The sequence below is a fragment of the Spiroplasma endosymbiont of Nomada ruficornis genome, from assembly GCF_964030795.1.
GTDB lineage: Bacteria > Bacillota_I > Bacilli_A > Mycoplasmatales > VBWQ01 > Spiroplasma_E > Spiroplasma_E ixodetis_A.
The window spans coordinates 173,015-288,357 of the sequence record NZ_OZ034962.1 but is presented as its reverse complement, the minus strand read 5'-3'; the positions used below and the strand labels follow the sequence as shown (position 1 = coordinate 288,357).

Annotated in this window: 142 protein-coding genes, 3 tRNA genes, 1 pseudogene and 1 riboswitch (2 of these 147 running past the window's edge); of the genes and pseudogenes, 61 read left to right on the top strand and 85 right to left on the bottom strand. The window is 23.8% G+C overall.

Annotated features, from left to right (window positions below):
* Together AAHM79_RS01705 and smpB are read right to left on the bottom strand one after the other, a co-directional pair.
* A protein-coding gene (locus tag AAHM79_RS01705; RefSeq protein WP_342257949.1) for an IS30 family transposase crosses the window boundary here: on the bottom strand, window positions 1-245 show its 5' portion. It extends 706 nt beyond the left edge of the window; 245 of the gene's 951 nt are visible here — the first part of the coding sequence; the start codon lies at window positions 243-245; its stop codon lies off the left edge, out of view.
* Window positions 246-645: 400 nt separating this feature from the next.
* On the bottom strand, window positions 646-1,077 hold the full coding sequence (gene smpB, locus AAHM79_RS01700; protein ID WP_252320720.1) for an SsrA-binding protein: 432 nt from the start codon (window positions 1,075-1,077) through the stop codon (window positions 646-648).
* Window positions 1,078-1,353: 276 nt separating this feature from the next.
* Here smpB and AAHM79_RS01695 point away from each other — a divergent pair, with 276 nt between their 5' ends.
* The gene (locus AAHM79_RS01695; RefSeq protein ID WP_174480342.1) at window positions 1,354-1,746 is read left to right on the top strand and encodes a hypothetical protein; all 393 of its coding nucleotides are present in this window, start codon (window positions 1,354-1,356) and stop codon (window positions 1,744-1,746) included.
* Here AAHM79_RS01695 and AAHM79_RS01690 read toward each other — a convergent pair whose 3' ends face one another.
* The 5 genes from AAHM79_RS01690 to AAHM79_RS01670 all read right to left on the bottom strand — a co-directional run bounded on the left by AAHM79_RS01690 (window position 1,747) and on the right by AAHM79_RS01670 (window position 6,690).
* Window positions 1,747-2,361: a hypothetical protein gene (locus tag AAHM79_RS01690; protein WP_338958013.1), complete on the bottom strand. Its 615-nt coding sequence runs from the start codon at window positions 2,359-2,361 to the stop codon at window positions 1,747-1,749.
* Window positions 2,315-4,609: a ribonuclease R gene (gene rnr, locus AAHM79_RS01685; RefSeq protein ID WP_342257948.1), complete on the bottom strand. Its 2,295-nt coding sequence runs from the start codon at window positions 4,607-4,609 to the stop codon at window positions 2,315-2,317. Before rnr ends, AAHM79_RS01690 begins: the two co-directional genes overlap by 47 nt.
* Before the next feature lie 106 nt (window positions 4,610-4,715).
* Window positions 4,716-4,979 (bottom strand): preprotein translocase subunit SecG, encoded by a 264-nt coding sequence (gene secG / locus AAHM79_RS01680; protein WP_174480339.1) that lies wholly within the window; start codon window positions 4,977-4,979, stop codon window positions 4,716-4,718.
* Window positions 4,980-5,343: 364 nt separating this feature from the next.
* Window positions 5,344-5,664 carry a hypothetical protein gene (locus AAHM79_RS01675; protein WP_342257947.1) on the bottom strand — a complete coding sequence of 107 codons (321 nt, stop codon included), beginning with the start codon at window positions 5,662-5,664 and terminating at the stop codon, window positions 5,344-5,346.
* Window positions 5,665-6,009: 345 nt separating this feature from the next.
* On the bottom strand, window positions 6,010-6,690 hold the full coding sequence (locus AAHM79_RS01670) for a hypothetical protein (protein WP_342257946.1): 681 nt from the start codon (window positions 6,688-6,690) through the stop codon (window positions 6,010-6,012).
* Window positions 6,691-7,013: 323 nt separating this feature from the next.
* Here AAHM79_RS01670 and AAHM79_RS01665 point away from each other — a divergent pair, with 323 nt between their 5' ends.
* Window positions 7,014-7,895: a DegV family protein gene (locus AAHM79_RS01665; protein WP_342257945.1), complete on the top strand. Its 882-nt coding sequence runs from the start codon at window positions 7,014-7,016 to the stop codon at window positions 7,893-7,895.
* Window positions 7,896-7,945: 50 nt separating this feature from the next.
* On the opposite strand, the gene AAHM79_RS01660 is transcribed toward AAHM79_RS01665, so the two are convergent.
* From AAHM79_RS01660 to AAHM79_RS01610, 11 genes are all read right to left on the bottom strand, one after another.
* Window positions 7,946-8,020, bottom strand: a tRNA-Trp gene (locus AAHM79_RS01660).
* A gap of 59 nt (window positions 8,021-8,079) precedes the next feature.
* Window positions 8,080-8,541: a Fur family transcriptional regulator gene (locus AAHM79_RS01655; RefSeq protein WP_252319930.1), complete on the bottom strand. Its 462-nt coding sequence runs from the start codon at window positions 8,539-8,541 to the stop codon at window positions 8,080-8,082.
* A gap of 25 nt (window positions 8,542-8,566) precedes the next feature.
* Window positions 8,567-8,821 carry an acyl carrier protein gene (locus AAHM79_RS01650; protein WP_174480328.1) on the bottom strand — a complete coding sequence of 85 codons (255 nt, stop codon included), beginning with the start codon at window positions 8,819-8,821 and terminating at the stop codon, window positions 8,567-8,569.
* A gap of 369 nt (window positions 8,822-9,190) precedes the next feature.
* Window positions 9,191-9,355 (bottom strand): hypothetical protein, encoded by a 165-nt coding sequence (locus tag AAHM79_RS01645; protein ID WP_342257944.1) that lies wholly within the window; start codon window positions 9,353-9,355, stop codon window positions 9,191-9,193.
* Between the two features lies 1 nt (window position 9,356).
* The gene (locus AAHM79_RS01640) at window positions 9,357-10,751 is read right to left on the bottom strand and encodes a hypothetical protein (RefSeq protein ID WP_342257943.1); all 1,395 of its coding nucleotides are present in this window, start codon (window positions 10,749-10,751) and stop codon (window positions 9,357-9,359) included.
* Window positions 10,752-10,760: 9 nt separating this feature from the next.
* Window positions 10,761-11,117 carry an MG284/MPN403 family protein gene (locus tag AAHM79_RS01635; RefSeq protein WP_338958036.1) on the bottom strand — a complete coding sequence of 119 codons (357 nt, stop codon included), beginning with the start codon at window positions 11,115-11,117 and terminating at the stop codon, window positions 10,761-10,763.
* A 63-nt stretch (window positions 11,118-11,180) separates the two neighbouring features.
* Window positions 11,181-12,632 carry a proline--tRNA ligase gene (gene proS / locus AAHM79_RS01630; RefSeq protein ID WP_338958038.1) on the bottom strand — a complete coding sequence of 484 codons (1,452 nt, stop codon included), beginning with the start codon at window positions 12,630-12,632 and terminating at the stop codon, window positions 11,181-11,183.
* Between the two features lie 6 nt (window positions 12,633-12,638).
* The gene (locus tag AAHM79_RS01625) at window positions 12,639-14,423 is read right to left on the bottom strand and encodes a hypothetical protein (RefSeq protein ID WP_342257942.1); all 1,785 of its coding nucleotides are present in this window, start codon (window positions 14,421-14,423) and stop codon (window positions 12,639-12,641) included.
* A 14-nt stretch (window positions 14,424-14,437) separates the two neighbouring features.
* On the bottom strand, window positions 14,438-15,139 hold the full coding sequence (locus AAHM79_RS01620) for an acetyltransferase (protein WP_342257941.1): 702 nt from the start codon (window positions 15,137-15,139) through the stop codon (window positions 14,438-14,440).
* Between the two features lie 50 nt (window positions 15,140-15,189).
* Complete coding sequence (cls, locus tag AAHM79_RS01615; protein ID WP_342257940.1) at window positions 15,190-16,713, bottom strand: cardiolipin synthase; 1,524 nt, start codon at window positions 16,711-16,713, stop codon at window positions 15,190-15,192.
* A gap of 101 nt (window positions 16,714-16,814) precedes the next feature.
* Window positions 16,815-16,905 (bottom strand) — tRNA-Ser (locus AAHM79_RS01610).
* Window positions 16,906-17,150: 245 nt separating this feature from the next.
* On the opposite strand from AAHM79_RS01610, the gene AAHM79_RS01605 reads away from it, so the two are divergent.
* Both AAHM79_RS01605 and AAHM79_RS01600 read left to right on the top strand, forming a co-directional pair.
* The gene (locus tag AAHM79_RS01605; RefSeq protein WP_342257939.1) at window positions 17,151-17,531 is read left to right on the top strand and encodes a helix-turn-helix domain-containing protein; all 381 of its coding nucleotides are present in this window, start codon (window positions 17,151-17,153) and stop codon (window positions 17,529-17,531) included.
* Window positions 17,515-18,099, top strand: coding sequence for an IS30 family transposase (locus AAHM79_RS01600; RefSeq protein WP_342257938.1), 585 nt, complete (start codon window positions 17,515-17,517; stop codon window positions 18,097-18,099). Before AAHM79_RS01605 ends, AAHM79_RS01600 begins: the two co-directional genes overlap by 17 nt.
* An 88-nt stretch (window positions 18,100-18,187) precedes the next feature.
* Here AAHM79_RS01600 and nrdE read toward each other — a convergent pair whose 3' ends face one another.
* The 5 genes from nrdE to AAHM79_RS01575 form a co-directional block, all read right to left on the bottom strand.
* Window positions 18,188-20,794, bottom strand: coding sequence for a class 1b ribonucleoside-diphosphate reductase subunit alpha (nrdE, locus tag AAHM79_RS01595; RefSeq protein WP_342257937.1), 2,607 nt, complete (start codon window positions 20,792-20,794; stop codon window positions 18,188-18,190).
* 17 nt (window positions 20,795-20,811) lie between these two features.
* A complete protein-coding gene (gene nrdF / locus AAHM79_RS01590) occupies window positions 20,812-21,831 on the bottom strand; it encodes a class 1b ribonucleoside-diphosphate reductase subunit beta (protein WP_252319910.1) in 1,020 nt (339 codons plus the stop codon).
* A 156-nt stretch (window positions 21,832-21,987) separates the two neighbouring features.
* A riboswitch (cobalamin riboswitch) is annotated at window positions 21,988-22,153 on the bottom strand.
* A gap of 190 nt (window positions 22,154-22,343) precedes the next feature.
* The gene (coaE, locus tag AAHM79_RS01585) at window positions 22,344-22,937 is read right to left on the bottom strand and encodes a dephospho-CoA kinase (RefSeq protein ID WP_338958054.1); all 594 of its coding nucleotides are present in this window, start codon (window positions 22,935-22,937) and stop codon (window positions 22,344-22,346) included.
* Window positions 22,938-22,947: 10 nt separating this feature from the next.
* A complete protein-coding gene (gene tsaD / locus AAHM79_RS01580; RefSeq protein WP_342257936.1) occupies window positions 22,948-23,886 on the bottom strand; it encodes a tRNA (adenosine(37)-N6)-threonylcarbamoyltransferase complex transferase subunit TsaD in 939 nt (312 codons plus the stop codon).
* Window positions 23,861-24,688 carry a purine-nucleoside phosphorylase gene (locus AAHM79_RS01575; protein WP_342257935.1) on the bottom strand — a complete coding sequence of 276 codons (828 nt, stop codon included), beginning with the start codon at window positions 24,686-24,688 and terminating at the stop codon, window positions 23,861-23,863. The genes tsaD and AAHM79_RS01575 overlap by 26 nt, the downstream gene beginning before the upstream one ends.
* Window positions 24,689-24,997: 309 nt before the next feature.
* On the opposite strand from AAHM79_RS01575, the gene AAHM79_RS01570 reads away from it, so the two are divergent.
* The gene (locus AAHM79_RS01570; protein ID WP_342257739.1) at window positions 24,998-25,948 is read left to right on the top strand and encodes an IS30 family transposase; all 951 of its coding nucleotides are present in this window, start codon (window positions 24,998-25,000) and stop codon (window positions 25,946-25,948) included.
* An 89-nt stretch (window positions 25,949-26,037) separates the two neighbouring features.
* On the opposite strand, the gene AAHM79_RS01565 is transcribed toward AAHM79_RS01570, so the two are convergent.
* The 9 genes from AAHM79_RS01565 to AAHM79_RS01525 all read right to left on the bottom strand — a co-directional run bounded on the left by AAHM79_RS01565 (window position 26,038) and on the right by AAHM79_RS01525 (window position 37,750).
* Window positions 26,038-27,486, bottom strand: coding sequence for an MFS transporter (locus AAHM79_RS01565; RefSeq protein ID WP_342257934.1), 1,449 nt, complete (start codon window positions 27,484-27,486; stop codon window positions 26,038-26,040).
* 288 nt (window positions 27,487-27,774) lie between these two features.
* Entirely contained in the window at window positions 27,775-28,212 is a 438-nt protein-coding gene (locus tag AAHM79_RS01560; RefSeq protein WP_342257933.1) for a glycerophosphodiester phosphodiesterase family protein, read from the bottom strand.
* A 151-nt stretch (window positions 28,213-28,363) separates the two neighbouring features.
* Entirely contained in the window at window positions 28,364-29,236 is an 873-nt protein-coding gene (locus AAHM79_RS01555) for a hypothetical protein (protein WP_342257932.1), read from the bottom strand.
* Between the two features lie 279 nt (window positions 29,237-29,515).
* Entirely contained in the window at window positions 29,516-30,436 is a 921-nt protein-coding gene (locus tag AAHM79_RS01550; protein ID WP_342257931.1) for an ABC transporter permease, read from the bottom strand.
* Complete coding sequence (locus tag AAHM79_RS01545; RefSeq protein ID WP_342257930.1) at window positions 30,436-32,736, bottom strand: ABC transporter permease subunit; 2,301 nt, start codon at window positions 32,734-32,736, stop codon at window positions 30,436-30,438. Before AAHM79_RS01545 ends, AAHM79_RS01550 begins: the two co-directional genes overlap by 1 nt.
* Entirely contained in the window at window positions 32,729-34,309 is a 1,581-nt protein-coding gene (locus tag AAHM79_RS01540; protein WP_342257929.1) for an ABC transporter ATP-binding protein, read from the bottom strand. The genes AAHM79_RS01545 and AAHM79_RS01540 overlap by 8 nt, the downstream gene beginning before the upstream one ends.
* A 17-nt stretch (window positions 34,310-34,326) precedes the next feature.
* On the bottom strand, window positions 34,327-35,634 hold the full coding sequence (locus AAHM79_RS01535; RefSeq protein ID WP_342257928.1) for a BMP family ABC transporter substrate-binding protein: 1,308 nt from the start codon (window positions 35,632-35,634) through the stop codon (window positions 34,327-34,329).
* A gap of 333 nt (window positions 35,635-35,967) precedes the next feature.
* Window positions 35,968-37,314: a BMP family ABC transporter substrate-binding protein gene (locus AAHM79_RS01530; RefSeq protein WP_342257927.1), complete on the bottom strand. Its 1,347-nt coding sequence runs from the start codon at window positions 37,312-37,314 to the stop codon at window positions 35,968-35,970.
* A 64-nt stretch (window positions 37,315-37,378) separates the two neighbouring features.
* Window positions 37,379-37,750, bottom strand: a complete 372-nt coding sequence (locus AAHM79_RS01525) for a helix-turn-helix transcriptional regulator (RefSeq protein WP_338958114.1) — start codon at window positions 37,748-37,750, stop codon at window positions 37,379-37,381.
* A gap of 119 nt (window positions 37,751-37,869) precedes the next feature.
* On the opposite strand from AAHM79_RS01525, the gene AAHM79_RS01520 reads away from it, so the two are divergent.
* On the top strand, window positions 37,870-38,367 hold the full coding sequence (locus AAHM79_RS01520; protein WP_342257926.1) for a hypothetical protein: 498 nt from the start codon (window positions 37,870-37,872) through the stop codon (window positions 38,365-38,367).
* A gap of 25 nt (window positions 38,368-38,392) precedes the next feature.
* Here AAHM79_RS01520 and AAHM79_RS01515 read toward each other — a convergent pair whose 3' ends face one another.
* Window positions 38,393-38,908, bottom strand: a complete 516-nt coding sequence (locus tag AAHM79_RS01515; RefSeq protein ID WP_342257925.1) for a hypothetical protein — start codon at window positions 38,906-38,908, stop codon at window positions 38,393-38,395.
* Between the two features lie 238 nt (window positions 38,909-39,146).
* On the opposite strand from AAHM79_RS01515, the gene AAHM79_RS01510 reads away from it, so the two are divergent.
* Window positions 39,147-40,097: an IS30 family transposase gene (locus AAHM79_RS01510; protein ID WP_342257924.1), complete on the top strand. Its 951-nt coding sequence runs from the start codon at window positions 39,147-39,149 to the stop codon at window positions 40,095-40,097.
* Window positions 40,098-40,181: 84 nt separating this feature from the next.
* Here the strand turns inward: AAHM79_RS01510 and AAHM79_RS01505 are convergent, their stop codons facing one another.
* Window positions 40,182-40,718 carry a DUF402 domain-containing protein gene (locus AAHM79_RS01505; RefSeq protein ID WP_338958122.1) on the bottom strand — a complete coding sequence of 179 codons (537 nt, stop codon included), beginning with the start codon at window positions 40,716-40,718 and terminating at the stop codon, window positions 40,182-40,184.
* 178 nt (window positions 40,719-40,896) lie between these two features.
* A tRNA-His gene (locus tag AAHM79_RS01500) sits at window positions 40,897-40,973 on the bottom strand.
* Between the two features lie 221 nt (window positions 40,974-41,194).
* Here AAHM79_RS01500 and AAHM79_RS01495 point away from each other — a divergent pair.
* From AAHM79_RS01495 to AAHM79_RS09615, 8 genes are all read left to right on the top strand, one after another.
* Window positions 41,195-42,145: an IS30 family transposase gene (locus tag AAHM79_RS01495; RefSeq protein ID WP_342257923.1), complete on the top strand. Its 951-nt coding sequence runs from the start codon at window positions 41,195-41,197 to the stop codon at window positions 42,143-42,145.
* A gap of 26 nt (window positions 42,146-42,171) precedes the next feature.
* Window positions 42,172-42,498 carry a hypothetical protein gene (locus tag AAHM79_RS01490; protein ID WP_342257922.1) on the top strand — a complete coding sequence of 109 codons (327 nt, stop codon included), beginning with the start codon at window positions 42,172-42,174 and terminating at the stop codon, window positions 42,496-42,498.
* A 290-nt stretch (window positions 42,499-42,788) separates the two neighbouring features.
* Window positions 42,789-43,106: a hypothetical protein gene (locus AAHM79_RS01485; protein ID WP_342257921.1), complete on the top strand. Its 318-nt coding sequence runs from the start codon at window positions 42,789-42,791 to the stop codon at window positions 43,104-43,106.
* Window positions 43,088-43,561 (top strand): hypothetical protein, encoded by a 474-nt coding sequence (locus AAHM79_RS01480; protein WP_342257920.1) that lies wholly within the window; start codon window positions 43,088-43,090, stop codon window positions 43,559-43,561. Before AAHM79_RS01485 ends, AAHM79_RS01480 begins: the two co-directional genes overlap by 19 nt.
* A gap of 175 nt (window positions 43,562-43,736) precedes the next feature.
* Window positions 43,737-44,858 (top strand): redox-regulated ATPase YchF, encoded by a 1,122-nt coding sequence (ychF, locus tag AAHM79_RS01475; protein WP_342257919.1) that lies wholly within the window; start codon window positions 43,737-43,739, stop codon window positions 44,856-44,858.
* A gap of 76 nt (window positions 44,859-44,934) precedes the next feature.
* Window positions 44,935-45,249, top strand: coding sequence for a helix-turn-helix domain-containing protein (locus tag AAHM79_RS01470; RefSeq protein WP_342257918.1), 315 nt, complete (start codon window positions 44,935-44,937; stop codon window positions 45,247-45,249).
* Window positions 45,250-45,294: 45 nt separating this feature from the next.
* The gene (locus tag AAHM79_RS01465) at window positions 45,295-45,666 is read left to right on the top strand and encodes a hypothetical protein (protein ID WP_342257917.1); all 372 of its coding nucleotides are present in this window, start codon (window positions 45,295-45,297) and stop codon (window positions 45,664-45,666) included.
* Window positions 45,576-45,884, top strand: coding sequence for an IS30 family transposase (locus AAHM79_RS09615; RefSeq protein ID WP_425289549.1), 309 nt, complete (start codon window positions 45,576-45,578; stop codon window positions 45,882-45,884). The genes AAHM79_RS01465 and AAHM79_RS09615 overlap by 91 nt, the downstream gene beginning before the upstream one ends.
* 240 nt (window positions 45,885-46,124) lie before the next feature.
* Here AAHM79_RS09615 and AAHM79_RS01460 read toward each other — a convergent pair whose 3' ends face one another.
* From AAHM79_RS01460 to AAHM79_RS01415, 10 genes are all read right to left on the bottom strand, one after another.
* A complete protein-coding gene (locus AAHM79_RS01460) occupies window positions 46,125-47,744 on the bottom strand; it encodes a lipoprotein (RefSeq protein ID WP_342257916.1) in 1,620 nt (539 codons plus the stop codon).
* A gap of 40 nt (window positions 47,745-47,784) precedes the next feature.
* Window positions 47,785-48,225 (bottom strand): IS3 family transposase, encoded by a 441-nt coding sequence (locus AAHM79_RS01455; protein ID WP_342257915.1) that lies wholly within the window; start codon window positions 48,223-48,225, stop codon window positions 47,785-47,787.
* Window positions 48,226-48,303: 78 nt separating this feature from the next.
* Window positions 48,304-48,489, bottom strand: a complete 186-nt coding sequence (locus tag AAHM79_RS01450; protein ID WP_342257821.1) for a hypothetical protein — start codon at window positions 48,487-48,489, stop codon at window positions 48,304-48,306.
* A gap of 73 nt (window positions 48,490-48,562) precedes the next feature.
* Window positions 48,563-49,489, bottom strand: coding sequence for an IS30 family transposase (locus AAHM79_RS01445; RefSeq protein WP_342257914.1), 927 nt, complete (start codon window positions 49,487-49,489; stop codon window positions 48,563-48,565).
* Window positions 49,490-49,575: 86 nt separating this feature from the next.
* Complete coding sequence (locus AAHM79_RS01440) at window positions 49,576-50,271, bottom strand: SGNH/GDSL hydrolase family protein (RefSeq protein WP_342257913.1); 696 nt, start codon at window positions 50,269-50,271, stop codon at window positions 49,576-49,578.
* Window positions 50,272-50,377: 106 nt separating this feature from the next.
* Window positions 50,378-50,902 carry a hypothetical protein gene (locus AAHM79_RS01435; RefSeq protein ID WP_342257912.1) on the bottom strand — a complete coding sequence of 175 codons (525 nt, stop codon included), beginning with the start codon at window positions 50,900-50,902 and terminating at the stop codon, window positions 50,378-50,380.
* Between the two features lie 95 nt (window positions 50,903-50,997).
* A complete protein-coding gene (locus AAHM79_RS01430) occupies window positions 50,998-51,147 on the bottom strand; it encodes a hypothetical protein (RefSeq protein ID WP_338987802.1) in 150 nt (49 codons plus the stop codon).
* Window positions 51,148-51,417: 270 nt separating this feature from the next.
* Window positions 51,418-51,663 carry a hypothetical protein gene (locus AAHM79_RS01425; protein ID WP_342257911.1) on the bottom strand — a complete coding sequence of 82 codons (246 nt, stop codon included), beginning with the start codon at window positions 51,661-51,663 and terminating at the stop codon, window positions 51,418-51,420.
* A 252-nt stretch (window positions 51,664-51,915) separates the two neighbouring features.
* Window positions 51,916-54,786: an excinuclease ABC subunit UvrA gene (gene uvrA, locus AAHM79_RS01420; RefSeq protein WP_342257910.1), complete on the bottom strand. Its 2,871-nt coding sequence runs from the start codon at window positions 54,784-54,786 to the stop codon at window positions 51,916-51,918.
* 142 nt (window positions 54,787-54,928) lie between these two features.
* A complete protein-coding gene (locus AAHM79_RS01415; protein WP_342258231.1) occupies window positions 54,929-55,753 on the bottom strand; it encodes an IS30 family transposase in 825 nt (274 codons plus the stop codon).
* A gap of 524 nt (window positions 55,754-56,277) precedes the next feature.
* Here AAHM79_RS01415 and AAHM79_RS01410 point away from each other — a divergent pair.
* From AAHM79_RS01410 to AAHM79_RS01285, 26 genes are all read left to right on the top strand, one after another.
* Entirely contained in the window at window positions 56,278-56,409 is a 132-nt protein-coding gene (locus AAHM79_RS01410; RefSeq protein ID WP_338958910.1) for a hypothetical protein, read from the top strand.
* Between the two features lie 12 nt (window positions 56,410-56,421).
* Window positions 56,422-56,940 carry a hypothetical protein gene (locus tag AAHM79_RS01405; protein ID WP_342257226.1) on the top strand — a complete coding sequence of 173 codons (519 nt, stop codon included), beginning with the start codon at window positions 56,422-56,424 and terminating at the stop codon, window positions 56,938-56,940.
* Window positions 56,941-57,074: 134 nt separating this feature from the next.
* On the top strand, window positions 57,075-57,239 hold the full coding sequence (locus AAHM79_RS01400) for a hypothetical protein (RefSeq protein WP_338957566.1): 165 nt from the start codon (window positions 57,075-57,077) through the stop codon (window positions 57,237-57,239).
* A 2-nt stretch (window positions 57,240-57,241) separates the two neighbouring features.
* Window positions 57,242-57,679, top strand: a complete 438-nt coding sequence (locus AAHM79_RS01395) for a hypothetical protein (RefSeq protein ID WP_338957565.1) — start codon at window positions 57,242-57,244, stop codon at window positions 57,677-57,679.
* A complete protein-coding gene (locus AAHM79_RS01390; RefSeq protein ID WP_342257315.1) occupies window positions 57,669-57,989 on the top strand; it encodes a hypothetical protein in 321 nt (106 codons plus the stop codon). The genes AAHM79_RS01395 and AAHM79_RS01390 overlap by 11 nt, the downstream gene beginning before the upstream one ends.
* Complete coding sequence (locus AAHM79_RS01385; RefSeq protein WP_338957563.1) at window positions 57,965-58,126, top strand: hypothetical protein; 162 nt, start codon at window positions 57,965-57,967, stop codon at window positions 58,124-58,126. The genes AAHM79_RS01390 and AAHM79_RS01385 overlap by 25 nt, the downstream gene beginning before the upstream one ends.
* Before the next feature lie 17 nt (window positions 58,127-58,143).
* The gene (locus tag AAHM79_RS01380; RefSeq protein WP_342257316.1) at window positions 58,144-58,350 is read left to right on the top strand and encodes a hypothetical protein; all 207 of its coding nucleotides are present in this window, start codon (window positions 58,144-58,146) and stop codon (window positions 58,348-58,350) included.
* Window positions 58,350-58,637, top strand: coding sequence for a hypothetical protein (locus tag AAHM79_RS01375; RefSeq protein ID WP_338957561.1), 288 nt, complete (start codon window positions 58,350-58,352; stop codon window positions 58,635-58,637). Before AAHM79_RS01380 ends, AAHM79_RS01375 begins: the two co-directional genes overlap by 1 nt.
* The gene (locus tag AAHM79_RS01370) at window positions 58,576-59,070 is read left to right on the top strand and encodes a hypothetical protein (RefSeq protein WP_342257318.1); all 495 of its coding nucleotides are present in this window, start codon (window positions 58,576-58,578) and stop codon (window positions 59,068-59,070) included. Before AAHM79_RS01375 ends, AAHM79_RS01370 begins: the two co-directional genes overlap by 62 nt.
* 70 nt (window positions 59,071-59,140) lie before the next feature.
* Window positions 59,141-59,284: a hypothetical protein gene (locus AAHM79_RS01365; protein ID WP_338957559.1), complete on the top strand. Its 144-nt coding sequence runs from the start codon at window positions 59,141-59,143 to the stop codon at window positions 59,282-59,284.
* On the top strand, window positions 59,277-59,552 hold the full coding sequence (locus AAHM79_RS01360) for a hypothetical protein (protein WP_338957557.1): 276 nt from the start codon (window positions 59,277-59,279) through the stop codon (window positions 59,550-59,552). The genes AAHM79_RS01365 and AAHM79_RS01360 overlap by 8 nt, the downstream gene beginning before the upstream one ends.
* Entirely contained in the window at window positions 59,521-59,793 is a 273-nt protein-coding gene (locus AAHM79_RS01355) for a hypothetical protein (RefSeq protein ID WP_342257221.1), read from the top strand. The genes AAHM79_RS01360 and AAHM79_RS01355 overlap by 32 nt, the downstream gene beginning before the upstream one ends.
* Window positions 59,794-59,908: 115 nt before the next feature.
* Window positions 59,909-60,292 (top strand): hypothetical protein, encoded by a 384-nt coding sequence (locus AAHM79_RS01350; protein WP_342257220.1) that lies wholly within the window; start codon window positions 59,909-59,911, stop codon window positions 60,290-60,292.
* Window positions 60,293-60,307: 15 nt separating this feature from the next.
* On the top strand, window positions 60,308-60,466 hold the full coding sequence (locus AAHM79_RS01345; RefSeq protein ID WP_338957552.1) for a hypothetical protein: 159 nt from the start codon (window positions 60,308-60,310) through the stop codon (window positions 60,464-60,466).
* A gap of 34 nt (window positions 60,467-60,500) precedes the next feature.
* Complete coding sequence (locus AAHM79_RS01340) at window positions 60,501-60,692, top strand: hypothetical protein (protein ID WP_338957816.1); 192 nt, start codon at window positions 60,501-60,503, stop codon at window positions 60,690-60,692.
* 16 nt (window positions 60,693-60,708) lie between these two features.
* Complete coding sequence (locus AAHM79_RS01335; RefSeq protein ID WP_342257219.1) at window positions 60,709-61,086, top strand: hypothetical protein; 378 nt, start codon at window positions 60,709-60,711, stop codon at window positions 61,084-61,086.
* Window positions 61,087-61,104: 18 nt separating this feature from the next.
* Window positions 61,105-62,310: a hypothetical protein gene (locus AAHM79_RS01330; RefSeq protein ID WP_342257909.1), complete on the top strand. Its 1,206-nt coding sequence runs from the start codon at window positions 61,105-61,107 to the stop codon at window positions 62,308-62,310.
* Between the two features lie 11 nt (window positions 62,311-62,321).
* Window positions 62,322-64,019: a hypothetical protein gene (locus tag AAHM79_RS01325; RefSeq protein WP_342257908.1), complete on the top strand. Its 1,698-nt coding sequence runs from the start codon at window positions 62,322-62,324 to the stop codon at window positions 64,017-64,019.
* A gap of 3 nt (window positions 64,020-64,022) precedes the next feature.
* Complete coding sequence (locus AAHM79_RS01320) at window positions 64,023-64,550, top strand: hypothetical protein (RefSeq protein ID WP_342257907.1); 528 nt, start codon at window positions 64,023-64,025, stop codon at window positions 64,548-64,550.
* 135 nt (window positions 64,551-64,685) lie between these two features.
* Window positions 64,686-65,240: a hypothetical protein gene (locus AAHM79_RS01315; protein WP_342257906.1), complete on the top strand. Its 555-nt coding sequence runs from the start codon at window positions 64,686-64,688 to the stop codon at window positions 65,238-65,240.
* Between the two features lie 222 nt (window positions 65,241-65,462).
* Complete coding sequence (locus AAHM79_RS01310; protein ID WP_342257905.1) at window positions 65,463-65,915, top strand: hypothetical protein; 453 nt, start codon at window positions 65,463-65,465, stop codon at window positions 65,913-65,915.
* 4 nt (window positions 65,916-65,919) lie between these two features.
* Window positions 65,920-66,042: a hypothetical protein gene (locus AAHM79_RS01305; protein WP_342257904.1), complete on the top strand. Its 123-nt coding sequence runs from the start codon at window positions 65,920-65,922 to the stop codon at window positions 66,040-66,042.
* A gap of 13 nt (window positions 66,043-66,055) precedes the next feature.
* Window positions 66,056-67,294, top strand: coding sequence for a hypothetical protein (locus AAHM79_RS01300; RefSeq protein ID WP_338958617.1), 1,239 nt, complete (start codon window positions 66,056-66,058; stop codon window positions 67,292-67,294).
* Window positions 67,245-67,997: a hypothetical protein gene (locus AAHM79_RS01295; RefSeq protein ID WP_342257903.1), complete on the top strand. Its 753-nt coding sequence runs from the start codon at window positions 67,245-67,247 to the stop codon at window positions 67,995-67,997. The genes AAHM79_RS01300 and AAHM79_RS01295 overlap by 50 nt, the downstream gene beginning before the upstream one ends.
* A 17-nt stretch (window positions 67,998-68,014) precedes the next feature.
* Window positions 68,015-69,007: a hypothetical protein gene (locus AAHM79_RS01290; protein ID WP_342257902.1), complete on the top strand. Its 993-nt coding sequence runs from the start codon at window positions 68,015-68,017 to the stop codon at window positions 69,005-69,007.
* A gap of 76 nt (window positions 69,008-69,083) precedes the next feature.
* Window positions 69,084-70,034, top strand: a complete 951-nt coding sequence (locus AAHM79_RS01285; RefSeq protein ID WP_342257901.1) for an IS30 family transposase — start codon at window positions 69,084-69,086, stop codon at window positions 70,032-70,034.
* Window positions 70,035-70,350: 316 nt separating this feature from the next.
* On the opposite strand, the gene AAHM79_RS01280 is transcribed toward AAHM79_RS01285, so the two are convergent.
* Both AAHM79_RS01280 and AAHM79_RS01275 read right to left on the bottom strand, forming a co-directional pair.
* Entirely contained in the window at window positions 70,351-70,629 is a 279-nt protein-coding gene (locus tag AAHM79_RS01280; RefSeq protein ID WP_342257900.1) for a hypothetical protein, read from the bottom strand.
* A gap of 150 nt (window positions 70,630-70,779) precedes the next feature.
* On the bottom strand, window positions 70,780-72,486 hold the full coding sequence (locus AAHM79_RS01275; RefSeq protein WP_342257899.1) for a hypothetical protein: 1,707 nt from the start codon (window positions 72,484-72,486) through the stop codon (window positions 70,780-70,782).
* Window positions 72,487-72,559: 73 nt separating this feature from the next.
* On the opposite strand from AAHM79_RS01275, the gene AAHM79_RS01270 reads away from it, so the two are divergent.
* Window positions 72,560-73,720 (top strand): Mbov_0401 family ICE element transposase-like protein, encoded by a 1,161-nt coding sequence (locus AAHM79_RS01270; RefSeq protein WP_338957526.1) that lies wholly within the window; start codon window positions 72,560-72,562, stop codon window positions 73,718-73,720.
* Window position 73,721: 1 nt separating this feature from the next.
* On the opposite strand, the gene AAHM79_RS01265 is transcribed toward AAHM79_RS01270, so the two are convergent.
* From AAHM79_RS01265 to AAHM79_RS01150, 24 genes are all read right to left on the bottom strand, one after another.
* A complete protein-coding gene (locus AAHM79_RS01265) occupies window positions 73,722-73,946 on the bottom strand; it encodes a hypothetical protein (RefSeq protein ID WP_342257898.1) in 225 nt (74 codons plus the stop codon).
* Window positions 73,897-75,135, bottom strand: a complete 1,239-nt coding sequence (locus tag AAHM79_RS01260) for a hypothetical protein (RefSeq protein WP_342257897.1) — start codon at window positions 75,133-75,135, stop codon at window positions 73,897-73,899. The genes AAHM79_RS01265 and AAHM79_RS01260 overlap by 50 nt, the downstream gene beginning before the upstream one ends.
* A 13-nt stretch (window positions 75,136-75,148) precedes the next feature.
* Window positions 75,149-75,271 (bottom strand): hypothetical protein, encoded by a 123-nt coding sequence (locus AAHM79_RS01255; protein WP_338957828.1) that lies wholly within the window; start codon window positions 75,269-75,271, stop codon window positions 75,149-75,151.
* 4 nt (window positions 75,272-75,275) lie between these two features.
* Complete coding sequence (locus AAHM79_RS01250; protein WP_342257209.1) at window positions 75,276-77,168, bottom strand: hypothetical protein; 1,893 nt, start codon at window positions 77,166-77,168, stop codon at window positions 75,276-75,278.
* Between the two features lie 3 nt (window positions 77,169-77,171).
* A complete protein-coding gene (locus tag AAHM79_RS01245; protein ID WP_342257896.1) occupies window positions 77,172-78,869 on the bottom strand; it encodes a hypothetical protein in 1,698 nt (565 codons plus the stop codon).
* Between the two features lie 11 nt (window positions 78,870-78,880).
* The gene (locus AAHM79_RS01240; RefSeq protein WP_338958609.1) at window positions 78,881-80,065 is read right to left on the bottom strand and encodes a hypothetical protein; all 1,185 of its coding nucleotides are present in this window, start codon (window positions 80,063-80,065) and stop codon (window positions 78,881-78,883) included.
* Between the two features lie 18 nt (window positions 80,066-80,083).
* Window positions 80,084-80,461: a hypothetical protein gene (locus AAHM79_RS01235; protein WP_342257219.1), complete on the bottom strand. Its 378-nt coding sequence runs from the start codon at window positions 80,459-80,461 to the stop codon at window positions 80,084-80,086.
* A 16-nt stretch (window positions 80,462-80,477) separates the two neighbouring features.
* On the bottom strand, window positions 80,478-80,669 hold the full coding sequence (locus AAHM79_RS01230) for a hypothetical protein (RefSeq protein ID WP_338957816.1): 192 nt from the start codon (window positions 80,667-80,669) through the stop codon (window positions 80,478-80,480).
* A 34-nt stretch (window positions 80,670-80,703) separates the two neighbouring features.
* The gene (locus AAHM79_RS01225) at window positions 80,704-80,862 is read right to left on the bottom strand and encodes a hypothetical protein (protein ID WP_338957552.1); all 159 of its coding nucleotides are present in this window, start codon (window positions 80,860-80,862) and stop codon (window positions 80,704-80,706) included.
* Window positions 80,863-80,877: 15 nt separating this feature from the next.
* A complete protein-coding gene (locus AAHM79_RS01220; RefSeq protein ID WP_342257895.1) occupies window positions 80,878-81,024 on the bottom strand; it encodes a hypothetical protein in 147 nt (48 codons plus the stop codon).
* A gap of 21 nt (window positions 81,025-81,045) precedes the next feature.
* On the bottom strand, window positions 81,046-81,261 hold the full coding sequence (locus AAHM79_RS01215) for a hypothetical protein (RefSeq protein ID WP_342257894.1): 216 nt from the start codon (window positions 81,259-81,261) through the stop codon (window positions 81,046-81,048).
* A 115-nt stretch (window positions 81,262-81,376) separates the two neighbouring features.
* Entirely contained in the window at window positions 81,377-81,649 is a 273-nt protein-coding gene (locus AAHM79_RS01210; protein ID WP_342257221.1) for a hypothetical protein, read from the bottom strand.
* Complete coding sequence (locus tag AAHM79_RS01205) at window positions 81,618-81,893, bottom strand: hypothetical protein (protein ID WP_338957557.1); 276 nt, start codon at window positions 81,891-81,893, stop codon at window positions 81,618-81,620. The genes AAHM79_RS01210 and AAHM79_RS01205 overlap by 32 nt, the downstream gene beginning before the upstream one ends.
* Window positions 81,886-82,029, bottom strand: a complete 144-nt coding sequence (locus tag AAHM79_RS01200) for a hypothetical protein (RefSeq protein WP_338957559.1) — start codon at window positions 82,027-82,029, stop codon at window positions 81,886-81,888. Before AAHM79_RS01200 ends, AAHM79_RS01205 begins: the two co-directional genes overlap by 8 nt.
* Before the next feature lie 70 nt (window positions 82,030-82,099).
* Window positions 82,100-82,594 (bottom strand): hypothetical protein, encoded by a 495-nt coding sequence (locus AAHM79_RS01195; protein ID WP_342257318.1) that lies wholly within the window; start codon window positions 82,592-82,594, stop codon window positions 82,100-82,102.
* Complete coding sequence (locus AAHM79_RS01190) at window positions 82,533-82,757, bottom strand: hypothetical protein (RefSeq protein WP_342257317.1); 225 nt, start codon at window positions 82,755-82,757, stop codon at window positions 82,533-82,535. Before AAHM79_RS01190 ends, AAHM79_RS01195 begins: the two co-directional genes overlap by 62 nt.
* 61 nt (window positions 82,758-82,818) lie before the next feature.
* Window positions 82,819-83,025, bottom strand: a complete 207-nt coding sequence (locus tag AAHM79_RS01185) for a hypothetical protein (protein ID WP_342257224.1) — start codon at window positions 83,023-83,025, stop codon at window positions 82,819-82,821.
* Window positions 83,026-83,042: 17 nt separating this feature from the next.
* A complete protein-coding gene (locus AAHM79_RS01180) occupies window positions 83,043-83,204 on the bottom strand; it encodes a hypothetical protein (RefSeq protein WP_338957563.1) in 162 nt (53 codons plus the stop codon).
* Window positions 83,180-83,500 carry a hypothetical protein gene (locus AAHM79_RS01175; RefSeq protein ID WP_342257315.1) on the bottom strand — a complete coding sequence of 107 codons (321 nt, stop codon included), beginning with the start codon at window positions 83,498-83,500 and terminating at the stop codon, window positions 83,180-83,182. Before AAHM79_RS01175 ends, AAHM79_RS01180 begins: the two co-directional genes overlap by 25 nt.
* Window positions 83,490-83,927, bottom strand: a complete 438-nt coding sequence (locus tag AAHM79_RS01170; RefSeq protein WP_338957565.1) for a hypothetical protein — start codon at window positions 83,925-83,927, stop codon at window positions 83,490-83,492. Before AAHM79_RS01170 ends, AAHM79_RS01175 begins: the two co-directional genes overlap by 11 nt.
* Before the next feature lie 2 nt (window positions 83,928-83,929).
* Window positions 83,930-84,094 (bottom strand): hypothetical protein, encoded by a 165-nt coding sequence (locus AAHM79_RS01165; RefSeq protein ID WP_338957566.1) that lies wholly within the window; start codon window positions 84,092-84,094, stop codon window positions 83,930-83,932.
* A 134-nt stretch (window positions 84,095-84,228) separates the two neighbouring features.
* Entirely contained in the window at window positions 84,229-84,423 is a 195-nt protein-coding gene (locus AAHM79_RS01160; RefSeq protein WP_342257314.1) for a hypothetical protein, read from the bottom strand.
* 63 nt (window positions 84,424-84,486) lie between these two features.
* Window positions 84,487-84,747, bottom strand: a complete 261-nt coding sequence (locus tag AAHM79_RS01155) for a hypothetical protein (RefSeq protein ID WP_342257423.1) — start codon at window positions 84,745-84,747, stop codon at window positions 84,487-84,489.
* Window positions 84,748-84,759: 12 nt separating this feature from the next.
* On the bottom strand, window positions 84,760-84,891 hold the full coding sequence (locus AAHM79_RS01150; protein WP_338958910.1) for a hypothetical protein: 132 nt from the start codon (window positions 84,889-84,891) through the stop codon (window positions 84,760-84,762).
* 519 nt (window positions 84,892-85,410) lie between these two features.
* Here AAHM79_RS01150 and AAHM79_RS09610 point away from each other — a divergent pair.
* The 3 genes from AAHM79_RS09610 (at window position 85,411) to AAHM79_RS01140 (ending at window position 88,554) form a co-directional block, all read left to right on the top strand.
* Window positions 85,411-85,731 (top strand): IS30 family transposase, encoded by a 321-nt coding sequence (locus AAHM79_RS09610; protein ID WP_425289548.1) that lies wholly within the window; start codon window positions 85,411-85,413, stop codon window positions 85,729-85,731.
* Between the two features lie 411 nt (window positions 85,732-86,142).
* Complete coding sequence (locus AAHM79_RS01145) at window positions 86,143-87,126, top strand: alpha/beta hydrolase (RefSeq protein WP_342257893.1); 984 nt, start codon at window positions 86,143-86,145, stop codon at window positions 87,124-87,126.
* Window positions 87,127-87,141: 15 nt separating this feature from the next.
* The gene (locus tag AAHM79_RS01140) at window positions 87,142-88,554 is read left to right on the top strand and encodes an APC family permease (protein ID WP_342257892.1); all 1,413 of its coding nucleotides are present in this window, start codon (window positions 87,142-87,144) and stop codon (window positions 88,552-88,554) included.
* A 17-nt stretch (window positions 88,555-88,571) separates the two neighbouring features.
* On the opposite strand, the gene AAHM79_RS01135 is transcribed toward AAHM79_RS01140, so the two are convergent.
* From AAHM79_RS01135 to uvrB, 3 genes and pseudogenes are all read right to left on the bottom strand, one after another.
* Window positions 88,572-89,027: a methylated-DNA--[protein]-cysteine S-methyltransferase gene (locus AAHM79_RS01135; protein WP_174481403.1), complete on the bottom strand. Its 456-nt coding sequence runs from the start codon at window positions 89,025-89,027 to the stop codon at window positions 88,572-88,574.
* Window positions 89,028-89,035: 8 nt separating this feature from the next.
* A pseudogene (locus tag AAHM79_RS09605) lies at window positions 89,036-89,749 on the bottom strand (CatB-related O-acetyltransferase).
* 14 nt (window positions 89,750-89,763) lie between these two features.
* Window positions 89,764-91,749 (bottom strand): excinuclease ABC subunit UvrB, encoded by a 1,986-nt coding sequence (gene uvrB, locus AAHM79_RS01120; protein ID WP_342257889.1) that lies wholly within the window; start codon window positions 91,747-91,749, stop codon window positions 89,764-89,766.
* Window positions 91,750-92,061: 312 nt separating this feature from the next.
* On the opposite strand from uvrB, the gene AAHM79_RS01115 reads away from it, so the two are divergent.
* Genes AAHM79_RS01115 through AAHM79_RS01105 form a run of 3 tightly spaced genes read left to right on the top strand, consistent with a single transcriptional unit; the run spans window position 92,062 to window position 93,019 of the window.
* Entirely contained in the window at window positions 92,062-92,460 is a 399-nt protein-coding gene (locus AAHM79_RS01115; RefSeq protein WP_342257888.1) for a hypothetical protein, read from the top strand.
* Window positions 92,461-92,481: 21 nt separating this feature from the next.
* Window positions 92,482-92,835, top strand: coding sequence for a hypothetical protein (locus AAHM79_RS01110; protein WP_342257887.1), 354 nt, complete (start codon window positions 92,482-92,484; stop codon window positions 92,833-92,835).
* A gap of 46 nt (window positions 92,836-92,881) precedes the next feature.
* Entirely contained in the window at window positions 92,882-93,019 is a 138-nt protein-coding gene (locus AAHM79_RS01105; RefSeq protein WP_252320481.1) for a hypothetical protein, read from the top strand.
* Between the two features lie 37 nt (window positions 93,020-93,056).
* On the opposite strand, the gene AAHM79_RS01100 is transcribed toward AAHM79_RS01105, so the two are convergent.
* Both AAHM79_RS01100 and AAHM79_RS01095 read right to left on the bottom strand, forming a co-directional pair.
* A complete protein-coding gene (locus tag AAHM79_RS01100) occupies window positions 93,057-93,404 on the bottom strand; it encodes a PTS lactose/cellobiose transporter subunit IIA (protein WP_342257886.1) in 348 nt (115 codons plus the stop codon).
* Between the two features lie 4 nt (window positions 93,405-93,408).
* A complete protein-coding gene (locus AAHM79_RS01095) occupies window positions 93,409-93,726 on the bottom strand; it encodes a PTS sugar transporter subunit IIB (RefSeq protein WP_338958767.1) in 318 nt (105 codons plus the stop codon).
* A 245-nt stretch (window positions 93,727-93,971) separates the two neighbouring features.
* On the opposite strand from AAHM79_RS01095, the gene AAHM79_RS01090 reads away from it, so the two are divergent.
* The 9 genes from AAHM79_RS01090 (at window position 93,972) to fba (ending at window position 104,817) form a co-directional block, all read left to right on the top strand.
* On the top strand, window positions 93,972-95,387 hold the full coding sequence (locus AAHM79_RS01090) for a sodium-dependent transporter (protein WP_342257885.1): 1,416 nt from the start codon (window positions 93,972-93,974) through the stop codon (window positions 95,385-95,387).
* 86 nt (window positions 95,388-95,473) lie between these two features.
* A complete protein-coding gene (locus tag AAHM79_RS01085) occupies window positions 95,474-96,172 on the top strand; it encodes an IS30 family transposase (RefSeq protein WP_342257884.1) in 699 nt (232 codons plus the stop codon).
* Between the two features lie 414 nt (window positions 96,173-96,586).
* On the top strand, window positions 96,587-97,780 hold the full coding sequence (locus AAHM79_RS01080) for an HD domain-containing protein (protein ID WP_342257883.1): 1,194 nt from the start codon (window positions 96,587-96,589) through the stop codon (window positions 97,778-97,780).
* Between the two features lie 31 nt (window positions 97,781-97,811).
* Window positions 97,812-98,903 carry a hypothetical protein gene (locus AAHM79_RS01075; RefSeq protein ID WP_338958794.1) on the top strand — a complete coding sequence of 364 codons (1,092 nt, stop codon included), beginning with the start codon at window positions 97,812-97,814 and terminating at the stop codon, window positions 98,901-98,903.
* A gap of 83 nt (window positions 98,904-98,986) precedes the next feature.
* The gene (gene argS / locus AAHM79_RS01070; protein ID WP_339039442.1) at window positions 98,987-100,627 is read left to right on the top strand and encodes an arginine--tRNA ligase; all 1,641 of its coding nucleotides are present in this window, start codon (window positions 98,987-98,989) and stop codon (window positions 100,625-100,627) included.
* 51 nt (window positions 100,628-100,678) lie between these two features.
* Window positions 100,679-101,086, top strand: coding sequence for a DNA-directed RNA polymerase subunit delta (rpoE, locus tag AAHM79_RS01065; RefSeq protein ID WP_342257882.1), 408 nt, complete (start codon window positions 100,679-100,681; stop codon window positions 101,084-101,086).
* Window positions 101,087-101,122: 36 nt separating this feature from the next.
* Window positions 101,123-102,727 carry a CTP synthase gene (locus tag AAHM79_RS01060; RefSeq protein WP_342257881.1) on the top strand — a complete coding sequence of 535 codons (1,605 nt, stop codon included), beginning with the start codon at window positions 101,123-101,125 and terminating at the stop codon, window positions 102,725-102,727.
* A 135-nt stretch (window positions 102,728-102,862) separates the two neighbouring features.
* Entirely contained in the window at window positions 102,863-103,813 is a 951-nt protein-coding gene (locus AAHM79_RS01055) for an IS30 family transposase (protein ID WP_342257880.1), read from the top strand.
* Between the two features lie 134 nt (window positions 103,814-103,947).
* Window positions 103,948-104,817: a class II fructose-1,6-bisphosphate aldolase gene (fba, locus tag AAHM79_RS01050; protein ID WP_342257879.1), complete on the top strand. Its 870-nt coding sequence runs from the start codon at window positions 103,948-103,950 to the stop codon at window positions 104,815-104,817.
* Between the two features lie 163 nt (window positions 104,818-104,980).
* On the opposite strand, the gene AAHM79_RS01045 is transcribed toward fba, so the two are convergent.
* Together AAHM79_RS01045 and AAHM79_RS01040 are read right to left on the bottom strand one after the other, a co-directional pair.
* Window positions 104,981-105,307 carry a PPC domain-containing DNA-binding protein gene (locus AAHM79_RS01045; protein WP_342257878.1) on the bottom strand — a complete coding sequence of 109 codons (327 nt, stop codon included), beginning with the start codon at window positions 105,305-105,307 and terminating at the stop codon, window positions 104,981-104,983.
* A 139-nt stretch (window positions 105,308-105,446) separates the two neighbouring features.
* Window positions 105,447-106,397: an IS30 family transposase gene (locus AAHM79_RS01040; protein WP_342257877.1), complete on the bottom strand. Its 951-nt coding sequence runs from the start codon at window positions 106,395-106,397 to the stop codon at window positions 105,447-105,449.
* A 197-nt stretch (window positions 106,398-106,594) separates the two neighbouring features.
* Here AAHM79_RS01040 and rpiB point away from each other — a divergent pair, with 197 nt between their 5' ends.
* Together rpiB and glyA are read left to right on the top strand one after the other, a co-directional pair.
* The gene (gene rpiB, locus AAHM79_RS01035) at window positions 106,595-107,023 is read left to right on the top strand and encodes a ribose 5-phosphate isomerase B (protein ID WP_174480264.1); all 429 of its coding nucleotides are present in this window, start codon (window positions 106,595-106,597) and stop codon (window positions 107,021-107,023) included.
* 37 nt (window positions 107,024-107,060) lie between these two features.
* Window positions 107,061-108,362, top strand: a complete 1,302-nt coding sequence (gene glyA, locus AAHM79_RS01030; protein WP_342257876.1) for a serine hydroxymethyltransferase — start codon at window positions 107,061-107,063, stop codon at window positions 108,360-108,362.
* A gap of 65 nt (window positions 108,363-108,427) precedes the next feature.
* On the opposite strand, the gene AAHM79_RS01025 is transcribed toward glyA, so the two are convergent.
* The 7 genes from AAHM79_RS01025 to AAHM79_RS00995 all read right to left on the bottom strand — a co-directional run bounded on the left by AAHM79_RS01025 (window position 108,428) and on the right by AAHM79_RS00995 (window position 113,845).
* Window positions 108,428-109,267 carry an FtsK/SpoIIIE domain-containing protein gene (locus AAHM79_RS01025; RefSeq protein ID WP_342257875.1) on the bottom strand — a complete coding sequence of 280 codons (840 nt, stop codon included), beginning with the start codon at window positions 109,265-109,267 and terminating at the stop codon, window positions 108,428-108,430.
* On the bottom strand, window positions 109,268-110,056 hold the full coding sequence (locus AAHM79_RS01020; RefSeq protein WP_342258230.1) for an IS30 family transposase: 789 nt from the start codon (window positions 110,054-110,056) through the stop codon (window positions 109,268-109,270). It lies immediately after the preceding gene.
* Window positions 110,056-110,223 (bottom strand): helix-turn-helix domain-containing protein, encoded by a 168-nt coding sequence (locus tag AAHM79_RS01015; RefSeq protein ID WP_342257644.1) that lies wholly within the window; start codon window positions 110,221-110,223, stop codon window positions 110,056-110,058. The genes AAHM79_RS01020 and AAHM79_RS01015 overlap by 1 nt, the downstream gene beginning before the upstream one ends.
* A gap of 159 nt (window positions 110,224-110,382) precedes the next feature.
* On the bottom strand, window positions 110,383-111,828 hold the full coding sequence (gene gltX, locus AAHM79_RS01010; protein WP_342257874.1) for a glutamate--tRNA ligase: 1,446 nt from the start codon (window positions 111,826-111,828) through the stop codon (window positions 110,383-110,385).
* Between the two features lie 54 nt (window positions 111,829-111,882).
* A complete protein-coding gene (locus tag AAHM79_RS01005; protein WP_338958803.1) occupies window positions 111,883-112,653 on the bottom strand; it encodes a hypothetical protein in 771 nt (256 codons plus the stop codon).
* Window positions 112,654-112,667: 14 nt separating this feature from the next.
* The gene (locus AAHM79_RS01000) at window positions 112,668-113,327 is read right to left on the bottom strand and encodes a hypothetical protein (RefSeq protein ID WP_342257873.1); all 660 of its coding nucleotides are present in this window, start codon (window positions 113,325-113,327) and stop codon (window positions 112,668-112,670) included.
* Between the two features lie 14 nt (window positions 113,328-113,341).
* Window positions 113,342-113,845: a hypothetical protein gene (locus tag AAHM79_RS00995; RefSeq protein ID WP_342257872.1), complete on the bottom strand. Its 504-nt coding sequence runs from the start codon at window positions 113,843-113,845 to the stop codon at window positions 113,342-113,344.
* 188 nt (window positions 113,846-114,033) lie between these two features.
* Between AAHM79_RS00995 and AAHM79_RS00990 the strand changes: the two genes are divergently transcribed.
* Both AAHM79_RS00990 and AAHM79_RS00985 read left to right on the top strand, forming a co-directional pair.
* Entirely contained in the window at window positions 114,034-114,984 is a 951-nt protein-coding gene (locus AAHM79_RS00990; protein ID WP_342257871.1) for an IS30 family transposase, read from the top strand.
* Between the two features lie 183 nt (window positions 114,985-115,167).
* On the top strand, window positions 115,168-115,343 hold the 5' portion of the coding sequence (locus AAHM79_RS00985; protein WP_338978532.1) for a hypothetical protein. Its footprint extends 163 nt past the window's final position; only the first 176 of its 339 coding nucleotides appear in the window; its start codon is at window positions 115,168-115,170; the stop codon falls past the right edge of the window.

The window sequence follows — 115,343 nt, the reverse complement described above, 5'->3', positions numbered from 1 at the left end:
ACATATTTTACTAAATTCTTATTTTTAAACTTATGAAAACTAATATGTGATTGTTTTCGATTTTCAGCTTTATTTTGTGCAATTAATGAAAAATAATGATTATTATCTTTATTTCTATTAATTTCTCGAATAATAGTACTAATACTTCGATTAAGATTTTTAGCTATTTCACTAATTTTAAATTTAAATTTCAATTGATTCTCAATATAAATCCTTTCATCTATGCCAAGATGTTTATAACTCATATAAAAACTCCTTACTTTTTTCTAAACTAAATTTAGCATTATGAAATTTTTATATGAGAATTTTTTGCAATTTTATTTACTTGCACTTACAAGTATAATTCAGCTTTTGCAGTAAAAAAAGTAGCTGGTATAGCAAAAATAATTACAGTAAACGAAATAATCACTGTAATACTAATTGCTTCAGTTACTAAATTAGTTAATGATAAAACTAAAAAATTATTAATAGCTTTTAAACTATTAATACCAAGATAAAGAAAAAAATAATAACTAATAAATAATCATTGCCACTTATTTATCTTTTGCTTAAAAAGAAAAAATAAATAAAAACTTGTAAATAAACAAAAGATTATTAAGAAAGGTAATCATATTATCATAGTTTTTTCCTTTCTTAATTAAATTATTATTTTTTGATTTGTCTTACTGCATCACGATTTTTAATGGTCTCTCTTTTATCATAATTTTTTTTACCACGAGCCAATGCTATTTCTAACTTTGCTCTACTTTTACTATTTAAATATATCATTGTTGGAACAACAGTTAAGTTTTTTTGCTTTTGTTCTTGTTGAATTTTTTTAATTTCACGAGCATTTAAAAGTAATTTTCTTTTTCTTAATGGATCAAGTATATAACTAGTAGTAAATTTATAAGTAGTAATGTTCATATTAATAATATAAGCTTCATTATTACTAAAAGTTACATAACTATCCTGTAAAGATACATTACCTAAACGAATTGATTTAATTTCAGAACCAGTCAAAACAATTCCCACTTCTAATTTTTCTAATAATTCATAATTAAAGTACGCTTTTTTATTTTTTGCAATTATTTTCATTGTTTCCACCATTATTTTCATAAACTTTATAATTAGATTATATAATAATAATTTCATAAATACTGAAATACTTACTTAAATTTGTTTTTTATTAAGAACATGCTATAATCTAATGAAGGTTAGATTAATCAATAGTTTTTCTAACAATGATTAATGTAAAATTAAACATAAAATTAATATTTGTTGTATAGCGACCCAAGAAATAGATTTTATATTTGTTTTACGGGTTTTTGTTAATTTTATATATTAATAAACAACTGAAAGGAGTCTAAGGACATGGCAGGAGAGTTAAATACTAAACCAACAGCAGTAAAAAATAGTCAATTTTATCAAGGCGATTTGGGTTTTGATAAAAATAATAATGATAAAGTAATTATTTATAAGATTTTAACTGGTAAAAAACTTGAGGTTTGCAAAATTATTATTGATGAACAAAATCATATTTTAAAAATTTCTACGAAAACGGAAATTATTAATGAAGATGAATTTGAAATTTACACATTTGCTTTAGAAGCAGATACTGCTGATTTTATTTTAAAACTTATTGCTAAAAATCAAATTAATGCTGAAATTAATTATGCATTTATAAATAATATTGAAGATTCTTATAATATATCTGAATCAGACTCATTAGAAGAAAAAAAGAAAAAAATTAGGAAACTCTTTTAACTATTTATAAATTTCTTCTCAATTATAAACTGAACCATAACACAAAGCTTTAATTTTAAAATCATTGTTATTATTGATAATTTCTAAAATAGTTTGGGCAATAGAAATCCCTGAGGCAACTATATCATCAATAATAATAATGTTTTTTTTATTAAAAAATTTAATATATTTAGGTAATAAATGAATTTTATTAGTAATTTCCATTTGTCTTTCGCTAACTTTTAATTTATTTTCTCAAAATTTACGGTAGTTATCAACTTGGAAAATATTATTAATAAATAATATCTCATAATTTAATTTTTTTTTAATAATTTTAACTAATTCAATTATTACTAATTCTAAACTACTAACTGAAGTAGGTTTTTTTGGCATCATAATAAAATAATCTAAATTTTCAAACAAATTAAATTTTTGACCAACTTCAAATAAATTAGTTGCTAATCTTATTACAGTATCTTGTTCAATATTTACTTGCTTAATTAAGTTATAATCTTCATTAACTCATAATAAATCCGGATATTGTTTTAAGCCTGGCGATTTAAAATAATTATAATAATAGCATTCAATGTTAAGATTGCTTTGTTGAATTAATCTTTTTTGCCCTTGTATTTTCATTTTTTACTCCATTTTTCTTTTCACTTTTATTTTTTTTAACTTTACCATTTAATTTTATCTTTTTTCTATATTTAAAATTATTTGCTTTATACATTTTTGATGATTGATTATTATTATTTTTATCACGGTTTTTATTTTGCTGACCATTTTCTTCTAAAATAAAATCAATAGTTCTAGCAACTTTATTTGCACTTTTAACAAGAACACTGACCTTTTGACCAAGAGCATACTGTTTTCGTTTTCTTTCACCAAACAAAATCATTGCTTTTTCATTAAAAATATAATAATCATCAGTCATGTCTGAAATTCTAATTAAACCCTCAATTGTATTATCTAACTCAACAAATAATCCAAAGCCAGTTACACTAGAAATTATACCTTCAAATTTATGACCAATAAATTGCATCATGTATTCTGCTTTTTTCATTTGATCTACAGCTCGTTCACACTCTAATGCTTTTAATTCCATATTACTAGATTGCTCAGCAGCTCAATTAGTAAAACTTTGATATTTCTCAATTATTTTAGCATTTATTTCTCTTTTAACTATATATTGGCGCAATAAACGATGAACTATTAAATCAGGATAACGTCTAATTGGCGAAGTAAAATGTGTATAATAATCACTAGCAAGTCCAAAATGGCCAATACATTTATTAGTATACTGTGCTTTTTCCATACTTCTTAATAATAAAGTTGATAAAACTTGAAATGTTGGTAATTGTTTTAAAGAATTTAATAATAATTGTAAATCTTTTGAACTAATATTTGTGATTTTTGGATTTAGTTTAATGCCCATTAATTTCAGAATTGTAACCATTTGATGCATTTTTTTAGAACGAGGATGTTCATGAACACGATAAATAAAAGGTAATTTCATATCAAATACAGTTTTAGCAACTACTTCATTAGCTCTAATCATAAAACTTTCAATTAATTTTTCAGCGATATCACGAGTTCTTAAAATAATATCAGTTACTTCTCCATTGTCATTAATAATTGTTTTTGCTTCAGTAATTTCAAAATAAATTACTCCAGCATCTTGTTTAAACTTTCATAAAATTTGGTGCAATTCTTTTGCTTTTAGTAACATTTCTCAAATTTGTGGATGTGTTTTAATAAAATTTGGATTTTTACCATTATATCCATCATTTAATTCGTCATAATTCATTCTTCTTGCTGATTTCATAAATGCCTGATAAATTTTATGTTTTACTGTTAAACCATTCTTATCAATTTCCATATCACAAACCATACATAAACGTTCTACTTGTTCATTTAAAGAACAAATACCATTTGATAACTGCGTTGGTAACATAGGAATAACACGATCTGCTAAGTAAACAGATGTACCGCGATTAAATGCCTCTTCATCTAAAGGACTATTTTCTGTTACATAATGACTAACATCAGCAATAGCTACAATTAAACGATAATTACCATTAGCTAGTTTAGTAACACAAATAGCATCATCAAAATCTTTAGCATCTTTACCATCAATTGTAACTAATAACTCTTTAGTCAAATCAATACGACCAATTTTATCTGATTCTAAAACTGTTACTGGCACCTTATCTGTTGCTGCTAATGTTTCAACATCAAATTGTGCTTTAATGCCAATTTCATAAATAACAGCTAAAATATCAACACCAGGATCATTAATATTACCCAATATTTTAGTAATAGTAACATTAAAAATATTTTTTTCAAAATTTTTAATTTTTGCAACAACAATATTATTTTCTAACGCTTTATCAGGATTTAAAATATTAACTTCATACTGTTGTAACTTTGCATTTTGAATTAATAATGTTTTTACTTTCGTATCTGCATTAACAATAACAGTACCAACAAGAAGATTAGTATCACGTTTAATAATTTTTAATACTACAGCCTCATCATTCTGATTATTAATTTTTACTAACTTACATAATACTTCATCATTATTTAACGAATTATTTATGTTTTTTATATTAACGTAATATTCTTCTTCACTATTTAATAATTTAACAAATCCAAATCCTTTTTTAGTAATTTGAATTTTACCAATAAATAAATTATTATTTTTTAGCATATAAAATTGTTGTTCTTTATTTTCCAAAATAATTTCACTATTTTTCAATTCTTCTAAATCAGCAATAAGTTCTTGCTGTTGATGATGATTAGTAATATTAAGTTTCACTGTTAAATCAACCGTTGATAAAGGTGTAATACTATTTTGTAACTCATTAATAATCTCTTGCTTCATTTCAATCAATCCCAACTTTATCCTAATTATATAATTAATTATAATCTATCTTTTAAAATTTATAAAAAGGCACATTTTAGTGTGCCTTTTTATAAAATAATTATCATTAATTTATAACTCCAATAGTATTAATAAGAATTCTTACTATTATTGCCATAGTAAATAACGATATACCTAATACTAAAGTGGCAATAGAAAATAACTTACTTCAACCACGTTCTTTAGTACTAGCAAATAATTCTTGATTACCCCCACTTAAAGCACCAAGTCCATTATGATTTTTTTTACCTTGTAATAAACCTAAAATTACTAATAATATAGCGATAATTAAGGCAATAATTTCAAAAGCAAAAATAATGTTTTGACTCATTTTGTCACTTCCACTTCTTTATAATATTATTAATTTTACACTTGATTTTACTAAAAATAAAAAAATTTTCATAATTATTATTATGACTTATTTCATAATTAAAATTTTAATTTTGGAATAAGCCTAATATGTTATGTTTTATAATTATTTTATAGGAAAATTTATTAACTTTATTCTGGTTCAATTTCTAAGTAATTTCCAACAGCATTTGTTACAATCTTTCATCCATGTTGATTGGTCATCATATAAAAAATGTTTATTTCTTAAAAATTATTATACATAACTTTAACCAAAGTTTTTAAATTACTATCACTTAAACTATTTGCTAAGGTTCCTATCAATTGTGGAAATTTAGTAATTTCACTTAAAATTTTTTTTCAAAAAGTTGATAGTCATCTTTATTATCTTGATAAATTTCTGCTAATTTTATTCACATATCATTACTAATACCTAATTTAATTTTACTTGATTCTGTATATTGTGGAGTTTTATTGTCTAAAGGTATGTAATATTTTTCTATTTTATTATATTGATTATGGGAATTGATATCAGCATTATGAGCATGCGATCAATTATACACTAAATATGCTATTCCACCAACTATAATTACTCCACCCACAACTCATCCAATAGGCCCTCCTTCAATCATAACAGATGCACCACCTTCAACAACCTCCTTCGCCAATAGCAATCGCACCTTCTTCACCAACCTCTAATAAAGGCACTGCTTCTTCTGTTTCAACTACTGTTGTAGCTTGTGGAGAACTTATTCATTTAACAACTTTATATGCAGGTGGAATACTCATAGTTGTGGTAGTGGCTAGACCTTTTAATAAATATTCATTTTTATTAGGTGTTATAAAAACGATTCCATATTTATGCAATTCAACAATTTTTTCAAATTGTGTTCAACTAGCATCAGTAAAATGTTGTCCATAAATTTCTGTTAGTTTTTTTCTTACATTATTTTTACTTTCTGTAGATGTGGTGTAATAAATATCTAATAATTTTGGATCAATAATTTGTGTTTTTAAAATATCACACTTTGGTTTCTTATTTGTTCTAGAGCCTGTACTTTGATTACTGTGTTGATTTCTATTTCTAGAACTAGTTCCAATGTTAAAAGATTGTTCAGATGTTGATGGCAAAACAGCGCTTCCACCTGCTGAAGGTGAAGGGTTGTTGTTGTAGTGGTCTGCAAATTACTTGGTTTATAATTTGATATATCTTCAAGTGTAGTAAAAGTAACACTAAAATCACAATCATAAATAATATTCAAATTTTCTGTAAATATTATACTGTTTGGACGAAACATATGTGATAGCGGAATTATTAATGTAGTTGAAGTTAAAAATGGAGAGAAATCTATACCCGGCACAAAGTCGAAATGAAAAACTAAATCAGGATTTAATTCTCATAACCTTTCCATAATAGTACTCGGATCATTACGTCTAATTTGTCCTAAATTAGTATTTCTAAGTAAATTCGATAATCTTACGCTTTGTTCATTAATAGTAAAAGTTACATTTAAATCACTATCAAAAACAATATGAGGATTATTCTGTTGAAAATCATAAACATTTTCTGATAAAATTTGAAAATTATTTATGCCTATAGGATGTCTATTTGTAAAAATAGGAAAACGTAAATGCAAATCGGGATTTAAAAAATTTAATCTCTCTATTATTGTTAATGGTGCATTATCTAACAATTCTCCTAACTCAGTTCTAATAAGCTGAATTATACTTGTACTTACAAGTATAATTCAGCAATTCAGCAAATATTTAACTTATTAATCAAATCCTTTCATGTCAAAATTAGTGTTAATTATATAACACAATTGTTTTTAGAATACATTCAGTTTTTTAAAATTAATGTTCTGATAAAAAATCTAAGAAACAAGAATCAACCACCCCAAAAACAACATATTAACTATTTTATATATCTTTCAACGATGAAAGTCCATTTTTAAGTAAAAAATATATGTTATAATTTAATAAATAAGTAAAAAATATTATAGTTAGGGTGAGAAAATTGAAAAAAAAAATTGGTATTGTTGCTGATTCCTCTTCAGGATTTTCAATTAAAGATTTAAAAGAAATGAATATTGGATTTTGTCCATTATTAATCACTTTTAGTGATGATACAACTATTACTGATGACCCTAACATTCTAGAGGATGAAGAATTCTATAATAGAATAGTTCATAAAAAACAATCTGCCAAAACTTCGCAAACACCACTTGGTCAAATGAGTATAATTTGAGAAGATGCTTTAACTAAATTTGAAAAGATTATTTTTATTCCTTTATCAAAGGGGTTATCGGGTCAATATAACACTGCTACTATGTTATCAAAAGAATCTAATTTTAAAGATAAAGTTTTTGTTTTTGATAGTAATGGTGTTTCAGTTATTAACTGACTATTAGTTAAAAAAGCATATCAAATGTCACTTAACGAAAAAAATAATGTTAATGATATTATAGAAGCACTAAAATTAATAAGAGATAACTATATAGCATTTATTTTACCTTATGATTTAAATTATTTAGTTCGTGGTGGTAGAATTTCAAAATCAGCAGCATCCTTAGCTACTATGTTAAAAATAACTCCAATTTTATCTTTTGACGGAACCATTGATAAATTTGATAAAACAAGAACATGAGATAAAGCAATTAAAAATACTCTTAAAGAAATTAATAAAAGTAAAAAAATAGAAAGCATTACTCTCTTTTACATTATTCATGCTTTTGCTGAAGCAAAAGAAATAGAAAAAATTACAAAATTTGTTAAAGATTATGGCATTAAAAACGTCAAAACTATTAATTTAGCAAACGTAATTTGTGCTCATACAGGAATTGGAACCTTCAGTTTTGTTGCTTTTAATTTAGATAAAGATAAGTTACCAAAATTATAATAATAAAAAATTCACTTTTATGAGAAACATTTAAAAGTGATTTTTAATAATGGCAGGGGTGGCAGGACTCGAACCCACAACACTCGGATCTGAAGGCCGATGTTCTACCATTGAACTACACCCCTAAAATATTTAATTTAAATAGTACATGTTCAATTTTACGCGAAAGAAGTTTTAAGTTCAATTAAAATTTCATTTTTTTTATTTTTAATTCACATTTATCACAAATTCCATGAATTTCTAACTTATAATGTGAAAAATAAAAATTATTTTTAGTTGCTAATTTTTCAAGTTTTTCTTCTTGTAATGGTGAAATTTGTTGTTTATCTTCGAAAGAGGCATGAATAATTTTATTACAAAAATTACAAATAATATGAACGGTATTTTCTGATAGTTCATAAATTATTTGTTTTCCTTCAAAAACATTAGCATGAATAATATGTTCTGTCATTAATAAATCAATAGTATTATAAATACTCATAATATTAATATTATCATTACCTTCTTTTGTTAAAAAACTAATAATATCATTAATACTAACATGTTGCTTAAGCGTTAATACTTTAATAACTGCTTTACGAACATCAGTTAAACGATAGTCTTTATCTTTCAACTTTTGGATAATATTTTCAAAATTTTTATTCATACTAATCTCCTGATAAAATATAATATTACTTTTTTTTATTTTCAATTGCTACTAATCTTTCAATTTCATTTATTAAATCTTGAACTGTTTTTGTTTGTAAATCCAGTAATTTATTATCATTAATTTTTACATTATGTTTTTCTTCTATTTTAATAACAATCATTACTAATTTAAGAGAGTCAATTTTTACATCTTTAAATTTAGTTTTGGGTGTAATTTTTTCTTTAATTTCTGGATAATCTTTTTTAATAATTTGATGAATTTCACTTAAAATATCCATAAATTCACTCCTAATTTAAATCATTTTTATTAATAGTTATACTTAGTATAACATAGAGCATTAAATTTTATTTGTTATTTTAAAATATCATTCTAAATAATCTAGTTTTAAATTAGTATTATATTCAACTCATACAGCATTATTTAAAATATTAAAATGAAAAATAAAATTATTAATTTTTCATTGTGGAAATGTTTTAATAATTAACTTTAAAAATATGTATTGAAATAAATTTTGATTAAATTGTATTTTATATATAATCTGTGACTGATTTGCTAAGATAGTACTATTTTTATCTAAAATAATTGTAATACTTTCATTTAATTTTTTAATATCAATAGCTTCTACAACTATGTCTGGATTTAAATTTTATTTTTTATCATCTACGGTCTCTAATTCTAAATCATATTCTTTTACCATTTCATTTAAATTTTTATTAGTTGAAAAATTTTTGATAATAAAAAATAACATAATACTTAATGTAATAGTGATAGTAATAATTAAAATGCTAATTTGTAACCTACGTATAAACATTTTATACCTTTATTTGACTATGAATTAAATACTTATAATCAATAAAACTAAAGTTATCACTACTATAAAATTTTAATATTTCATTGTAAGTTAAACTAAAATTAGTGGTTGCCACTCAATTTTCACTATTATTTCTTATTAATTTTTTAATAAAAATAGAATGATATGGACCACCAATAATTGGTTCACTACTTTCTTCAATAAATTTTAAATTAATATCATATTTAAAAAAGGTTTGAAAATTAAATGGAATATTTATATTAAAGTGAAAACATTCAAATCTTGGTAAATCAAATTGATTTTTTCCTATTTCATCATTCAATACTATTTTATTTACAATGCTATTATAAATAGTACTATAAAATTCTAAATAATATTCATCAATATTTTTTTTATTACGTAATAAAAAAGCTGGTATTTTATTATTTTGATAAAATTTTGATAGATTTTCATTAATATTTAATGATGTATTTTGTTGTAAATCAAAATTATTATTAAATATTAATATTTTACGTAATATTGTTTCTTTATCATCATAATAACAATCTTTTACTTTTGGAAAATGTGATACTAGATAACGTTTTATTCTTATTGGCACTATATTTGCAGTATTAATATTATTACCAGAAAACTTAAAAACCTCATCTAATCTTGATTTTCCACCAACTATCATGTTCTTCATAATCTTTTTAGAAAAAATATGATAAAATCCTTTATCAGAGAAATTTGTCGTTAAAATAATGGGATTTTTAATTTCCAAATTAAAATTTGTTGTAATAAACATTTTTGGTTTAATTTGTAATTGATACTGTGGATTACTATTAAAGTAAAAACTAAGTGTTCCATAATTATGTTTATTATTAATATGACGAACTTGCTTTAAATTACTAGGTTTTTTACAATTAAAACTATAATTTAAAATATTTATATTATCTTTTTTAATTGCTATTGCTGGTAAAATTATCTTATAAGTTTTCATAACCATATGTAAAAAAGAAATATCAGCATATGGACCAAGTTTATTATTTTCAAGTAATTCTAAATATGAAGAAGTAAGAAATACTCACTTAATTGATTTAGATATCACAAGTTGTCCACTTGCTTGCTTAATATTACTATAATTCAAATCATATTTAAACGTTACATCGTCAAGTAATCCTTCACTTGGTTCTTTGTTAATATCAAAATCATAACTATATGCTTCTACAATTTGAAATTCAATATAATAATAACTGCTTTTTTGCAAAGTTTGGATCGGAAAACCAACCACTGTAAATATTGGAATTAAAAATAATTCTTTTTCATAAATGGGGCTGTTTTTTACATCACTCGTTAAATTCAGTTTTTGTTCTAAAAAACTACGCGAATTCAATAAATCAATACTATTAATATTCATTTTATATCCTTAAATTAAATATAAGTATAAAAAACGCTTAATAGTCGTTTTTTCTAATTTTTCATATTCTTTGATATGATAATATTTTTTTCATCAATTTTTATTTGATTTAACTAAGAACGTTCTAACAATATAACTATATTCATTTTTTGGTAATAATGCTAAAACTGTATCAACAATTTGCACATGTTTCTCATAATTTTTTAAATCTTTATTTATCGCTATCTTATTAGCATAGTGAACACTATCCTCTTTCAAAACATAATTTTCTTTAAAATTATTATTTGCTAATGTTAATTTTGCTTGTTCATATTTAACAAAAATAGCAGCAATTAGTTGCTTATCAGCACTTATTTGTTCTTTCATTATTATCACCTCAATAATAATTTAAATCTTTCCTCTATTTTATTTCTATTTAACTTACTAATTTTAATATGATCTTGCAAAATAAGTTCAGACACTATTAGGAGTTTGACACTTAAAACAATTACTTGGTTTTTTATACGGTTCTAAAGGAATACAACGTGATGTTGTACCAGTTAAACTTTTAATTTCTTCTTCACACTTTATTTGATCACAAAAAGGTACAATAAAGAAACCTTTATGAATTTTAACTAATTTATGATATTCATTGAAATCTGTTAACTCTTTTAAACTTGTATTTAATTTTTTTTGTGAATTATTAAATAAATCTTTATTTAATTTATTTAATTGATTAATAATAGTTGTTACTAATAGTTTTTCATTATTAATTTCAACATCAATAGTATCTAAATTATGACGTAAAATTAATTTAATTACTTGGTTTTCAATTTCTTGCTCACCAATTGCAATAGTAATTGGAATACCTTTAATTTGACTTTCACTTTTCTTATAAGAAAAACTTTTATTATCTTCATTTATTAATACTCGGAAATGAGAACTTAAAATTTTAAATATTCTTTCAACAATTATTTTAACTTTATCACTTTTAGGTGATAAATTTAAAAGCATAATCTGATGCGGTGCAATTGTAGAGGGCAATACTAAACCCAGATCATCGCTATGCGCCATAATTAAAGCACCAATTAATCTTGTCGATACACCTCATGATGTTTGATATCCTAATTCTTGTTTATTATCTTTATTACTAAATTTAATATTAAATACCTTTGTGAACTCTTGACCAAAATAATGACTAGTACCGGCTTGTAATGCTTGTCCATCTTGCATCATAGTTTCAATTGTATATGTCATTTTTGCCCCAGCAAAACGTTCGTGAATTGTTTTTGCACCAACAATAACTTTAATTGCTAATTGTTTTTCAACAAAATCAGCATACAACTTAATCATTTTTAATGTAAAGTTTTTTGCTTCTTCATCGTTATTATGCATTGTATGCCCTTCTTGTCATAAAAATTCACTAGTTCTTAAAAATGGTTTTGTATTTTTTTCTCATCTAACAACATTACATCATTGATTATATAATAATGGTAATTGTTTATATGAACTAATTATTTTTGAAAAATGACGACAAAATAAAACTTCTGAAGTAGGACGAATAATTAGTTCCTCTGATAATTGATTATTTCCAACTTTAGTTACAGTTGCACATTCTGGTGCAAAACCCTCAATATGATCTTTTTCAACTTGAAATGCTTTTTGACTAATTAAAAGTGGTAGCATTACATTTTCAATATTTAAAATTTTAAATCTTTGATTTAATAAATGTTGAATATTTTCTCAAATTGCATATCCGCGAGGACGAAAAATAATGGTACCGGCTGCTGAACCATTTTCTGCGCCATAATCACAAAGTTCTGCTTGCTTAATAACATCAGTATATCATTTGGCAAAATCAATCTCTCTTGCTGTAATATTTTTATTCTTTGCATTATTCATAATGATCTATTCACCTTTTGTTGATTGACTTTTATGTCACTTCCAATAATTTTGGTAATTTAAAGCATCTAGCACTTTATTTGCTTGTTCTGATTCTAATACTTTTCCTAGTAAATAGTCAACCTTTAATCCTTTTAAAACAATAATTTCAGAAACGTTAATAATACCACGAGCTAAAATATTTTTAATACCTAAAATTCTTAAATAATGCAAACAAATAATAACATCAATATATTTACTAAAACTAAAAGTAACTTGTTCTAATAAATTAGAAGTTAAAACTACATAATCAGGTTTAAAATGATTAATTAATTTAAAATTATCAATATGACGTAAATCATGAGTAAAAGAAATTTTTATTTTATTACTACGAATAGTTTTAATAATTGAATCATACTTATTCCAACTATTAATTTCACCAATATCTTGAAAATCAAAAATTAAATCACAATTTTCAAAAAGATTTTTTCTCTTATTAACAAGAGCAATTAACTTTGTTAAAATAGTTTTATCTTGTAACTCAATTAAACTAACAGGAAGAATAAGGTTTTTTTCTTGTTTTAATTTCGCAAATTTTTCAAATGTTTGAATAAATAAAGGCTCATTTACTTTTCACCACAATCCTGAATCTTGAATATTACGCATCAAAACAATAAACGAAACATAATAAGAATTTTTAACAAAATTTCATCAAGCATAGTAACAATTTGGCTCATTTGAATTATCACTTTTATATACTGGTCTAATACTAACACTTAATAATTTTTCCATTTGTTCTGATTGTAGAAGTGAATAATGATTATAATCGGGATAATTTAAAATATCATTTGTCTTCAATTTGATTTCAATTAAGTCTCTACTTTGTACTACTTCTAATTGATTCTTATCAATAATTTTATTATATAATATATAGACATTTGAAGCATCAGTTTTTACTGAAGCATAAACACATAATATTTGACTTTGAATCTGCAAATAACTACTTTTTTCTACTAAATTACGTTTAATATAACTATTTATTTTTTTTTGGAATCGATATAAATTTATTTTCTTATTTCTAGAATAAATTAAAAACTGACCATCATAATATTTACAAATAATAGTATTATCTAATCCTAAAGTTATTTTACTATAATATGAAATTAATAATTCCATTCGTTCAATATTATTAACAGTTAAAATATTTTCTAATGCTAAATAATTTTTTATTTTTATTAAAATCATATATTCAAATTGACTATTTATTTTTTTATTATATTTTTTTTGACTAAAATTATCTAAAATAGTTTGTACAAAAACTGACTTTACCACTGTTAACTCATTTTGTTGTAAAATAATTGCTTGTGAAATAGCAAAACGATTATAACGAATATTACTTTGCATTTGACCATACAAAACTTTATTATTATTATCAAAATAATCAATTGATAAATCATAAACAATAACTTTACTTCCTAATTGAAAGGAAACAGAAAAATGACACGGCTCAAATGGAACTTTATTCACTAATAAATCTTGAATAAAAATTTCAATTTTTACTTTAGTTTTACGATTCATCATTGATTTAAATACAAACAATGAAATTCGTTTTTTACGATTTAAAACTTCTAAGCGTTCAGAAAAAGTAATGATTTCATTTTTTAAATCAATTTTCAATGGAACTAAACTTAACAAATCACCATGGATAAGATTATAATATTGATTATTACGATGATTTAAACGTATAAATAAAATAATTATTATTGTCATAAAAGGAATTAAAGCAATAATTACAATTGCAGATCAACGCATAATTTTACCTCCATTTAATCAGAGCCTAAAGTAATATTACCATTATTTCCTTGGAAAAGTTTTAACTTTAGTCTTTGATTATCAATATATAATTTAGCTAAACGAAACATTTTGCGATCTTTAACCAAAATTCAATCAATAGCTTCAACAGGAATTGTTTCGTATATTTGAACACGATTAGTATCAACATTTAAACCTCAATCTTTAGTAGTGCTTTGAAATAGTTTATTAATATCAACAGAAATAATAGCTATTTTATTAACATCAACATTTTGCTCTGCACATCACTTTCAAAAAAAATGACGTGTTGAATTACCTAACTCTAATTCTAAATAAGTAGCATGTTCTAAATAAGTTCAAACAATATATTCTTGCTTTGGCAATAATTTAATTTGTGAAGAAGGTTTAATTCCTTGTTCTAATATTAAAGTAATATTACTAACATCAGTATAAAAAAATAAGTTAAAAATATTTTTATTTTCTAAATGTTTAATAATTTGAATAGTTGATCTTCTTCTAAAATTTAAAAAAATATTATTACGTTTTTTATTATTCGTTGAAGTAGAAGATTTATTAGATTTTTTTTGTTTTTTAAACCTATTAAAAAAAGGAGTTTTTTTTTCATTGTCTTCTGATAATTTAGAAATATCCAAATTAGGTTGATTTTCATCACTAAAATATTCTTTAATTTTTTTAATTCGTCGACTTCAACCCATAAATTATGACCACCTTATTATTAATATTTACCTAATTATACTAAATTTTTTTAAAATAATGGTGCTAAAATTCTAAGCAATAATAAAAATACACCCCGATAGGCAAAACTACGATGTAGTAGTGGATTACTAATAATTAAACTAGAATGAATAAAATCTTTTTCAAATGAAGCAGATAAATCACTATTTGTTTTACTATCATAAACAATTACTAAAGTTTGATGATCTGAATAAAGACTACGATAATCAAGATTAGTTGAACCAATAATAGTAATATCATCATCAAAAATACCAGACTTAGAATGGTTAAAAACATTATTATATTCGTAAATTTTAACACCTGACTCAATCAATGAATCATAATAAGTTCTTGACATGTCTAATGATAAAAATTTATCAGTAATTCCGGGTAATGATAATCTAACATCAACACCAGAATAAGCACTATTACGCAATGCAGTAATTAAATCGCTAGTTGGAATTAAATAAGGAGTACTAATTCAAACTCGCTTTTTAGCATTACTAATAAATTTAATAAATAAATCTTTTTGAATTGTTTCTTTAGTAATAGGTCCATCATCAATTACTTGGACAATAATATTATTTTTAATTTTTATTTCAGATTTTTCAGCACTAATATCAAGAATATTACCAGTAATAAAATGCCAATCTTGTCTAAATATTAAATCAATTGATTTAACAGCTTCCCCAACAATTCTAATTTGGGTATCTCTTCAAAAGCCATACTTTGCAGAAAGATAAATATAGTTATCTGCTAAGTTAACTCCACCAGCATAGCCAATATTCCCATCAATAATAATATCTTTACGATGATTACGAAAATTATAATTTCCTGTCATAAATGGTAATCTAACTGGTGAAAATTTATTAATAATAATTCCCATTTTTTTCATTTTTCATATTTTATATTTTGATAAACTAAAATATGAACCAACAGCATCATAAATCATATAAACTTTAACTCCCGCTTCAATCCTTGCTTTTAAAACATTAATAATTACTTCTAATAGCTCCCCTTCACCAAGAATAAAATAATTAATAAAAATATAACTTTTTGCTTGTTTTAAATCTTCAATTAATTTAACAAATTTATTAGGACCATTATTTAAAATTTGAACATCAGTATTATTATAAAATGGTCGATGAGAAATTCTTGTTGTATAGTTAAATAAAGATAAAGTATCTTCACTCAAAGTTATTTTTTTTGATTCTAAAATTGAATTAGCAAAAGTTCAATCTTCTTGGGTATAAAAATAACTATTTGTTTTTAAATAAGCTTTTTGTTTTCGTCGATAACGATAAGGACGACCAAAAGTTCAATATAAAAAAATACCGATGATTGGCAAACATAAGGTAACCATAATTCATGATAGTTTTGCATCTTGCATACGATTGGTAATGAAAATAATAATACCAGTTAAAATAGTTAAAGTAATAATTATCATCAAAATAATTCATGAATATTTAATATAATTAAATATAACAAAAACTATTGTTGCAATCAAAGCAATATATAAGATTAATGATAAAAGTAAGTTTACTCGTTTACGCATGATTTCTCCTTAATATAAAGAGTTCTTTATTAAATTATATCTAATTATTAATAAATTTATTATTTAAAAGTAAAAAAAAGCAATTAATGCTTTTTAAATAATGGCGGAATGGGAGAGATTCGAACTCTCGCGACAGTTTCCCGTCCTAACTGATTAGCAATCAGTCCTCTTCAGCCTCTTGAGTACCACTCCAAAGTTATAATAATTATTTTTTTTACAATTATTATTATAACTTTAATTTTAAAATTTACTATGTATTTTTTAATTTTTTTTTAAAAATCCTATATTCCAAAATAAAATTTCACTATTTTTTAAATTAAATAAATAATATATGCTGAATTATACTTGTAAGTGCAAGTAAATAAAATTGCAAAAAATTCTCATATAAAAATTTCATAATGCTAAATTTAGTTTAGAAAAAAGTAAGGAGTTTTTATATGAGTTATAAACATCTTGGCATAGATGAAAGGATTTATATTGAGAATCAATTGAAATTTAAATTTAAAATTAGTGAAATAGCTAAAAATCTTAATCGAATTATTAGTACTATTATTCGAGAAATTAATAGAAATAAAGATAATAATCATTATTTTTCATTAATTGCACAAAATAAAGCTGAAAATCGAAAACAATCACATATTAGTTTTCATAAGTTTAAAAATAAGAATTTAGTAAAATATGTACAACAAAAATTACTATTAGGTTGATCATCTGAACAAATTTATGGCAGAATTAAAAATTTTCATAAAGAGTGAGTTATTAGTTTTAAAACAATTTATACTTGAATTTATTTTGGAATGCTTGATACAGTTAAGTAAAAATTTAAGAAGAAAAGGTAAAAAACGAAAATCTAAAGAAAATCGTGGCAAGTTTAATGGTAAATCAATTAAAGAACGAGATATAAATGTTAATGATCGTATAACACTTGGTCATTGAGAAGGAGATACTATAGTATCATCACGAGGTAAAAGCAAATCATGTTTAATAACTTTAGTTGAAAGAGTATCACGATTTACTTTAGCAATATTATTTAAAAACAGAAATACTAAAGTTATTAATAAAAATGTCAGTTATTATTTATCAATTCTTCCTAAAAACATTGTTAAAACTATTACTTTTGATCGTGGCAAAGAATTTTCAAATTGACAACAACTTGAAAAAAATTTAGATGTAAAAATTTATTTTGCCAATCCATATTCACCTTGACAAAGAGGTACTAATGAAAATACTAATGGTTTAATTAGAGAAAAATTTCCTAAAAAATTTATTTTTTCAAAAACTAATAAAAATGAAGTTCATAAATTTATATTGTCTTTAAATCAAAGACCGAGAAAAATACTAAATTATCTTTCACCAATCGAATATTTGGATAGAAAAATAATTTAGTTGCACTTACCTTTACAATTTAGCATATTACTAAATTTGTTACAAATTTATTTTTTACTTGAAACTACTATTCAATAATCTAATTAATTTATACAACACAAACATTACATTGATAATTTTCACTATCCTCTAAAACCTCTTGACGAATACGAACATAATAAATTGATGAACAACCTTTTTTAAAGGCTCTAATATAAGCTTTATTTAAATCACGAGTTGTCGCTTTATCAGTAATAAATAAAGTTAAAGAAATTGCTTGATCAACGTGCTGTTGTGCAGCTGCTACAATATCAATAATTGGATTAGGACCTAATTCATATCCACCTTCAGTGTAATATGATAAATTATTATCATCAATCTTATAAGCAGGAACATAAACACGACCTAATTTCCCTTCTTTTCGTACCTCAACAGGAGCGACTACCGGTTGTAGACTTGGTGTACACGAAGATAAATAACTAATTGAACCAGTGGGTGCTACTGCCATTAAATGTGAATTAGCCAATCCCGTTTCTTTAATTTTTATTACTAATTCTTTTCATTGCTTCTGAGTTGGAATCATAATGTTATATTTTGTAAATAATTCTTGTATTTTTTTTGTTTCAGGAGTTCATTTATCTGACTGACATTTTATGTATTTATCAAAATATGAACCATCAGCAAATTTTGAATTTTTAAATCCACCAAAACTTCCAAATTTTAATGCTAATTTATTTGAAGCACTAAAAGCATGATAAGCCATAACATAAAAGAAAATATTAGTAAAATCAATTGCTTCTTTTGAATCATAAAAAATATGATTTGTTGCTAAAAATCCATGTAAATTCATAGCGCCTAAACCCAAAGCATGATTTTTTTTATTTCCATATGCAACTGACGGAGCACTAGAAAAATCACTACTTCTTGATACGTGGTCTAATGAATGAATTGCTTGAAAAATAACCTCACCAAATTCACTTCCACTTTCCATTACTTTTGCAATATTAATACTTCCTAAATTACAACTAATATCTTCACCAATTTCTTTAAAACTTAAATCACTATTAAATTCACTAGCTGTACTTACTTGAATAATTTCACTGCACAAATTACTCATAACAATTCTACCGGGATGAGCATTATTTTTATTTACTGTATCATCAAATAATAAATAAGGATATCCACTTTCAAAATGTAATTCAGCAATCATTTGAAATAATTTGCGAGCACTAATAAAATTTTTACTAATTTCAGGGTTTTTTAACATATTATAATACTCTTTAGTAATAGAAATATCTGTCATTGCTTTACCATAAACTTTTGCAATATCATAAGGACTAAAAAGTGCCATCTGTTCATTGTTTTTTGCTAATTCAAAAGTAATATCAGGAATAACTACTCCTAAAGACATTGACTTAATACGAATTTTTTCATCTGCATTTTCACGCTTTGAATCTAAAAATAACATAATATCTGGATGATGAACATTTAAATAAACTGCCCCAGCACCTTGTCTTTGACCTAATTGATTAGCATATGAAAATGAATCTTCAAGAATTTTCATAACTGGGATAACGCCTGTTGCTTGATTTTTAATATTTTTAATTGGAGCTCCAAATTCTCTTAAATTTGTTAAACACAAAGCAACTCCACCACCACGTTTTGATAACTGTAATGAAGTAGTAATAGCGCGAGCAATTGATTCCATGTTATCTTCAATTCGTAAAAGATAACATGAAGTGTATTCACCTCTTTGTTTTTTCCCTGCATTTAAAAATGTGGGAGTAGCTGGTTGAAATCTACCAGACATAATTTGTCTTAAAATTTTACTAGCATGTTCAATATTACCATCAGCGAAAAATAAACTATTCATAACAACTCTATCTTCATAATTTTCTAAATATTGTTTACCATTAAAACTTTTTAAAGCATAAGAATTATAAAATTTTAAAATACCCATAAAACTCGTAAACTGATAATTAAAACTGTATGCTTCATTTGTTAATCGTTCAATTTCCGTAATTGAATATTTATTAATTATTGTTTCATCATAATATTGATTTTTTACTAAATATTCTATTCTTTCTTTAACGGTTTTAAAAAGCAATAAATTTGGTTTAATATGATTTTTCATATAAGATTGTGCTGCTTGCAAATCAAATTGTGCATTATTAGTAGTTTTTGCTCTAGCATTTAAAGTAACATATTCATCACTTTCTAAAGTTCCAGATAAAGTATTTATTTCATTGGTATTTTTTTTATCTTTATCTCAAAAATCTACTAATATATTTTTTATTGTTGATACATCATTATTAGTTCCTAATAATTCAAATTGAAATAATAGTGGGACATTTAATTTTTTTGAAAGAATTGGCCCGGCAATTGCAAAAGTATCACCAAAATTAGTATTCCCCGACGCAATAACACCACGACAAAAATTACGATTTTGCTTATTATTTAAAAATTTAATTACCTGTTTAGGAACCGCCCCTTCTTTAATATCACCACCCCCACTATATGTTGGTGTTATTAACACATAATCTTTATCAACTAAAATTTCCTCTTGTAAATCGTGAGGAATTCTTGAATTTAAAACCTCTAATTTTTGAATAAAACGATGAGTATTATTTGACAAAGAAGAAAAATAAACAACATGAATTTTTCCCTCTGGCTTTAATATTTTTTGGTTTGAAACTTTGACAACATCATTATGCATTTTTTTCTCCTTTAAAATTAAAATTCTCAATCTTCATCTTGCGTTTCTACAGTAATGCCCATTACATAAGATGAACCATTACCTGAAAAGAAATCGTGATTTTCATCAGCTCGAGCTGATAATTGATTAAAAATTTCTGGCTTAATTCTTGTTTGTTCTTCACTAAAAGGTGAATCATATCCTAAATTTTGTAAAAACTTACCAGCATTATATAAACTAAACTTAATAGCATCTTCAGCTAAATTAAATTCTTGATATAATTCTGTTAGATATTGCTTTTCTAAATCAATTAATTTAAACAATAAATCAAATACAAATTTTTTCATTTCTTCTTGTTTTTCTTTTGGTAACTTTTCAACTTTTCTTTGATATTTATAGCCACTATAATAATTATGAATAACTTTATCACGTAAAATTAATCTAATAATATCTGAAGTATTAGGTAATTTACTACGAGCAGATAAATAAAATGGTAAATAAAAACCACCATATAATAAAAAACCTGGCATTAAAGCGGCAGCTACTTTGGATTTTAAAGGATCATCACTTGTATAATAAGGAATTAGTGCACGTGCTCTGGCTTGTAAACTTTCATTATTAATTACTCATTCATGAGCAGATTCAATCTGCTCACTAGAACATAAAGTTGAAAAAATTGTTCCGTATGATCGAGCATGAACTGCTACCATAAAAGCAAAATTTGTGTAAATAACTTGTTCATGATCAGTTAAAGAATTAGGTATTTGTGCGATATCACCAACTGTTGCCTGAATTGTATCTAATAAAGTTAAACCTGTAAATGTTCTTGTTATTAACTCTTGTCATTTTGGATTTAATGTTTTTCAAGAAGTTAAGTCATTAGAAACAGGAATTTTTTCTGGTAACCAAAAATTTTGAGTAATACGGTTTCAAACCTCTAAATCTTTTTCATCATTGATTACATTTCAATTTACAGACCGCATTTTTCCATTAAAATTTTTCATAATATATTCTAATGGTGACTGTGATTGTTGAAAATATTTGTTATCTTTTGCCATTTATTATTACCCCTCTACTTAATTACACAACTAAAACATCCCCTATATTATATAAAGGATGTTGTCATTATTAAAAATTACTTTATTAAAATTACAAATATTAAAAAATAAAAGCAATTATTAAAAATAATCATTAATTCACACCCAGGAATATAATATTACTTAAAAAATTAGACCGGTCTACTGGCTTAGCTTCATTTTACTTGTTACCCTTCTCAAAGTTTTATCTTCAATGGTTTTGTAACGTTAATCAACATCACAGTTGCTGGGGCAGCAAAGAATTCTCATCTTTTTCCCGAACATCTAAAGTTCCTTGTTATTTAGTTGTATAAATATTCTACTACAAGAAAAACAATTTTGGTAATTTATAAATACATTACTATGTATTTTTTTAACCTCAACTATTTTAAAATTATTCTTAATTTTTTTATTATGAAAATTTTCATTTTAATATACAAAAATAATTTAATATATTTTACTATTGTTTTTTAAAGTAAAAAAAACATTAATCTCTATACTTTATTTGTTAATAACTTTTTTTCAACTTTTTGTAATTGTTTAATAAAATCATTAATAGTACCGTTATTTTTAACAATAAAATCAATATCTTTATTTAAAATTAAATATTTTTTTTGTTGATTTAATAATGAAATAACTTGTAAATCATTAACATTATCACGTTCTTTTATTCGTTGGATTTTTTTATCTTCCTCAGCCTCAATTAAAAGAATTTTATCAACTAATAAATTTAAATTTGCATTAAATAATACTGCACAATCAATAACAATTAATTCTTGGTGTATTTTATTACGAATAATATCTTCTTCAACAATTTTTATCATTTTTGGTCAAATAATATTTTCTAATTTACGTAAAATATGAGGGTGTTGAAATGCTTCATACCGTAATTTTATTTTATTAATTGTTTTATCATTATTAATAAAAGTATCACCGAATTCATTAATTAATGCTTTTTTTGTTTCTTTTAGTGTATAAATATGTTTAACAATTTTATCAACAAAAATAACATACGCACCTTTATTTTGAAAAAAATTTGTAGCAGTTGTCTTACCTACTCCCGCTTCACCAATAATACCAATAATCATGAGTTCACCCTTACTTATGTTCAATTTGATAACTTGCAAGAATACCAATCATTGCTGCATTATCAGTACAGTATTCTAATTTTGGAACAATTATTTTTAAATTTGGATATTTAATTTTTAAATCTAATACTGCTAATCTTAATTGCTGATTAGCACTAACTCCTCCTGCTAAAACTAAAGTTTTTGGATTATGTTTTTTTAATGCTAATTCAATTTTATTAATCAATACTTGAATAACTGTTGTTTGAAAAGAAGTTGCAAAATTATTAAATTGTAACTTACCTTTTTCTTTATTTATCAAATTAGCACAGGCTGATTTTAAACCACTAAAACTAAAATCTAAACTATTATCATTTTTAGTTAATGGTAATTTATAAGTTGGCTTTCCCAATTTAGCACTTCGTTCAATTTCAGGACCACCCGGATATTTTAAACCTAACATTCTTGCAACTTTATCATAACATTCACCAACAGCATCATCTAATGTTTGACCAAGTATAGTGAAATTTAAATGTTCATTTGCCAACATCAACTGTGTATGACCACCACTAACTAATAAACCAAGTACTAGAAATTCTCATTCATTATTAATTAAAGAAGCATACAAATGTCCATACAAATGATTACACGGAAGCAATGGCTTTTCTAAATAAGCAGCAATAGTTTCTGCTATAATTTTACCTACGTGTAAACAACTAGCCAGACCAGGAGTATTAGTATAAGCAACAAAATCAATATCCATAATTGAAATGTTAGATTTTTCAATTGCTGTTTGTAAGACAGTAGCAATATTTTCACTATGAGCTCGTGCTGCTAATTCTGGAACAACACCACCATATTGTTGATGAAGCTTAATTTGTGAAGCAATAATATTACTTAAAACCTTTTTATCTTTAATAACAGCAACACTAGTTTCATCACAACTAGTTTCTATCGCTAAGATTATCATCAATATCCTCTTCTTTATAATAAGCAACTGCTGATTCTAAAGCTAAAATCATCATTTTTTTAAAACTAGTTTCGCGTAATGCTGCTGAAATTGATTCACCGGTAATAAAAGAATCAGAAATTGTTAATAAACAAGCCGCATTTTTTTCTAAATGTTTTGCATTAGCAAATAAGGCAAAAGATTCCATTTCTACTGCTAAGCATTTACTAATTAAAGGATTAGTTTTATAATCATTATCATTAATACGATAAAATACATCACTTGAATGAATTAAACACGATCTTAAATTTATTTTTTCACTTACTATATACGAAGAATTTTCATTTTTTTGCTGATCAAATTCATTATCAATTTTTTGTGCCACTTTATTAATAATTTTGCTAATATTACCAACAGATTCAATTTGATTTTCATCAATATTAGCAGCATATTTAGCGAAAGTAGATTCACTATATACTTTAGTAGTATTAATAATATCATAAACTTTAACATCTTTTTGATATGAACCAGCGCTACCAACACGAATAATACAGTCAACATCATAAAATTTAAATAACTCATATGAATATATACCAATTGAAGGCATACCCATACCACTAGCAGCAATAGTAATATTATATCCTTTATATTTTCCAGTAAACATTAACATATTACGAACATTATTTACTTGTTTTCAATCTTGTAAAAAATTAGAAGCAATAAATTGAGCACGTAATGGATCACCTGGCATAATTACTACTTTTGCAATTTGATCACGAGCAGCTTTGATATGAGCTGTTGGAATTTTTTCTTTATTTTCCATATATTCTCCTTTTTTTAAATAATAATAGTTATTATAATACATTGTTAATTTAGTAACAACATTAATATTTTTAATGACTAGTTTTTTATTTTAAAAATTAAATTTAATTTTATAACTTTTCATACTAATTAAAGAAAATAAAAAATATTCTAAAAAAAGTTTAATCAACACCTTTTTTAGTTTTTTAGTATAATTTATTAAAACTGCTGAATTATACTTGTAAGTGCAAGTAAATAAAATTGCAAAAAATTCTCATATAAAAATTTCATAATGCTAAATTTAGTTTAGAAAAAAGTAAGGAGTTTTTATATGATTTATAAACATCTTGGCATAGATGAAAGGATTTATATTGAGAATCAATTGAAATTTAAATTTAAAATTAGTGAAATAGCTAAAAATCTTAATCGAATTATTAGTACTATTATTCGAGAAATTAATAGAAATAAAGATAATAATCATTATTTTTCATTAATTGCACAAAATAAAGCTGAAAATCGAAAACAATCACATATTAGTTTTCATAAGTTTAAAAATAAGAATTTAGTAAAATATGTACAACAAAAATTACTATTAGGTTGATCACCTGAACAAATTTATGGCAGAATTAAAAATTTTCATAAAGAGTGAGTTATTAGTTTTAAAACAATTTATACTTGAATTTATTTTGGAATGCTTGATAAAGTTACTAGTAAAAATTTAAGAAGAAAAGGTAAAAAACGAAAATCTAAAGAAAATCGTGGCAAGTTTAATGGTAAATCAATTAAAGAACGAGATATAAATGTTAATGATCGTATAACACTTGGTCATTGAGAAGGAGATACTATAGTATCATCACGAGGTAAAAGCAAATCATGTTTAATAACTTTAGTTGAAAGAGTATCACGATTTACTTTAGCAATATTAGTTAAAAACAGAACTACTAAAGTTATTAATAAAAATGTCAGTTATTATTTATCAATTCTTCCTAAAAACATTGTTAAAACTATTACTTTTGATCGTGGCAAAGAATTTTCAAATTGACAACAACTTGAAAAAAATTTAGATGTAAAAATTTATTTTGCCAATCCATATTCACCTTGACAAAGAGGTACTAATGAAAATACTAATGGTTTAATTAGAGAAAAATTTCCTAAAAAATTTATTTTTTCAAAAACTAATAAAAATGAAGTTCATAAATTTATATTGTCTTTAAATCAAAGACCGAGAAAAATACTAAATTATCTTTCGCCAATCGAATATTTGGATAGAAAAATAATTTAGTTGCACTTACCTTTACAATTTAGCAAAAGAATCTTTAATATACTATTTTCAAGTTTTATAAAATATTATCATTTAATTTAATTAAATAATTAAACGTTTCCTAACTCACGAAAACGAAATGAAGTTTTATTTAGTTTCTTTAACTCTCGTTTATTTAAAATATAAATAATTATTCCGGCAATTAAACCAACTAAAACACAAACGATAGCAATAATTAATAAAATTTGAATTCCCTGCAATGAATAATTTCGATGACCATCAACCACATAAGAATTATTTGGCAATTTTCCAATGGCTGAAGCAACATAATTAAATCAAGCATCTGGAGTAAAAGCAATTCAGGAAATTAATGATATTGTACTAGCATAACTATTTTTTTCCATTGGTAATTCTCCAACTTGAACAAATCTCAACGTCAATAATGCTCAACCTACACAACCAATAAACATAAAAAGTAAACACATTATAACTTGAAATAAAATTTGAACTGCTTTTGATGACTGTAAAAATCAAGCATTACCTCAACCAGGGATAACTACATATAAAGAACATGCAATCATTCCAACTAATAATAAAAATATTAAACCCAAAACGCAAGACTTTCACTTATCAGCTCAACGACCAATTGGACTAGCAACTAAAAATCTTAAACCATATGAACGAATTCCACCAAGAATAGTTACTACAACAACAGTAACACCAACTTCTGTTAAAGCATCTTTCATATAATATGCAAAAGTAGACTGGAACATGTACATTCCCAAAACAAAAATACCACGAAGTCAAACTCGCAAAAATTTCATTGGTTGAAATAGTGAAATTATTTTTTCTTTTCAAATAATTTCTGTTTCTTCACGTTTTTTATTAGGAATAAATATTCAAACTAATAATGCCATTATAAGTACCATACCACAAATAAAATAAGCAAAAACTAAAAATGGTATTTTTGTAATAAAATCATTTTGACCATACTGATTTTGTAAATTTTTAGTTAAAATTGTTATTCCTGTTGCAATTCCAGCAATAAAAATTAAACCAAATAATCCCAAAACTGTGCCTTCAAGACCATAAGCAACCCCTTGTTGTTCTTTTGTTACATTCTGTGATACTAATTTTCAAAGTGGTGCTCAAAAAAGTCCGGCAATCGAAATACCCCATATTGTATAAATAATATACAATTGAATCATTCGTATATTTTTATCCATATTAAGTTGAATTATTAATGTTCATCATAAACCACATAATCCAGTTATTATAAGTGATACTATCATTATTTTTTTTGCACTAAAACGATCAGTAAGTCAACCGCCTGGAATTCTAGAAATAAGAGCAACAAAACCATAAATAGCAACAACAAAATCAAACTCATCTTGATTTAAATTAATATACTGATTAAAGTTAGGAATAATATATCGTAAATAAAGTACTCCACTAAAAACAAATAAATCAGATAAAGCTAAAATGCTAATAATCAAAATAGTTTTATTATCCAAGTTGTGCGTAAAACTTTTTCAACATTTACTTAAAAATATCTTCATTATTTATTTTTCTGCTTTCATAATAATTTAGGATTATCACTAATATAGCCAGCTACTTGATTACCATAGATTTCATTTATCTTCACAGCTTCTTCATCACTCTTAAATGTTCATATATTTAACGGTTTTTTTAATTTTTTAACTTACTAATCATTTCAAAATCTAAAACTACGGAAATTGAAGGATGCAAATAATCAAAGTTTTTAATATACCTTTCACTAAAATCATTTTTATTTTCAATTAAATAACCTTTTTTCATAGGATATTTAATTCTTTTAACAATTTCGTTTAATAACTGGTGATTAAATGAAGAAACAATAATTTCAGCTTTACTTTTTTTTCTAATTTTTTAATTTCTGAAAAAATAACCATTAGTTGATTTGAGGTATATTTACGATTAATTTCTTCTTTAATTTCAACATTAATCATTTGATAATTTTTACTTAATTTTTCAATAAAATCATTAAATAATGGTGGAATTCATTCTTTATTATTTTTAAAAAATTCCAAATTAATAATTTCTTCATATAATAAACTACTAACCTCACTTTTATTATTAGCAATTCTTTCAAATGTATCATCATGAAAAATAATTACTTTATTATCTTTTGTTAATCGAATATCAAACTCTACTGCTTGGCAAATTTTCAAAGCATTTTGGAAATCAATGATTCGATTTTCACCTTCTGTAGAACGAAATCCACGATGTGCCACTAATAATTCCATAAAATAAACACCCCCAATATTCCTATACCTAATTATTTTACACTAGACTTGTTTTGTAATTAAAAAAGTACTTTGTGTTTCCCAAAAATTCAACTATAAAATTTTATTTTTTTAAGTTTAAGTAAAAATTAACAATTAAAAATAAATTTAATTAAGGAATAAGTGTCGTTACTGAATTATAATCATAAATATCACTATCTAAATTACTTACAAATAGAATACTATTATTTCATTCAAAGTTTTGTTCTGCTATTTTTTCACTAAGTAACAATTGTTCAATAGATTTATCTAATAAATTTAATTGATCTAATTCTAAATTATTTAATACATCTTTTATAACTTGTTCACCACACATATCATCAAAAATTAAATTAGATGACAAATTTTCACTACTTAGTACCGAACTTTGTTCTTCATTAGCCATATATTCAAATTCTGCTTCCTCTAACAACTTATCTAATTCTGTTTCTTGTGGTTCTGAATAAAGTTGTAATTCTAAAACATCTCATGCAATATTTTTTATTTGTTCACTACACATATCATCACAATTAAAACTGCTTAAATCAAAATTTTGTTTTGAACTAAAAACATAACCAGATTGTAATTCTCTTTGTTTTTGCTTTTTTTCCTTATTAAGTTGATATCTCTTTTTATCATACTCTCTTCTCCTTGCTTTTACTTCGGGTTTTTGATCATATTCTCGTTTTCTTGCTTTTACTTCAGATCTTTGTTTATATTCTCGTTGCCTTTCTTTATTGCGTTGATATCATAATTTACTATTTTTTAGTTCCAGTTCTTTATTAAGCTGATAACATTTTTTTCTATATTCTTGTTGCCTTTCTTTATTGCGTCAATATCATAATTTACTATACTCTCGCTGTTTTTCTTTAATAAGCTGATATCTTTTTTTATCATATTCTCTCCTCCTTACTTTCACTTCAGGTCTTTGCTTATATTCTTGTCTTTTTTCTTTATTTTTTTGAAATAAATAAGGTACATTAATAACTATACTTTCATTATCCATATTCTTTGCTCCTCCTATAAACATAATTAATTAAATTTAATTTAAACTTTTACCACATTTTTTCTATCTATCAAAAATTATATTTATTTTTTTTGATAAATAAAACTGTATTATTGCAATTTTTTTCAAATTCTTAATAAAATAAAAAATTTTATAGTATAAAATACCCATAAAATTTTTTATTTTATTATATTTTTAATTAAATCTTAGAAAATATTACTAAAAAAGTAAAATTTAATTTCAAAATTAATTCATCATTAAAATTATTAATAACTAATTTTATCGTTTAGATTTATTGAAAGCAATACCCAATGCTTTTGGTGTTTTACTTCATTTTGATGTAAACACTAAAACTAATAAAGATGTTACAAAAGGCAATATATTCCATATATCAGAATTACTTGATATTCATTGAGGAATATTTGGTAAAAACGTAATTCTGGCACCTGTTGTTTCAACAATAGCAAATAAGGCAGCACCAATTGTAATCAATGGTACTCTTCATTGTCCAAAAATTAAAATAGCTAAAGCAATAAAACCATTTCCACTAACTGTCCCACGAAAAGTTTGGCTAGCATACATTGGAAAAATACCACCAGCAATTCCTGCTAAAAAACCAGATAATAATACAGCAACATATCGTTGTTTAATAACATTAATTCCTGCAGCATCAACCGCATTGGGATTTTCACCAGTCGCAACATGATGTAATCCTCATTTAGTATATTTTAGAATAATAGCAATACTTACTAAAACTATAATTGCTAAAAATAAATATAAATTAAAAAATTCATTATTACCAATTTTTGGTAATTGATAAATATTTGTTAATGAAATAAAACCATTATTCCCTGGTAACTGAACAACAAAAACTGCAATTGCTGCTGCTAAAATATTAATTGCAACGCCAGAAATAATTTGATCAGATTTTAAAGTAACTGATGCAAAAGCATGGAAACAAGCAAATCCCATTCCCGCTAATCCAGCTACTAATAAAGCAACAATTTGTGATCAATTACCTCAATTAACACCTATATTTTTTCCAAATGAAGAAAAAGCAAGAGCACCAATTGTCATCATTCCTTCAATACCAATATTAACAACACCAGCACGTTCTGAAATTAATCCAGATAATGCACCAAGTACTAAAACAACAAAAATTAAACTAGAATGTTCAATAATTATTTTGAGTGCTTCCATTAACTTTTTCCTCCTGTTCTTTCAGTTTTGATTTTCATAATTGATTGTTGTTCATTTTTAAATATATCAGTAAATTTATTAATAAAAGTTGTCTTTTCAATTTCCGCTTTTTTAGTAAATTGTTTAGTTAATATATTAATATTACTATTAATTGGGATAATTTGACTTTTTAATTGCTGTTTGTCAATTTTATAATTTTTAATTAAGTCTTTAACATTATTTTTATAATTAGTTTGAAGTTGATGTTTTGCTAAAATTAATTGTTTTTTTATTTTTTTATCGTCAGTTTTAACTGTTTGATTTTTTAATAACTTTAATTCATCACTTAATTCTTGTTTCAATTTATTAATTTCTCGATAAAGATTTAATTTTAAGTCTTTTACTCTTGACTTATCTAATATTGCTTTTTGTTTTTTTAATAATACTATTTCTCGAATTAAATCTTGCTTATAGTTATAAACATTATTTTCATATTTCATTTTTTCATTAATATACATATTTAAACTTTCACCATAAATCGTTTTTATTTCTTGTTGAAAATTATTTCAATTACCAATTTTACCTTTTTTTCAAATTGCATTATATTGTTTATATATATAATGATTTAAAGCTTTATTTTCTTGGAAAAATTGTGCTCAATTAACACCAACTTTATCATTTTTATTTTTAATAACTGCTTGTAACTGTAAGTTGATATCACTATTAACTTTATTAATTTCTTGTGAAAGATTTTGTTTTAAATTTTTAACTACTGACTTATCATCTCATAGTATTTTATTATATTTTCCTTTTAATTGTTCTTTATCAATTTTATATTTTTTAATTAATTCCTTAGTTTCAATTTTATAAGTAATTTGAAGTTGACATTTTTTTAAAATTAATTGTTCTTTTAATTTTTTATCATTAGTTTTAACTAATTCATTTTTTAATGACTTTAATTGATCACTTAATTCTTGTTTCAATTTATTAATTTCTTGTGAAAGATTTTGGTTTAAATTTTTAACTTTTGACTCATAATCTGATAATGATTTATTATATTCTATCTTTAAGTGATTAATTTTATTATTTTTTTCTTTAATTAAATCTGATTTTAACTTATTATATTGTCTCTTTATTTTAAAATTTTCAATAAAATGATAGTACATCTTGGCAATAAAACTATTTGTAACTTTTCGTTTTTCTCCATCAAAGGCTATATTTAAATAACGAATTAAAAATTTAATTGGCTGTAAACGAGATAATAAAACTGCACAAGCAGCTGAATAAATAATAACACCAAAAATAATATCACCAGTTGCTGTTGGTAATGTTAATACTGAACCAATTGAACCACCACTCTTAATTAAGCCTCAAAGAAAAGCAGAACCCACAACACCTATTGGATTAATTTTACCAACTAAGGCAACAGCTATACTATCAAAACCAATAGTTGGTAAATCATCAGTTAAAAAACTAATTGAAGGATTTTTGGCAATGTAATAAATAACAGCCATTACTCCTGCTAATGCTCCTGAAATAACAAATGATGTTATGCAATAATGTTTATGATTAATACCACTATAAACCGCAGCAAATGGATTTAAACCTACTGTTCGAATTTTATAACCTAAAGTTGTTTTTTTCAATAAAAATCAAACTGTTATTATTAAAATAATAGAAATTAATAATGGTAGTATACAATTATAACCATTAATAATCATACTCATACTATCATGAATAGTTGCTGATGTTCCATGATCAGCATCATATAAATCTTTATTGATTTTAAATAGTCATTTTACTAAATATCAAATTGTTCAATTTAATAAAATAGAAGTAACAACCTCATGAACATTAAAAAAAACTTTTAATAACACTGTTACCAACGCCACCAATATTGCTGCTAATACTCCAGCAAAAAGCGCGCTAATTATAGCTAATGGTTGTGATAAGTCATAACGGACACCAATTGCGATAACAACAGCTCCTGCTGCTAACATTTGACCCGCAACTCCAATATTAAACATTCCTGAGCGGAAAGAAATAACTAGTGCTAATCCTGCTACAATATAAATTGCTCATCAAACTAAAGTATTATCTCAATTATTAGCTGGCCAACTTGTAAAAGCATATGTTAATAACAACTGAAAATAAGTAAAAGCATTTTGACCTGAACCAATTATAACAAAACAAGCAATAATTAATCCAAAAATAATGGCAAAAATTGAACCCTTAAATTTAGTAAGACTACTATTCATTTCTTTTGAACCAAGATATAAACGACTTCGTCGTTTTAAAAATCATGTTTTTTGTTTAAACATTATCTTCATTTCCTTCCATTAACATTTTTTGTCCCGCCATCATTAATCCTAATTGTTCACGAGTAACATTTTTAGGACTAACATTACCAGTAATTTTACCAGCATGTAAAACAACAATTCGATCTGCTAATGACATAACTTCTGATAATTCATAAGAAATTAATAATACTGCATTACCTTCATTTTTTTCATCAAGAATACGACTATGAATATATTCAATAGCACCAATATCCAAGCCACGTGTTGGCTGAGCAACAACTAAAATTTTATGTTTTCTTGTTAATTCTCTACCAACAACCGCTTTTTGTTGATTACCACCTGACAAACCTCTAACTAAAGCAAAACCACTTTTACTACCACGAACATCATAATTATTAATAATATTTTGTGCATAAGATTGAATAGCTTTACTGCGAATCAAACCATGCTTAGAAAAAGGATATTCGCTAATATTTTGTAAAACCATATTATCAATAACATTATAATCTAAAACAAGTCCATATTTATGACGATCTTCAGGAATATGACTTAAACCACTTTTATATAAACTTTGAATTGAACTGTGTTTCATATTCTTATTACCAAAAAAAATATCACCTTTTTCTGGCTTAATCAAACCAGTAATTGCTGAAATTAATTCAGTTTGACCATTACCTTCAATACCAGCAATAGCCACAATTTCTCGTGACTTAACTTCTAAACTAAAATCAGAAAGACCCATTATTGATTTCCTATTACCAATTTTATGAACAAATAAATTATCAATTTTTAATAATACTGGCCCTAATACAACATTACCTTGATTTCTAATATCAACTAAATCTCTACCAACCATCAAAGTAGCAATTTCTTCTTTAGTTTTACTCTTAGATTCAAAAGTTTCAATAACTTTACCTAAACGAATTACTGTAACATTATCAGCAACTTGTTTAACCTCTTCTAATTTATGACTAATAAAAATAATAGTTTTACCATCACGTCTAAGTTCTTCAATAATTGTTAATAAACTAGTAATTTCTTGTGGTGTTAAAACCGCGGTTGGTTCATCAAGTACAATAATACTAGCACCACGATAAAGAACTTTTAAAATTTCAACACGTTGTTGCATACCAACACTAGCATTCTCAATTTTTAAATTCAGTTTAATGTCTAATTTATATTTTTTTGAAATTTCTAAAATTTTAGATTTAGCTTTTTTATAATTAATTCACTGTCATTTATGAACCGGCTCACTACCTAAAATAATATTTTGTAAAATAGTGAAGTTATCAACTAATTTAAAATGTTGATGTACCATTCCAATACCTAATTCGCCTGCTCTAATTGGTCCTGATATTACTACTTCTTTACCATTAATTTTAATAATACCTTTTGTTGGTTGATATAGTCCAAATACGATTGACATTAGTGTCGATTTACCTGCACCATTCTCGCCAACCAAAGCGTGAATTTCTCCTTTTTTAATTTTAATAGAAATATTATTGTTAGCAATAATAGTATCTAAAAAAACTTTAGTAATACATTCCATTTCAACAGCATATTGTAAGTTCTGTTTTTCAATATTTACTTGCATTTTATCACCCCTCTTAATTATTTAAATGGATCATATTCTTTTTTAATACCATTAATTCAATAATGATCTTTTAAATTGAGTACTTTTTGTCATCCAGCAGAAATTTTATCTAATCAATTAGTAGTTTCTGTCATTAATGGTGTGTAAATATCTTTATCACCATCTTTAATTGCTTTATTTGGTGCTATTCCAGTAAAATTAGGCCCACCTCTGTATGGTGCATCATCAATAAATGTTTGATCGGCAGTTGGATCAGTTGGATGCTCTGGATTCTGATCAGTTTTACCAACTGATTTTCAGAGCATAAGTTTAATTGAACTAATTAAATCTTTTTCTGCAGAAGTAATAAACCTATCTGCAGATTGTGGGTATTGAAGTTGTTGATCTGTATCAACACCAATAATTTTACCTTGACCAGATTTTTTTAATGATGATAAAGTATCTTCGGTTTGTGGTCCTGCTACCGGAAAAATAATATTAGTTTTTTGTCGAGCAAGATCATCATTAATTGCTTGTGAACCTTGTGAACCTTGAGTAAAATCATCACTAAATTGAGTACCTGAAGTTATAAATTTAATATTTGGTAATGATTCTTTAAAATCTGAATTTAAAATTTTAACTCATGATATTAATTTTTCTTCATCTTCTTTATTTTTAAATTTATTATTAAAAAACTGTATGGCTCAATAATAACCATACATATAATTAGTAACTGCTGGAATATCAAGTCCACCATAGGTTGACATTTTTAAATTATCAAGTCCACCATATTGATTAGCATGAGCAGTTAACCATATTGCCCCTGCCAATCCGGCTAAAAAGCCTGATTGTTCTGCTTTGTAAAGTAAACCAGCCAATTGTTTATTAGATTTTGGTACTTCTTTATTTGCAGTATCACCATCAATAAAAATAAATTTCACTTTATGTTTTAAAATAGTATTTTGTGCTTTAACCAAAGCATTATGATGTAAAAATCCTGAAGCAATAATTACTTTACTGTTTATGAAAACGGCTTTATTATATGATGTCATTAAATCATCAGTATTAGTTAATTGGGGATTATCTCAAGAAACCTCAACTCTTTTATTTTTATATTGAGGATCAACATAATCACTATGTGTTCAATCATTAAACTCTTGTTTAAACTTGAGGGCAGCATTATATGATGATTCATTAAAAGAAGCATCATTAATAGTATGTCCATCAGTTACAACAGTTATTCGATAAATATTTGGATCATTAAACTGACTATTGCAAGCAATGATTGGTAATATCATTATTACTGACAATGATATTGCACTAAATACAGTAAAAATTTTACGCATACTATTATATTCCTCCTACAATTATATATAAATATTTATATAAAAAAAATATAAAAAAAGAAAGCAAAAACATTGCTTTCTTAATTCAATTATTCAAAATAAAATAAAACTGTGTATAAATAAATTTTGAAAATAAATGGGTGGGAATAACTTACTATTAAAAAATACAGTATATATGTATTTAATATTAATTATTTTCTTATTTTCACAATTAACTCTAAACACTAGTTTCTCCTTTTAATGGCATAACTACCATTATATAAGATAATAAAACCTATTCTTTAAAAATTCAAGAATAATTATAAATTTTTTAAAATATATAGTAAAGTTTTATTAAAACTGTGGTTTATACTTTTCAAAACTTTCATCAACATAATTTTTTCAAGCATTTTCTCACTTATCACGAGTAGAATCATTAGCTAAATCAGCAACTAATTTATTATAAGCATCAGTTACTTTTTGTGCCAAATGTCAATAATCATTACTATCAATAATTAAGTTATTATAAATAGCACTAATAGAATCATTATTAGCAATTCCAAGATATTGCTGACCACCTAATGCTGGTTGTGGTATGCTACCATCAAAGTATTGTTCACCATTAATAGGTTTAATACCATCCTCATTATAATCTAAATTAAAAGAATGTCATAATCAAGTATTAACTGACTTATGAATTCCTTTTAAAGCTGATGTAATAAAAATATCTTTAGCATAACTATATTGAACACTTTGATTAACATCGACACCAATAATTTTTGCTTTGCTATTAGTAGTAGAGTTTTTAACAGCTGATACTAAATCAATTGTTTGTGCTCCTGCAACAGGCATTACAATATCATCTTTATATCCATCAATTAATTGTGAAGTTATCGCTTTTGATGATTTTGTACCGGATTCAAAACTACCTGTAAATTGTTTAGCAATTTTATCAAAATGAATATCAAATTTATTAGTTCATTTTTCAATTTTTTCCTTACCCTCTTTAATTCTAATGGCATTAGTCATTTCCAATAAATTATCATTGCTATTACGATATTTATTAAAATAATATACACCTCAATAATAACCCATCATATAACTAACAATAGTATCAGCTGGTAAACCACCAAAAGTTGACATTTTTAAACCATTATCATCATATGTTTCATGATTAGCTGCTAATCATATTGCTCCTGCTAATCCTGATAAAAACCCTGATTGTTCTGCTGAATAACTTAAACACGCTACATCAACTGGCTTTTCTAATTTAGCATCAACTAAAATAAAACGAACACCTAACTTTTTATATTGATTTTGAATAGCTGATGTTAATGCACCAAGATGATTAAACCCAATAACAATAATTGTTTTAGCACCAGCAAATGTTGCTAAATTATAATTATTTTGTAAAGTTGAAACGGTACTATCTCGTGAAATAATTCAACGCGTTTTCATTTTTTTATTTTTTCAAACTTCATTACCGGGTAAATTACTAATCATAATAAGATTATCATTAAATGTTTTAGTAAACTCTTTTGAACCTTCTAATACTTGCTGATTAAAAGCTTTATCGAATAAATCACCACCATCAGTAATTATTCAAATATCACCAACACTAGGAATACTACATCCAATTAATCCTACTGATGAACTATTTATTAACAAAGTAATAATTAATAATTTTAAAAAATATTTCATAAATTTCTCCTATAAATAAAAAAATGTACTACAGTAAAAATATTAATATTTATTTACAATTTTTTTATACTTTATTTTTACCATATTTTTCATCAAAATTAATAATTCCTCTATTATATGCATCAAGAATAATTCGTGCACAATGAACAGGATTATATAAAATATTAGTTTTTAATTGTGAATTAGCCATTAACAGTTTAATAAATAGTTCAAAATCATTTTCTTTTAATACAAAATCATGCGTAAAACCTTTTATATCATTCATATCTACTAATAATGCTAAAAGAATTTTATGAATTATTCCTCATGAAGAATTTTTAGCATTACTCTCAATTCTACTAATTGTTGCTTGACGAACACCTACTAATTTCCCCAAATATGCTTGCGTTCAACCAAGTCTTAGACGTATACGCCTAATTTCTACTTCAATTGCCATTTTATTTCCCTCTCTAATTTTAGTTATTCCCAAACTTATTATGTTATGAAAAATTATAAAAAGATAAATTTTATTCTATATTTGCATAAAATATACTAAAATTAATATGGTGATACAAAATGGAAAATGAATTAATTAAATACTGAACAAAAAAAAGTTTTTTTTATGTTAGCATTTTGTGATTAATTGTTCAAATTATATTTATAATAATAGGTTCAATTTTAATAAATACTACTAGTGAAAAAATAATTAATATTTTATTAATAGTTGGCATAAATAGTTTAATTCTATTAATTTTGTTTGCTTTTTCTATTAATCATTATACTTATGAAACAGTTTATCAAATTAAAGTCAAAGGTAGTACTTTTCAAACTAAATTTTATCGTTATCTAATTATTCTATTTAGTTTTGGTTGATTAATTTTTTTCATTTTAAATGCATTATTTATGTTAGTGGAAACTGCCGTTTTTAAAAGCAAACTTGATTATTTTAATACTTTAAACGATCATTGATGAATTTTACTTATTGTAACAATATTTAACGTTTTAATTATTAGCATACATCGACAATTAATGCATTATACATTAACAAATTTACAATTACAATGAAGTAAATAGATAAATAACAAATAGTAGATTATATCTACTTTTTCTTTGCATCTCATAAATTTATAATATTTTTTGCACTAATTAAACCAAATAATGATCCACAAGCAACTAAACCACCATTTAATCCAATAAAAACAAATGATAATCCTAATACTAAAGTTATTACTCCATTGCCAAGACTGGCAATACTAACAATAATTAATGGTAATAATGTAACAACAATTGAACCAACTCCAATTACTAAACTAAGAATATAACCAATTCTTTGTTCAAATGCTTTTCTTGAATTTATCATTACTAAAATAAATATAAGAATACCATAAGTTGTTAGACAAGCTATCAATATAATTCATCCTAATCATTGAATAGTACTTAATCCAGAATCAAAAACTTCTTGTAATCATTCTCCAAACTTCCATAATAATTCATAAGAACTTTCCATTAATCCTTTTAAAGAAATCATAATTATAGAAATAACCATTACCGGCATTAATGTTGTCAAAAGTAGATAAATACCAATGTTAGATAATGTTTTTGAAAATTTTAACATCCTTTTACCTCTTTATAATTATTATTTCGCAATATTTCTAGTAAACTATTCGTACTTTATTTTTAACATCTTATGCAAAAAAAATTTAAAATCTATAAACAATAATTTTATTTATCAATCATTTTTAAAATTATGCTGAATTATACTTGTAAGTGCAAGTAAATAAAATTGCAAAAAATTCTCATATAAAAATTTCATAATGCTAAATTTAGTTTAGAAAAAAGTAAGGAGTTTTTATATGAGTTATAAACATCTTGGCATAGATGAAAGGATTTATATTGAGAATCAATTGAAATTTAAATTTAAAATTAGTGAAATAGCTAAAAATCTTAATCGAAGTATTAGTACTATTATTCGAGAAATTAATAGAAATAAAGATAATAATCATTATTTTTCATTAATTGCACAAAATAAAGCTGAAAATCGAAAACAATCACATATTAGTTTTCATAAGTTTAAAAATAAGAATTTCGTAAAATATGTACAACAAAAATTACTATTAGGTTGATCACCTGAACAAATTTATGGCAGAATTAAAAATTTTCATAAAGAGTGAGTTATTAGTTTTAAAACAATTTATACTTGAATTTATTTTGGAATGCTTGATAAAGTTACTAGTAAAAATTTAAGAAGAAAAGTTAAAAAACGAAAATCTAAAGAAAATCGTGGCAAGTTTAATGGTAAATCAATTAAAGAACGAGATATAAATGTTAATGATCGTATAACACTTGGTCATTGAGAAGGAGATACTATAGTATCATCACGAGGTAAAAGCAAATCATGTTTAATAACTTTAGTTGAAAGAGTATCACGTTTTACTTTAGCAATATTAGTTAAAAACAGAACTACTAAAGTTATTAATAAAAATGTCAGTTATTATTTATCAATTCTTCCTAAAAACATTGTTAAAACTATTACTTTTGATCGTGGCAAAGAATTTTCAAATTGACAACAACTTGAAAAAAATTTAGATGTAAAAATTTATTTTGCCAATCCATATTCACCTTGACAAAGAGGTACTAATGAAAATACTAATGGTTTAATTAGAGAAAAATTTCCTAAAAAATTTATTTTTTCAAAAACTAATAAAAATGAAGTTCATAAATTTATATTGTCTTTAAATCAAAGACCGAGAAAAATATTAAATTATCTTTCACCAATCGAATATTTGGATAGAAAAATAATTTAGTTGCACTTACCTTTACAATTTAGCAAAATTTAATTTAGTTATAAAAAGTTTTAATATCAAAAATAGTAAGAACATATGTTCTTACTATTTTTGTAAACTTTGGTCTTGATAACTTTTTCAATAATTTAAAATTACATCATCATTAAATAAATTAATTTCATTTTTCTTAATTCCTTTTTTTAATTTATTTATATTTTGTCATAATATATTTTGTAAAGGTATTGGATACTTTCATATTCGACGATTAGTTTTAAATTCTTTCAAATCTAACAGTTTATAAGAACGATTAGGAAATACTTTAACATCTAAATCATAATCAATGTATTTAACTGTTTGCGAATCTAAAATAAAAGGACTGGCAATATTACAATAATAATGAACACCATCATTACGAATCATACAAATAATATTGTATCAATCATTTTTAAAAAATAACCAAATTGCTGGATCAACGGTTGTTCATTTACGACCATTAATTTCAGTAATTGTTACATTCTCATTTACTAAAACTAAATATTTTTCAGTATCTTCTAAAACAATTGAATTATTTCAACTACGATATAAATCGCCATTATGCTTATATGCATGAATTGAAAGTATTTGCCCTTCTTTAAGGTACATATACATTTAAACCTCAACTTTCTGCAAATCATAAAACATAATAATTATACCATTATTTATTTAGTAAATAAAAAGCGAAAATAAATTTATAATAATATTTACTTGCACTTACAAGTATAATTCAGCAAAAAAGAAAAAACTCCAAAAAGGAGTAGTAAAAAAACATAATTTTATTAAATGGGGCGACTGACGGGATTCGAACCCGCGAATGTCAGTTCCACAAACTGATGCGCTAGACCGCTACGCCACAGTCGCCATATTAGTTTCTATAAGTAAAACCGTTAAATATTATACAATAAATTTATGATTTTTTAATATTTTTTTTCATAAAACTACAAAAATAATCATCTAATTTGCGTATATAACAGTAATGCTGAATTATACTTGTAAGTGCAAGTAAATAAAATTGCAAAAAATTCTCATATAAAAATTTCATAATGCTAAATTTAGTTTAGAAAAAAGTAAGGAGTTTTTATATGAGTTATAAACATCTTGGCATAGATGAAAGGATTTATATTGAGAATCAATTGAAATTTAAATTTAAAATTAGTGAAATAGCTAAAAATCTTAATCGAAGTATTAGTACTATTATTCGAGAAATTAATAGAAATAAAGATAATAATCATTATTTTTCATTAATTGCACAAAATAAAGCTGAAAATCGAAAACAATCACATATTAGTTTTCATAAGTTTAAAAATAAGAATTTAGTAAAATATGTTCAACAAAAATTACTATTAGGTGGATCACCTGAACAAATTTATGGCAGAATTAAAAATTTTCATAAAGAGTTAGTTATTAGTTTTAAAACAATTTATACTTGAATTTATTTTGGAATGCTTGATAAAGTTACTAGTAAAAATTTAAGAAGAAAAGGTAAAAAACGAAAATCTAAAGAAAATCGTGGCAAGTTTAATGGTAAATCAATTAAAGAACGAGATATAAATGTTAATGATCGTATAACACTTGGTCATTGAGAAGGAGATACTATAGTATCATCACGAGGTAAAAGCAAATCATGTTTAATAACTTTAGTTGAAAGAGTATCACGATTTACTTTAGCAATATTAGTTAAAAACAGAACTACTAAAGTTATTAATAAAAATGTCAGTTATTATTTATCAATTCTTCCTAAAAACATTGTTAAAACTATTACTTTTGATCGTGGCAAAGAATTTTCAAATTGACAACAACTTGAAAAAAATTTAGATGTAAAAATTTATTTTGCCAATCCATATTCACCTTGACAAAGAGGTACTAATGAAAATACTAATGGTTTAATTAGAGAAAAATTTCCTAAAAAATTTATTTTTTCAAAAACTAATAAAAATGAAGTTCATAAATTTATATTGTCTTTAAATCAAAGACCGAGAAAAATATTAAATTATCTTTCACCAATCGAATATTTGGATAGAAAAATAATTTAGTTGCACTTACCTTTACAATTTAGCATTTGCACAAAATTAAAGAAAAATTATTAGAGATTATTGATAAAGAAATAATGAATGATAAGCAGTTAATTGAAGAAGGTCAATTGATACATTTAGAACGTTTAAGAAATAATGAAGATTTAAGATATGTTATTAGTAATAATATTTTAACGTTTGATTTTACTGAAAATAGTAAAGAAAAAATTAAAAGTTTAAAAGAAAATGTAAATAAAACAAGTGTTATATTTGATATTAGTTATCATTCAAATTTTTTAGGTAATTATAAGAAACAAACATCTGCAATTAATTTTAAAATTAATAGAGATAGTTCAATTGCAAAAAAAGATTAGCAGCCATAAAAGAAGAGGTTAGCAAGATAAGAAATTCAGTAGTAGTAGTTAATAGTAAGATCAGAACCGTAGCTAATGATTTACGTGACTTACACAATAGTATTCTTAATCTTTTACAAACTAAAAAACAAGAATGGGAAACATTAAGTAATCATACAAATTTAAATGTTCAATTTCAAAATCAACGAGTAATAGCAAAATTAAAATTAGATATTGAACAACTTAATGAACAATTAGTTAATATTAAAGATAAAATTTTTAAATTAAGTGCCCAAAAAGTAGAAAATTCATTGTTTTATAATGATTATATAACTTTTATTAGATATTATGATCGAGTTACCGAAGATACACCTTCAGATATGAAAAAATATTTGTATTGAGATAAAAACTATCAAATTATTAAAAATAAGTTAAAAATATATAGTGGTTATAATAATTTTGATGATTATAAAACAGTGTCTTTAAATAAAATTAATAATATTAAAGATATTGACATTGAAAATTGTAAAAAATCTTTAGTAGAATTATCAAAAACAAAATTTAAAAAACTTAGTTGATGACAGAAAATAATAAATAAAATATCTTGAACATGAAAAAAACAAAAATAGCTATTAAGACAGTTAAAGAAAATAATACAAAAAATTTTGGAACTTTAATTGTAAATTTAAATGATAATAAAACATCAATAGATGAAATAAGCGTACCTTATCAAAGACAAAGTATACCAGAACTATTACCAACATCTGAGCCTTGAGATGAATGAATAATTGAAAAAAAACCTAAATTATCACGTTCAAATAGTACTGATAGTGCGATAAGTTCACTTTCTTCTGAATTTGAAGAAAATGATTATTCTATTATTGATATCGATAAAATATTAAGAGAACTTAATAGTTATAGTTTTCCACAGTATAGTGATTTAGAAAGCAGTACTGAATCATCTCGTCAAGAATTTAATCATTGTCTTACTAGAACAGCATCTAGTGATAGTGGCATTTGTTCTGGTCAGATTACTCCTAAACCAGTTAGTACAAATCCTTTTGATGATGAAAGCGATGATTAAGAACTTGCTGGTAATACTATTAATGAATCTAATAATTTAGTAAATACTGTACCATTACCATCCAAATCAACTTCAAAATTAAATTTTTCTTAATTGATAATTAATTTTATATTTTTCTTTATAATTTATATGATACGATGTAATCATATAAGTAAAAGAAACAGGTGTATATTATATGTTAACTGCTGGTATCGTTGGTTTACCTAATGTAGGTAAATCAACATTATTTAAAGCCATTACCAATTCACAAGTATTAATTGAAAATTATCCTTTCGCTACTATAAAACCAAATATTGGTAGCGTTCCAGTCAATGATTCAAGAATTTTAAATTTAATAAAAATCTTTAATCCACAAAAAGTTGTACCAACAATTTTAGAATTACATGATATTGCCGGACTTGTCAAAGGCGCTAGTAAAGGTGAAGGATTAGGTAATCAATTTCTTGCTAATATTATAACAGTTGATGCAATATGCGAAGTTATTCGTTGTTTTGATGATATTAATGTTAGTCATGTTGAAAATAAAATTGATCCAATTAATGATTTTGAAATTATTGAATTGGAATTAATGTTAGCTGATCAAGAAGTAATAAGTAAACGAAAAGAAAAAGTTCGTAAAAAATCGCAAATAACTAGAGATAAACAAGGTATTGCTGAGGTATCTTTATTAGAAAAAATTAATAATGAATTAAACAATGGTGTTGCTATTCGTAATCAAAAGTTAAGTTCAGAAGAATTACTAATGATTAAACCTTATAATTTTTTAACTGCTAAACCAATAATTGTTATTGCTAATATTAATGAAAAAGATTTAATAACTAAAACCAATAAATATGTTGAACAATTACAACAATATATGAGCAAAAAAAATATTACTGTAATTGTTGTTTGTGCTAAGACAGAATGTGAACTTTCTGAATTAGAAGCAGAAGAAAAAAAAGAAATGTTTAAAGAGTTAAATATTTTTGAATCAGGAATTGATCAAATTGTATTAGCAAATTATAAACTATTAAATTTAGGTACTTATTTTACTGTTGGACCCAAAGAAGTTCATGCTTGAACTTTTATTAAAGGAATGAAAGCACCAGAGTGTGCTGGTATCATTCATACAGATTTCATGAAAGGTTTTATTAGACTTAAAGTTTATAATTATCAAGATATAGAATTATTGGGTAGTGAAAAAAATGTTCAGGAAAAGGGAAAAATGAGAGTTGAAGGTAAAAATTATATAGTTGAAGATGGTGATATTTGTCATTTCCTTTTTAATGTGCTGAATTATACTTGTAAGTGCAAGTAAATAAAATTGCAAAAAATTCTCATATAAAAATTTCATAATGCTAAATTTAGTTTAGAAAAAAGTAAGGAGTTTTTATATGAGTTATAAACATCTTGGCATAGATGAAAGGATTTATATTGAGAATCAATTGAAATTTAAATTTAAAATTAGTGAAATAGCTAAAAATCTTAATCGAAGTATTAGTACTATTATTCGAGAAATTAATAGAAATAAAGATAATAATCATTATTTTTCATTAATTGCACAAAATAAAGCTGAAAATCGAAAACAATCACATATTAGTTTTCATAAGTTTAAAAATAAGAATTTAGTAAAATATGTACAACAAAAATTACTATTAGGTTTATCACCTGAACAAATTTATGGCAGAATTAAAAATTTTCATAAATAGTGAGTTATTAGTTTTAAAACAATTTATACTTGAATTTATTTTGGAATGCTTGATAAAGTTACTAGTAAAAATTTAAGAAGAAAAGGTAAAAAACGAAAATCTAAAGAAAATCGTGGCAAGTTTAATGGTAAATCAATTAAAGAACGAGATATAAATGTTAATGATCGTATAACACTTGGTCATTGAGAAGGAGATACTATAGTATCATCACGAGGTAAAAGCAAATCATGTTTAATAACTTTAGTTGAAAGAGTATCACGATTTACTTTAGCAATATTAGTTAAAAACAGAACTACTAAAGTTATTAATAAAATGTCAGTTATTATTTATCAATTCTTCCTAAAAACATTGTTAAAACTATTACTTTTGATCGTGGCAAAGAATTTTCAAATTGACAACAACTTGAAAAAAATTTAGATGTAAAAATTTATTTTGCCAATCCATATTCACCTTGACAAAGAGGTACTAATGAAAATACTAATGGTTTAATTAGAGAAAAATTTCCTAAAAAATTTATTTTTTCAAAAACTAATAAAAATGAAGTTCATAAATTTATATTGTCTTTAAATCAAAGACCGAGAAAAATATTAAATTATCTTTCACCAATCGAATATTTGGATAGAAAAATAATTTAGTTGCACTTACCTTTACAATTTAGCAAAATGATATCATTTGATAAATTTAAAGAAAATAAAATTAAAGAACTTATTAAAGAAAATAATAATGAAAATGAAAATAAAAAAATTGTAATGAAAGAATGATTAATTTTAAATAAAATTAATTCAAAAAGTTTAATTCAAGATTTACTTTTATTTTTCATAAAAAATCCTCTTTTTAAATTTATTATTAAACCTATAATTTGTTATATATTACTTTTAATTTCAAATATTACTATCTGATTTTTTAATTATTCATTTATCAAATGTTATATAATTATTTTTATTTGTATTATCTCTAGTTTTTTTATTACCAAAAATAAAACTAAAATCGTCAATAGTAATATTTAAGCAAGAATAATAATTTAAAGGATTTTTAATTACTTCTAGTGTAGAAGCATCTATGTTTCGAATAAATTCAGAATTTTTCAAAGTTGCATCTTCTTTTCAGCAACCATTTAATAGTATTCTAAATTCTGTATTATTAGAAATTACTCCTTCTGTTATTGCTTTTTCTTTAATTTTTTCACTAAAATAATTACTAACATCGAATAAACTTTTATTTTCAGAAACATATGAATTAAAGTCTGTTTTATCCATATACATAATTAATGCATTTTCTTTGTTAATAATACTAAATGGGATTTTAATAAAACCATCTAAAGAAAAAATTTTTCCTAATGCTTGAGATACAAAATTTACTCATTCTTGTCTTGTCTGATTTTTACGAATTGTAATAAAATTAAAATTAATTCTTTCTAAGGTTAAACCTGAAATAGTTCAATTATTTAATGAAATTTTTCCAAAATTTTTAATATTTGATTTATCTTTTTCAATTTTTGATTTTGTTGTGCTACTTAAATTCGAATCAATTCATTTATCTAAATCTTTTTTAAAATCTTCAACTATTATATTAAAATATTCTTTTAAGTAATCTATTGAATCAATCCTTAATTTATTAAATGCATTATAAAAATGATTTGCTTCATTATATATATTTTTTTTAATTTTTACATCATTTTTTTCCAAAAAGGTACTTTCATTAATAACAATCTTGTTATTATTTAATATTCTAAGTAAAATTTCCTTAGCTTTATCAATTATGTTATGATTATCTTTAGTTATATCAATATTCACAAGATAATCTTCTATTTTATTTTTAATTTCTAATGAGGCTGCTTGAATTACTGAAAATATATTTGCACCTGTGTTTGCAAAATATATAATATATTCTTGATTTAGATCTTTATTTTGCAATTTATTATGATCATCTTTATATGATAATAATAAATTTAAATTTATTTTAATAGAATATCAAAATTCTATATTTAATTTATCTGGACTATAATTTTGAATGCCAAAATTAACTTCTTCTTTTTTTCATTTAAAAGGAACTTTTTTAAAATTGCTTCTATTAGTAGAAATCTTTAATATATCATCATTTGATATTCCATTAAATAATAATCTTAAATTATTATCAAGTATTAATTTATTAGTAATATTAATATTAATTATTTTTTGTATTCTTTTAGTAAAAGCATTAATAAAATTAATATTATCAATAATTACCTCTTTTTCAGAAGAAAGATTTTTTAAAATATTAAAATAATCTTTACCTGATACAAATTCATCTTGAAAAAATAAATTTGCATTTGAATTTGTTAAATCTCCAAATCCTTCTTTAATTTTATCTTGTGTTTTAATTAATAATTCTTGTATACTATTCCCATTATTAATTATTGGACTTATTGGTTCTTGACCACCACCACAAGCAATAACACTTGTACTTGCTGTTCCAATTAAAGTTATTACTGCTAACATACTAAGTAATTTCTTCATATCTTTTACCCCCTAAATTCTAAATTTTGTTATTAAAATTTTACAATATTTCTAAAATAAATCTTCATATATGCTTACTGCATAAATAATTAGTTAAGAAAGAAAAAAAGAGAAAGAATTGATAATTGGAATGGTAACACTTTTTAGGACTATTTTTTGGTAGACATTTGTTTTTGGCTTTAACTGGAGTTAAGTAGTTTAGAATGCTGTGGATTCTTATGTTGTTGTATCAGTTGATATAATCAAATAATTCTAATTTTAATTGGATTAATGATGTAAAATTTTTATCATTAATAAATTCAGTCTTAAAAGTTTTAAAAATTGCTTCAGCAACAGCATTGTCATAAGGACAACCTTTTTTGCTTAAAGAATGGTTAATATTGAATGCTAATAAAAATTTATCAATAATTTTATTATTAAATTCATTACCAAAATCACTATGAAATATTTTAATATCTTTTAAACAGCGATTTGATTGCATAAATGCTTGATGTACTAATGCTGCCTTTTTTTAGTATCTACACACTATGTCCAATAATTTCGCGGTTGTATAGGTCAATTAATAAGCAAATATAGTTTCATTTACCATAACTTGAACATAAGTTAAATCATCAACAATAACTTCATTTTTAATTTTATTATTAAAGTTTCTATTAACAAGATTGGTGATTTTTTCATCATTTACTTTATTATGGTTTTTATAATTTAATTTGGTATATTTTGATATTAAATTATGTTTATTCATAATTTCTTTAATTTTTCGTCTTGATGCTAAATTGTAAAGGTAAGTGCAACTAAATTATTTTTCTATCCAAATATTAGATTGGTGAAAGATAATTTAGTATTTTTCTCGGTCTTTGATTTAAAGACAATATAAATTTATGAACTTCATTTTTATTAGTTTTTGAAAAAATAAATTTTTTAGGAAATTTTTCTCTAATTAAACCATTAGTATTTTCATTAGTACCTCTTTGTCAAGGTGAATATGGATTGGCAAAATAAATTTTTACATCTAAATTTTTTTCAAGTTGTTGTCAATTTGAAAATTCTTTGCCACGATCAAAAGTAATAGTTTTAACAATGTTTTTAGGAAGAATTGATAAATAATAACTGACATTTTTATTAATAACTTTAGTAGTTCTGTTTTTAACTAATATTGCTAAAGTAAATCGTGATACTCTTTCAACTAAAGTTATTAAACATGATTTGCTTTTACCTCGTGATGATACTATAGTATCTCCTTCTCAATGACCAAGTGTTATACGATCATTAACATTTATATCTCGTTCTTTAATTGATTTACCATTAAACTTGCCACGATTTTCTTTAGATTTTCGTTTTTTACCTTTTCTTCTTAAATTTTTACTAGTAACTGTATCAAGCATTCCAAAATAAATTCAAGTATAAATTGTTTTAAAACTAATAACTCACTCTTTATGAAAATTTTTAATTCTGCCATAAATTTGTTCAGGTGATCAACCTAATAGTAATTTTTGTTGTACATATTTTACTAAATTCTTATTTTTAAACTTATGAAAACTAATATGTGATTGTTTTCGATTTTCAGCTTTATTTTGTGCAATTAATGAAAAATCATGATTATTATCTTTATTTCTATTAATTTCTCGAATAATAGTACTAATACTTCGATTAAGATTTTTAGCTATTTCACTAATTTTAAATTTAAATTTCAATTGATTCTCAATATAAATCCTTTCATCTATGCCAAGATGTTTATAACTCATATAAAAACTCCTTACTTTTTTCTAAACTAAATTTAGCATTATGAAATTTTTATATGAGAATTTTTTGCAATTTTATTTACTTGCACTTACAAGTATAATTCAGCATTTTTATTTAATTCTTCAATAACACTATCTAACATTTTATTAAAATTAGTAGTTAAATTTAAAATACGTTCCTTATCTTTTTCTTTATTTTTAAATAAAGGGATAATACTCATATTAGGAACATTACATAATAAAATACGTTGAGCACCCTTATTTATCAATTTAGTTAAAGCATTTTTTATTAACTCAACTGCTTTATTAATAATTTCTTCTTGGTCGTTTAATAATGATTGTTTAAAAGCATATAAAATATCATTACCACCAAACTCTACTAAAATTATATCATTGCTATTAATATGATGCTGACTAATTAAAGCATCTACTTGATGAATAATATCAAAATGATTAATAACAAAACTTTCTACTGTTAATTCTTTTTTTCTACTAGCTAAAGCTCCACTAACTGCATAATTATTACCAATTTGCTCATCAGCAAATAAAAAAAGGTCAAATCTTCAAGCAGAAGTTAAATTTATATGCAAATAATCGGCAATAATTTGTGCTGCCACAGGACCATTAGAAAAAGAATTTTTATAAAATGGTGGTAACATTTTAACTATTTTAGGTATTTTTAAATGCTTAAAAAGAGCTGTAAAACCACTTACTAATGCTCCTGTGTCTGATAAACTATCTCCTAGAACATAAAAATTACCTTTTATTTTTTCATTATCATTCATGACTTCTCCTTCTAAAAATAAACTTAAACTGAAAATATCTTAAAATAATTGATTTAGCTTGTCATAGTACAAAAAATAATTATGCTAAAAGTGGACATTATCATATTTAAATAATAGAATTTCCTCTTTTTTTATAATCTTTAATAATATTAATAGTAATTAATGTTGCCATTAAACAAGTAATACAACTAATAATATTTAAAACAACAGCAACAATAGTAATTTGATATGAAAAAACTTTATTATCATTAAATTGAGGTAAAAGCACAATAACACTAATAATTTCGCAACTTGTTCCAATAATACCTAAACAAAAACTAATAAAATCAAGCGAAATACTAAATTGATCTTTTCGATATAATTTCATATTTTGTTTTATCAAAGTTTTCTTTAATCTAATTAAACGGAACATTAATAAAAAAGGTAGAAAAGCTAAAGTAAAACTAGTAATATCAAAAAAAATTGCAACAACAGTTATTCAAAGTGATGCTTTATCATTATCTCAAAAAGGTTGTAATGCTAAAATACTTAGAATTCCCAAAAAAATACCTATTAAACCAGTTCCAAAACTTATTAAATCCATTTTAAGAATTTTTTTATTAAACTTTAAAAAATATACTCTTTTTTCCAAAGTGACAAATCCTTTCATGTCTATATATAAGTAAGATTTTATCATATAAATGGAAATAATTTTCTCCAATTTTAGATTACAAATAAAAAGAATAACTATAGTTGTGTTATTAATCTATTGTTTGTTGAAATTTCAGTATTTTGTACATTAATTGAATTTATTTCCTTAACAAGAGAGACAATATTTTCTTTAAATAAATTAAGTCTTTGTCTTTTTTTTCTAATTTTTATTTCAACTTTATTCAAACTTTTTTTGATATTACAAATTTTTAATCCAATTTTATAAAGTTGCTCTTTTTGATTATTTAAAACAACTTTTTCACATTCTATTCTATTAACTAATCTTATTTCAAAATTATAATAACCAAAAGTGAAAAACTTAACTAATTTACTTTTAAATTTAAAAATCTTACTTGTTTTCTGTTTTTGAAAAACTTCTAATTTTTTAAGACTATTATTATGAAAATTTAAAATAATTTCTTGTTGATTATTAATTTTATATAATTTTTCTTTTAATTATCATTTTTTACTACTTAATTTACAATTTAATTCTATTTTTAATGCTGTAATTTTATCAATAAGTTTACCCTTTTCCTTCTGTTTTTGTTCCTCTCACATTAAAGTAAATTCAAGTAATTCAAACTCTAGTTCTTTATCTCATGGAAAAAAATTTTCTTTTTCAAACTTAAAAGAAAGAAATTCAAGTTCTTTTCTTTCATCATTAAATACTTCATCTTTTACTTTCACTAAAAATTTTTGCATTCATTGATACTGTTTTTCCATTATTTTTAAATTTTAAAAAAAAAATCTTTTTCAAAAAAAATAAATCAATATTCTAAGTATTGTATATTAGAAGAAGTACTAAAAACTTCTTTTAACTTTATTATATTACTTTTAACATTTTGTATAGTTGAATTTATAAGTATTTCTTTTAAATTTGGTACTACTTCTAAAGACATTTTATTTCTCCACTTCTTTTGTTAAAATTCAAGAATACTACAGAAAATATTTTAATTATTTTCTATTCAAATCGCGATTAATAACTGCTTTTAAATATTGTCCAGTATAAGACTTAGGATTTGTTATTACTTGTTCTGGTGTTCCTGTAGCAATGATTTCACCACCAAATTTTCCACCCTCAGGTCCTAGATCAATAATGTAATCAGCAACTTTAATAACTTCTAAGTTATGTTCAATTACAACAACAGTATCACCATGATTAACAATTTTATTTAAAACTTCAATTAACCTTTTAATATCATCAACGTGTAAACCAGTAGTTGGTTCATCTAAAATATACATAGTTTTGCCAGTAGCACGTTTTTGTAATTCTTTAGCTAGTTTCACTCTTTGTGCTTCACCACCAGATAATTCAGTAGCGGGTTGTCCTAATTTTACATATCCTAATCCCACTTCTTGTATCATTGCTAACTTTTTATGGATTTTTGGATGATTAGAAAAAAAAGTTAATGCTAAATCAACAGGCAGTTCTAGTACATCATAAATATTTTTACCTTTATATTTAACTTGTAATGTTTCACTATTATAACGTTTTCCTTCACAAATTTCGCAAGTTACATAAACATCAGGTAAAAAATGCATCGCAATTTTAATAACACCATCACCAGAACAACGTTCACATCTTCCTCCCGGTACATTAAATGAAAATCTACCTTTAGCATATCCTCTAATTTTTGCTTCTGGTGTTTGTGTAAATAAATCACGAATATCATCAAAAACTGAAGTATAAGTAGCAGGATTACTCCTTGGTGTTCTGCCAATCGGTTCTTGCGAAATAGCAACAATTTTATCAATAAATTCAGTCCCTTTTATTGCTTTATGTTTTCCTGGTCGTTGTCCCTTTAAACCTAAATACTTTTGAATACTAGTATATAAAATATCATTAACAAGCGTTGATTTACCACTTCCTGAAACACCAGTAACACAAATAAATTTACCTAAAGGTAATTTAACATTTATTTTACGTAAATTATTAGCTTGTGCTTCTTGAATTTCAATAACTTTGCCATTACCACTTCTTCTTGATTTAGGTAATGCAATAAATTTTTCACCATTTAAATATTGTCCAGTAATTGAATTAGGATTATTAGCAACTTGCTGTGGTGTACCTTCAGCAATTACTTCACCACCATAAATTCCGGCTTTTGGACCAATATCAATTAATCAATCTGCTGCTCACATTGTATCTTCATCGTGTTCTACTACTAATAATGTATTATCAAGATCTCGCATTTGTTTTAAAGTTTCAATTAACTTAACATTATCACGTTGATGTAAACCAATTGAAGGTTCATCAAGAACATACAATACTCCCGTTAATTGTGAACCAATTTGAGTTGCTAATCGAATTCGTTGTGATTCACCACCAGATAAAGTTTGTGCCATTCTTGATAAGTTTAAATAACCTAAACCAACATTAGTTAAAAAACTTAAACGATTAATGATTTCTACTAATATTAATTTAGCAATTTCTTGTTGATAAGGTAATAATTTAATATTTAACATAAATGTTAAACTTTCTTCGATGTCTAAATTAGTATATTGACTAATATTCATTTCTTTATTATTTTCATCTTTAATTTTAACTGCTAGTGCAAATTCATTTAATCTTGTTCCTTGACAAGTTAAACAAGTACGTTCACTCATAAATTTACGATAATAATCACGGGCAAAATCACTAGTTGTTTCTAAAAAACGTCTTTCAATTAAAGTGGCAATGCCTTCAATATAATCATGATTAGGATATTTACGACCATTTGCCGAAGTAATACTAAAAGTAATGGCTTCATCACTACCACGCATAATATAATTAAATTGTGTTTTTGTTAAATTTTTTAATGGTTGATTCAAATCAATTAAATAATGATAACAAAGAACTTTTAATTTTTGTCATTCTAAATTACTAGTACCAACTAAGTTTTTATAATACTCAATGCCACCATCATTAATTGATAATTTTAAATCTGGCATTAATAATTCTTCGTCAACTTCTAATTTTACTCCCAAGCCTTTACAATCAAAACACGCTCCACTTGGTGCATTAAAAGAAAATAAACGCGGTTCTAAACTGGGAATTGAAAATCCACAAATTTTACAAGCATATTTTTGAGAAAATAATCACGTTTCATTTGTTTGCGATAAAATAACCTTTGCTAAACCATTACTATGATTTAAAGCAACTTCTAAAGCATCATGAATTCGTGAAATAGTATTATCATCATTGGTAAATTTAATACGATCAATAACAATATCAATATAATGACGTAATGATTTATTCAATTCAATTGGTTCATCTAAACTATATATTTTATTATTAATTTTAACTCGCAAAAAATTTTCTTGTTTTAATTTTGCTAATAAATCTTGATGACTACCTTTTTTAGCATTAATAACTGGTGCTAAAATTTCAATATTAGTATTATCTTCTAACGTTTTAATTTTATTAACCATTTCTTTTAAAGTTTGCGTGCTAATTGGACCATGACCCTTATTACAATAAGGATTTCCAATCCGTGCATAAAGTAAACGCAAATAATCATAAATTTCAGTAACAGTACCCACAGTACTGCGAGGATTATTACTTGTAGTTTTTTGATCAATAGAAATTGCTGGTGCTAAACCATCAATAGCATCAACATCAGGTTTTTCACTGTTTCCTAAAAATTGACGAGCATAGGCTGAAAGTGATTCAACATATCTTCGCCTTCCTTCTGCATAAATTGTATTAAAAGCTAATGATGATTTACCACTTCCTGAGACACCAGTAATAACTACTAACTTATACTTTGGAATTTTAATATTAACATTTTTTAAATTATGTTCACGTGCACCTTTAACAGTAATATATTTTTGATTATCTGTCATTTATTCCTCCACTTATATGCTCTTTCTAATTAACTATATATAGTATATAATTAATTTTAATAGCATTATTGATAATTAATACTAAAGAATATCAATTATAATTAGTTTAAAATATTATGCTCAATTGTAAAGGTAAGTGCAACTAAATTATTTTTCTATCCAAATATTCGATTGGTGAAAGATAATTTAGTATTTTTCTCGCTCTTTGATTTAAAGACAATATAAATTTATGAACTTCATTTTTATTAGTTTTTGAAAAAATAAATTTTTTAGGAAATTTTTCTCTAATTAAACCATTAGTATTTTCATTAGTACCTCTTTGTCAAGGTGAATATGGATTGGCAAAATAAATTTTTACATCTAAATTTTTTTCAAGTTGTTGTCAATTTGAAAATTCTTTGCCACGATCAAAAGTAATAGTTTTAACAATGTTTTTAGGAAGAATTGATAAATAATAACTGACATTTTTATTAATAACTTTAGTAGTTCTGTTTTTAACTAATATTGCTAAAGTAAATCGTGATACTCTTTCAACTAAAGTTATTAAACATGATTTGCTTTTACCTCGTGATGATACTATAGTATCTCCTTCTCAATGACCAAGTGTTATACGATCATTAACATTTATATCTCGTTCTTTAATTGATTTACCATTAAACTTGCCACGATTTTCTTTAGATTTTCGTTTTTTACCTTTTCTTCTTAAATTTTTACTAGTAACTGTATCAAGCATTCCAAAATAAATTCAAGTATAAATTGTTTTAAAACTAATAACTCACTCTTTATGAAAATTTTTAATTCTGCCATAAATTTGTTCAGGTGATCAACCTAATAGTAATTTTTGTTGTACATATTTTACTAAATTCTTATTTTTAAACTTATGAAAACTAATATGTGATTGTTTTCGATTTTCAGCTTTATTTTGTGCAATTAATGAAAAATGGGAGCGTACCGAAGATGTCGATAAATAAAAATTTTTAAAAATAACTCCTTTCTTTTTTAAACTATTAAATTAAAAAATAAATGACAAAAGACGAGAATAAAATTCTTGTCTTTTTTTGTAATTGTAAAATTTTAAAATTTTTAATAACCGTCTTTAGCACTATTATCAACACGTGTTAGGGAAATAAAAAAGTGAACTACAACATAGTTGTTAAAAATAGTAGCTAGCATGTGGACTTGCATGGATAAATAAAAAGTGGAGTGATACCTAATAAAATATACTAACCAGAAATGGTAATTCTTGGGGTGGGAGCGAATTGGAAACTAGTATATATAGACCCGGAGTGGGGACCAACTATTATTCTTTATTTAACCAACACTTGCCACTACCAAGTGAGCAAGTGTTGGTTTTATTTTTTATTTTTTTTTGAAAAATTTTTGGGCGAGAAAATAAATTTCAAACTTGTAAAAAAAATTGAGCGGGACCGGTTCAATTAAAATATTAATTTGCTAAACGCAAATTAAATAAATATTGAATCGAATGCCTCAATGTTTTTTAAAATTTCACAATTTATTTTTGAGCCCAGAATTGCTGGAATGAATAAAACAAATAGTAGTATTATTAATAATCTAAGAATAAAAATATATGTTCTTTATGCTAGAAGCAACAGAACATATTAGGAAAGGATTATTATGCAAATAGAATTTAAAAAAGAACAAATTGTTAAAGATAAACCACAATCTATTCTTATTGATTATGTTGAATATAAATTATCTCTTCCAAAATGAATGATTAAAAATAATTCTTTTATTGTTGATAACAGTTGCACATATTGAGTTTTTAATTTAGAAAATATTAAAAAAGAATTAAGTGGTAATGAATTAATAAAGTTATTAGAACCATATATTAAAGACCAAAAAATAACTGTTAATAAACCAACTGCTCCAAAAGAATATTATCTTAATGATATAAAACTTGAACAATTAACATTTTATGAACAGCATAATAGTTGATTTATGGGTGAAATAACAGATAACAAAACTAAAATTACTAATCCTTGTTTTAAATATAACATTACGTGAGAAGAAAACAGAAAAGGTTTTAAAATAAATAATCCATATAAACATGATGATTTACCAATTAATTATATAGTTACTTCTTATAAGGAAATTTCAACTCATAATGAAAAAGTATTTTTGTTGAACATGTAAACAAAATAAATTAGATTATTTATTCTTTAATACTAATGATATAAAAACAAGAAAATATTTTTTAAGAGATAAAAATAGTAAAGCAATTTGTTATGACTGTATTTTAAATATTAGGTTAAGTAGGAGGTATAAATATGAATAAAGAAAAAATACTTGAATATCTTAAAGATGAATGAGAATGAAATAAAGAAATGAGAGACGATGAAAAAGTAACTAAACTTTGAAAAAGTTGTTTTAATGGAAGATTAAATCTTATATCTCAATTAAATCAAAAAATTAAAAATGGTGAATTTGATTAATAATGCAATATGACTTAATTATTGGGATTGACCCCGCTGGTATTGGTAATAATGGAATTGTTATATATTCAAATGAAACAAATAGGATTATTTATACAGAAACATTCAACACAACACATGTTTTTGAAAGTAAAAATCGTTATAAAAGAATATTATCAATAATCAAAGAACAATTTTTTGAAAACAAAATATTAGTTATTGTAGAAAATTTCTTTTTAAGTTCAAAACAATTATTAACTAATCCATTAGCAACTCCTAAAATTATTGGTTCATTAATGGTATTAGTACAAGATGTTTTCAACTGAGATTATCTAGAAAACCAACCAAAAAATAAAAATAAAATAACAAATTATAAAGGAAATATAAAATTAACAAAACATGAACAAGATGCATATAAACACATTCAATACTATTTAAGGAATTATAAAAATGAAAGATAAAGCCAATTATGTCAAATTAACAGTAAAACTAAGTAACACTATTGAAGCAAAATATTACGAAAAAGGTAATAAAGAATTATATTATAGTGTTCGTGGTCAATGAAATGGTTTAAACTATGTTACTTTAATTTTTAATAATCCAAAATTTTATAACCGATGTATTTTATTAAACAAAAACGATGAAATTATTGTCACTGGTCAAATTTTTAATACTTTAAACATTCCTAAAATCGTGTATTTTGTTCAATTAATGTTAAATGATTTAAAAAATGAAAAGAGTAAAAAATGATATGATGAGAAATTTTATTAATAGCACCAATATTAATAACAAGTATAACACTAATAATATTTTTAATATTTATTATTAAAGAATTAAAAAATGAATATAAAGTATTAAAAATATTAAGTGAAATTGCTAATCAAATTGAAAATAAGGAGAATAAATAATGAAATGTTTTCTTTGCATGCATGGAGAAATATATTCTCCAAAAACCTTGTATAAAATAAAAAAATTGAAAAAAATAATTTACCAAGATAGAGATATTGATAGTGAAGATTTTAAGAAAAGATATGAATATCTTTTAAAAAAATTAGGTGATGGTGATAATCAAATTATTTGAATAAATTTCTTAATAAAGCAAGAAAGAAATAATAGAAAGGAGAATAAATAATGAATAAAGAAGTATGTTGTGAAGATTGTTGTGTATGTGATAAAAAACATGATTTATTTACTTGCGAAAAAAACTGCTGAGAAAATGTATGTGAACATTGTTATCAAGGTGATAAAGAACATAGAAATAAAGTTGATGAAATTAATAAATCAAGACATAAAAATTGTATTAATAAAGAAAGATTTATGCAATATCTTAAAAACACATATCGCTTAAACGGATATTATGAAGAAGTTTATAAACCAATTAAAACCAGAATTAAAGACCGGTGATTTGATAATGACTAATTATTTACTTTCAATTGACCCAAGTATTAAAAATACTGGATTTACTTTATGAAAAAAAGTTTATTTACATGATAAATATGATTTTTGAAATTGAAAACCAATATTTGTTAAAAGTTATAATTTAAAAGAATATGATGGACAAAGAAAATTTTATTGAGATATAAAAGTTAATGATAATGAATTGGATTTAATTATTGAACGTGGTACTTTTAATTCAAAAAATGGTATTGGTTATGAAACTCAAGAACATTTACGTGGTTTTATTGCAGGACAATTTAATAAATTATTAACAAAAGATATGTTAATAAGTCCAAGTGAATGAAAGAAATGATATGAACGTTATGACCCACCTATTTTTTGATTAAGACCTTGAGATAAAGAACTAAGTATATATGTTGCTGAAGAAATTATTAAAGAAATAATTGAAATATAAAAATATCAAATCATGATGAAGCAGATAGTTTATTAATTGGTTGATATTATTTAAATAAGGAGAATAAATAATGAATAAAGAAAAATTACTTAAATATATGAAAGATATAATTAAATGAACTAAAAAAATTAATTATACAAACTCTGATTTGGACAAAAATATTTTAAATTTATTAATTGAAAAAATAGAAAAAGGTGAATTTGATAATGACTAAATTAACAGATTTATTTGGTCAAGATAAAATAGAAATATTTTCACCAAATCCCAAAGATTTAACAGATAGTAATGATATAAAAGCAATTATTTTATGAAAATATCCTAATGTTATTGCTGAATATTTAGTTGTTTCTCAACCACATGCAAATACTGCTATTTTAGTTGGTGATAACGTTCACTATACAGGTTGAGTTGAAGTGTTTATTAAACCAAAAAATGAAGGAGTAAATGAAAATGCCAAATGACACGAATGTACAATCAAATAACTATACTTTATTAAAAATAATAAGAATTGGAATAAGTCCATTATCAGCAATGATTGGTACAAGTGCTTATTATGGTCAAATTATTGGTAATCCAGTATTAGGAAGTATTAATGCTTTATTATTTAGTAAAAAGTTAGGAATTGATATATGAAACTTAAATCAAATGCCAAGTACTAAAAAGAAAATATTAAATTCAAGTAAAAAAAATATTATTAGGTTTAGGAACTATTGGTTTAATTAATTATGCAAAATTTACAAAAATCAATCCTAATCCTGAACCACCACCTTGATTAACAACTACTACCACAGAAACACCACCATGACCATTATTATTAACTAATGATAATAAACAACAAATGGATTGAGATACATATATTAGTTTAAGTACTTATGGTATATCAAATCTAATTGGTGGGTTAAGTGAACTAATACCTAATAGATTTGAAGTAATAAGAAAAATATGTAATATGGCAACTAGTGGATGTCTAATTTCAAGTGGTGTAGCTATGGGTATAAATAATGATTTTAATAATGCTTATGCAGTACCAACAATAGTTGCTGGTGCAAGTGAAATTATACATAATTTATTACCTATGGAAACTACAAATTATAATCAAGAAATGCAAGAAACATCATTTACAAATGAAACAAGAAGATTAATTAATAGTGATGCTATTAGTAATAATAGTGGAAGTAGTGATGTTTTATATGAAAGACCAACTACATATGATAGTTTATAAAGGAGATGATAACTAATGAATAAAGAAAAATTGATTGAATATTATAACAATGAAATTCAGACATATAAAGAAAGAATGGAACAATTAAATAAAGAAATATCTTTATTGGTAACTATTATAAGTAATTCAAAATCAATGATTGAAAGAATTAATAATGGTCAATTTGACGAATAATTAAAAATAAATAATTGAAAGGAAATAATTGAAAATGAAAGAATTTTTACATGAATTAATTATTATTGGAACAAGTGTAGGAACATTAATTTGTAGAGAATTAATTGTTTGATTTAAAAGATTTATTACAACTCCAAAACATATTAGAAGAAATAATAAAGTGATGAAACATCAAAAAAAATTAGCAAAACTTAATGAAAAAATTAATGGAAAAGAAAATAAATAATAAAGGTGTGATTTAAATGTTAGAAAATGAAACTAATGTTGAACAAAATACTGAACCTTTAATTGAAAATAATAATTTACAACAAGAGCAAGAAATTAAGATTGTTGAATTAGAAAATAAGTTAAATAAACTTAATCAAGAAATTAAAGAAAAAGAAATAATTAATATATTTAAAAAATATCAAGTTAAAAAAGAATTTTATGAATTTTTAAAATTTAAAACAAGTAATATAGAAAATTCAAAAATTGAAGAAACTATTAAAAAAATGATTAAAGAACAACCACTATTTAAAGAACCAATTAATACAGGTGGTAAACAAGAAACAATATTAACAAATCAAGAAACTTCAATAAAAAGTAGTTTATTAGATTATAAAAAGAAAAATAATTTATAAAAGAAAGGAAAATTTAAAATGCCAAATCCAGTGCCATTTAAACAAAATTTAGATAATACTACAAAATTAGTAGAAACACCTGAATTTATAGAATTTTATAAACAATCAAATAGTCCATGAGCAAGTTTTTTTCCAATTGAAATGGTTAATTCTACAAAAATTGAATTTATAGTTAAAAAACCAAAAGACCCAACATTCAAAATACTTCATTGAAATGATAAAAGTAAAGGATTAGAAGTTGGTTATGTTGATACTGATAAAATTATTAAAGAAATTACAAAAGAAGCTAGTACAGGAGAAATGATTGGTGAAGTTGATTTATTTGCAGATAATGGGCAAAATTTACTAGAAAGTATGCAATATGAAGTTGCTAATGATTTAGCAGATTATTTAGCAAATAATGATACAAATACAATTGCTAAATCTGCCAAAAAAGTAATCATTACTGATACAACACCAGTAGGATATTTAAAATCAATGTTATCAGCATGAAATACTTTATTTCAATTAAGAAATAGTAATAATTGTAAATTTTTTATAACAAATAGTCTTTATGATACTTTAGTTTATTTAGCAGATAATAAAGGTTTAATTACTGATAATCAACTAGCACAACAATTAAGATTAAATGGAACAAATTTATATATTAAAGGTGTATTATGTCAAATTGTTATGGATGATTATATGACATTTAAAAATACTGAAAATAAAAATCAAATTATGAATTTTGTTTTAGCAACACCAAAAGCAATGAAAAGATATATGTTACAACAAACTAGTATATATGTTGAAGATATTAAAGATGGTAAAGTTCCAAAAAGATATTTAGTTGGTGGACAAGTAACAGGAGAATCTATTCCTTATATGTCAAACTCAGAAACAGAATCAAGATGAATGTTATGTGGTATTGTTAATAAAAAATATTTAAGTGAAGAAATTACAACTTTAAGTGAAGAAATTACAACATTAACAACTAATATTACTGCTGATACTACTAAAAAGAATAAATTATTAGATACAACAATTAAAAATACAACTGAACTAAATAATTTAAATCCAAATTTAACAACTCCAATTATTAATTATTTTAGTGATGCCCAAGGTCAAGTGGATGTAAGTAATCAAAACCAAAAAGCAGGAGATTTATATGTAGTAATCACTACTAATGACACTGATAAAAATTATCAAGGTTCAACAAATCCTATAAAAATAACTCTTAAATAAGGATAATTATTATGCCAATTGGTACAACTAGTACAGCAATACTTTTAAACATAAATAAACCAAAACATACTAGAACAAGTCAACAACAAGAACATAAAAGTTGATGATGAGAAATTTTAGAAATGATTGGTGTACAAGTAATAGCAGTAGCACTTGCTCCTTTTACTGGTGGATTAAGTGAAAGTTTAGCACTTGGTTTAGGTGCAAGTGATTTACTTGCTAGTATTAGTGCTGTTGGTGTAGAGTGTTTAACTGATTTTACTATTAATCAAGTTTATGATTATTTAAAAGGAAATGTTACACCATTAAATACTTTTTTTAATATATTACCTGCATTTGCTGGACTTAATAGAATTAGTCGTGGTTATCGTACAACTAAATTTATTAGTTTAGCAGAAAAAACTAAAACATTAGAACAAATTGGCATTAAAAAAGCAAAAAATTTACAAGAAATCATTAGTCAAGTAAGTGGAAAAGAAATTTTAACAGATAAAATTATTGGAAATAAACGTTATTTATTTAATTATAACCATGCTCCAAATCGCGAAACAATAATACAAAATTTAGGTTTTGTTGCTGAAAGACAATATAAAAATAATTTTGCAAAATTAGAAGTACAAGAATTAAAAAATTATTTATTATTACAAAATGAATTAATAAAGTTAAGTCCACAGTTAACTCCTAAATTTAAAATTAAAGATATTGATAAAGCAAACAATTTTTTACAAAAATATAATACTGATTTAAAAGAAGTATTAAAAATGAACCAACATGACTGATTAAATTTAGTTCATACAATACATGCAGAAAATAGATATGGAAAATCTTTAATTTTAGATTTACAAAAAATTCGTGCTAATGCAATTAAATTTAATTTTAAAAATAGTTCAATTCATAAATTAGTATTAAAAGCAAATCAAACTTTTAAATATTTTGATATTAAATTTTATTTTAAAAAAGGTTTAAATAAATTTTGAAAAGATACTTCATATTTTGAAAAAATAAGAATAAATATTTATAAATTACAAGAGAAATTCGAAAAATTAGAAAAACAAGCATTTGAAAAAATTAATAAATTAAAAGAAAAAACAATTGATGTATTTACAAGTGCTGAAAAGAAAGCAATTAAACATGCACAATTAATTCCATTAAATTCACCAGTATTTATGGCTTGTAAAATTCAACCTTTATCATTAGATAAATGTGGAATTACTATTTATCATCGTAATCCTAAATATAAACCAATTGTAGTTATTGATAGTATTATCAAAGCAGAAACTTTTGTTATTCAAATACATCCATTTCATTGATATAGATGATATAGCGGTTGATATATTGGATATGGAGTTAGTCAAAATAAATGATTAAAAAGTATTGCTTTTGCTCTACCAGTTGTACAACAAATGATTAAAGATAGTTTTAAAATTTATAGGCAAATATTAAGGACAATTAGAACTTATCATAAAGTAGTTAATGTTATTAATAATCCTATTGATAATGTCAATAAATCATTTAAAAGGGTGGGTTTAAAATTATCAGTTAATACTGTATTTGGTACTGGATTGTTAAGACATTTAGAAAAATTTGCATATAATCAAGTTGTAAAAAAAGGAAAGAAAAAATTACAAAAAGAAATTATACATATATCACATAGAAAAACTAAATCAAAAACCAAACGTTATAAAAAAGCATTTTTTAAGGAATGATAAAATATGATTAATAAACTTTGAACTGGTGTCAGTTTAGAAAATTATAATAACTGATATCCATTAACTGGAACAATTACAGAAACACCACGACAATATATAAATACATGACCAAATGTTGATGATTGATTTAAAACATTTGCTATTCGTGCTCAAAATGATATTAATGCTTATCTTGATTTTATTTTATCTAAATTTCCTTTTGATAGTTTTAAAGATGAATTAATTAAAGAAACTTTAAGAGATATGGTTTATGTTATGGTTGAACATTGAGTATTTAATCGTACACCAATTGAATTTAATGTTGATGCTACTATTCAATTTAATAATGGTAATCAATTTATTGCAAGTAGTACTCCTACGATTAATATTTGAGATTTAGCACCTAGTAGAATGAAAATATGAGCAAGATTAACAGAATTAAAACAAATATTTTCAAATTATAATAATGATGAAATAGATGTTGAAAAAATTGACTTAAAAGCATTTTATACTAGAAACCAAGTTAATGAATTAATTCAAGAACAAAAATAATTTACATTATCAAAGCAAATAAAATTATGTGATGATACCATTAATGGTAATAAAAATGAAACATATAGGGGACCAGTTACAAATTTAATAAATAAAGGTTATGTTGCAACAGAATATGACTCAAAAACTGAAACTATGATTTTAGATTGACCTAATGAAATTGGAACATTACCACCTGATGTTTTACAAAACAATCCACAAATTGGTGATTATACACATGCACCAACTTGTGATTTTTCTGCTAAACAACAAAAACGAATTACTACAAATGAAAATGAAATTACCAAATTAAATAGTGAATTAATTAAAACAAACGAAAATATTAATGATGTTAAAAATAATTGATTTAATATTGAAACTAGTCCCTTATGAAAAAAAGTTGAAAATAATAATATAGAAATATTTAAATGATATTTTATTAAAATCAGTTATCAATATTCAACAGAAAATAACTTTATGAAATTTTATAAAGTAATTAAAATTTATTTAAATAATGTTTTTAACGAATTTGAATTGTTAAATGTTGATTCCATGACTTATGGAGAACAAATACAAAATAAAAATATTTTAAATATTGGAACTATTTACTATAACAATAAAAAGAAACAATTTAGTGGTGGTGGTAATTCTTATCCTGAACTTGGAAAAATTAATTTAATTGGTGATATAGAAGAAATATATCAATATTAAGGAATAGATACACCAACTGAATTTATAGCAGAAGAAAATACTGAACATGATTATTATACAAAACTAGAAACAAATCAATTATTAGATAAAAAACAAGATAAGTTAATTGCTGGTGAAAATATTAAAATTGATGAAAATAATAAAATTAGTGCTACTTGCGGGAAAACTGATTTAACTGATTATTATAAAAAAGAAGAAGTAGATAAAAAATTAGACAATAAAATGGATAAAGACCAATTCAAATATGCTTTTTCTATAAATACTATTGGTACTGAAATTCCTAATTTAGAAACTACTGATAAAACTGTTGCTGGTGCTATTAATGAAATTATCAAAAAACAACCACAACCAATTCCAATTCCTCCAAGTAGTTCAATTTGAAAAGAAGTAGGAATAAGAGAAAAAAATAAATGAGATAATTGACAAATTACTTATGATTTTATAGTTAATAAAAGATATAAAGTTTATTATTCTTGAAATATATATAATAATGTTTTTGCAATTAAAGAATTTATTATAACTAATACAAAAATAGCAGGTGTACCAATAGAAGTTTTTAACAATAATACTAATGTCTTAGTTTTATCAGTACAACACTCAAAATTTATTACTATTTATTCTTTAAAAGGTAGCGATAAAGGTAATACATGAAAAGTAGAAGAATTACAGGAATAAAATTATGATTTGAAAAATTATAAAAATTATTTTAAGTTTAATTTGAGTTTTATTATCTTCTGCTGTTGCTGGTTTAATTATATTTATTATAGTAAAAATTGTCTTAAAAATTAATCAAATATTTTAGAAAGGAGAAAAAAATGAAACCTTTTTGACCAAGAAAAGATAAAACAAATATTAATAATAATGAAGAAAAATCTAAATTAATTTTTTTAGAAAATAAAAGTACACACACTTCTATTTTAAGTTATTTTGGTTTTAATGATTTTAATCATGAGACTTATTTTACTGATTTTGTTGCTGAAAATAATGCTAATTTATATAATGCTCCATTGGATATTAATAATGAAACTATTAAACAATATTTAATTAAACAAGAATTTTATAGAAAGAATTGAAATTCTATTTTTAAATTAAGCAAATTAGGAATTAGTGGTTATTTAATTTATATTGCTAATGATGATTTATATTTTCAAGTAGTAGATATACAGCAAAGAATTTATGATATTACTGGTAAATTAATTCAATGTACTATTTTTTATGATAGTTATCAACAAAATGCACAAACAGTAAGATTATTTGAAGTTTATAAATTAAATAATGAACAAGTAACTATTAATCGTGCAATTTATAGTATTAGTGATAATAAAAAACAATTTCCTTTACCTTTTAAAGAATATAGTAATAATCCTAATTTAGAACAAGAACAAACATTAAATATTAATTATATTCCAATAGCAATTATGAGAAATAAAGCAAATGAGTTAGCAGATTGTAATAAAGTAATGGATAAAATTAAAGCATTAGATGTTATTTATGAACAAATTGTTTTAGATACTATTTTAAATTCACCAAAGTTTATTTTTGACCAAACTTATGGTAATGCTAAATCTACAATGGATGAAGCCGTAAGAACATTAGTTACTAACAACTATATTTGAAAAACTACTGGTGATAATAATGAAAAAAGTGAAAATATTAATATGACAAGTAGTAATTTTAAAGGTAAAAATTTAACTGATATATATGATTGAAATATTAATGAAATATTTAAACGTTGTGGTATTCATATACCAAGTCAAAAGAAATCAGCACAACAATCGGTTCCCGAAAGTACAGCGGTAAATATTTCAACTATTAATTATATTGAACAAAAATTATGACAATTTAATATTGATATTCTTAAATTTATTCAAATATTAGTACGTTTAGATAAAGATTTATTAAATAGTAAAACATTTAATATTAATGATGAACAAGAAATTAATAACTTAACAGTTAAATTAAAATTATTTAATCCAGAAAATAACCAATTAATAGGAGAAAACAATGGAAAACAACAACAAACCACAAACGAAGTTTCCACAGAAACAAACTAAACTTAATCAAGCAGAAATAGAAAATGATTATTTAATTGATAATATTCCTTATGATTTTACTAATATGATGAGTGCTACTAGTGACCCTGATATTAATAGAGCATACGATGAATTTAAAAAAAGAAAAATTTATATTTATGAAATTGAACGTTTATTTAAAAATAATGAAAATAATAGTTTAAGATTTTCAGCAAATACTATTAAAATAGGTTTTATTGATATTGATAAAGTATTAAAAACTACTGCTGTTGAAACATCTGATTTTACTATGCAATTAAATCAAAGAGCAAGTACTAATATTAATGACAATACAATTGAATATAGTATGACTGATATTAAAAATTTAATATTTCAAGAAATAAATTTATTAAATCAATTTAAGTTATATGCAGTTAGTATAAATGAACCATTAACTGAAAATAATATTGATAATTTATATATTATTAATAATTATTCAGAACCTTATCAAAATCCAAAAACTAGAAGTACTAAAAGTATTACTATTATTAAAATTAAAGACTTTAAAACAAGAGATGGTTATCCAATTATTATTAAATTACAAAAACCACTAGATAAAGACACCAAAGTTATTGGTTTAAAAATTAAAGCACCTAGAAGCATGATTTTTGGCAATATAAAGGTACTTGGTGAAGTCGACAATATGGAGAGGTATACCCAAAGTTATTTGTCAAAGATAAGATAGCATTTCCGCTATTATCAATGCCTATTGAAACTCAACCAAAAGTTAGAATATTACAACAATGATTTAGTGAACAAATATTACCTTGAAATTTAGCAAAACAATTTATAGGACAAGAAAAATCAGTTTTAGATTTAATTGCTATTGGTGGTGGTAGAGAAACAAGAAAAGAAATTATTAATAATGCAAGAGTAACTAATGATAAAATTGGTTATGATGTTTCTAAAAATTCAAAAGTATGACCATTATCTGATGAACTAGAATTAAAAGATAAAAAATTAGAGTCATGATTTTTAGTAAGTGACTATAATTTATTTATTTCTACAACAAATAAATTTCATGATGTTGAACTAGAAATAAAAGATAGACCACCAATTGATAGTTTACAAAAAGTATTATTAGATATGTTAACTTATACATATACTTATAATAGAAACTTTGATGGTGCATCATTAAGTAATGTTTTAAAAGAAATGAATGATTTAGATAAAATTCGTGCTAAGTTTGAAGGACAAAAACCAAATGAAGTTATTACTAATTTATTTAAACAATGAGAATTAGATTATCCTAACTATACAAATTTACCAAAAGTTAAAATATTAAAACAAATAGTTATAATGCTATCAAAAAATATTTATTCAACCATGTCTATTAATAACGGTTTAAATGATGAATATAAATTATTATTACCTTATTATTTTGAATTAAAATCAAATCCTATACATTCTACACCTGATAAGATTTGAGAATTTAAAGATATAAAAGTAGTATTAAAATCTGCATATTTTGATTTTACAGATATCAATAACATTAAACTAAAAAACAATGACATTAGTCAAAATGAATTATTGAAATTAGATGATAATCAATTTAACTGACTATCCATAACTAATGAATTAGAAAGCAATAATATACCATCATTAATTCCTGCAGATTGAACATTAGGTAATGGTGAATATGGAAAATATTTTACAAGATTAATTATGCTGAATTATACTTGTAAGTGCAAGTAAATAAAATTGCAAAAAATTCTCATATAAAAATTTCATAATGCTAAATTTAGTTTAGAAAAAAGTAAGGAGTTTTTATATGAGTTATAAACATCTTGGCATAGATGAAAGGATTTATATTGAGAATCAATTGAAATTTAAATTTAAAATTAGTGAAATAGCTAAAAATCTTAATCGAAGTATTAGTACTATTATTCGAGAAATTAATAGAAATAAAGATAATAATCATTATTTTTCATTAATTGCACAAAATAAAGCTGAAAATCGAAAACAATCACATATTAGTTTTCATAAGTTTAAAAATAAGAATTTAGTAAAATATGTACAACAAAAATTACTATTAGGTTGATCACCTGAACAAATTTATGGCAGAATTAAAAATTTTCATAAAGAGTGAGTTATTAGTTTTAAAACAATTTATACTTGAATTTATTTTGGAATGCTTGATAAAGTTACTAGTAAAAATTTAAGAAGAAAAGGTAAAAAACGAAAATCTAAAGAAAATCGTGGCAAGTTTAATGGTAAATCAATTAAAGAACGAGATATAAATGTTAATGATCGTATAACACTTGGTCATTGAGAAGGAGATACTATAGTATCATCACGAGGTAAAAGCAAATCATGTTTAATAACTTTAGTTGAAAGAGTATCACGATTTTCTTTAGCAATATTAGTTAAAAACAGAACTACTAAAGTTATTAATAAAAATGTCAGTTATTATTTATCAATTCTTCCTAAAAACATTGTTAAAACTATTACTTTTGATCGTGGCAAAGAATTTTCAAATTGACAACAACTTGAAAAAAATTTAGATGTAAAAATTTATTTTGCCAATCCATATTCACCTTGACAAAGAGGTACTAATGAAAATACTAATGGTTTAATTAGAGAAAAATTTCCTAAAAAATTTATTTTTTCAAAAACTAATAAAAATGAAGTTCATAAATTTATATTGTCTTTAAATCAAAGACCGAGAAAAATACTAAATTATCTTTCACCAATCGAATATTTGGATAGAAAAATAATTTAGTTGCACTTACCTTTACAATTTAGCTTATTAATAAAAATAAAACCGAAAATGCTTTAAATTTATATGGTTCAAATAAATCACAATTATTTTCTAAATTAGAATTTTATAAAGAAGTTTTACAAATTGACAATAATAGTGAATTTGAATTACAAATTGAAAATCCAATTAATAACTTAAATCGAATTGAAGTTAGCGGACTATTTGGTGCTGGTAATTATGATTTAATTTTAGTAACAAATAAACAAGAAATAAATTTAAATAATATTAATTTATTTGATAAATATAATGAAAATATTTCTTATATAAATTTAGAAATTTAATTATCAAAATATCAATCTGGATAAATACCATCTCATTTTACTGCATCATCAGTTAATTTATTTGATGCTCAGTAAAGAGTAATTTTATGTTTATTACTTACTGGTCTTGCTCAAATAGTTGCCCCCCAGTGTGCTTCATGGTCGTAATCATAAAAATATGTTAATTGATTATTTTTATTATATGAAACTATTCCTAAGATTAAACCGGTAACACCAGTTATTACAGCAAATGATAATGATATTTTTTGAAAATTTGTTTTTATTCATGTTTTCATAATAAATATCTCCTTTTTTCCTTGATTTTACTTTTAAATTGTACTATTTTTGATTATTTTTACAAGTATGCTTTTAAAAGCAAAATAACGCCTAAATTAAAGGTGTTTATTTTTTGATACCTATAATATTAATTGTATTGCGCTTATTTATTATATTGCAAATGTGAAGATACTTTTTTTTACAGTAGCATTATTTTTACCCCTAATTACATTTTTATATGGATATAATGCATAAAATAATGCATCATAAGGGTCTTGATACATATTTTTGTCAGGAATGTTAGTTTTGGTTTGGTCATAACGTAATTCTTCTAAACATTGAGTTGTTTTTGGTAAATCATCTTTATTTGCATAAAAGTTTCCATAACTCATAATATTTCTCATTCAAACTACTCTATTAGTTAATCCGGCTTCTTGATTTAAATTTGAAGCATGTTTAATAGCGGTTTGTGTTATTAAAATAGTATTGTGTTCATCAATTAATTTTTGATTTAATCAATCCATTGCTGTTCTTGCTTTATCATCATAAAAATAAATTGCTTGTTCAAAATTTTCAAAATTATCCATTAATCCTAAAATTTCATTAACATAAGCATTAATTTTTTCATTTTCATTTATAAAATCATTTGGAGTAACTACTAATTCACAAATAATATAAGCATCATAATAACCAGTATTATTATATTCTTTAAAACCAACTACCATAAATACAGTATGGTCTTTTGGTCCCGTAGCTCAATCAATACCAACACTATAAAAATCAAATTTATACATTTCTTTTTCTTGATTATAAAATTGTTTTAAATCATATGATTGTCAATATTTTACTGTTTTTTGAAATGGGAAAATTGTTGCATCGCTATCTAAAAATTCAAAACCATAATAAACAGTATTATATTCATCTGGATTACTTTTTTCCATTTCTAATAATGTTCTTTGTTGAATGTCAGGTAATTTATTTCAAAATGGTTGAATAGTAAATCTTAAAACAAATAAACCTAAACCACTAAACATATCTTTATTTTCATAATAAACTTTACCAACTTTTTTAAGATTTTTCATGACTTCATCATTTAATGGTAAAAATGGTGTACAGTATTTTAAATAAAATGGATGATATTTATCATAAGGATTACATGTAAAAGTAATGAAAAAACTTTTATAAAAATAACGAGTAATCTTTTGTCCAAAGGTAGAACTATATATATTTTTATCAATAAATGTTCAACTTCACTCTTTAATAGGTTTATTTGATACTTTAATACGATTACTTCTAAACATAGAGTTTTGTAAACGTTCATATCGATATGTTAATTGTTTTTCAGTTAATGTTTCTTTTTCTTCTGCCATAATAATTTCATCTGTTCTTGAACCTAAAAAACTTGACCCACCTGCTTCTTTTCCAAAAATCTTATTACCATTAGCATAACCAATAAAGTCAATTTGTTGATTACTTGGAAAGATAATACATCCCCCATCCTTAGTAATTTTTCATTTAATGCCATGTGGATTATTAGGTAATAAATTAATATTATATGTATCTAATAAAACTTGACAAACATTCATTAAAGCACCAATTGTAGTTTCACTATGAGTATTTTCATATCTTCTTACTTCTTGAACACTACTATTTCTAAAATTACAACATATAAATAAATCAAATGCTAAACAGTTTCAAGTTTTTCTTGTTCCACGTGCTGTTGGAACAAAACGATAAAAACAATTAGTAGTAAAATATTCTGCTCATTCATCACCAACAAATTCTTTAAAAATATCTCAACTAAAACCATAATTATTATCACTAAAATTAAGATTATATTTTTTATTTAATTGTCCATAACTACTAATAAAAGCCATATTTACTCCTTATTTTTTAAAAAAAATTAAACTTAAATTATTAACAAACAAAAATTAGAAAGGAACATTAAAAATGTTTATATTACCATTCGCAAATCATTTTGATTGAGACAAACATGATTTTAATCAAGATGAATTAAGTTTAAAACAAACAGAAGAATTATTTGCAAAAATAGATGATTATTTATGAAGTATATGTGATAAATCTGAATATAAATCATATAGATTTAGACAACGAAAATTAAAAGCAAAAAAAGGTTTATTAACTTATAAGCGACGTATTTGTACACATTATAACACAAAAACACAAAAAATGGAGTACGTATCATTATTAGATAATTATCTTGGTGTTAAAAAATATAGTAAACTTGCACCTAACGTTATTAAACAAATTTTAAAATATTTTGCTGATGGTAAAAAGTATCGTGATGTTTGTGATACTTTTATTGAAGATTTAATAAGTAATAGTACAGTTTGTAGAACATATCAAAAATTTGAATTACCAAAAGCAAATATTCCCAAAATACCATTACAACCAAATCAAAATTTATATGTAAATATTGATGATGGTCATCGAAAATTTAAGTTTAATGAAAAACACAATACTAAAAATTGTAAAAAATGTTCGATGAGATTAATAGTAATGTGTACTGGTAAAAAGAAAAATGGAAAATTAATTAATAAAAGAGCTGTATGTAAAATAAGAGTTTCAAAAACAGAAATTGGTGCTGAAAAAACCGCAAAATTAATAGAAAAATATGGTAATTTATTTTTTGAAAACTTTGACCAAGCAAATTTAATAGTTTGTGGAGATAGTGCAAAATGAATTAGAAAAACTGCTACAATTTTAAATGCTAAATTTATTTTAGATAAATTTCATGCTTTTCATGTTTTATTTCTTGGTATAATGGCAGGAAGAAGAAAAAATCAAATTGCTAAATTACACTATCAAAATGCAATAAATTTATTTGCCAAAGGTCAATATTATGAATTAATTGATTTTTTACAATCATTAACTTTACAATATAAAAAATTAAAAGTTGGTTATTTTATTAATGCAAAAGATGGTGTATTAAACCAAGCATTAGTTGAAAATATTGGTTGCTTTACTGAAACTAATATTAAACAAATTTTAAAGCATATGATTGGTGATAGAACTTATAACATTGATATGTATACAAAAATGGTTAATTTTAAATGTTATCAAATAAATACAATTATCCAGTTATTATAAATTAAAACTTAAATTTGCTAAATAAACGTTCAATTTCATAAATATAAATTTTTCTTTTTTTAAATTCATCGTATGCTCTATTAATATCAGGGTCACTAGTAGCACTCATCATATTAGTAAAATCATAAGGAATATTATCAATTAAATAATCATTTTCTATTTCTGCTTGATTAAGTTTAGTTTGTTTCTGTGGAAACTTCGTTTGTGGTTTGTTGTTGTTTTCCATTGTTTTCTCCTATTAATTGGTTATTTTCTGGATTAAATAATTTTAATTTAACTGTTAAGTTATTAATTTCTTGTTCATCATTAATATTAAATGTTTTACTATTTAATAAATCTTTATCTAAACGTACTAATATTTGAATAAATTTAAGAATATCAATATTAAATTGTCATAATTTTTGTTCAATATAATTAATAGTTGAAATATTTACCGCTGTACTTTCGGGAACCGATTGTTGTGCTGATTTCTTTTGACTTGGTATATGAATACCACAACGTTTAAATATTTCATTAATATTTCAATCATATATATCAGTTAAATTTTTACCTTTAAAATTACTACTTGTCATATTAATATTTTCACTTTTTTCATTATTATCACCAGTAGTTTTTCAAATATAGTTGTTAGTAACTAATGTTCTTACGGCTTCATCCATTGTAGATTTAGCATTACCATAAGTTTGGTCAAAAATAAACTTTGGTGAATTTAAAATAGTATCTAAAACAATTTGTTCATAAATAACATCTAATGCTTTAATTTTATCCATTACTTTATTACAATCTGCTAACTCATTTGCTTTATTTCTCATAATTGCTATTGGAATATAATTAATATTTAATGTTTGTTCTTGTTCTAAATTAGGATTATTACTATATTCTTTAAAAGGTAAAGGAAATTGTTTTTTATTATCACTAATACTATAAATTGCACGATTAATAGTTACTTGTTCATTATTTAATTTATACACTTCAAATAATCTTAATGTTTGTGCATTTTGTTGATAACTATCATAAAAAATAGTACATTGAATTAATTTACCAGTAATATCATAAATTCTTTGCTGTATATCTACTACTTGAAAATATAAATCATCATTAGCAATATAAATTAAATAACCACTAATTCCTAATTTGCTTAATTTAAAAATAGAATTTCAATTCTTTCTATAAAATTCTTGTTTAATTAAATATTGTTTAATAGTTTCATTATTAATATCCAATGGAGCATTATATAAATTAGCATTATTTTCAGCAACAAAATCAGTAAAATAAGTCTCATGATTAAAATCATTAAAACCAAAATAACTTAAAATAGAAGTGTGTGTACTTTTATTTTCTAAAAAAATTAATTTAGATTTTTCTTCATTATTATTAATATTTGTTTTATCTTTTCTTGGTCAAAAAGGTTTCATTTTTTTCTCCTTTCTAAAATATTTGATTAATTTTTAAGACAATTTTTACTATAATAAATATAATTAAACCAGCAACAGCAGAAGATAATAAAACTCCAATTAAACTTAAAATAATTTTTATAATTTTTCAAATCATAATTTTATTCCTGTAATTCTTCTACTTTTCATGTATTACCTTTATCGCTACCTTTTAAAGAATAAATAGTAATAAATTTTGAGTGTTGTACTGATAAAACTAAGACATTAGTATTATTGTTAAAAACTTCTATTGGTACACCTGCTATTTTTGTATTAGTTATAATAAATTCTTTAATTGCAAAAACATTATTATATATATTTCAAGAATAATAAACTTTATATCTTTTATTAACTATAAAATCATAAGTAATTTGTCAATTATCTCATTTATTTTTTTCTCTTATTCCTACTTCTTTTCAAATTGAACTACTTGGAGGAATTGGAATTGGTTGTGGTTGTTTTTTGATAATTTCATTAATAGCACCAGCAACAGTTTTATCAGTAGTTTCTAAATTAGGAATTTCAGTACCAATAGTATTTATAGAAAAAGCATATTTGAATTGGTCTTTATCCATTTTATTGTCTAATTTTTTATCTACTTCTTCTTTTTTATAATAATCAGTTAAATCAGTTTTCCCGCAAGTAGCACTAATTTTATTATTTTCATCAATTTTAATATTTTCACCAGCAATTAACTTATCTTGTTTTTTATCTAATAATTGATTTGTTTCTAGTTTTGTATAATAATCATGTTCAGTATTTTCTTCTGCTATAAATTCAGTTGGTGTATCTATTCCTTGATATTGATATATTTCTTCTATATCACCAATTAAATTAATTTTTCCAAGTTCAGGATAAGAATTACCACCACCACTAAATTGTTTCTTTTTATTGTTATAGTAAATAGTTCCAATATTTAAAATATTTTTATTTTGTATTTGTTCTCCATAAGTCATGGAATCAACATTTAACAATTCAAATTCGTTAAAAACATTATTTAAATAAATTTTAATTACTTTATAAAATTTCATAAAGTTATTTTCTGTTGAATATTGATAACTGATTTTAATAAAATATCATTTAAATATTTCTATATTATTATTTTCAACTTTTTTTCATAAGGGACTAGTTTCAATATTAAATCAATTATTTTTAACATCATTAATATTTTCGTTTGTTTTAATTAATTCACTATTTAATTTGGTAATTTCATTTTCATTTGTAGTAATTCGTTTTTGTTGTTTAGCAGAAAAATCACAAGTTGGTGCATGTGTATAATCACCAATTTGTGGATTGTTTTGTAAAACATCAGGTGGTAATGTTCCAATTTCATTAGGTCAATCTAAAATCATAGTTTCAGTTTTTGAGTCATATTCTGTTGCAACATAACCTTTATTTATTAAATTTGTAACTGGTCCCCTATATGTTTCATTTTTATTACCATTAATGGTATCATCATATAATTTTATTTGCTTTGATAATGTAAATTCTTTTTGTTCTTGAATTAATTCATTAACTTGGTTTCTAGTATAAAATGCTTTTAAGTCAATTTTTTCAACATCTATTTCATCATTATTATAATTTGAAAATATTTGTTTTAATTCTGTTAATCTTGCTCATATTTTCATTCTACTAGGTGCTAAATCTCAAATATTAATCGTAGGAGTACTACTTGCACTAAATTGATTACCATTATTAAATTGAATAGTAGCATCAACATTAAATTCAATTGGTGTACGATTAAATACTCAATGTTCAACCATAACATAAACCATATCTCTTAAAGTTTCTTTAATTAATTCATCTTTAAAACTATCAAAAGGAAATTTAGATAAAATAAAATCAAGATAAGCATTAATATCATTTTGAGCACGAATAGCAAATGTTTTAAATCAATCATCAACATTTGGTCATGTATTTATATATTGTCGTGGTGTTTCTGTAATTGTTCCAGTTAATGGATATCAGTTATTATAATTTTCTAAACTGACACCAGTTCAAAGTTTATTAATCATATTTTATCATTCCTTAAAAAATGCTTTTTTATAACGTTTGGTTTTTGATTTAGTTTTTCTATGTGATATATGTATAATTTCTTTTTGTAATTTTTTATTTCCTTTTTTTACAACTTGATTATATGCAAATTTTTCTAAATGTCTTAACAATCCAGTACCAAATACAGTATTAACTGATAATTTTAAACCCACCCTTTTAAATGATTTATTGAAATTATCAATAGGATTATTAATAACATTAACTACTTTATGATAAGTTCTAATTGTCCTTAATATTTGCCTATAAATTTTAAAACTATCTTTAATCATTTGTTGTACAACTGGTAGAGCAAAAGCAATACTTTTTAATCATTTATTTTGACTAACTCCATATCCAATATATCAACCGCTATATCATCTATATCAATGAAATGGATGTATTTGAATAACAAAAGTTTCTGCTTTGATAATACTATCAATAACTACAATTGGTTTATATTTAGGATTACGATGATAAATAGTAATTCCACATTTATCTAATGATAAAGGTTGAATTTTACAAGCCATAAATACTGGTGAATTTAATGGAATTAATTGTGCATGTTTAATTGCTTTCTTTTCAGCACTTGTAAATACATCAATTGTTTTTTCTTTTAATTTATTAATTTTTTCAAATGCTTGTTTTTCTAATTTTTCGAATTTCTCTTGTAATTTATAAATATTTATTCTTATTTTTTCAAAATATGAAGTATCTTTTCAAAATTTATTTAAACCTTTTTTAAAATAAAATTTAATATCAAAATATTTAAAAGTTTGATTTGCTTTTAATACTAATTTATGAATTGAACTATTTTTAAAATTAAATTTAATTGCATTAGCACGAATTTTTTGTAAATCTAAAATTAAAGATTTTCCATATCTATTTTCTGCATGTATTGTATGAACTAAATTTAATCAGTCATGTTGGTTCATTTTTAATACTTCTTTTAAATCAGTATTATATTTTTGTAAAAAATTGTTTGCTTTATCAATATCTTTAATTTTAAATTTAGGAGTTAACTGTGGACTTAACTTTATTAATTCATTTTGTAATAATAAATAATTTTTTAATTCTTGTACTTCTAATTTTGCAAAATTATTTTTATATTGTCTTTCAGCAACAAAACCTAAATTTTGTATTATTGTTTCGCGATTTGGAGCATGGTTATAATTAAATAAATAACGTTTATTTCCAATAATTTTATCTGTTAAAATTTCTTTTCCACTTACTTGACTAATGATTTCTTGTAAATTTTTTGCTTTTTTAATGCCAATTTGTTCTAATGTTTTAGTTTTTTCTGCTAAACTAATAAATTTAGTTGTACGATAACCACGACTAATTCTATTAAGTCCAGCAAATGCAGGTAATATATTAAAAAAAGTATTTAATGGTGTAACATTTCCTTTTAAATAATCATAAACTTGATTAATAGTAAAATCAGTTAAAAACTCTACACCAACAGCACTAATACTAGCAAGTAAATCACTTGCACCTAAACCAAGTGCTAAACTTTCACTTAATCCACCAGTAAAAGGAGCAAGTGCTACTGCTATTACTTGTACACCAATCATTTCTAAAATTTCTCATCATCAACTTTTATGTTCTTGTTGTTGACTTGTTCTAGTATGTTTTGGTTTATTTATGTTTAAAAGTATTGCTGTACTAGTTGTACCAATTGGCATAATAATTATCCTTATTTAAGAGTTATTTTTATAGGATTTGTTGAACCTTGATAATTTTTATCAGTGTCATTAGTAGTGATTACTACATATAAATCTCCTGCTTTTTGGTTTTGATTACTTACATCCACTTGACCTTGGGCATCACTAAAATAATTAATAATTGGAGTTGTTAAATTTGGATTTAAATTATTTAGTTCAGTTGTATTTTTAATTGTTGTATCTAATAATTTATTCTTTTTAGTAGTATCAGCAGTAATATTAGTTGTTAATGTTGTAATTTCTTCACTTAAATATTTTTTATTAACAATACCACATAACATTCATCTTGATTCTGTTTCTGAGTTTGACATATAAGGAATAGATTCTCCTGTTACTTGTCCACCAACTAAATATCTTTTTGGAACTTTACCATCTTTAATATCTTCAACATATATACTAGTTTGTTGTAACATATATCTTTTCATTGCTTTTGGTGTTGCTAAAACAAAATTCATAATTTGATTTTTATTTTCAGTATTTTTAAATGTCATATAATCATCCATAACAATTTGACATAATACACCTTTAATATATAAATTTGTTCCATTTAATCTTAATTGTTGTGCTAGTTGATTATCAGTAATTAAACCTTTATTATCTGCTAAATAAACTAAAGTATCATAAAGACTATTTGTTATAAAAAATTTACAATTATTACTATTTCTTAATTGAAATAAAGTATTTCATGCTGATAACATTGATTTTAAATATCCTACTGGTGTTGTATCAGTAATGATTACTTTTTTGGCAGATTTAGCAATTGTATTTGTATCATTATTTGCTAAATAATCTGCTAAATCATTAGCAACTTCATATTGCATACTTTCTAGTAAATTTTGCCCATTATCTGCAAATAAATCAACTTCACCAATCATTTCTCCTGTACTAGCTTCTTTTGTAATTTCTTTAATAATTTTATCAGTATCAACATAACCAACTTCTAATCCTTTACTTTTATCATTTCAATGAAGTATTTTGAATGTTGGGTCTTTTGGTTTTTTAACTATAAATTCAATTTTTGTAGAATTAACCATTTCAATTGGAAAAAAACTTGCTCATGGACTATTTGATTGTTTATAAAATTCTATAAATTCAGGTGTTTCTACTAATTTTGTAGTATTATCTAAATTTTGTTTAAATGGCACTGGATTTGGCATTTTAAATTTTCCTTTCTTTTATAAATTATTTTTCTTTTTATAATCTAATAAACTACTTTTTATTGAAGTTTCTTGATTTGTTAATATTGTTTCTTGTTTACCACCTGTATTAATTGGTTCTTTAAATAGTGGTTGTTCTTTAATCATTTTTTTAATAGTTTCTTCAATTTTTGAATTTTCTATATTACTTGTTTTAAATTTTAAAAATTCATAAAATTCTTTTTTAACTTGATATTTTTTAAATATATTAATTATTTCTTTTTCTTTAATTTCTTGATTAAGTTTATTTAACTTATTTTCTAATTCAACAATCTTAATTTCTTGCTCTTGTTGTAAATTATTATTTTCAATTAAAGGTTCAGTATTTTGTTCAACATTAGTTTCATTTTCTAACATTTAAATCACACCTTTATTATTTATTTTCTTTTCCATTAATTTTTTCATTAAGTTTTGCTAATTTTTTTTGATGTTTCATCACTTTATTATTTCTTCTAATATGTTTTGGAGTTGTAATAAATCTTTTAAATCAAACAATTAATTCTCTACAAATTAATGTTCCTACACTTGTTCCAATAATAATTAATTCATGTAAAAATTCTTTCATTTTCAATTATTTCCTTTCAATTATTTATTTTTAATTATTCGTCAAATTGACCATTATTAATTCTTTCAATCATTGATTTTGAATTACTTATAATAGTTACCAATAAAGATATTTCTTTATTTAATTGTTCCATTCTTTCTTTATATGTCTGAATTTCATTGTTATAATATTCAATCAATTTTTCTTTATTCATTAGTTATCATCTCCTTTATAAACTATCATATGTAGTTGGTCTTTCATATAAAACATCACTACTTCCACTATTATTACTAATAGCATCACTATTAATTAATCTTCTTGTTTCATTTGTAAATGATGTTTCTTGCATTTCTTGATTATAATTTGTAGTTTCCATAGGTAATAAATTATGTATAATTTAACTTGCACCAGCAACTATTGTTGGTACTGCATAAGCATTATTAAAATCATTATTTATACCCATAGCTACACCACTTGAAATTAGACATCCACTAGTTGCCATATTACATATTTTTCTTATTACTTCAAATCTATTAGGTATTAGTTCACTTAACCCACCAATTAGATTTGATATACCATAAGTACTTAAACTAATATATGTATCTCAATCCATTTGTTGTTTATTATCATTAGTTAATAATAATGGTCATGGTGGTGTTTCTGTGGTAGTAGTTGTTAATCAAGGTGGTGGTTCAGGATTAGGATTGATTTTTGTAAATTTTGCATAATTAATTAAACCAATAGTTCCTAAACCTAATAATATTTTTTTTACTTGAATTTAATATTTTCTTTTTAGTACTTGGCATTTGATTTAAGTTTCATATATCAATTCCTAACTTTTTACTAAATAATAAAGCATTAATACTTCCTAATACTGGATTACCAATAATTTGACCATAATAAGCACTTGTACCAATCATTGCTGATAATGGACTTATTCCAATTCTTATTATTTTTAATAAAGTATAGTTATTTGATTGTACATTCGTGTCATTTGGCATTTTCATTTACTCCTTCATTTTTTGGTTTAATAAACACTTCAACTCAACCTGTATAGTGAACGTTATCACCAACTAAAATAGCAGTATTTGCATGTGGTTGAGAAACAACTAAATATTCAGCAATAACATTAGGATATTTTCATAAAATAATTGCTTTTATATCATTACTATCTGTTAAATCTTTGGGATTTGGTGAAAATATTTCTATTTTATCTTGACCAAATAAATCTGTTAATTTAGTCATTATCAAATTCACCTTTTTCTATTTTTTCAATTAATAAATTTAAAATATTTTTGTCCAAATCAGAGTTTGTATAATTAATTTTTTTAGTTCATTTAATTATATCTTTCATATATTTAAGTAATTTTTCTTTATTCATTATTTATTCTCCTTATTTAAATAATATCAACCAATTAATAAACTATCTGCTTCATCATGATTTGATATTTTTATATTTCAATTATTTCTTTAATAATTTCTTCAGCAACATATATACTTAGTTCTTTATCTCAAGGTCTTAATCAAAAAATAGGTGGGTCATAACGTTCATATCATTTCTTTCATTCACTTGGACTTATTAACATATCTTTTGTTAATAATTTATTAAATTGTCCTGCAATAAAACCACGTAAATGTTCTTGAGTTTCATAACCAATACCATTTTTTGAATTAAAAGTACCACGTTCAATAATTAAATCCAATTCATTATCATTAACTTTTATATCTCAATAAAATTTTCTTTGTCCATCATATTCTTTTAAATTATAACTTTTAACAAATATTGGTTTTCAATTTCAAAAATCATATTTATCATGTAAATAAACTTTTTTTCATAAAGTAAATCCAGTATTTTTAATACTTGGGTCAATTGAAAGTAAATAATTAGTCATTATCAAATCACCGGTCTTTAATTCTGGTTTTAATTGGTTTATAAACTTCTTCATAATATCCGTTTAAGCGATATGTGTTTTTAAGATATTGCATAAATCTTTCTTTATTAATACAATTTTTATGTCTTGATTTATTAATTTCATCAACTTTATTTCTATGTTCTTTATCACCTTGATAACAATGTTCACATACATTTCTCAGCAGTTTTTTTCGCAAGTAAATAAATCATGTTTTTTATCACATACACAACAATCTTCACAACATACTTCTTTATTCATTATTTATTCTCCTTTCTATTATTTCTTTCTTGCTTTATTAAGAAATTTATTGAAATAATTTGATTATCACCATCACCTAATTTTTTTAAAAGATATTCATATCTTTTCTTAAAATCTTCACTATCAATATCTCTATCTTGGTAAATTATTTTTTTCAATTTTTTTATTTTATACAAGGTTTTTGGAGAATATATTTCTCCATGCATGCAAAGAAAACATTTCATTATTTATTCTCCTTATTTTCAATTTGATTAGCAATTTCACTTAATATTTTTAATACTTTATATTCATTTTTTAATTCTTTAATAATAAATATTAAAAATATTATTAGTGTTATACTTGTTATTAATATTGGTGCTATTAATAAAATTTCTCATCATATCATTTTTTACTCTTTTCATTTTTTAAATCATTTAACATTAATTGAACAAAATACACGATTTTAGGAATGTTTAAAGTATTAAAAATTTGACCAGTGACAATAATTTCATCGTTTTTGTTTAATAAAATACATCGGTTATAAAATTTTGGATTATTAAAAATTAAAGTAACATAGTTTAAACCATTTCATTGACCACGAACACTATAATATAATTCTTTATTACCTTTTTCGTAATATTTTGCTTCAATAGTGTTACTTAGTTTTACTGTTAATTTGACATAATTGGCTTTATCTTTCATTTTTATAATTCCTTAAATAGTATTGAATGTGTTTATATGCATCTTGTTCATGTTTTGTTAATTTTATATTTCCTTTATAATTTGTTATTTTATTTTTATTTTTTGGTTGGTTTTCTAGATAATCTCAGTTGAAAACATCTTGTACTAATACCATTAATGAACCAATAATTTTAGGAGTTGCTAATGGATTAGTTAATAATTGTTTTGAACTTAAAAAGAAATTTTCTACAATAACTAATATTTTGTTTTCAAAAAATTGTTCTTTGATTATTGATAATATTCTTTTATAACGATTTTTACTTTCAAAAACATGTGTTGTGTTGAATGTTTCTGTATAAATAATCCTATTTGTTTCATTTGAATATATAACAATTCCATTATTACCAATACCAGCGGGGTCAATCCCAATAATTAAGTCATATTGCATTATTAATCAAATTCACCATTTTTAATTTTTTGATTTAATTGAGATATAAGATTTAATCTTCCATTAAAACAACTTTTTCAAAGTTTAGTTACTTTTTCATCGTCTCTCATTTCTTTATTTCATTCTCATTCATCTTTAAGATATTCAAGTATTTTTTCTTTATTCATATTTATACCTCCTACTTAACCTAATATTTAAAATACAGTCATAACAAATTGCTTTACTATTTTTATCTCTTAAAAAATATTTTCTTGTTTTTATATCATTATTATTAAAGAATAAATAATCTAATTTATTTTGTTTACATGTTCAACAAAAATACTTTTTCATTATGAGTTGAAATTTCCTTATAAGAAGTAACTATATAATTAATTGGTAAATCATCATGTTTATATGGATTATTTATTTTAAAACCTTTTCTGTTTTCTTCTCACGTAATGTTATATTTAAAACAAGGATTAGTAATTTTAGTTTTGTTATCTGTTATTTCACCCATAAATCAACTATTATGCTGTTCATAAAATGTTAATTGTTCAAGTTTTATATAATTAAGATAATATTATTTTGGAGCAGTTGGTTTATTAACAGTTATTTTTTGGTCTTTAATATATGGTTCTAATAACTTTATTAATTCATTACCACTTAATTCTTTTTTAATATTTTCTAAATTAAAAACTCAATATGTGCAACTGTTATCAACAATAAAAGAATTATTTTTAATCATTCATTTTGGAAGAGATAATTTATATTCAACATAATCAATAAGAATAGATTGTGGTTTATCTTTAACAATTTGTTCTTTTTTAAATTCTATTTGCATAATAATCCTTTCCTAATATGTTCTGTTGCTTCTAGCATAAAGAACATATATTTTTATTCTTAGATTATTAATAATACTACTATTTGTTTTATTCATTCCAGCAATTCTGGGCTCAAAAATAAATTGTGAAATTTTAAAAAACATTGAGGCATTCGATTCAATATTTATTTAATTTGCGTTTAGCAAATTAATATTTTAATTGAACCGGTCCCGCTCAATTTTTTTTACAAGTTTGAAATTTATTTTCTCGCCCAAAAATTTTTCAAAAAAAAATAAAAAATAAAACCAACACTTGCTCACTTGGTAGTGGCAAGGTTGGTTAAATAAAGAATAATAGTTGGTCCCCACTCCGGGTCTATATATACTAGTTTCCAATTCGCTCCCACCCCAAGAATTACCATTTCTGGTTAGTATATTTTATTAGGTATCACTCCACTTTTTATTTATCCATGCAAGTCCACATGCTAGCTACTATTTTTAACAACTATGTTGTAGTTCACTTTTTTATTTCCCTAACACGTGTTGATAATAGTGCTAAAGACGGTTATTAAAAATTTTAAAATTTTACAATTACAAAAAAAGACAAGAATTTTATTCTCGTCTTTTGTCATTTATTTTTTAATTTAATAGTTTAAAAAAGAAAGGAGTTATTTTTAAAAATTTTTATTTATCGACATCTTCGGTACGCTCCCAAACATTGTTAAAACTATTACTTTTGATCGTGGCAAAGAATTTTCAAATTGACAACAACTTGAAAAAAATTTAGATGTAAAAATTTATTTTGCCAATCCATATTCACCTTGACAAAGAGGTACTAATGAAAATACTAATGGTTTAATTAGAGAAAAATTTCCTAAAAAATTTATTTTTTCAAAAACTAATAAAAATGAAGTTCATAAATTTATATTGTCTTTAAATCAAAGACCGAGAAAAATACTAAATTATCTTTCACCAATCGAATATTTGGATAGAAAAATAATTTAGTTGCACTTACCTTTACAATTTAGCATAATGAAAATTATTGAAAATATTATTTTGTTTCAATTTTAAATAAGATTTATTTAAAGATAATTTTAAATAAATCTCACTTAAAGTTTACAACTGAAAACATTACTATACAATAAACTTTCCTAGAAAGCAATTATTAATAAAATTAAATATTAAAAATTATTATTAAAATTGAAAAACAATTAAGTTATAAAAATTATTAATTTAATTATTTTAAAATAATTAAATTAACATACATTAATATTTTAAACATTTGATAAGATAGTGTAAAATAATTAGTAGTTTAGTAGTTTAGAAAAGGCTTAAAAAATGACAGTAATCAACACGTCTGTGAATCAAAAAATTTTATTAACTGGTTATAAAAAATTTTGTTATTCTTTTAGCAAAATGTTATTAGTTATTCTATTATTTCCTTTTGTTTATTTTTATTCAAAAAAATATCAAAAACAATTTTTAGAATTTTGTTTTTCTTATCAAAAAGAAGGTAAATTTAAAATAAATAACGAACAAACAGTTGATATTAATAGTTTTAATTATCATCAATATGATTGTCAAATTAAAGATCTTAATAAATATGGCTATCCAATTGATTGAAAAAAAGAAAATTATCAAGAATTTACCATTAAAAATGATAATAATCAAAACATTAGTTGTCTAACTGTCATTCAAAAAAAGAAAAGTGATAAATGAGTTATTGGCTTTCATGGTTGAACAGAAAATAAATATTTAGCATTAAGATTAGTGTCATGATTTTATGAAGAAGGATACAATATTTTAACTTTTGATAGTGTTGCTCACGGTAAAACTTATGGCCAATATAGTGACATTGGTCTTACTTGTGCTGAAAATATTAATTGTTTAATTAATTGAATAAAAGATAATTATCAAGTTAGCAGTATTGGTTTAATTGGTAATAGTATGGGTGCATCAACAATTAATTATTATTTATTTAATTATAAAGTAACCAATTTAATTAACTGGGCAATTACTGATTGTGGATTCTCTAATCTACTTGTTCAATTTCGTTACGTCATGCAATATCGTTATAAAAAACCTTGATGATTAATTAGTAATGGTTGAGCAAAAAGATATCAAAAATTTACAAATACAAATATTTTAGAATATGATTTATTAAAAAAAAGCAAAACAGGTTTTCAAGTTCCTACTTTATTAATTCACGGTAAAAAAGATAATTTTGTCCCATTTTTCATGGCTAATGTCATTCATAATTATCAAGTTAAACTCCATTATAAAAATTATGATTATTTATTTTTGGAAAATATTGATCATATTGAAACCTTACCAAATGCTTATCAAACTTACATTAATAAAATAAAAAGTTTTATCAATACATACGAAATAAAAAAATAGAGATAGGAAAAAGACATGAAATTAAAAAAGAAGTATTCGTTTTGAGTAATATTAATGATGGCAATTTCTGCCACAGTTGGATCATCAGTACTAATTTCATTTGGACAAGTAGCGTTTCAAAGTGGATTTAATCCGATTTTAATGATATGTGCCTGAATTTTAGGCGGTATTTTAATTTTGCCAGAAATGTTATTACTAGCAGAAACTGCTATTTCTTTTCCAGGAAATGGAAGTGCTTATTATTGATTAAAAAAAGCAAATTGAATGGCTTGTTCGTTTTGATTGGGATGGATTTTAGTTTTAATGGTTAGTGCTACTGCCGTTGCTTCTGCTACTTTAGCATTAGGTAATATTATTGGTACTTTAGTTCATATTACTAACCAATGGTTGATAAAATTATTTGGAATTTTAATTTTATTTGCGTTAGCTATAGTCCAAATATTTATTAAAAATAGTTCTGGAAAAACACAAATTATTTTTACAATTTTAAAAGGATTACCAATTACTTTTGTTTTATTTATTGCTATGATTTATGGCAATACAGATAGCTTTAATAGTGAAATAGTTCAAAAAGATTTATCAAAAATTTTTCTTGCAACTTATGTTTTATTACCAGCAACAACAATGACACTATTTGCCTATTCAGGAATTGAAGCAATAACTTATGTTACTGAAGAAGTAGAAAATACAAGAAAAAATGTACTTTGAGCTTTAATTGTTGCAACAGGACTAATTATCTTTTTATATCTAATACTATTAATTGCTTTGTTAACTATTAATGAACCACTTTCATGATTAGATAAAAATGATGGATTTAGTAACGTTTGATATTATGCTATTATCAATAATCCTAATATTCCTCATGTTTTAGCTTATATTTTTTCAGGACTAGCAATTTTATTATTTGTTGGTTCACTAAATGCATTTCTACTTTATCAATCACGTTTAATTTTTAAAATGAGTGAAGAAAAAGATTTGTTTAAATTTTTTCAAAAAACAACTAAAAGAACTAATATGCCATGAGCTGCTATGTTACTATTAATATTTGCTGCTTTAATTTATATTTTATGAAATCAATTGTATGAAGTAACTAATGACTTTATTATTGCTATTAGTTTTTTAAAATTAATTGTTAATTCAGTCATTATCTTTTTAAGGCGCAAACATCCAGACTACCAAAAGATTTTTAATAATTTTTGATTTTACTTTTTCATTATTATTGGTTATTTAGGAGCAATAATTGCTATTGTTGGATCATTTTTGGCAATGTATTATTATGGTACACAAAATAATAATATGTGAGCATTATGAAATTCACTAATTTTAATTGCTGTTATGTTAGCAGGATATCCTGTTTACTATATTAAAAATTATGTAGTTAAAATTGTTAACAATTTTAAAAATCAAAAAAAAGATAATCAATCATAAAAAAATAATCTTATACCTTATTTACTTTCTTGTGCTAATAAAAAATTTTTAATATGAGCACCATAAAGATAATTAACAATATTCTTATTTTTATTAACAACACGATGACAAGGAACAATAATTGCTAATGGATTTTTACTTAAAGCTGAACCCACTGCCCTACTTGCTTTTGGATAACCTATCTTTTGCGCTAATTCTTGATAAGTTAAAGTTGTCCCAAATTGAATAGTACAAGTTTTACTCCATACTAATTCTTGAAAAGGAGTTCCTTTTAAAGCTATTGGTAAGTTAAAATCACTTAATTTTTTATCAAAATACATTGCTAGTTGTTTTAAGCAATTAACTACCACTATATTACTACTATCCTTAGCAACTTGACGAGTATTAACGAAGCTAACTTTTACTACTTGTTCTGCAACTACTATGATTTCAATTAAACCTATTTTAGTAGTTAAATAACCATATTTTTTCATATTTTTTATTACCCCTTTATTTTATTTAAACTATTACTTTCTTTTACAAGTTCTTGTAATATTTTATTATAAAAATTTTGTTTTAACAAATCCGAATTTTCAACAATCTTTTCAATAGATCAATCTCATCATTTTTTATATTTTGTAATTTTTGAACTATTTTTTTAGAAAAACGATATTTTATAATTTTATCAGGATTACCACCAACAATAGCATAAGGAGGTACATTTTTTGTAACTACACTTTTAGCTGCAATTACTGCCCCATTACCAATAGTTACCCCTCTTAAGAGTCACATCATGACCAATTCAAACATCATTTTCTATCACTGTTGGTGATTTAATCGGAAATTTATCTAATTTATCTTTTTCTGTAACTTCTGATAAATTTAATGATTTATAAAATAATGGTAAAGGAAATGTTGAAACTGCAGAATAATTATGATTGCCACCATTCATTATAAATAAAACACCTTGTGCAATTGAACAAAATTTACCAATAATTAATTCATCATCTATCATATTTGGAAAATGATAAATTATATTTTTATTTTCAAAATCAATAGCTGCTTGTTCGCCATTAAAATCATGATAATCAGTATAATCACCAATAAAAATTTTAGGTTTAGTAATATAATTTTTTATTAAAAATATTGTTGGTATATGAGGATTAATTTTAGTATTTGGACTTATCAAAATACCTTTTTGTGCTTTATCGATCAACTTATTTTACTCCTTTATTTTTCACTTTCAATACTCAAAATTAAATCACGAAGTGAAGCTGCCTTTTCAAAATTTAAATCTTTAGCTGCTTGTAACATTTCAACTCTTAAATCAGCAATTATCTTTGTTTTAGCAGCTATTTTTGTTTTACCTTTACTTGAATTTAAAATTTTTAAATCAACATCTAATTCTCTAGTACTCACGATTTCACTCAATGGTTTTTTAACAGTAACTGGTACTATATTATGTTTTTTATTATAAGCAAGTTGAATTTCTCTTCTTCTTTGCGTTTCTTCAATTGCTTGTGTCATTGCCTCTGTCTTAATATCTCCATATAGTATAACATGACCATTAACATTTCGTGCTGCGCGACCAATAGTTTGGATTAATGATTTAGTATTACGTAAAAAACCAGATTTATCAGCATCCAAAATACAGATTAATGACACTTCTGGTACGTCTAATCCTTCACGTAATAAATTAATACCAACAATAACATCAAAAACACCTTTTCTTAAATCTAACAAAACTTTAGTACGTTCTAATGTTTTTAATTCATTATGAATATAAGCAACTTTAATTTTTTGTTCTTGTAAAAAATTTGATAATTCTTCTGCCATTCTAATTGTTAAAGTAGTAATAAATACTCTTTCATTATTTTTTGTTCGTAATTTTATTTGATTAATAATATCTTCCATTTGATTTTTAGTTGGTTTAATTTCAATTGTTGGATCTAATAAACCCGTGGGACGAATAATTTGTTGAACTGGTACATTAAAGGGTTCAACTTCATTTTTAATTAAAGATAATTCATAATCAGCAGGAGTTGCTGAAGTATAAAGAACTTGCTTTAACTTATTAGAAAATTCATTAAAATTTAAAGGACGATTATCCAAAGCACTAGGTAAACGAAAGCCATATTTTACTAATGTTTCTTTTCTGCTACGATCAGTATTATACATTCCTCTAATTTGCGGTAATGTCATATGAGATTCATCAATAATTGTTAAAAAATCATCTGGAAAAAAATCAATTAAAGTATATGGTGCTGAACCCACTTCTCTATTTTCTAAATGACGAGAATAGTTTTCAATACCACTACAAATACCAAATTCTTTTAAGGATTCTAGATCGTGTTCTGTTCTTTGTTCTAATCTTTGCGCTTCTACTAACATATTATTTTTTCTTAGTTGTGCTAATGTTATTTTTAACTCTTCAGTAATTTTAATAACTGCCTGATCAACACGACTTTTACTAGTAATATAATTTTGCGCAGGAAAAATTGTAATAAAGGGAAAACGTTCTAAAACATTAGCGCCTAATGTATCAATACGTGCTATTTCTTCAATTTCATCACCAAATAAACTAATTCTTAAATAAAATTGATCATTTCAAGATGGAGCTAACTTTATTAAATCACCTTTTGCACTAAAACTACCCGGTTCTAATGTAATATCATTACGTACATATCCATTTTTAATTAGTCTTAATAATAAATCTTTTCTATTAATTTTTTGTCCTTTTCTCAATTCAAAAAAGTTATCTTTATATGCTGTTGGTTCTTGTTCACCATAAATTGCTGCTACTGATGCTACAACAATAACATCTTTACTAATAGATAAACCATTTAAAGCACTTAATCTTAACATTTCAATTTCTTGATTTTGTTTAGAATTTTTATCAATATAAGTATCGGTTTTTGGTAAATATGCCTCGGGTTGATAAAAATCAAAATATGAAACAAAATATTCAACGCGATTTTCAGGAAAAAAAGTTTTCAATTCTCCATATAATTGCATAGCTAATGTTTTATTATGTACTAAAATTAAAGTTGGTTTTTGCACTTGCACAATAACATTGGCCATTGTAAAAGTTTTACCCGTACCAGTGGCTCCTAATAATACTTGGTATTTAATATTATTTTTAATAGCTACTACTAATTTTCTAATTGCTTCAGGTTGATCACCTGTTGGTTTATAAGGCGCTTTTAATTTAAACATAACTTTATATTCCTTTAAAACATTCTATATACAATACCATATTATTTTAAATAAAATAATAATAAAACTTTTATATAATTAAAATTATTATAAAACAATATAAATACTATACTTATTTTTTGATTTTTATAAGTATAAAAAATTATAATAAATTTCTTAAAAAATTTAAAGTTTAGTTATCAAATAAATCCAATGTTTAAAATTGACTTATTATCGTTTATATTTTATTTTACTTAGAATATAGTAAAATTTTAAACAGATAATTAAAATAATTTTTATATAAAGTAAAAAAACTAAAAAGGGGGAATGATTATGAAAACACTATTAACAGCAGTAAGTTTTTTAACGGTTTCATCATCAATTGGAAACTTAAATTCTATTTTAAACACCGAAATTAAAACTACAAATATTTTAAAAAATGAACCAATAAAATATGATGGAAAAGATGAAATTTGTACTGTCTGAAAAGAAAATTCAAAAAGTCCTGCAACATTAATTTATATAAAAAGTAGTACTTTAGATAGTTGATTTAAACTTTTTTCTTTAAATGACCTTGAAAAATTAAGAGAAAAAATATACTACGATACCATAAAATTTCCTTATCAAGGAAATAATTGAGCAAAACCTAACATATATAAATTATCAGAGGTATTAATGAATATTCTTAAATCTTTAACTAGTATACGTGGATACAATACATACGGAGTTTAACTATGTTACTATTTTGGAACTTTGTTTAGTAAAAAGCCACAATTTTCACCAAATACTCACGATAAAAATATAATAGAAAAATATTATAAATTTTTATGACATGATACTTTAAAAATTGCATTAAGTCGATATGAATGACAAAAAATTTTAAATACTAATAAAAATAAAACTGAAATTTTTAATATTATTTCTAGATTTCCCGAATGAGATGCAAGTGGTTGAAAAGGTTATATCTCAAACAAAGATTTATATACTTTATCTGAAAAAATTATTGAGAATTTTAATCAATTAAAAACTAAATTCGAAAATAGTAATACAGGATGAAAAGTAGTAACTAACACTACTGGCTCATGAACAGAACTTGAACAAGAATAAAATATACTTACAAAAAAATAATGAAAAGAAAGAGAGAAAAAATATAATGTTTAAAAAATTTAAAGAAATTTTCAAAAAGAAAAAATGACATTGTGATTATTGTAAAGAAAATTATCCTCTACTTTGTCCAATCAAAGGATTAGAAAAAGATGGAGAAGATTTTGAAAAAAAACCAAAAGATTAATTTTATACTTTAAATAAAAATAGGCAAATGCCTATTTTTATTTTTTTCTGTTTATAAATTGATATAAATTCATAAATTCTTTACTAATTTCAATCATCATTTGTGTTGTTAACAAATGATCTTCAGAATGCATAAACAATACTGAAAAAGGTAATTGATAACCTTTACCTTCTTCAACAATGACGCTCATATGTGATTGCAAAGCTTTAGTAATATTATCGTTTGCTTCATCAATCATTTTTAATGCTGTTTCAAATTGTCCTTCCTTAGCGAGAGTAATTGCTTCTATTGCTAAAGATTTTGCTTTTCCAGAAAAAGAAATTATTTCAAGTGAAATTTTTTCAAAATCAATATTATTACTTTTCTCTTTTTCTTTAATGCTCATAGTATTATTTTTTAATTTCTAACAAACTCATTGCTAATTCTAACGTTTCTTTACCTTGAACCATCGCATAAACTGCTGCTGGAATAATATTAAGAGCAGCATTTCCAATAATATTAGTAAAATCATTTTTCATATAACTTACTTGTGGTCCTAATAAAACAACATCCCATTTTTCACCTTTAGCAAAAGATGCTTTTGCTTCAGTAGCACCTAATGCTTTCACTTCATAATCTAAATTTAACTCTTTAATATACTCTTTCATATTTGCTTCTAGTCTTAAAGTGCTCATACCAGCTGAACACGTAAGTAATATCTTTATCATCTATCTTCCTCCTAATAAACAAAAATCAAATATACATAACTAAGAATATTATACATTGATATTTTTAAATTTAAATTTTAATGGTTTTAAAAAATATAACTTTTAACTAAAGATTAAAAATATATTACTAATATATATTGTAACTTTGATCACTATTGTGTAAAATTCATAATACTATCTAAAAATAAAGGGACTGATTATATGAAAGGCAAAAAGAAAAAAACATAACTACATGAGGATTTATTATGTCAGTACTGGGTGCTGCTGTAGGATTAGGAAGTATTTGGGGATTTCCAAATCAAATGAATAAACATGGTGGTATCTTTTTAATTCCATTCTTTATTGCACTAATTGTCTGTGCTTTACCAATTTTATTAATTGAAATCAATTTAGGTAATAAATATCGTAAAAATCATGTTGAAATTTTTAAAGATTTAGCAAAAACTCCTGGGACTTTCTTTGGATTTTTACAAACTGCAGTTGTTTGAATAATGGGTGTATTTTATAGTGTTCTTGTCGCTTGATCATTATTGGCAATAGTTATGTCTTTTCTTCCTGGTTTAAATCAACAAGGATTTTTCTTAAATAAATTAATTGGTCAAACTTCCAACGATGTACCACAAAATTTTAGTCAATTGGGTAATATTAGTATTTGAGTTTTAATTAGTTTAATTATGGTTTGAATTATTACTGGTGTTATTTTGTTGGGTGGCGTTGTTAAAGGGATTGATTTAGCAAATAAAATTTTTATTCCTAGCCTATTTATCATGATTTTAATGATGATGATTTATGTTTTAACTTTACCTGGTGCTCTAGATGGTTTAAAAACAATGTTTAGTTTTAATAGTAAAAAAATATTAACTAGTAGCATTTGAACTGATGCTTTTGGACAAGCCTTCTTTATGCTTTCAACTTGTACAGGTGTCATTATTATTTTTTCAAGTCATGCGCCAATTGGTACTAGTAATACTAATAAAGGTTTAATTATTATGGTTGGTACTGTTATTGTTGCTTTATTAACAACATGTACTGTTTTTGGAGGAATCGGTGCAATTGCATATAATCAGCATAAAACTATTGATGAAGTATTTATTTCGGGTCCAACTTTAATTTTTCAAGTTTTTCCACAAGTTTTTGCAATCATTACTGAGCAAACACATCTTCCATTTTTAAGTCACACCCTAGCTTTCCTTTTCTTTTTATCAGTATTTTTTGCTGGTATATCTTCATTAATAGCAATAGCTGAAGCCGTTGTTAATCCTCTAATTAGTTGTTATGGCATTAAACGTTATCAAGCATTATTAATAATGATTATTAGTAGTTTTATGCTTGGTTTAATATTCTGCTTTAATAATAGTAGTCCTTTAATTGATGGACTTGCAATATGAGTTACTGGTATTTGTGAATTAATTGGTGTTATCCTTATTTGAAAATGTTATGATAGTTTAAAAGAATTTAATAATCAATATTCATGAGTTAAATGAAATAAAGGTTTCAAATATTTATGTTTAATCCTTATTCCAACAATTATTTTAATTAACTTGGTCTTTGCTTTATATAAATTAATTAATAATATAATTAGTAATCCTTTTATATTTCTAACTATTGGCTTGACGCTAGGAGCTATTACTGTTTTATTATTTGCTGAATTATACTTGTAAGTGCAAGTAAATAAAATTGCAAAAAATTCTCATATAAAAATTTCATAATGCTAAATTTAGTTTAGAAAAAAGTAAGGAGTTTTTATATGAGTTATAAACATCTTGGCATAGATGAAAGGATTTATATTGAGAATCAATTTAAATTTAAATTTAAAATTAGTGAAATAGCTAAAAATCTTAATCGAAGTATTAGTACTATTATTCGAGAAATTAATAGAAATAAAGATAATAATCATTATTTTTCATTAATTGCACAAAATAAAGCTGAAAATCGAAAACAATCACATATTAGTTTTCATAAGTTTAAAAATAAGAATTTAGTAAAATATGTACAACAAAAATTACTATTAGGTTGATCACCTGAACAAATTTATGGCAGAATTAAAAATTTTCATAAAGAGTGAGTTATTAGTTTTAAAACAATTTATACTTGAATTTATTTTGGAATGCTTGATAAAGTTACTAGTAAAAATTTAAGAAGAAAAGGTAAAAAACGAAAATCTAAAGAAAATCGTGGCAAGTTTAATGGTAAATCAATTAAAGAACGAGATATAAATGTTAATGATCGTATAACACTTGGTCATTGAGAAGGAGATACTATAGTATCATCACGAGGTAAAAGCAAATCATGTTTAATAACTTTAGTTGAAAGAGTATCACGATTTACTTTAGCAATATTAGTTAAAAACAGAACTACTAAAGTTATTAATAAAAATGTAAGTTATTATTTATCAATTCTTCCTAAAAACATTGTTAAAACTATTACTTTTGATCGTGGCAAATAATTTTCAAATTGACAACAACTTGAAAAAAATTTAGATGTAAAAATTTATTTTGCCAATCCATATTCACCTTGACAAAGAGGTACTAATGAAAATACTAATGGTTTAATTAGAGAAAAATTTCCTAAAAAATTTATTTTTTCAAAAACTAATAAAAATGAAGTTCATAAATTTATATTGTCTTTAAACAAAGACCGAGAAAAATATTAAATTATCTTTCACCAATCGAATATTTGGATATAAAAATAATTTAGTTGCACTTACCTTTACAATTTAGCATAAATAAAAATTATAAAATTGTTCTTTTTACTCAAAAGAATTACTAAAATAGAAGAAAAATTTTATATTATGTTACTATTAAAATAAAAAATTAATAATACCTAAAATTTATAAGATATTAATGAGAGGTTAAAATTTATGTCAAGCAATAATTATAAAGTAACTTTTATTCGTGACGCTATACACAAAAATATTAATATCAGCGAACCCGTTATTCAGGCGTTAATATCTTGTAAAGAATTTCAAAGATTAAGATGAATTAATCAACTTGGTGGTGTGCAAATTGCTTTTCCTAATGCAACTCATACTAGATATGTTCATAGTATCGGTGTTTACAATATATTAAATCGTGTTCTTAGTGAAGTTGAAGGTTCTTCTTTATTAACTAAAGAGGAAAAAACAAACATTAAAATTGCTGGTTTATTACATGATTTAGGACACGGTCCTTTTTCACACACTTTTGAAAAAATCATAAACCTTAATGTTAATAAAAAAGAAAATTTTACTCATGAAGATTATACTTGTGCTATTATTAATGATAATAGTACTGAAATTAACATTATTTTAAAACAATTTAATATTAATATTAATGCTATTATTGGTATCCTTAAGAAGGATTATAAAAATTATCCTAAATATCAAATTCAATTGGTATCATCGCAATTAGATTGTGATCGTATTGATTATTTAATGCGTGATGGATATTTTACAGGAGTTGGTTATGGAAGTATTGATATTGATTGAATTATTACGAATATGATAATTGATATTAAAGAGGGTTTAGTTTTTTCATACAAGGCAATTTCTGCTATTGAAAATTATTTAATCACAAGGTTCCATATGTATTCTCAAGTTTATTATCATAAAAGCGGAATTCTTTTTGATCTTAATTTACAAAAATTATTTTCAAGAATAACTGAATTATATTTTGATAAAACTTATTCATTTAAAGTCAATATTCATGATTTTATTGCTATTTTTGAGGGAAAAAGTGTTGAAATACAAACATATTTAAATTGAACAGATGCTACTTTAATTAAGTTAATGCAAGATATTATTAATTTTGAAAAAGATAATGAGTTAGTAAAAATATCAAAAGTAATTTTATTTTGTTTTAACTGAGAAAATGAATTGTTGTTATTAACAAGTCAAAATAACACTAATGTTATTGGCGTTAAACAAGATTTAAAAAATGTACTTTATTATTTTAAAAAAGATCCAATTATTATTAAAACAAAAAACGAAGAATATATTACTTTAGAAAAAATCTCACAAATTTTGCAAGATCCAATTAAAGCACCAAATACAATTTATTTTTTAAAAAAGAAATAGAAATTTAAAAGTATTATAAAATGAGGTAATTATGAAAATTTTAAAATCAATTAATAAAATTTTTGAGTATCCAAATATTTTAGATTTAACGCCAGGAGATTTTTACTTAAATTCACATGAGTATCATTTAGCAACGCAAGAAGTAATAGTGATATTGGGTGTATTAATTAATAAAGAAAAAATTGAAAATGCTATTAAAACTTTAAATTTTACTTGAATAAATTTTAAAGAAAAAGTAATTGTTTATTTTTCTATTTTTGCCTACCTTATAATAGGTAATGAATATAATGATTTAAAATCAGTTAAAATAAATCAAATTAAATTTAAAGATAATACGTTAAAAATTAAATTTAAAGAAACATTACTTACAATGATTAATAAGTTTCCAAGAACTTTGCATTTAACTAATGTTTTGGGTAATGATAATGATCGCGCTAATATGTATGCAGTTAACGCTATTTTAAATATTAAAAAAGGGATTGGATATGATAATTTTCATATTACTCTTTTTTCAGTATATCAATCGTTAGAATTAAAATTAAAGCATTGTTTAAGAAAATATATTCAAGTTGAACCTTCAGCTAGTAAGAAAAAATTTAATTTTCATAATTTAATACGATTGATTAAATTAATTAGTACTACAAGAGTTGAAAGTGAGGAAATGAGTAAAATATTATTAAACTTAAGAGAACGTTTGCGTTATTTTGAACAAATTAATCCTGGCGGTCAAGCAGCAAGATATGAAGCTGAGATAAATCATAATTATTTTCATAATTTAAATTCGTATATAATTAATGAACAAGAATTACTAAGTAATTTTGTCAAGGCTTTAAGTTTATTACAAGAATTATATTTAAAATTAATAGAATTATATAAAGATGATAATACTAAAGTTAAAATGCAAAAAAAAATTGATTTAGAATTAGTTAAAGTTTCAGGAATTAAAATCGAAGATGATCCAAAAAAAATTAATGATAAATTAAGAAATGTGCTTGATAATCAAATTTTTGGTAACTATCAAGAATTAATTGATTTAAATTACAATGATGTTGCTATTTTGGAATTTTTAATCAGAATTGGATTTATACAGTATGTTAATGATACCATTGAACAACTTTTATAAAAAAGTATTTATTTTTACTTTTTTATATGATAGAAATTAAATTTATGAGTATAATATTTTAGATATTGAAAGGGGTCTGAACTGTGGACAGTTATGTTATTAATGAACTCACTACTATTATTCTTGATGCAGTAGCATTTGCAAATTATGAAATAGAATTGAATCAGGTTGTTATTGAAATTAATAAAAATAATGACTTAGGTGATTATTCTACATCAATAGCAATGATATTAGCAAAAAAATATAAACAAAAACCATTAGACATTGCTGAAATTATAGTTAAAAATATTCATCAGAAACACCCATTAATTAAAAAAATTGATTATATTACTCCTGGTTTTATTAATATTAATATTAATGTTGAAGTATTTAGTTTGTTATTAATGAAAATTATTAATGAGAAATCATTATATGGTCAATCTAATAAAAAAAATATTACTTATAATATTGAATTTATTAGTGCTAATCCAACCGGACTTTTACATTTAGGACATGCAAGAAATGCGGCTATTGGTGATAGTTTAGCGAATATATTAGAACATAGAGGATATAATATAGTTAGAGAATACTATATTAATGATGCTGGTAATCAAATTAATGTTTTGGCCAATTCAATTTTCATAAATTATCAAAATCTTTGTGGCAATGCTGTTGAATTACCAAAAGAAAGTTATCGTGGTTCTGAAATTTTAGCTGCTGCACAATCATTTTTGAAATTAAATGGTAATAAATTTGCAAATAAACCTTTTGATGAAACTTCTTCTTTAATTTTTAAAGAATTTGGTATTAATTATATGCTTTCAGAAATTAAAAAAGATTTAAAAAAATTTAAAGTTAAAATTAATATTTGATTTTCTGAATCATTTTTATATAAAGAAAATATTATTTCTAATTTAATCAAACAATTTGAAATGCAAGGCAATACTTATCAACTTGATGGTGCTATTTTTTTAAAAACTACTTTATTTGAAGATGATAAAGATCGTGTAATTGTTAAGAAAGACAAAACTTATACATATATGCTTCCTGACTTAGCTTATCATCATATTAAATTTCAACGTAGTGATATGTTAATTAATATTTGAGGAGCAGATCATTATGGCTATATTCCACGAATTAAAGCGGGATTATATATGCTTAATAATGATGCCACTAAACTTGATATTTTATGTATGCAAATGGTAAAGGTTATTGATAATGGTAAAGAACAAAAAATGTCAAAAAGAGCAGGAACATCAATAACTTTAAGACATATGATAGATTTAATTGGAAAGGATGCTTTACGTTATTTTTTAGTATCAAGATCAGTTGAATCACATCTTGATATTGATTTAGCACTTGCTAAACAACAATCTAACGAAAATCCTGTTTATTATGCTCAATATGTTCATGCGCGTATAAATCAAATTATAGAGAATTATCCAAAATTTGAAATTGCAAATAGTATTAATTTATTAACAGAACAAAAGGAAAAAGAATTATTGATTACATTAGATGAATATATAATTATTTTGCAAAAAATTGAAAAACAGCATCAACCACATTTGCTTACAAATTATATTCAAAAATTAGCTAAGTTATTTCATTCTTATTATAATAAACATAAAGTTATTAGTGAAGATCAACAATTAACAATTCAACGATTAACATTAGTTTTAGCAATAAAACAAATAATGGCAAATGCTTTAAATTTAATTGGTGTGGATGCGCCTAAAAAGATGTAAAAAATATATTTTTTATTATTTATAATATACAATTTAGAAGGTGATTAAGAAATGCAAAACAAACAAACATTAGTAGAAGTAGCATATAGTTTTTTATGCAAAAAGAAAAAAAGCAGTTTTAATGAAATTTGAACACATGTTAAAAAACAATGTAATATTTCTAAAGAAGATGAAGAAAAAATTGCTGGTGAACTTTATACTGGAATTATTTTAAATACCAATTTTTTCTTAAAAAATGATAAACTTTGATATCCACGTAATGAAGTCTCATTAGAGGAAATTAAAGAACATATGACAAGAGTAGAAATTCCAAGTAATACAAAAGAAGAAATTGATAGTACTGAAACAGTTACAGATAATGATGAAACTATAGATTTAAGTGAAGACGTAGAAGATGAAGATGATTATTTAAATACCATTAGTATTCAACCATTAGAAGATAGTTATGATGATGAATAATAATGATATTATTAATTAATATTTAGGAGAAAACTAATGAATTCAAAGTATATATTTATTACTGGTGGTGTTGTATCATCTTTAGGTAAAGGAATTACAGCAGCATCGCTTGGGCGTATATTAAAGCAAAAAAATATTAAGATTTTTATGCAAAAATTTGACCCTTATATTAATGTTGACCCAGGTACTATGAGTCCTTATCAACATGGTGAAGTATATGTAACTAGTGATGGTGCTGAAACTGATTTAGATTTAGGTCATTATGAACGTTTTATTGATGAAAATCTGACTAGAGACTCCAATATTACTGCCGGAAAAGTATACCAAACTGTTTTAAAAAAGGAACGCGATGGTTTTTATGAAGGGAAAACTGTACAAGTTGTACCACATGTTACTGATGAAATTAAAAAACATATTTTTAATTCCGCAATTAATAGTAAGGCTGATGTTATTATTACCGAAATTGGTGGAACAGTTGGTGATATTGAATCATTAGCTTTTATTGAAGCCATTAGACAAGTTAAAAACGAAAAAGGTCATGAAAATGTTATTGTTATTCATACTACATTAATTCCTTATTTACATTCGGTTGGTGAATTTAAAACGAAACCCAGTCAACATTCAGTAAAAGAAATATTATCATTAGGTATTCAACCTGATATTTTGGTTTGTCGTAGTGAAACTATGCCACCCGATCATATTTTTGATAAATTATCTTTATTTTGTAATATTAAACGCAGGCATGTTTTAGCAATTCCTGATTGTGATAATATTTATAAAGTGCCATTATCTTTAGAACAACAAAAAATTGATGAAGTAGTTTCAGAATTATTAAAATTAAATAAAACTAAACCAGATATGTCAGAATGACATACAATTGTTAAAAAGTTAGATAATATTCATCAAGAAGTTACTGTTGGTATTGTGGCAAAATATTCGAATTTAAGTGATGCTTACTTATCAGTAATTGAATCATTGAAAATTGCAGGTTATAGTCTTAATACTAAAGTTAATTATAAAATTATTAACGCTGAAAGTTTAGATAGTAAAAACATTAATTCTATGCTTTCTCCTTTCCAAGCAATAATTGTTCCTGGTGGCTTTGGTAATCGTGGTGTTGAAGGCAAAATCAATGCAATTAATTATACTCGAGTTAATAAAGTTCCTTTCTTGGGATTATGTTTAGGTATGCAGTTAGCTTGTATTGAATATGCTCGTAATGTATGTAATTTACAAGATGCTAATTCTACTGAATTTAATGAAAAAACTAAAAATCCTATTTTTGATTTATTACGTGGCAAAAATAAAAATGATCAAATCGGGGGAACTTTAAGATTGGGTAATTATCCAACCACTTTAATTAATGATTCATTAGCAAAATCTCTTTATAAACAAACTATTATTATTGAACGTCAACGTCATCGTTATGAATTTAATAATAGTTATAAAACATTACTTGCAAAAAATGGATTAATTTTTAGTGGTATATATAATAAAGAAGATTTGGTAGAAGTGATTGAGTTGCCAAAAGAAGTACATCCATTCTTTATTGCAAGTCAGTTTCATCCTGAGTTCACATCAAGAATTAATAAACCAAATCCTTTATTTTTAGGATTAATTAAAAGTATTATTAAAAAATAATGATAAAGTAAGAAAATTTAATTTTAAAATTGCTGAATTATACTTGTAAGTGCAAGTAAATAAAATTGCAAAAAATTCTCATATAAAAATTTCATAATGCTAAATTTAGTTTAGAAAAAAGTAAGGAGTTTTTATATGAGTTATAAACATCTTGGCATAGATGAAAGGATTTATATTGAGAATCAATTGAAATTGAAATTTAAAATTAGTGAAATAGCTAAAAATCTTAATCGAAGTATTAGTACTATTATTCGAGAAATTAATAGAAATAAAGATAATAATCATTATTTTTCATTAATTGCACAAAATAAAGCTGAAAATCGAAAACAATCACATATTAGTTTTCATAAGTTTAAAAATAAGAATTTAGTAAAATATGTACAACAAAAATTACTATTAGGTTGATCACCTGAACAAATTTATGGCAGAATTAAAAATTTGCATAAAGAGTGAGTTATTAGTTTTAAAACAATTTATACTTGAATTTATTTTGGAATGCTTGATAAAGTTACTAGTAAAAATTTAAGAAGAAAAGGTAAAAAACGAAAATCTAAAGAAAATCGTGGCAAGTTTAATGGTAAATCAATTAAAGAACGAGATATAAATGTTAATGATCGTATAACACTTGGTCATTGAGAAGGAGATACTATAGTATCATCACGAGGTAAAAGCAAATCATGTTTAATAACTTTAGTTGAAAGAGTATCACGATTTACTTTAGCAATATTAGTTAAAAACAGAACTACTAAAGTTATTAATAAAAATGTCAGTTATTATTTATCAATTCTTCCTAAAAACATTGTTAAAACTATTACTTTTGATCGTGGCAAAGAATTTTCAAATTGACAACAACTTGAAAAAAATTTAGATGTAAAAATTTATTTTGCCAATCCATATTCACCTTGACAAAGAGGTACTAATGAAAATACTAATGGTTTAATTAGAGAAAAATTTCCTAAAAAATTTATTTTTTCAAAAACTAATAAAAATGAAGTTCATAAATTTATATTGTCTTTAAATCAAAGACCGAGAAAAATACTAAATTATCTTTCACCAATCGAATATTTGGATAGAAAAATAATTTAGTTGCACTTACCTTTACAATTTAGCAATTGTTATAATTTTTATGAATTGTATATTCTCAAAATATATATGCAACTAGATTTTTTATGAAAATATATAATATAAGGTTATAATATTTTAAGAAAGAAGGAAAAGAAATGAATAAATTTGTTAGTGCAAAAAATATGATTGATAAAGCAAAAGCAGGTAAATATGCCGTTGCTCACTTTAATATTAATAATTTAGAATGAACAAGATCTATTCTTGAAGTTGCACAAGAAACTAAATCATCTGTTATTTTAGGTGTTTCAGAAGGTGCTATTAAATACATGGGTGGATTTAACACAGTTGCTAGTATGACTTTAGCGCTATTGAATGATTTAAATATTACTATTCCAGTGGCATTACATTTAGATCATGGTCAATCAGTAGATTCTTGTAAGAAAGCATTAGATGCTGGTTTTAGTTCTGTTATGTTTGATGGTTCTCATTTAGATTTTAATGAAAATATAAAAGGTACCAAAGAAGTAGTTGCTTATGCTCAGAAAAAAAATGCATCTGTTGAAGCAGAAGCAGGTACTATTGGTGGTGAAGAAGATGGAGTTATTGGTAGTGGTGAGATTGCTAGTGAGGAAGATTGTAAATCATTAGCAGCTTTAGGAATTGACTTTTTAGCAGCCGGAATAAATAATATTCATGGAAAGTATCCTAAAAATTGAGATGGTTTAAATTTTGATGTGTTAAAAAATTTATCAGTAGCTTCAAATAAGCCAATGGTATTACATGGTGGTTCTGGAATTCCAAAAGATCAGGTTAAAAAAGCTATTAATTTAGGAATTAGTAAAATTAATGTTAATACTGAATTACAAGAAGTGTTCGCCGCAGTTATTGAAAAATATGTTACGGAAGGAAAACTTAATGAAGATAAAGGGTTTGATCCTAGAAAAATTTTTAAGCCAGGAATGGAAGCAATTAAACTTAAAGCTAAAGAATTATTAACAGAATTTGGTTCATTAGGAAAATCTTAAAAAAATGGTCATATTATTATTAATATGACCATTTTTTTAAGATTTTCCTTAAATTAAGATAAATTTCCAATATGAAAATTACTTTTATTATCAATAACTTGTGATATTTTTTCATTACTTAAAATATCAATTATTACTTCAGCCTTAATAGCAACTTTCGCGTCTAACAATGACCACCAATTACGTTAAAATTATCATCACCAAAAGTAGTATGGCAATGAATAATTGGTTTATTTCTATCTTTTTCATCTCAAATGATTGTTCCAATTGTTGATAACAATTCATATTGTTCAAGAAAAGTTTTTTTTACATAATCAGTACTTTTTTTAGGAATATAGCCTAAAGTGACATTAGTAATAGCACCAATCATTTGAAATTGTGCCATTCCTATATTTTCTTTAATAGCAAATTGCTCTAAAGTTTTAATAATCATTTCATCTTTTTCAATAATTAATTCATACTTATTTCCGATCATTTTTTTAATTTTCATAATAAGAATCTCACCTTTCTTTTAGCAGTATTTTAACATATTTATTAATAGCAATAATGATTAAATTTGATTATTATAGGAAAAAATATTTTTCTTTTTGTAATAAAAATTATTTGCTAAATTGTAAAGGTAAGTGCAACTAAATTATTTTTCTATCCAAATATTCGATTGGTGAAAGATAATTTAGTATTTTTCTCGGTCTTTGATTTAAAGACAATATAAATTTATGAACTTCATTTTTATTAGTTTTTGAAAAAATAAATTTTTTAGGAAATTTTTCTCTAATTAAACCATTAGTATTTTCATTAGTACCTCTTTGTCAAGGTGAATATGGATTGGCAAAATAAATTTTTACATCTAAATTTTTTTCAAGTTGTTGTCAATTTGAAAATTCTTTGCCACGATCAAAAGTAATAGTTTTAACAATGTTTTTAGGAAGAATTGATAAATAATAACTGACATTTTTATTAATAACTTTAGTAGTTCTGTTTTTAACTAATATTGCTAAAGTAAATCGTGATACTCTTTCAACTAAAGTTATTAAACATGATTTGCTTTTACCTCGTGATGATACTATAGTATCTCCTTCTCAATGACCAAGTGTTATACGATCATTAACATTTATATCTCGTTCTTTAATGGATTTACCATTAAACTTGCCACGATTTTCTTTAGATTTTCGTTTTTTACCTTTTCTTCTTAAATTTTTACTAGTAACTTTATCAAGCATTCCAAAATAAATTCAAGTATAAATTGTTTTAAAACTAATAACTCACTCTTTATGAAAATTTTTAATTCTGCCATAAATTTGTTCAGGTGATCCACCTAATAGTAATTTTTGTTGTACATATTTTACTAAATTCTTATTTTTAAACTTATGAAAACTAATATGTGATTGTTTTCGATTTTCAGCTTTATTTTGTGCAATTAATGAAAAATAATGATTATTATCTTTATTTCTATTAATTTCTCGAATAATAGTACTAATACTTCGATTAAGATTTTTAGCTATTTCACTAATTTTAAATTTAAATTTCAATTGATTCTCAATATAAATCCTTTCATCTATGCCAAGATGTTTATAACTCATATAAAAACTCCTTACTTTTTTCTAAACTAAATTTAGCATTATGAAATTTTTATATGAGAATTTTTTGCAATTTTATTTACTTGCACTTACAAGTATAATTCAGCATTTTAAAAAGAAAATATATTAATTTTAAAATTAATAGGTATAATAAAACTAATATTTAAACTAAGGAAGTGATAAAGTTGAAAACTAATGGTTTAGTAATTGCTATTGGTAATGATCATACCGCTTATGAATTTAAACAACCAATTATTAAATTTTTACATACAGAAGGCTATCAAATTTTAGATTTAGGAACAAATAGCAGTGAGCCTGTTGATTATCCTAATTTTGGTTTTAATGTTGCTAATGCTATTGTTAGTAAAAAAGCAGATTTTGGTATTGTAATTTGTGGTACTGGTATTGGTATTAGCATTGCTACCAATCGTATTAATGGTGTTCGTTGTGCCCTTTGCTATGAAGAAGAAACAGTAAGATTGGCAAGGCTTCATAATGACGCTAATGTTTTAGCACTAGGTGCTAGAATTATTTCTGATTATAAAGCAGTAGAACTTGTGAAATTATTTTTAAATACTAAAACAAGTGATGAAAAAAGACATCAATTAAGAGTTGCAAAACTAAAATAATTTTACTATTAAATTATTAAAGAGAGGATGTTTAAAAATGGATAAATCTTTTAATAAGGGTCTTGACCCAGAATTAAAAAAAATTGTGAAAGATGAATGACAACGTCAACAAAATCATATTGAATTAATAGCTTCAGAAAACTATGTATCACCAGCTGTACTTACACTTGCTGGAACAATATTAACTAATAAGTATGCAGAAGGTTATCCGGGCAGAAGATATTATAATGGTTGCGAAAATGTTGATAAAATTGAAAATTTGGCAATAGAGCGTTTTAAACAATTATTTAATTGTAATCATAAACCAGGTCAATGTAAAAAAGGTAATTTTCATGCTAATGTACAACCTCATTCTGGTAGTCAAGCTAATGCTGAAGCATATGCTGCTATATTACGTCCAGGTGATACTATTCTTGGTATGGAACTTGATGCCGGTGGTCATTTAACTCATGGTTATAAAATTAATTTTTCTGGTAAAATTTATCACGGTGTTAATTATGGTGTAAGTAAAAAGGATGAATATTTAGATTATGATGAAATTTTAAAAATTGCTAAAGAATGTAAACCAAAAATTATTGTAGCAGGAGCTAGTGCTTATTCAAGACTTATTGATTGATCAAAGTTTCGTAAAATTGCCGATACTGTTGGAGCATATTTAATGGTTGATATGGCGCATATTGCTGGATTAATTGCTGCTGGATTACATCAAAATCCTATTTGTTATGCTGATATTACAACAACAACAACTCATAAAACATTAAGAGGACCACGTGGTGGTGCTATTCTTTGCACCGAAGAATTAAAAAAGAAAATTGATAGTGCGGTATTTCCCGGTAATCAAGGTGGGCCATTGGAACATATTATTGCAGCAAAAGCACAAGCTTTTTATGAAGCATTAACGCCAGAATTTAAAACTTATCAAATGCAAGTAATTAAAAATGCTCAAGCATTAGCGAAAACTTTTCTTGATGCAAAATTTCATGTAGTGGCGGGTGGAACTGATAATCATTTATTAACTGTTAATGTTACTAATATTAACGGTTTAAATGGTAAAGAAGCTGTTGATATTTTAGAAAAGATTAATATTGTTGCTAATAAGAATGGTGTTCCCTTTGATCCTTTACCAGCTGTTATTACTAGTGGTGTTCGTTTTGGTAGTCCAGCAATGACAACGAGAGGTTTTAAAGAAGAACAGTTTATTGAATTAGGAAAGATTATTATTAGTGCTTGAAAATTACCTAAGGGTATTAATGATGATGGTTTAAATGAATTAAGAAAAAAAGTTGATATGTTTTTAAATAAATTTCCCATTTATGAAAATATAAAATTACCTCAATAATAAAATAATTATTTTATGTTTGGAATATGAAAATAAGTTTTCTGTTAATTAACAGAAAACTTATTTTATTTTTTTGAATCTTTAATTTCTTTCATTTTTTCAATAAAATTATTATCATATTTAATCGAAGATTGTTCTTTAATAAACTTTATTAATTTTGAAACATCTTCATCACTAATTCATGGTGCTTGTAAACGATTGATATTATTTTGTCCTGGAGCTAAAAATAACATATCGCCTTTACCTAATAATTTTTCTGCTCCAGCAGTATCAAGGATTGTTTTTGAATCAATTCAAGATGCAACTTTAAAAGCAATTCTTGCTGGAATATTATTTTTAATTACGCCAGTAATTACATCTACTGATGGTCTTTGTGTTGCTATTACTAAATGAATTCCTGCTGTTCGACCCATTTGTGTAATTCGCATGATCCCTTCTTCAATTTGTTTGCTTGCTTGTACCATTAAATCTGCTAATTCATCAATAACAATAATATAATAAGGTAATTTATCAAGTTCTTGACTTATTTTTTTATTATAACTTTCAATATCACGATTTCCATTTTTTGCAAATAGTTGGTATCGACGCATCATTTCTAAAATTACTACTTGTAATGCTGCTGGTGTTTTGTTTGCTTCATTAATTACTGGAATAATTAAATGTGGGATATCATTATAAATTGCTAATTCTACTCATTTAGGATCGATTAATATTAGTTTTATTTCATGAGGTTTGTATTGTAAGAGCAAAGAAATTAGTAAATCATTAATAAAAACTGATTTTCCTGAACCAGTACTACCAGCAATTAATAAGTGGGGTATTTCTTTTAATGAATGAAAGATGTAATCACCAGTAGTATTTCTACCAATACTAATTAATAAGCTAAATTGTAAAGGTAAGTGCAACTAAATTATTTTTCTATCCAAATATTCGATTGGTGAAAGATAATTTAGTATTTTTCTCGGTCTTTGATTTAAAGACAATATAAATTTATGAACTTCATTTTTATTAGTTTTTGAAAAAATAAATTTTTTAGGAAATTTTTCTCTAATTAAACCATTAGTATTTTCATTAGTACCTCTTTGTCAAGGTGAATATGGATTGGCAAAATAAATTTTTACATCTAAATTTTTTTCAAGTTGTTGTCAATTTGAAAATTCTTTGCCACGATCAAAAGTAATAGTTTTAACAATGTTTTTAGGAAGAATTGATAAATAATAACTGACATTTTTATTAATAACTTTAGTAGTTCTGTTTTTAACTAATATTGCTAAAGTAAATCGTGATACTCTTTCAACTAAAGTTATTAAACATGATTTGCTTTTACCTCGTGATGATACTATAGTATCTCCTTCTCAATGACCAAGTGTTATACGATCATTAACATTTATATCTCGTTCTTTAATTGATTTACCATTAAACTTGCCACGATTTTCTTTAGATTTTCGTTTTTTACCTTTTCTTCTTAAATTTTTACTAGTAACTTTATCAAGCATTCCAAAATAAATTCAAGTATAAATTGTTTTAAAACTAATAACTCACTCTTTATGAAAATTTTTAATTCTGCCATAAATTTGTTCAGGTGATCAACCTAATAGTAATTTTTGTTGTACATATTTTACTAAATTCTTATTTTTAAACTTATGAAAACTAATATGTGATTGTTTTCGATTTTCAGCTTTATTTTGTGCAATTAATAGAAATAATGATTATTATCTTTATTTCTATTAATTTCTCGAATAATAGTACTAATACTTCGATTAAGATTTTTAGCTATTTCACTAATTTTAAATTTAAATTTAAATTTCAATTGATTCTCAATATAAATCCTTTCATCTATGCCAAGATGTTTATAACTCATATAAAAACTCCTTACTTTTTTCTAAACTAAATTTAGCATTATGAAATTTTTATATGAGAATTTTTTGCAATTTTATTTACTTGCACTTACAAGTATAATTCAGCTTATAACAAAAGCAAATATTATATTTTCTATATAAGTAATAATATTTATTTTTCTTTAATATTTAAAATTTAATTTAACATTATTAATAATGGTATCATAACCTAATAGTTTAATGGCGCTAACTAAATCAGGTCCATGCATTTGTCCTGTTGTAATAATTCTAATTGGCATAAATAATAATTTACCGTTAACATTAGTTTCTTTTTTAACTTCATTAATAATGTTTTTAATATTATCACTAGTTCAATTTTTACAATCAATAATCTTTTTAATAAATGCTGTACAAACTAAGTTACATTCATTATCATTCAAAAAAGTCTTTGCTTCTATATCTACCTTAAAATTATTTTTAAAAAATAAACTTACCAATTCATTAATTTGACTACCATATTCTAACTGTGATTGATAAATTAATAATACTTCTTTTCATCATTCAATAGTTTTGCTATTTCAATTATATTTTTCTTTAATAAAAGGTGTAACTAAAGCTAAGTATTGTTCAACATTTAATCTTTTAATATAATAATTATTCATTCACACTAATTTTTCTGGATCAAACATACTTGGTGCTTTACTTAAATATTTTGGGGTAAATAATTTAATTAATTGTTCTTTAGTATAAATTTCTTTTTCTTCATGCGAACTTCATCCTAATAAAGCAATAAAATTAAAAATTGCTTCTGGCAAATATCCTTCTTTACGATATTGATGAATAAATTGGATAATGCTACCATCACGTTTTGATAATTTTTTACGTTTATTATTAACAATTAATGTTAAGTGGGCAAAAATTGGCATTTTCCAATTAAAATATTCATAAATAACTAATTGTTTTGGTGTATTTGACAAATGTTCTTCACCACGAAAAACATGACTTATTTCCATTAAATGATCATCAATAACAACAGCAAAATTATAAGTAGCCACTCCATTTGATTTAATAATAATATAATCTCCTAAGTCTACTGAATTAAATTCAACATTACCACGAACTAAATCTTTAATTTTATAACTTTTATTAGTTGGAATTTTAACTCTAATAGCATATGAAATTTTATTTTGTAAATTTTCTTCAATTACAGACTGCTCTAATTTTGAACATGTTCCATCATACTGGAAAGCTAAAATATTTTTATCTGCTTGTTTCTTACGCATTTCTTCTAGATATTGAGGTGTACAAAAACAATAATATGCTTTTTTTTCTTTTATTAGTATTAATGCATGTTGAATATATATATTTAAACGTTCAGTTTGTTTATAAGGACCATATTTACCTGGTAAATCAATAGTTTCATCAGGAATTATTCCCATTCAACGTAAATTATCTAATTGTGAACTAATTCCATCTTCAATATTACGTTCTAAATCAGTATCTTCAATTCTAACTATAAAATCTCCTTTGTTATTTTTTGCCAATAAATAATTAAATAATGCTGTTCTAGCACCACCAATATGTAAATACCCAGTAGGACTAGGTGCATATCGTACACGAATTTTCATATTTTCACCATCTTTATTTAATTTAAGATTTTTTAATCTTATTAACTTTTTTTTCTACTTTATTAGTCTTTTTTTAGAATTTAATTTTTTATTATTATTTTTAGAGGATTTCATTATTTTTTTACGATTAGTTTTAGATTGTAATTTTTCATTTACTTCTTCATCAAGAAAAATTGTAATAGTCTGTGTATCATTTGGATCAAATTCATTAGAACTTGGTAATGGTTGTTTTAATTCTGGTTCAAAATCAATTGCTGCTTCAATACGTTGACGATAAAAGTGATATGTTTGAACATTAATTAAATTTAATTTAAGTAATAAAATAACTGCTGCAACAAGTAATGCAAAATAAAAACCAAAAATTGATCAAACAATAGTTGAAGAAACTCAATTTCTATAATAAAAGCTTGGTACTTCAATCGTTCCTCCTCTATTAGGTATTATTTGTGCACTATCATTACTTCATTCACAATAAAGCAATTGACCAGAAAAACTTATCAAAAATCCAACAACAAAAATTATAAAGTTTACAACTAAAAATACAAATTTAAAACGAGGAGATTTTTCAAGAAAAACTCTTGCCGTAAAAATACAACTAATCAAACCGAAACTGCTTACAACTAAACCTATTACTGGTAAATAATAAATTGCAGTATAACTTGAAGGATTAAAACTTGGTGAAGGTTCTGCAATTTCAAAACCATAATAATATAAATCTTTTAAAGCTGTATTTTTTGACAAAGCAATTAAAAAAAATAATTCATAAATAATAAATGTGCTTAATAATAAATAAAAACTAATAAACCACCAATTACGAATTCTCATAAATCTGCCCCCCCTTATTTAATATTCAAAGTTTTTTTACTAAATTCCTTTTCTTGTTTTTTAATTTTTTTTAATTCTTGTTTTCTAATTCGTCTTTGTTTTTTTTCCATACTTCTAGTAGTATAAATTTCATAATCTGAGTTCATAAATGTAAACTTTCTACGCATAATTCAAAAAAATAGTTGTGTAATCAAAATTAAAAAAAAACTAAAAATAATAAATATTCTTGCAATAATTGGATTAATTCAATGATAATTTTCATTATATAATATTCCAGATTGCGAAATATAAGTTAATTGTACTTCTGAACTTAACATTACACTAAGAATTAATAATAAAAAAGCAGTATAAAACATTCTACTGCTATACTTTGAAGAGACAATACTTACTCTAGGAGCAAATATTAATAAAATCATACTTACAGTAATTGCAATTAAACAAACAATTGGAGCATAAAATAAATTCAAAATAGGATAATTAAAATCAGTAAGTTTTACATTATATAATTTATATTTTGATACATTAATAGCAGCAAATAAAGAAAAAATAAAAACTGATAAAAAAAGAACTATTGATATTGCCAAATAAACAAAATATGCATTTTTAGTCTTTTGTTCATATGGAATAAAATATGTTTCTTTGTTTTTAATATTATCTAAATCTTTAATTTTCATTATTTTCACCTACTTTATTTTTCATTAGGCAATTCTTCAACTACTAAAATTAAAATAATCGCTGCTATTACTTCACATATTCATACAATTAATGATATTAATGAAAAAAATAGTAATACTGGTATTGATCAAAAAACTAGACTACCGCTTAACATTAATGTTGATAATATTAATGTTGAAATAGAAGTAATTCTAAATGAAGATTTCTTTTTAAGTTTCTTTGCTGGTATCATAAAACAAATAATACTAACTAAAATTGCAATTCCAACATATGATAATGATAAAGCTAATTGCAGTTTACTAAATTCAAACCCCATTTTTTGCCCAACAAATGCATTAACTATTAATAGTATTAAAAAAGCAATACTACCAATAATTTGCACAATTGGTGATCAAAAAAGTAAAGCCCTTGAAACTTTTATTTTATTAAGAACATCAAACTTTTTAGTTTTTTTATTTGGAACATAATTGTTTTCTTGAATGTCAGAATCAGGATTTTGTAAATTACTTTTTAACATAATAATTTTTTCCTTTCTTGCTAGTATATTTTCAAATTAATTATAACAAAACTATAACCTTTTTATAATTAATATTATCTTAAAGCTGAATTATACTTGTAAGTGCAAGTAAATAAAATTGCAAAAAATTCTCATATAAAAATTTCATAATGCTAAATTTAGTTTAGAAAAAAGTAAGGAGTTTTTATATGAGTTATAAACATCTTGGCATAGATGAAAGGATTTATATTGAGAATCAATTGAAATTTAAATTTAAAATTAGTGAAATAGCTAAAAATCTTAATCGAAGTATTAGTACTATTATTCGAGAAATTAATAGAAATAAAGATAATAATCATTATTTTTCAGTAATTGCACAAAATAAAGCTGAAAATCGAAAACAATCACATATTAGTTTTCATAAGTTTAAAAATAAGAATTTAGTAAAATATGTACAACAAAAATTACTATTAGGTTGATCACCTGAACAAATTTATGGCAGAATTAAAAATTTTCATAAAGAGTGAGTTATTAGTTTTAAAACAATTTATACTTGAATTTATTTTGGAATGCTTGATAAAGTTACTAGTAAAAATTTAAGCAGAAAAGGTAAAAAACGAAAATCTAAAGAAAATCGTGGCAAGTTTAATGGTAAATCAATTAAAGAACGAGATATAAATGTTAATGATCGTATAACACTTGGTCATTGAGAAGGAGATACTATAGTATCATCACGAGGTAAAAGCAAATCATGTTTAATAACTTTAGTTGAAAGAGTATCACGATTGACTTTAGCCATGTTAGTTAAAAACAGAAATACTAAAGTTATTAATAAAAATGTCAGTTATTATTTATCAATTCTTCCTAAAAACATTGTTAAAACTATTACTTTTGATCGTGGCAAAGAATTTTCAAATTGACAACAACTTGAAAAAAATTTAGATGTAAAAATTTATTTTGCCAATCCATATTCACCTTGACAAAGAGGTACTAATGAAAATACTAATGGTTTAATTAGAGAAAAATTTCCTAAAAAATTTATTTTTTCAAAAACTAATAAAAATGAAGTTCATAAATTTATATTGTCTTTAAATCAAAGACCGAGAAAAATATTAAATTATCTTTCACCAATCGAATATTTGGATAGAAAAATAATTTAGTTGCACTTACCTTTACAATTTAGCAAATATAATAAACAATTTCAATATAATTAATAGTATAGGTATCATAAAATAAACGCCTTTAATTTAGGCGTTATTTTACGTTTAAAAGTATAATTGTAAAAATATCAAAAAATAAGTATAATTTAACAATAAAATGTTAAGAGATAAGGAGAAATTAAAATGGAAATAGGAAAAATAGAAATTTTAAAAAATAAAATTCAAGAAATTCAAGAAATGATTAATTATATAAATATTATAATAATTAAAGAGAAAGAAAAAAATAAACCCAATGAATATGATTTAAGAATTTATTCAAGGGAAATTGTTAGTTTTGAAAAAGAACTAGAAATTTCTAA